The following is a 114,181-nucleotide window of genomic DNA, read 5'->3' as shown; positions in this document are numbered from 1 at the left end:
GCCCGAACAGCCGGATTGGCATGATTAATGCTCAGCTTTTCCTTGGGCGGAGTTTCGTGACGAAGGGGACGCGATAATGAGCATAGGTGGTCAAAATGGCGAATAATCAGGCAAAAACGGATGGATCTCTCGTCTATACACTGACGGATACGCCGCCGCCGGGTCCGGCTTTTCTCGCTGCCGCGCAACATATACTGGCCAGCATTGTCGGTATCGTGACGCCGACGCTGGTGATCGGCGGCGTTCTCGGCCTCGGCGAACATGTTCCATACCTGATCGCGATGTCCCTTTTCGTTTCCGGTGTCGCGACCTTCATACAGTGTCGCCGTGTCGGGCCGGTCGGCTCGGGACTTCTCAGCCTTCAGGGGACGAGCTTTGCATTCCTCGGCGCGATCCTTGCCGCGGGTTTCGCGGTCAAAGGTCGGGGCGGAACGCCGGAAGACATCCTCGCGATGATTTTCGGCCTGTGTCTTGTCGGTTGCCTGGTTGAAGTCATCCTCAGCCAGTTCATCGACAAGATGGACCGCATCATCACGCCGACCGTAACCGGAATCGTGATCACGGTGATCGGTCTCAGTCTCGTCAAGGTCGGTTTCACCGACTTCGCGGGTGGCGTGGGAGCAGGCGAGAGCTTCGGCAGCCCGATCAACCTTATGCTCGGATTGCTGGTGGTGGTCGTTATCCTTGCGATGACGTTCCAGCAGAACCCGATGATCCGGATTTCGGCGATCATGATCGGCCTTGTGGCCGGTTTCATCGTCGCCGCGATTCTCGGTCAGGTGAATTTCTCCAGCTTCGGATCGCAACCGTTCTTCGCGATCCCGATACCGTTCAAGTTCGGTTTCTCGTTCGATTTCGCGCTTTTTATCCCGATCGCTTTCGTCTACCTGATCACGGCAATCGAGACGACGGGCGACCTGACGGCCAACTCGGTGATCTCCGGCGAACCGGTGGAGGGCGAGGTCTATATGAAACGGATCAAGGGCGGTGTCCTCGCTGACGGTGTGAACTCCGGGATCGCCGCGATTTTCAACACGTTTCCGAACACGACCTTCAGCCAGAACAACGGCGTCATCCAGATGACGGGCGTGGCCAGCCGACATGTCGGATATTACATCGCGGGCATTCTGGTGGTGCTCGGGTTCTTCCCGATCATCGGCGGCATCTTCCTGCTCGTCCCGAAATCGGTTCTGGGCGGCGCGACGCTGGTGCTTTTCGGGTCCATCGCGGTGGCGGGTATCCGAATTCTCGCGTCTCAGGAAATCGACCGGCGCAAGATCTACATCATGGCGGTGTCGTTCGGTCTCGGCCTCGGCGTGACCCTTGTGCCGGATGCGGTCAAGCAATTGCCGGATATCGTGCAGCGTGTGTTTGCAACGCCGATCACGCTCAGCGGCCTGACTGCGATCATCTTGTCGCTGATCATTCCCGACAGCGCCCGCGTGTCGGCCGTGGAGCAGCCTGAACCGGCGGAGTAGGCCTCTGCGTGGAATAAATGGTGGTTCGCCCTTTTTTGGCGGACCGCCTCAGATCGAGAAGGACGTGCCGCAGCCGCAATTGGCGACCGCGTTCGGATTGCGGATCTGGAAAGACTGGCCGATCAGGTCATCGACGAAATCGATCTCGGAACCGGCCATGTAGACCATGGACAGCGAGTCGATCAGCACGGTCGCGCCGTTCTTCTCGATGACGATGTCGTCATCCTCGGCGGAGGGGACCAGATCGAACTTGTAGGAGAAGCCCGAGCAGCCGCCGCCTTCGACGGATATGCGAAGCGCGTTGTTATCCGGTTCGCCAGCAAGGATCTTGCTGACGCGCGCGGCGCAGGAATCCGTCACGGTGACGTTCTTTTCTGCCATTTTCGGATGCGCGGTCATCGTGTCATATCCCCGGACGTTTCGGTTCGTATTGTGTTCAACACGCTTCACCATAGGTATGAAGAGGCACGGTCCGCGTCAATACGGGGCAGAAGCGGCGGGCAAGGGGAGCAATCACATTCATGCAACCGGTTTCGGATGAAACGCTGCAAGGCATCGGTTTCGGTCTTGGCGAGCGGGCGGTCTTCGCGACCGATCCGGCCAAGAGCCGCGGGCGCTTTACGGAGGAAGCGCGCAGCCGCACCCGCACCGAGTTCCAGCGCGATCGCGACCGCATCGTCCATTCGACGGCCTTTCGCCGCCTCAAGCACAAGACGCAGGTGTTCTTCAGCCATGAGGGCGACCATTACCGCACGCGGCTGACCCATACGATCGAGGTTGCGCAGATCGCCCGCGCGCTGGCCCGCGCATTCCGGCTCGACGAGGACCTCGCCGAAGCGATCGCGCTCGTACACGATTTCGGGCATACGCCGTTTGGCCATACCGGCGAGGACGTTCTGGATGAGTGCATGGCCGATTTCGGCGGCTTCGATCACAACGCCCAGGCGCTGCGCGTGGTCACGAGGCTGGAACGGCGCTACGCCGAGTTCGACGGGCTCAACCTGACTTGGGAAACACTGGAAGGGCTGGTCAAGCACAACGGGCCATTGCGCGATCCCGTTACCGGTGCGGACACGCAGGGGCCGGTTCCGGCGACGATCCTCAATTACTGCGAGTTGCACGATCTCGAAATCGGCCGGTACGCGGGGCTGGAAGCTCAGATGGCGGCGATTTCCGACGATATCGCCTACAATACACACGATATCGATGACGGTTTGCGGGCCGGATTGCTGACCTTCGACATGCTGCGCGAGGTGGGCTTGCCGCGCGATATTCTCGATGAGGTCGATAGCCGCTATCCGGGTCTGGACGACAGTCGACGCGGGCATGAGACGACGCGACGGCTGATCACCCGCATGGTCGAGGACGTGATCGCGGAAACGAAGAAGGGGCTTCTGCGGCTGAGACCGGGTTCCTCCGCCGATGTCCACGAAGCGGGAGAGACGATCGTTCGGTTCTCTCCGGAAATGGCCGCGCTGGAGAAGGAACTGAAAGCATTCATGTTCGCGAACATGTACCGGCATTCTGATGTCATGCGGGTGCGGGCACAGGCCGAGGACATCGTGCGCGACCTTTTTTCGGCGTTCATGGCGGAGCCGGAAAAGATGGGGGGCGTCTGGTCGGCGCATCTTTCGCAACTGGAAGAACCGGCGCTCGCCCGACGCGTCGCCGACTATCTTGCCGGCATGACGGATACTTTCGCGCAATCGGAACACCGGCGTTTGTTTGACCGCACACCGGATTTGCGTTAGCCACGCGCCGACGAACCGTCAGCCGGTTCGGAGAAATCACCCAGGACAATGACCATGAACATCTTCACCGAGTTTCGGCATCGGGTCGTCAAGGCCGTGGATGCGCTAGGCATCGAGGCGAAGGACGGCGGAACGCTCGATCTCGCCAAGCTCGGGATCGAGCCGCCGCGCGATCCGCTTCATGGCGATATCGCGACCAATGCCGCGCTTGTCCTGGCAAAGCAGGCGGGCGCCAACCCGCGCGAACTCGCAGAGAAGATCGCGGCCAAGCTGGGCGAGGATGGCGATGTCGAAACGGCCGGGATCGCCGGTCCCGGCTTCGTCAATCTGAAGCTGTCCGACAGCTTTTGGCGCAAGCAGCTCACGACGATCCTGTCGGAAGCGGAGGATTACGGCCGGTCCACTCTCGGTGGCGGTGCGAAGATCAACGTGGAGTACGTCTCTGCCAATCCGACCGGGCCAATGCATGTCGGCCACTGCCGCGGTGCCGTGGTCGGCGATACGCTCGCGAACCTGCTGGGTTTCGCCGGTTTCGACGTGACCAAGGAATACTACATCAACGATGCTGGTGTTCAGATCGACGTGCTGGCGCGGTCGGTGCTGCTGCGTTACCGCGAGGCGCTGGGCGAAGACATCGGCGAAATCCCTGAAGGTTTGTACCCGGGTGACTATCTCGTTCCGGTCGGCGAAACGCTGGCGGAGGAATACGGACGCGACCTGTTGCAGATGCCGGAAGACGAGGCGCTGGCCATCGTCAAGGATCGGGCAATCGATGCGATGATGGCGATGATCCGCGAGGATCTCGCGGCACTCAACATTCATCACGATGTCTTCTTCTCCGAGCGGGACCTGCATGCCGACGGAGAAAAACGCATTCGTACCGCCATCAACGATCTGACGATGAAGGGGCATGTCTACAAGGGTACGCTGCCGCCGCCGAAGGGCCAGGTGCCGGACGACTGGGAAGATCGTGAGCAGACGCTGTTCCGGTCCACCGCCGTGGGGGATGACATCGACAGGCCGCTGGTCAAGTCGGACGGGTCCTACACCTATTTCGCCGCCGACGTTGCCTACTTCATGGACAAGTACAAGCGCGGCTTCGAAGAGATGATCTACGTGCTGGGCGCGGACCATGGCGGCTATGTGAAGCGCCTCGAAGCGCTGGCGCGGGCTGTCTCGGGCGGCGAGGTCAAGCTGACGGTGCTGCTCTGCCAGCTCGTCAAGCTGTTCCGCGACGGCGAACCGGTACGCATGTCGAAGCGGGCAGGGCAGTTCGTCACGCTGCGCGACGTGGTCGACGAGGTCGGGCGCGATCCCGTGCGCTTCATGATGATCTATCGGAAGAATCTCGAGCCGCTTGATTTCGATTTCGCCAAGGTGACGGAGCAGTCCAAGGACAATCCGGTCTTCTACGTGCAATATGCCAGCGCGCGCTGCCACTCGGTATTCCGCCAGGCTGCCGAACAGTTCGGCAAGCCCGTGGAGGCCGATCCGTCGTCGCTCGACCTTCTCACGGACGAGGCCGAAATCGCGGTGATCCGCAAACTCGCCGAGTATCCTCGGGTGATCGAGGCCGCAGCGCAGGCGCATGAGCCGCACCGCATCGCGTTCTATCTCCACGACCTCGCCAGCACCTTCCACGGGCACTGGAACCGGGGGACGGATGATGACTCCTTACGCTTTGTTAAGGTTAACGATCCACTATTGACCGGTGCCAGATTGGGTCTGGTGCAGGGCGTTCTCAATGTGCTGCGGTCCGGGCTGGCGCTCGTCGGGGCTGATTCACCCGCTGAAATGCGGTAAAACCCTGTCACCTTTTGCCCATAATGCGCTGGCAAGGAGCGTGATCGGGGCTTTGCGTCCCGGGGTAAGGTGTACGGGGTAATGGCATGACGGACGCAACCAATCGCAAGTTGGACGTCAAAAATTCCGGAGACGGCGACATCGCGCGGGATGACCCGCTTTACGAGCTGTCGCAGATCATCGGGTTTTCGCGCCCGGCGGAAACGTCGGAAGAGCAGGCTGTTTCGGACGAGCAGATCGATCTGGAGCAGGAGATGCTGCGCGAGTTCGAAAACTATCCGAAGTCCTACAGTCGCGAAAGCCAAGAGCCTGAATCGGAAGAGTATTTTTCCGAAGCGCCCGATCCCGTGATTGCGGACAGGCCTGCGGTCACGAACGAACCGGAGAATTTCGAAGCCGAGTTCGAGCGGGATTTCGGCGGCATGTTCGATCCGCCGGCACCGTCGGCGCCCGAACCCGATGCCGTTGCGCAGGACGTTGAGCCAGACGCGATGGAAGCGGAACTGTTTCAGATCGATCCGGAGCCTCGCATGGAGGCTCCGCAGCCGGAATCCGCGCCGGAACCTTATTTTTCGGCCGCGCCCGAACCAGCGCCTCAGCAGGATCCCGATTCGCTGGAAGACGAATTGCTCGACCTTCTTGGCAGCCTCGGCGGCAAGGCGAACGCCGATTGGGAGCCCGAAAAAACGCCAGATCCGCAATTATTTGTGGACGAAACTTCACAGGACGAGCCGCAGGCATTCGAAGAATTCGTGGAACGCGCGGAATTCGACAGCCCGGCAGTCGAGCCGGAGCCTGACTTCGAAGACTGGGCACCGGCGCCGACGGAAGCAACCGCGGATGTTCCGGCGTCGGCACCGAAGCCGTTCTGGTTCGATGACAACGAATTTGAACCTGCAGTCGAGCCTGCGCCTGTGGAGAATGATGCGGACTCCGCGCTTCTCGACGCCTTCGAAAGTGAATTGAGCGAAGGCCTTTCGATCTCGCTCGACGAGATGTCCCAGGAACAGGTGGAGGACGGCGGCGACGCCGAAGCGCGATTGTCGATCGAGGACGAACTCGATCTCGACCGTGCCTATGAAGCCTCCGCCACAGATGAGGAAGCGGCACTCGAAGATATCGAATCCGCTGCCGAGGAAATCGCCGCCGCGGCTCGTCCCGCGATGCCGCCGATGCTCGATACTGCCGAAATGCCCGCCGCGGACATCGAGGCCATGCAGCCGCTCGACCTGCCGGAAATTCCGGCCGAAGAGCCGCGGCGCATGCCGTCCGTCGATATCGAGACCGAACTGAACGCTGCGCTGTCGGGCTATGCCCAATATAGCGAAGCCGAGGCCGAAGCACCTTATGGTGAACCGGAAGCCGAGCCGGAACCCGACTTCGATATCGGCGAGCTCGAGGACGATCTCGCGCGGGACATGGAATATGTGGCCCATGATCTCGACGCGCATGACGATGACGGCCCGTATGAGGACTACGACGACGAACTCGATGTGCCAGCCGCGGCCCCGTTGCCGCCGGAAGGAGCGCGTTCCAGTCGCGGCATGATGATCGCCGCCGTTGTTGGCGGTGTCGCGGTTCTCGGCGCTGTGGGCGCTTTCATGCTGTCCGGTGGCGATGTCACCGACGATGGCGGCCCCGTGCTGGTCCGCGCCGACTCCGAGCCGACCAAGATCGTTCCGGAGGACCCGGGCGGCAAACAGGTCCCGAACCAGGACCGCGCCGTCTACGGAGAAGTCGACGGCAATGGCGAAACCGCGCCGACCCAGGAGACGCTCGTATCGACATCCGAGGAGCCGATCGACCTGTCGGCCGGCAACGCGCCGCTGCCGAGCGGCGTGATCGAAACCGCGAAGGTCGAGGACCGGCTGATGCCGGACGCCGGCGAGCAGGCCGCAGCAGCGCAGGATAGCGGGCAGGCGCTTTTGTCGCCGCGTCGCGTGCGCACGGTGATCGTGAAGCCGGACGGCACATTCGTTCCGACGCCGCAGCCCGAACCGGCAGCCGCTGAAGCGCAGCCCGCGCCGCGGACCGTGGAAACGCAACCCGCGCCACAGGTCGCCGAGACGGCCAGTGATCCGCAGCCGCAGGCGGCAGCCGAGCAACCGGCTCAGGCGGTCAGCGCGGACGAAAGCGAAGCATTGCAGGAGATGGCCGCGGCTGGCGAGACCGCGCCGGCACCGGCACAGGACACGCAAACATCGTCGCGCAGCCTGCCCACTCCGGCCTCCATTCCCGAACGCCCGGCCGAGCAGCCGACGCAGACTGCGTCTGCGCAGCCCGCACCGCAACCGGCTCCCCAGGTGCAGCCGGCGACCACCGCGACGTCGAGCGGCTACACCGTGCAGATCTCGTCACAGCCGTCCGCCGCGCTTGCGCAGCAGTCGGCGACGGAATTGTCGCGGCGTTTCGGCAATCTATTCGGTGGCCGCGCCATCACCATTCAGCAGGCCGATATCGAAGGCCGGGGCACATTCCATCGCGTTCGTGTCGCCGCGTCGGACCGCCAGGACGCGGTCGCGCTCTGCGAGGCGCTCAAGCGTGCCGGGGGCAGTTGCTTCGTGGCGCGCTAATTCCCGCGAAACTGACAGGGCGGCGTGAAGCCGCCCTTTTTCGTTTGCAGGCAATGTGGCTATGATTCGCCATGACCGAATCAAAAGCCATGATCGTCGGCTGTGCCGGAACGGCGCTTTCCGACGACGAGATCGACTTCATCTCCCGCGAGAGGCCCTGGGGTCTGATCCTGTTCGCCCGCAATATCGGGACGGCCGAGGAAATCCGCGCGCTGACGGCGCAATTCCGTTCCGTCGTCGAACGGGAGGACGCGCCGGTTTTCATTGATCAGGAAGGCGGACGCGTGCAGCGCATCCGCGAGCCGATCACGCGCCATCGCTACCCGTCGGGCGCGGAGGTCGGGGCGCTTTATCGCGTGGACAGGGAAACAGGAATGCGCGCGGCGCGGACGATGTCGCGCCTTCATGCCGCGGACCTGCGGCCTCTCGGGATCACTGCCGATTGCCTGCCGGTTCTGGATGTACCTGTCGAAGGCGCGCATGATGTCATTGGCGACCGTGCTTACGGGCATGATCCGGACACTGTTGCGACGCTGGGCCGCGAGGCGGCAGAGGGCCTGCTGGAAGGTGGTGTCCTGCCGGTGATCAAGCATATCCCGGGTCATGGACGCGCCTTTTCCGACAGTCACAAGGCGCTGCCTGTGGTCGAGACGCCGCTTGCCGCGTTGCGCGCGCATGATTTCCCGCCATTCGCCGCGCTGGCCGGCATGCCGATGGCGATGACCGCCCATGTCGTCTATACGGACATCGATCCGGAGCGCCCCGCGACGACATCGCCGACGGTTGTGCGCGACATCATTCGCGGCGAAATCGGTTTCGACGGGCTCCTGATGAGCGACGATGTATCCATGCACGCACTTTCTGGGGATTTCGGGCAACGCACCGAAAGCATCTTTGGCGCGGGCTGCGATGTTGTCCTACATTGCAACGGCGTCATGGACGAGATGAAGGCGGTCGCCGCGCAAACGCCGGTTTTGCAAGGCAAGGCGTTGGAGCGGGCGCAAGCGGCGCTTTCACGCCTCGCGGACCATGACGGACGGCTCGACGATACGGCTCATGTCGCCGGCTTGCGGGACGAACTGGACGGATTATTCACGGCGGTGGCCTGATCGGGGCGCGGCCGGCGGCGCGGAGTAAGCGCCTGAACGGGAGCAATGCCCTTGAACGCGACGGAGCAACAGGCGGAAGGCGGAAAAGGCGCGGCAGCCAAGCCGACGCCGATGGACGCCGTCTGGCAGGACAACGGGCCCGACCGGTCGTCGTCCGAGCCGTCGCTGGTCGTTGATGTCGAAGGGTTTGAAGGACCGCTCGATCTTCTCCTGCATCTCGCGCGGCATCAGAAGGTCGATCTCACGCAGATCTCGGTTCTCGAACTGGCGCGCCAGTATCTCACCTTCATCGAAAAGGCGCGCGCGTTGCGCCTCGAATTGGCGGCCGACTATCTTGTCATGGCTGCGTGGCTCGCCTTCCTCAAGTCGAAGCTGCTGATCCCTGATCCCAAGGTGGAGGGAGAGCAGACCGGCGAGGAAATGGCGGCGATCCTGCAATTCAGGCTCAAACGGCTGGAGGCGATGCGCGATGCGGCGGCGCGGCTGATCAACCGCAACCGTCTCGGGCGCGACGTCTTCGCCCGCGGCATGCCGGAAACAGTGATCGTCGAGAAGACGTCCGAATATCATGCATCGCTTTATGACCTGCTGACCGCTTACGCGCAGCAGCGCCAGCGCGTCGCCATCGATCATGTCGAGATCGCCAAGCGGGCGGTGTGGTCGCTGACGGAGGCGCGCGAAATCCTGCGCAAGCTTGTCGGCGAGATGAGCGACTGGACGGCGCTGGACAGCTATATCGCCGCGTATGCGCCGACGCCGGAATTGCGCCGGACAGCCGTGGCGAGTGCGTTTGCGGCGAGTCTTGAACTTGTGCGCGAGAGGGTGGTGGAAATCCGCCAGGACGCGCCCTTCGCGACACTCTACATGCGGGACATGGCCCGACCGGGGACGGAACAATGACCGACACGATCGACGAAACGGGCGGCGCGGAAGCGCTCGGCGGATATTTCGAAGAGCCGGCGGTAGCCGATGACAATGCGCCCGTCGATATCACGGCGGATAATCCAGCCGCACGGCTGATGGAGGCCGAGGCCATGCGCATGGCCGAAGCGGTCGTCTTCGCCTCGAGCGAGCCGGTTACGGAAAAAGCGCTTTCCCAGCGCCTGCCGGACGGTGTCGACGTTCGCGCGCTGATGGAAGAACTTCGGGAGTTCTACGACAAGCGCGGGGTCAATCTCGTACGTATCGACAATGCCTGGGCGTTTCGCACAGCCGGCGATCTCGGCTTCCTCATGCAGCGCGAGGAAGTGCAGCAGCGCAAGCTGTCGCGTGCGGCGCTCGAAGTGCTGTCGATCATCGCCTACCATCAGCCGATCACGCGGGCCGAGATGGAGGAAATCCGCGGGGTGGAAACCTCGAAGGGCACGCTGGACGTGCTGATGGAGACCAACTGGGTCAAGATGCGCGGCCGGCGCAAGACGCCTGGACGCCCGGTAACCTACGGGACGACGACCGACTTCCTCGATCATTTCGGCCTGGCGGAAATCCGCGACCTGCCCGGAATGGAGGAATTGAAGGGCGCGGGGCTGCTGTCCTCGCGCATGCCCGCCAACTTCTCCATGCCGATGCCGTCGCTCGATCCCGACGAGTTGACCGAGGAAGAAGAGGAACTGACGGACATCGACCTCGAGGAACTCGGTCTGTTGACACCCGGTGGCGGCGATGATTGAGACGGGGCGGGCGCACGACGTCCACCCGTATCAACCCGGTCGCATCGATGGTCCACAGTCCGACTTCCACGTTTCAGCGCACCGGTGTCACCTTTGCGGCCGAACTGGCCTTCAGAGACATCCATCTCCACTATGGTGACGTTCACACGCTGAAGGGCATCTCGCTGGTTGCCAGTCCCGGAGAGATCCTGTGTCTTCTGGGGCCGTCAGGCTCCGGCAAGACGTCGTTGCTGCGCCTTGCGGCAGGGCTGGAGGCGCAAAGCAGCGGCAGCGTCCTGATGAACGGCCGCGAGATCGCCGGGGACACGGTCTTCATGCCGCCGGAAAAGCGCTCCGTGGGGCTGATGTTCCAGGATTTCGCGCTGTTTCCGCATATGACGATCTTTGACAATGTGCGCTTCGGTTTGCGCGACCTGAGTTCCGCGGACACAAACCGCGAGGCGCTTGCGGCGATCCGCCGCGTCGGTCTGGAACATCACATTTCGTCCTATCCGCACGTGCTCTCCGGCGGCGAGCAGCAACGGGTCGCGCTGGCCCGCGCGCTGGCGCCCCGACCGTCCGTGATCCTGATGGACGAGCCGTTTTCCGGCCTCGACACGCGCCTCAAGGATAGCGTCCGCGCCGAGACGTTGGCGATCCTGCGAGAAACCCGCGCCACTGCGATTGTCGTGACCCATGACGCGGAAGAAGCGATGCGGATGGGTGACCGGATCGCGCTGCTCGACCATGGAGAAATCGTGCAGGCGGGGACAGCGCAGGAAATCTACCACAACCCGCGCAATCTCTTCGTGGCCGGGTTCTTTTCGGAGCTGAACGTCTTTTCGACCGTCAATCGCGGCGGGAAGGCGGCAACGCCGCTCGGCACGTTCGACTGCGCGCGCGGTGCGGAAGGCGATGCCGTGATGGTGGCGGTGCGAACTGTCGGGCTCGAAGTCAGCGCCGGTGGCGGCAACGGTGCGCCGGGCGGCGTTCCCGGCCGCATCGTCAGTCGGCGGTTCCTCGGTTCGACGGAATCGCTGGTGTTGGCTGTCCCCGGCTCCGACGAACAGGTGCGCGCGCGCATACGGGCGGACGAACTGCCGGCCGGTATCCGGGATGTGACCATTTATGTACGTCCCGGGGACATAATGCTGTTTGAATCTGAAAACGAAAACGCCTAAGTGTCTCAGGACAACAGAGGTTCGAGGAGTTCATTCTCATGGGTGTGTTTGGATGGTGGCAGTGGCTCATCGTACTGGTAATTGTGTTGCTGCTGTTCGGGCGCGGCAAAATTCCAGATTTGATGGGTGACGTCGCCAAGGGCATTAAGAATTTCCGCAGCGGGCTCGCAGATGATCCCGACGAGAAGGCGGACAAGGCGAAGACTGTCGAGCACAAGTCCGAAGAGTCTGTCGACACGACGACCGCCGAGAAGACCAAAAGCTGATCAGCCTTTAAGCGCCATGAGCCCGGCCGTTTCGAACGGCTGCGCCATGGCGCGGATGGATAGCCGCCATGTTGCCGGATTTCGGCTGGACTGAACTTCTTGTCATCGCCATCGTGCTGATCGTTATCGTCGGCCCGAAGGACCTTCCGAAGATGCTGCGCACTTTCGGGCGGACGACGAGCAGTTTGCGCAAGATGGCCGGTGATTTCCGGCGCCAGTTCGACGACGCGCTCAAGGAAGCCGAACTCGACGACGTGCGCAACATCGCGAACGACCTGAAGAGTCTCGACCCGCGCGGGAAGATCAAGGACACGCTGAAACCTCTCGGCAAGGTCGGCGAGGACATCAGCAGCGAATTGAAGAAGGCGACCTCGGAAGCCGAACAGTCGGTCAAACCAAAGACCGCCGCGTCCTCGGACAGCACCGCCGCGGCGAAGACCACAGAGCCCGCCAAGACGGAACCGGCCAAGACCGAACCTGCCAAGACCGCACCGGCGAAGAAGCCGGCCGCCACGGGCAAGGCCAAGGCGGCAACCTCGAAACCGGCGGCCGCTAAAACGGCTACGAAATCGCGGGCGTCGTCGACGGCGAGTTCGACGAAGAAGGCGGGAGCGGCCAAGACCGCGTCGACCAAGACGGTATCAACCAAGACGGCATCGGCCAAACCCGCGACCGGCAAGGCCACGACGGCCAGCAAGGCGGGAACGTCGAAAGCGAAATCCCCGGCAGCCAAGTCCGCGACCTCAACGAGAACCACGAAACCGAAAACCGCATCGAAAGCGGGCAAGACAGCCGGCAAGGACCAGCCGTGAGCAAGGCCGACGAAGAAGCGCAAATGGAGGCATCGGCGGCGCCGCTGATGTCGCATCTCATCGAATTGCGCGGCCGCCTCATGTGGAGCGTCGGCGCGTTTTTCATCGCGTTCATCCTCTGCTACGCGGTGTCGGCGCAGATCTTCAATTTGCTGGTAATTCCCTTCCAGTGGGCCGTGGACTGGCTCGAGCTCGGCCATGACGAGGTGCGGTTCATTTACACCGCACCCCAGGAGTTCTTCTTCACGCGGATCAAGATCGCCGCTTTCGGCGGCCTGGTCCTGGCGTTTCCGGTGATCTCCGGGCAGCTTTACGCGTTCATCGCGCCTGGCCTCTACAGGAACGAGCGACAGGCGTTTTTTCCGTATCTGATCGCGACGCCGATCCTGTTCCTGCTCGGCGCGGCTCTTGTCTACTTCATGGTCATTCCCATGGCGATGTGGTTCTTCCTGTCGATGGAGCAGACCGGCGGCGAGGGCATCGCGACGATCCAGCATCTGCCCAAGGTGTCGGAATATCTCAGCCTGATCATGACGCTGATTTTCGCGTTCGGGCTGGTGTTCCAGTTGCCCGTGGCGATCACGCTGCTCGCGCGCGCCGGCATCGTCTCGACCGAGGGGCTGGCCGACAAGCGCAAATACGCCATCGTTTTCGCCTTCGTGGCGGCGGCGATCCTGACGCCTCCCGACCCGCTGACCCAGATCGGCCTCGCCCTGCCGACGATCCTTCTCTACGAAGTGTCGATCCTTTCGGCGCGCTATATCGAGAAACAGCGCAAGCAGAGAGAGCAGGCAGCCGACGACGAAGGCGAGACGGAAGACGACGACGACACCAAGTCGTCCTGAGGGCGGCGCGGCGCGCGCTGCCCTTGACCGTCGCCGCCTTTCGGGCGACATCCCACCCGATTTCCAGATTCTTCATTTTGACAGGACTTGAGCCATGCTCGACATCCGTTGGATCCGCGACAATGCAGAGGCGCTGGACGAAGCGCTGAAGAAGCGCGGCGCGGCGCCCGAAGCCGCAACCCTGATCGAACTCGACGAAAAGCGCCGTGCGCATGTCACCAAGCTGCAAGAGGCGCAGTCGCGCCGCAACGCCGCCTCCAAGGAGATCGGCGCGGCCATGGCGGCGAAGGAGCCGGAAAAGGCGGAGGCGCTGAAAGCCGAGGTCGCCGAGATCAAGTCGTTCATCCAGGCGGGCGAGGAGACCGAACGCGCGCTCACAGCGGAGTTGAACGACGCGCTGTCGCGTATTCCGAACCTGCCGCTCGACGACGTGCCGGTCGGGGCGGACGAGAACGACAATGTCGAAATCCGCATGAGCGGCCAGAAGCCGGTCTTCGACTTCGCGCCGAAAGAGCATTTCGAGCTGGGCGAAGGGCTCGGCCAGATGGATTTCGAGACCGCCGCGAAGCTCTCGGGTTCGCGCTTCACGGTCATTCAGGGCGGTCTGGCGCGGCTGGAACGCGCGCTCGGACAATACATGCTCGACATGCACACGCAGGAGCACGGCTACACCGAAGTGAACCCGCCGCTGCTCGTGCGCGATGACGCCATGTACGGCACCGGCCAGTTGCCGAAGTTTTCCGAGGATCTTTTCCAGACGCGGGAAGGTTTCTGGCTGATCCCGACGGCGGAAGTCTCGCTGACCAATCTCGTGCGCGACGTAATCGTTGATGCGGCCACGCTGCCACGTCGCTACACCGCGCTGACGCCCTGTTTCCGCTCGGAGGCGGGGTCTGCCGGGCGCGACACGCGTGGCTATTTGCGCCAGCACCAGTTTTATAAAGTCGAGATGGTCTCGATCACCGACGCGGACAGTTCGATCGACGAGCATGAGCGTATGACTCAGTGCGCGGAGGCGATCCTTGCGGGGCTGGGGCTGCATTTCCGCACTGTCGTGTTGTGCACGGGCGACATGGGTTTCGGCGCGCGCAAGACCTACGACATCGAGGTCTGGCTTCCGGGGCAAGAGGCCTATCGCGAGATCTCGTCTTGCTCGGTCTGCGGCGATTTCCAGGCGCGTCGCATGAATGCGCGCTACCGTGCCGAGGGCGAGAAGGAGACACGGTTCGTTCACACACTCAACGGTTCGGGTGTGGCGATGGGTCGTGCCCTCATCGCCGTCATGGAAAACTATCAGAATGCCGACGGGACGATTCGCGTCCCGGACGCGCTGAAGCCCTATATGGGTGGCGTGGAGATCATCGGCGGCTAAAAGCGGGGCATCATGCGTATCCTGATCACCAATGACGACGGCATTCACGCCGAGGGGCTCGCTTCCCTCGAGCGCATCGCGGCAACGATTTCCGACGATGTGTGGGTGGTTGCGCCGGAGACGGACCAGAGCGGGCTGGCGCATTCGCTGACGATCAACGATCCGCTGCGGCTGCGCGAGATTTCCGAACGGCGCTTCGCGCTGCGCGGAACGCCGACGGATTGTGTCATCATGGCCGTGACCCATGTCATGCCGGGCAAGCCCGATCTCGTGCTGTCCGGCGTGAACTCTGGTGCGAACCTCGCCGACGACGTGACCTATTCCGGCACGGTGGCGGGCGCGATGGAGGGCACTTTGCTGGGCATCCGGTCGATCGCGCTTTCGCAGGCCTATAATTTCGAAAACCGCCACCGCGTTGTGCCGTGGGAGGTCGTCGAGCATCACGCGCCGGATCTACTCCGGAAACTCGTCGAAGTGGACATGGATCCCGGCACGTTCCTGAATGTGAATTTCCCCAATTGCGGTATCGACGAAATCGAGGGTGTCGATGTCACGCGGCAGGGCAAGCTTGTGCACGGTCTCTCCGTCGAGGAACGCGCCGATGGCCGCGGGTTGCCGTATTTCTGGATCCGTTTCGGACGAGATTATTCGAAAGCGCACGACCAGAGCGACGTGATGGCGCTCGCGCGCAATCGCATTTCGGTGACGCCGCTGAAGCTCGATCTGACGGCGCATGAGGTTTCCGCCCGGCTGGCGGAGGCGCTTGCATGAATGCGAAGCGTCCCGTCAGCGAGGCCGAACGGGAGGGTTTCGCCGCCTTCCTCTTGCGCATGCGCGCCACAGGACTGGACGACAAGCCTTTGATGGCGGCCATCGAATCGGTGCCGCGCCGGGATTTCGTCGATGCGGCCTACGCGTCCATCGCGATGGGGACGGGGACGATCCCGATCGCCTGCGGGGAAACGATCGAGGGTATCGACCTCCAGGCGCGCATCATCCACCAGATGGGGCTGGACGGGACCCAGCGAGTGCTGGAGATCGGCACGGGATCCGGTTACACCGCGTCGGTCCTGTCGCGGCTGGCCAAGCGCGTCTACACGGTGGAACGCTACAAGACGCTGCATGCCGACGCGGTCCATCGAATGCGTCACCTCGGGCTTACCAATGTGATCGCGACCCACGCCGACGGTTCGTCGGGGAGCGGTGAGGGGCCTTTCGACAGGATCGTCTGCTGGGCTGCTTTCGATTCGATTCCGCGAAGCTTCGTCGAGCAGCTTGTTTCGGGTGGATCGATGATCTGCGCGATCGGCAGCGGAGAGCAGGCGCAGTCCCTGGTGCGCATGACCAAGGTCGGCAGCCGGTTCGAGCGCGAGGATATCGGCACGGTGCGCTTCCAGCCATTGATGTCCGGATTGCCCGCAATACTGTGACGCAGAGCGGGAATCGCGAGACGGACTCGAAATCGCAAACATGCGCTTAACCGTGCAGTAACATTAACGCGCTTTAATCATGCTGTGATCCGAATGGATGTGAGTGGCGTGATGCGTAAGAAATTCACCAGTTCAGCGATGCCGGGCCTTTTGAAGGCGGCAACGATTCTCTCCATCGGCGGCCTTGTCGCCGGATGCAGTTCGAACGTGGTCCGTTTCAATGACGGCTTCTATACCGGCGCGATTCCGACCCAGTCGGAAGTCGCTTCCTCGCAAGGCAGTTACGGTCAGCCGAGCTACAGCCCTGGTGTGGATCCGTCGTCCACCGGCAGCATTGCGCCGGGACAGGTCGGCCGCGCGGGACTTCCGAGACCGTCCGACGGGCGCACCTCGCCGCCGCAGCCCGTTGGCGCAGTCGGGGGGCAGGCACCGCTCTATTCACAGCAGCAACAGCAGCCGGCCGCGCCGACCTATCAGGCGCCGAGCTACAATGCGCCGACCTACAACGCACCGAACAACGTTTCTCAGATGACGACAGCGTCGGTTGCGACACAGTCCAAGCCGCTTCCGGCACCTTCGTCCGGCGCCGGTGGCTGGTCGTCCAATGGCGCGACCCAGGTGACGTTGCGCGAGGGCGAAACGATCTACAATCTGTCGCGGCGCTATGGCGTGCCTGCCGATGAGATCATGAAGGCCAACGGCATCTCCGACGCCAAATCGGTGCATGTCGGCCAGCAGATTCGCATTCCAACCTATGTCTATTCGCGCGATGCCGGTGTTTCGGCTCCGGACAAGAATCCGAAGGTCGCCAAGGCACGGTCGACTGTCGGGACAGTGGGCGACGCCGCGCCGCGGCCGCAGAACCGCCCGGGAACGCAGGTCGCTTCGCTCGGAAAGATCGACAGTCCGGCTCCGGCACCGGCTCCGGCGCGCAGGGCGGTCATGGGTGATGGCGGGCTCTACACAGTCGTCGCGGGCGACACGCTTTCCGCAATCTCGCGCCGTACCGGGGCGAGTGTCGCGGCAATCAAGCAGGTCAACAGCATGTCCACCGATACGGTGCGTATCGGGCAGAAGCTGATCATTCCGGGCCTGTCCGCCGAGAAGAGCACGGTCGCTTCGGCCAAATCGCTCGATCCGGTCAAGACCAGTACGGTCAAGTCGGCTCCGGCCAAGAAGATCGCCGAATACACGCCTCCGACAAAGTCGGCGAAGCCCGATAAAGGCTCCATCCGCAAGATCGAGACCACCGAAACGGCGAAAGCTCCGGATTCAACGGGCGTCAAGACCATGCGCTGGCCGGTACAGGGGCGCGTCGTAAGCGCCTTTGGCTCCAACAGTGGCGGCCGGGCCAATGACGGTATCGATATCTCCGTACCGAACGGCACGCCCGTCAAGGCGGCAGAGAATGGCGTTGTGATCTACGCGGCTGACGGGCTCAAGGAACTGGGCAAGACCATTCTCGTGCGTCACAGCGACGGCGTGGTGACGGTCTACGGCCATGTCTCGGACATCGACGTCAAGCACGGCCAGCAGGTCAAGCGTGGCCAGCAGATCGCCTCGTCCGGCATGTCCGGTGCGGCCAAGCAGCCGCAGCTTCACTTCGAAGTGCGCAAGAACTCCGCGCCGGTCAATCCGATGACCTATCTGCAGTAGGTCCTAAGAGCCCGCTTCCAGGCGCTGGCCGAGACGGCCGGCCAGATCGTTCACATACTGCCAGGCGACGCGTCCGGACCGGCTTCCGCGCGTCGTCGCCCATTCCAGGCTGTCGCGGCGCAACTCCTCCGGTTCGATTTCCAGCCCGAAATGGCGCACATAGCCTTCGACCATCGCCAGATAGTCGTCCTGGCTGCATTTGTGGAACCCGAGCCACAGGCCGAAACGGTCGGACAGCGAAACCTTCTCTTCCACGGCCTCCGACGGATTGATCGCCGTCGAGCGCTCGTTTTCGATCATGTCGCGCGGCAGCAGGTGACGGCGGTTCGAGGTGGCGTAGAAAATGACGTTGTCAGGCCGCCCTTCGACGCCACCGTCGAGCGCAGCCTTCAGTGATTTGTACGAGGTGTCGTCCTGGTCAAAGGAGAGGTCGTCGCAGAAGACGATGAAGCGCGCGTCGGCCGATTTCAGGATGTGCATCAGGCGCGGCAGTGCGTCGATATCCTCGCGGTGGATTTCGATAAGCTTGAGCGGCGTGCCCGTTTCCGTCGCCACGGTGGCGTGCGAGGCCTTGACCAGCGACGATTTGCCCATACCGCGCGCGCCCCAGAGCAGAACATTGTTTGCGGGCAGTCCTTCCGCGAAGCGGCGGGTGTTGTCGAGAAGGATGTCGCGGACCCGGTCGACACCGCGGATGAGGGCGATTTCCACACGATTGACCACCGGCACCGGGGCCAGAGCGCCAAGGTTTGCATCCCATACAAAGCACTCCGCGGCGGCGAAGTCGGGCGCCTGCGGTTCAGGCGGCGCCATGCGTTCCATCGCGGCGACGAGCCGGTCGAGTTTCGCATTCAGCGCGGCGATGGCGTCGGTCATGGCGGTTTCCTCCTGCGAACAGTGCCTTGCGGGTCACGGACAGTCCGCTTGTGGTTGCATTGGGGCATTTGCTGACTATATTCGCGACAAATTTTCAAGCCGTGCTTCGGCACGGGTCCACGGAGTATTTCATGTTCGTAACACCCGCCTATGCGCAGGCGGCCGGTGGTTCAGCCGGCGGCGCAGACATCATCATGAGCATCCTGCCTTTCCTGCTGATTTTCGTGGTGATGTATTTCCTCATCATCCGGCCGCAGCGCACGCAGATGAAGAAGCGCGAGGAAATGCTCAAGGCGGTCCGCCGCAACGACACTGTCGTGACCGGTGGCGGGATTATCGGCAAGGTGACCAAGGTCGTCGACGACACGGAAGTCGAAGTCGAGATCGCCCAGAACGTGAAGATCCGGGTTATTCGCTCGATGATCGCGGATGTCCGCGTCAAGGGCGAACCGGTCGCGGCGAACGACGCGGCGAAAAAATAACAAGGGCCGCGGCCCCTGCGCCTTAAACATGGCGCATTACGCACGGCAGGTGCGGCAGCGGACGCGACGGCGTCCGCTTCGACCGCGTCATTGAAGGCGAGACTGTAGCGACATGCTCTATTTTTCACCCTGGAAAACCGTGCTGATCTGGTTGGCGGTTGTCGTCGGGATCCTGTTCGCGATCCCGAACCTCTTCGCACCGACCACGCTGCAGTCCTTTCCGGGGTTCCTGCCGCAAAGCCGATTGGCGCTGGGTCTCGATCTTCAGGGCGGCGTCCATCTGCAATTGAAGCTTGATCGCCAGGAACTCGTAGAAAACCGCCTTGAAACGGTGCGCGACGACGTGCGGCGGCTGCTGCGTGCGGACAGCATCGGCTATACCGGCCTGAGCGGTCGGGGACAGACGGTGACCGTTCGCATTCGCGACGAAGCGGACATCGAGAGAGCCAAGACGGCCCTTGCTTCCTTGACCGAGCCCGTCTCCGGCGGCCTTTTGTCCGGCGGCATCCTGCAGGAAGTGACGCGGGACGAGCCCGAACCCGGCCTTTTCCAGTTCAATATCACCGACCAGGGCATCGATTACCGCATGGCGCAGGCGGTGACGCAAACCGTTGAAGTCATTCGAGGCCGTATCGATGAACTCGGCACGACCGAACCGGTCATCCAGCGTCAGGGCACGGATCGGATTATCGTGCAGGTGCCGGGTCTCGACGACCCGCAGCGCCTCAAGGACCTGATCGGAACGACCGCGCGGCTGACCTTCCAGATGGTCGATGTCACGACGCCGGTCGAGGATGCGATCAACACGCGGCCGCCGGCGGGTACGGAGGTGCTCTATTCGACCGACGATCCGCCCATTCCCTATCTCATCGAGACGCGCGAAATCGTCACCGGCGAGAATCTCGAGGATGCGCAGGCCGGTTTCGACCAGCGCACCAACGAACCGATCGTCACGTTCCGCTTCGACGGCACGGGCGCGCAGCGTTTCGGACGCGCGACACAGGAAAATGTCGGGCGGCCCTTCGCCATCGTCCTCGATAACCAGGTTGTGTCCGCGCCGGTGATCAACGAGCCGATCCTTGGCGGTTCGGGGCAGATTTCCGGCAATTTCTCGGTCGAGGGCGCCAACGACCTTGCCATTCTCCTGCGCGCCGGCGCGCTGCCATTGACGCCGACATTCGTCGAGGAACGGACGGTTGGTCCGAGCCTTGGCGCGGACTCCGTCGCGGCGGGCGAGATCGCCGGCATCATCGGCTCGATCCTTGTCGTGGCCTTCATGTTCCTGGCCTACGGGTTCTTCGGACTGGTCGCGAATGTCGCGCTCATCGTGAACGTCATACTGGTCGTTGCCGCGCTTTCCGGTCTCGGGGCGACACTGACGTTGCCCGGCATTGCCGGTATCGTCCTGACCGTCGGCATGGCGGTCGATTCCAACGTTCTGATTTTCGAGCGAATACGCGAGGAACGCGCGGCAGGCCGATCCGTCATCCAGGCGATCGATACCGGCTTCCAGAAAGCGCTCGCGACGATCGTCGACGCCAACTTGACCACGCTGATCGCCGCGGTGATACTGTTCTATCTCGGGTCCGGCCCGATCAGGGGCTTCGCGGTGACGCTGGCCATCGGTATCGTGACGACGGTCTTCACCGCATTCGTTCTGACGCGCTGGATGATCGCGTTCTGGGTACGCCGTCAGAAGCCGAAGGAACTGCCGCGCGGTCCCGTCACTTTCGTGCCGGAAGGTACGCGCATCGCCTTCATGTGGCTTCGCCGTATCACCTTTTCCGGATCGGCGGTCCTCGTGATCGCATCCATGGTGCTGTTCGCGACCGTCAACATGAATCTCGGCATCGACTTCAAGGGCGGCTCGCTGATCGAGGTCCAGTCGAAGTCGGAGCAAGCCGATATCGGCGACATTCGCGCGCGGCTGAATAACCTCAATCTTGGCGACGTGCAGGTTCAGGGCTTCGGGACGGAGCGCGATGTGCTTGTCCGCATCGAAGCGCAGGGCGGCGGCGAGAATGCCGAGCAGACCGTCATCACCAATGTGCGCTCTGAACTGGAAGCGGACTACGATTTCCGCCGCGTCGAGGTCGTCGGTCCGACCGTTTCCGGCGAACTGGCGCGTGCGGGCACGATTGCGGTCGTCTCGGCGCTTCTGGCGATCCTGGTCTATATCTGGCTGCGTTTCGAGTGGCAGTTCGCCGTCGGCGCGATCATCGCGACGACGCACGACGTGCTGTTGACCATCGGCATGTTCGTGGTGACGGGCCTGGAGTTCAACCTGTCGAGTATCGCGGCCATTCTGACGATTGTCGGTTATTCGCTGAACGACACGGTGGTGGTCTATGACCGCGTGCGCGAGAATCTGCGACGATACAAGAAGATGCAGCTTCCCGAACTCCTCGACTTGTCGATGAACCAGACGCTGCCGCGCACGATCCAGACCTCGCTGACGACCTTGCTGGCGTTGATGGCGCTGTTCTTCTTCGGTGGCGAGGTGCTGCAATCCTTCGTCGCGGCGATGATCTTCGGCGTCGTGGTGGGCACTTATTCGTCGATCTTCATCGCTGCGCCGCTGCTGATCCTGTTCAAGTTGCGGCCGGGTGCGCTCGACCGCGACGACAAGGAAAAGGACGCGACGGCGACCACGCAGCCGGTCGACTTCGGGACGTCCTGATCGCCGATGGCGAAAGGTATCGAGATACGGGATGCGCATTACCCCGGCAGGCCGCCCATCGATGCCTATGGCGCGGGCGGTTTCCGGTTCGCGGACATGTCGCATCGCGGCTCGATCCTGTGCCTGCCGTCCGGCGTGCATGGGTGGGACGTGACCGGACCGGACGGTATCTCGGAAGCCAACCTGTCGGCCGTGCTCGACGAGGCGGGCGAAATCGAAGTGCTGCTGGTGGGCATGGGTACCGAGTTCCGGCGCATGCCGAAGGAATTGCAGGCATTGCTGCGCGAGCGCGGCGTCGTCACCGACGCAATGAGCACCGGGTCTGCGGTGCGGACATACAATGTCCTGTTGTCGGAGGATCGCGCGGTCGCGGCCGCGCTGATCGCCGTCGAAAATCCGTGACGGACGCGCCATGGCCGAACATTTCGATCATTGTCTCGGCCTTCTGCGCGAAGGCGACCGCGAGCGTTATCTGACGGTCCTGTTCGCGTCCGCCGAAAAGCGGCCTGCATTGGCGGCCCTGTTTGCCTTCGATCTTGAAATATCGCGTATTCGGGACCTCGTTTCCGAGCCGATGCCCGGCGAAATCCGGTTGCAATGGTGGCGCGACGCCGTCTCGGGCGAGCGGGATGGAGAAGCGCGCCAGCACCGGGTCGGCGCTGCGCTGCTGGATGCCATCGAACACTACAAGCTTCCGCGTGGAGCGTTCGAGAACCTTCTCGAGGCGCGGACCTTCGATCTCTATCACGACCCGATAACGGAACGGACGGCGCTGGAGGGCTATCTCGGCGAGACGGTCTCGGCGGTTTTCCAGATGTCTGCGCAAATTCTCGCGGACGGAAACGATCCGAAGACCGCCGATGCGGCCGGGCACGCCGGGGTCGCCTATGGCATCTCGCGGCTGATACGGCGATTGCCTCATGATCGCCAGCAGGGAAGGGTGCTGATCCCGGCGGACATTCTCGCCGCTGCCGGCACGGATTCCGGCGCCTGGCTTTCGGGAAGCAACCGGGATGCCGCCGGACGCGCGGTTTCGATTCTTGCGGAGCTTGGGCGCGATCATCTTTCAAGGGCGGAAGAGCATGTCGCCGGGCATGCCAAAACGCTGCGCGTGGCCTTTTTGCCGCTGGCAGTGGTCTTACCGGTCCTCGAACGGGCGATAAAAGCCGGCGCGGACGCGGCCGAAACGCCGGTTTCGCTCACACCGCTGCGGACCCAGTGGCGTTTCATGCGCCGGGCGATTTCCTGACGTTGACGTTAAAGTCAAAACGGCTAGGATCGCGCGAGGGGAAGCATGGGAGGAGTGCGCTTGCCGCTACCGGTACTCGTGGCCGTCGTCACCTGTGGAATCGCGCTGATCGTGCTTGTTGTGCATCTGACGGGCGGATCGCGCCCGGCCGAGCTTGGCAGCGAGCAGGATGCGCTTGAGCGTTTTGCGATCGACTATCCCGAGGTGGCGATATCGCGCTGCATCCTGTCGACCGATCGGCGCGACGCCGTACTGGAGACCGATGACGGTCATGTCGGGCTGGTTCACGCGATCGGCAGCAAATATTTGACGCGGTTCGTCAATCGCGGAGAGATCGCCGCGTCTCCGAACGCGAAAAAGGACGGCGCAGTCGATCTCGATACCGGCGACATCACATGGCCGCGCGCCGAGCTACATTTCGACGATGACGAAACGGCGAAGATCGTCGCCGGCCTGTTTTCCTCGACACTCGACCGATCCGCAAACCAGCGAGCGGCATGATGGATCTGAGCCAGCTAATTCCGAACTATCCCGATGTGACCCAGATCGCGATTCCCTTCTTCATCATCGCGATACTGGCCGAACTCGCCTATCTGAAACTCACCCATGCGGAGCGCAAGGCGGGGTTCGAGACACGCGACACGCTGACCTCACTTCTGATGGGAACGGGTAATGTCGTTTCCGGGCTGTTGCTTGGCTTCGTCGCCTTTGGCGTTTTGATGTGGGCTTGGCAGTTCCGGATCCATGATTTCGGCTTTTCCTGGTGGGCGGTGGCGCTTTGCTTCCTGCTCGATGACCTTCGCTACTACTGGTACCACCGTATCGCGCATCGCTCGCGCTGGGTGTGGGCCGAGCATGTCAATCATCATTCCTCGCAGCACTACAACCTGTCGACGGCGCTGCGCCAAAGCTGGACGAGCACCTTTACCGGCATGTTCGTCCTGCGGATTCCGCTGGTGCTGATCGGGTTTCATCCGCTGATGATCGCTTTCGTCGGCGGTCTCAACCTCGTCTACCAGTTCTGGATCCACACCGAAGCAATCGGAAAAATGTGGAAGCCGGTCGAACTGATCTTCAACACACCGTCGCATCACCGGGTCCATCACGCGACCAATCCGCGGTACCTCGATTCGAACTATGCCGGTACGCTGATCATCTGGGACCGCATGTTCGGCTCCTTCGTCGAGGAGCTGGACGAGGACATGCCGCGCTATGGCATCGTCAAGAACATCGGCACGTTCAATCCGTTCAAGGTGGCGTTCCACGAATGGGTCAACATGCTGCGCGATGCGTTTCAGCCCGGTCTGACAATGCGCCAGCGGCTCGGCTATCTGTTCATGCCGCCGGGCTGGAGCCATGACGGCAGCCGGAAGGGCTCGGAAGACCTGAAGGCGGATTATGTGCGGCTGCATCCCGACCAGGCCGGCATGCCGGGTTTGCCGGGTGCGGAGGCGCTGGAACCGCGTAAGGACGCGCTTGTCCCGGGCGAATAGGCCTTATTCGTCGATAATTTCCGAGATCAGGGCAGGCAGGGCGGACAGGGCAATGGCCTTGCGATAGCGGGGATGACCGACCGGTTCCTCGGCATGTTCCAGCGCCCAGGTCAGTTCGTGCGGCACATGCACCGCCCAGCTTCCGGCCTCCAGCGCGGGCAGGACATCGGATTTCAGCGAGTTGCCAACCATCATCGCGCGTTGCGGACCGTGGCCGTGCCGGTCGAAGACGCGCCGATAGGTGTCCGGCGTCTTGTCGGAGACGATCTCGACATGGGCGAAATGGTCGGCGAGGCCGGATTGCACCAGCTTGCGCTCCTGGTCGAACAGGTCGCCCTTGGTGACGACCAGCAGGGTGTAATCGTCTCCCAGACGCCGAAGCGCATCGACCACGCCGGGCAGCAATTCGACCGGGTGTTCCAGCATCGTCTTGCCGAGATCGAGGATCTCGCGGATGACCGACGGGGGCAGGTCGTCTCCGGCTAGCGTCGTCGCCGTTTCCAGCATCGAGAGCGTGAAACCCTTCACGCCGAAGCCGTAGAAGCCGACATTGCGCCGTTCGGCGGAGATCAGTTCGGCTTCGACCATTCCTTCGTCGGCGAAGGCGCTCAGGAGCTCCGCGAAACGCCGCTGGCTATCCTGGAAGAAGCGCTCGTTGTGCCAGAGCGTGTCGTCGGCGTCGAAGGCGATCGTGGTGAGCGTGCGCATGAATGGCGGTATAGCCGCCCTAGAAGGCCGCATCCAGCAAAAGGAAGATCACGGCGGACAACATGGCTGCGGCCGGCACCGTGATGACCCAGGCCGCCACGATGGTCGTGAAATGAGCCCGGCGTACCAGCATGCGCCGGCGTGCTTCCTCGGGCTGCGAGACGGCGGTGGGGTGCGGACGCGGCTCTCCGTTCGGCCGGACATTGCCGAGCTTGCGGGACATGTAGGCGCGCCGGCGCTTCGACTTGGAGGTGTACCATTCGCGGAAGAAGCCGACGCCGAAGACCGCACCGACCGCGATGTGGGTAGAGGAGACCGGAAGACCGAGCCAGGACGCGATGATGACCGTGACGGCCGCAGACAGCGCGACGCAATAGGCGCGCATCGGGTTGAGCTTGGTGATCTGTTCGCCGACCATTCGGATCAACTTCGGTCCGAACAGCACGAGGCCGATCGAAATGCCCATCGCGCCGATCAGCATGACCCACCACGGAATGGAGACTTTGGCCAACACCTCGCCGGCCTCGGCGGTGTGGACAACCGCGGCGAGGGGGCCGACGGCGTTGGCGACGTCATTGGCGCCATGGGCGAAGGATAGCAGTGCTGCCGAGCAGATCAACGGAATGGAGAACAGGTGGCGCACCGACTGGTTGCGATTTTCCATGCCTTCTGACTGGCGGCGGATCACCGGCTTGGTCAGCGCATAGGTCGCGATGCCGAAGCCCACACCGATCGCGATGATGACGAAACCGTCAAGGTGGATGATCTTCTTCAGGCCCTTCATGGCGAGATAGGCCGAGAAGGCGGCGGCCATGACACCGAGCAGAACGGGAACCCAGCGCCGGGATGCAGCGATCTTGTCGTCCTGGTAGATGATCTTGATCTTGATAAAGGCGAGGAAGGCCGCGCCGATGACCCCGCCGAGGACCGGCGAGATTACCCAGCTTGCGGCGATCGCGCCCATTGTCGGCCAGTTGACGGCGGAAAAACCTGCCGCCGCGATCCCCGCGCCCATGACGCCGCCGACGACGGAATGCGTCGTGGAGACGGGGGCGCCGAGAACGGTTGCCAGATTGACCCAGAGCGCCGAGGAGATCAGGGCGGCCATCATGGCCCAGATGAATGTTCCGGTGTCGGAGACCGTGGCCGGATCGACGATGCCCTTGGAAATCGTGCCAACGACATCACCGCCGGCAATCAGGGCGCCCGCGCTCTCGAAGACTGCCGCGATCGCAAGCGCGCCGACCATCGACAGGGCGCGCGATCCCACCGCGGGGCCGACATTGTTGGCGACATCGTTGGCGCCAATGTTGAGCGCCATGTAGCCGCCGAGCATGGCGGCAATGATGATGATGACGCTGTTATGCTCGCCGGAGACATAGACGGCGGCAAACAGCGCCGCTGCCGCGATGAAAAGGAGGCTGAGCCCCGGACCGGCCAATCCGCGCGAGACATGACCGGCGGCTTCCTCGAAGCGGACGATCTTGTCGAGATCCTTGTCGAGGGTTTCTTTCTTGCGCAGACGAGATCGGACAGACATACAAAGGCCTTTCGGGAGCCTCGATGTAACAGTTCGATGACGGTTTCCACAATCGGCGAACGGGCAAAGCTCCGCCAGGATTGCCGATCACAGCCAGAAAATCGTGGATTACATCAGGAATAGGGGAGCGGAGGCAGAAAGGAGAGGATCAGGTCGCGCAATTGCGGCTCCGCGACCGAATGCGCCGCCTCGTCGCGGGCGAACCATTTCAGGTCGCGCTGCTTCTTTTCCGGCCAGTCGTCGAGGTTTTCGCGAACCTCCAGCGCATGCACATAGACGATACAATCGACCGCGCTGCCCTCGTCGCGGATCTTCTCGTAGTGATAGGAGCCGACCGGTTCGGCCGTGATCGGACCCTTGATGCCGGCCTCTTCCCAGGCTTCCTGCGCGGCCGACTGTGCCGATGACAGCGCGTCGTGCGGCCAGCCTTTCGGGATAACCCAGCGGCCGGTGCCGCGGCTTGTCAGAAGCAGGACCTCCAGCGTTCCATCACGCATGCGCCACGGCAGCGCGCCATACTGGACGCGCGGCGGTATCGCCATGAGCGCCGGAATGTTCAGCACTTCGGTGGCGCGCCTGAGAATGGATCGCTTTTTCGATTCTTCCTGCATAACGTCCGTGGATTAGGTTGCGAGCGAACATGAGGTGTAGTCGCTTCGCGCGGTCTGCGGCAAGAGCGTTCGGGATTACGGCGTGAAGTTCAGGATGACGTCGCGTAGTTCAGGTTCGTCTACGAGATCGGCAGCCTCGGGGCGCAGAAACCAGCGCCGCGTGCGCTGGCTCTTTTCGGGCCAGCTGGATAGTTCTTCCTCGACCTCAAGCGCGTGAACGTGGACGATGCAGTCGATCGCGTCGGAGTCGCCCATGAACTTCAGGTAGTGAAACCGTCCGATCGTCTTCTTTGTGATCGCGCCGGTTATGCCGGCTTCCTCGAAGGCTTCCTGTGCGGCGGACCGGGCAGACGACATGCCGTCATGCGGCCAGCCCTTGGGGATGACCCAGCGACCGGTATCCCGGCTCGTGACCAGCATGACTTCGATTGTGCCGTCGACGTATCGCCATGGCAGGGCGCCGTGCTGCACCTTCGGTGCCGAGCTCAGCGCTCTCATGATCTGGAAATGCTGGCGTTGCCGTCGACGGATGCGGGGTCCGTCGTTGTTGCTCATGGGGAAGTATAGGAACGGGGACCGCCAAAACGGAACCCCGAAAACCCCGAAGAAACAGGAAAAGTGAGTTTTTTATTCCGCAGCTTCGCGCGGGCGGACAGCTTCCAGCCATTGCGCGGCATCGCGCTTTGCACGCTCGGTGATGGCGCGTTTCTTCGCCAGTGCCTTGTCCTTGCCGCGCCAACGGCCCTCATGGCCTTCGGGCTTCTTCATCGCGCCCGCGTCCGGCGGCGGAAACAGCCCGAAATTCACGTTCATGGGCTGGAAGGAGCGCTTCTTCTCGTCGTCGGAAACGATGTGACCGCCGGTGATGTGGTTGAGGAGCGCGCCGAAGGCAGTGGTCGCGGGCGGCGGGAGAACGGGTTCACCCAGCCTGTCCGCGGCTGCGAAACGCCCGGCAAGAAGACCAATGGCGGCCGATTCCACATACCCCTCGCAACCGGTGATCTGGCCGGCAAAGCGCAGGCCCTTGCGGCTCTTCAACTGCAGGTCTCCGGCCAACAGTACAGGGGAGTTGAGGTAGGTATTTCGGTGCAGGCCGCCGAGACGGGCGAACTCGGCGTTTTCAAGCGCCGGAATCATCCGGAGTATCTCCGATTGCGCGCCGTAACGGAGCTTGGTCTGGAACCCGACCATGTTGTAAAGCGTGCCGAGTGCGTTGTCCTGGCGAAGCTGCACGACGGCATAAGGCTTCTCGTCGGGCTTGTGCGCGTTGGTCAGGCCCATCGGCTTCATCGGCCCGTGGCGCAGCGTCTCGCGTCCGCGCTCGGCCATGATCTCGATCGGCAGGCACCCGTCGAAATAGGGCGTACCTTCCCATTCGCGGAATTCGGTCTTGTCGCCGGCGATCAGCGCATCGATGAAGGCTTCGTATTGATCGCGATCCATCGGGCAGTTGATGTAGTCTTTTCCGGTGCCGCCAGGACCGACCTTGTCGTAGCGCGACTGGAACCAGGCCGTGTCCATGTCGATGGAATCGAAATAGACGATCGGCGCGATCGCATCGAAAAAGGCGAGGGCATCCGAATCGGTTTCGGCTGCGATGGCATCGGCAAGGCCGGGTGCTGTCAGCGGTCCGGTGGCGATGATGGCGAGGTCCCAGTCGGCTGGCGGGAGGCCGGTGATCTCCTCGCGCACGACCGTAATCAGCGGGTTTGCCGCGATCGCCTCCGTCACCGCATCCGAGAAGCCGTCCCGATCGACCGCCAGCGCGCTGCCGGCCGGCACCTGATTGGCATCGGCGGAACGCATGATGAGGGAATTTGCCATGCGCATCTCGGCATGGATCAGGCCGACGGCATTGTATTCGGAATCGTCGGATCGAAACGAGTTTGAGCAAACCAGTTCGGCGAGGCCGTCTGTCTTGTGCGCCTCGGTGCCGCGCACGCCACGCATCTCGTGAAGGATGACCGGAATGCCGCGCGCGGCAATCTGCCAGGCGGCTTCGGAGCCGGCGAGACCGCCACCGACGATATGAATGGGACGCATTGTCATGGCGAGGAGATAACGCGTCGCGGATGACGCTTCAAGAAATGAAAAACACCCGCCGCGGGAGGAGGTGCGGCGGGTGTCTTACTTTCGGAGCAACAATCCTGGGAGGAGGATAGGATTGCGCTCCTTTAACCGACAAGGTCTGGGAGGAGGATAGACCCTGACGGAAACTGTTTTCGTCTTAGGCGCGGGCTGCGCGGCGGGCGACGCTGGCGATATCGCCGCGGGCGAAACCGATGTCCTCCAGCTCGCGGCCGGAGAGGCGTTTCAATTCAAGGCTGGTCTCGCGGTAGCGGCGCCATTCGTTGAAAGAGCGTACGAGGTTCATTTTCATATCCACTTCGTGGGCTTGGGGTCGTTCGTGTTTTTGTTTTTGTTGTTGTGACCCCAAGATAGTCATTCTAACCGATTTGATAAGCGTCGATGCTGCAACGCAGCTATGCATATTGTGCAATGCACAAAGCGGGACGAATGGACCATTCTGCGCGGCCCGCTTCGCACCGTCAAAAAAACACCCGCCGCCGGTAACCGGCAGCGGGTGGCTTTTATTCGGAGCGGCGACCCCTGGAGGGAGGAGATCGGGTCGCGCGTCCTGCGCCGTCCAGGCCCGGGAGAAAGAAGGCCCGACGGAATTCGGTGGTATGCCTCAGGCGCGGGTGACTTTGCGCGCGACGAACGGGATATCGCCACGGTTGATGCCGAGGTCGTTCAGTTCGCGGGCCGTCAGCTTGTTGAGCTCGGTGCAGGTTGCACGGTAGCGGCGCCATTCGGAGAAAGAGCGTACGAAGTTCATGGTCTTGTCCTTGTCGTGATGATCTGTTCTTGTTCTTGCAATGGCGCGTAGATAGGCACTTCGTGCTGAAAAAATAAGCGATGAAATTGCATAGCACCCATGCGTTTTGTGCATTGCATGAAATAGCTGTGTTTCGGGGTTCTTGGTAAAACTTCACCATGGTGATAAACATCTGAAAAACAGGACTTTTCGCGCTGTGGCGACGCTGATCGAAAGACAGATCGAGGACTGGGAAAAGCGTGGCGTGGTCGATGCCGAGACCGCGACGCGACTTCGCGACGACATTGGCGCCGGAATGGCGCGTGCGCGGGGCTCGCACGCCACCAAATCGGCGCGGCGTTTCTCGTTCTTCCAGGTCGTCGCGTTCTTTGCCGCGATCTCCATTGCGGCCGCGGTGCTGATTTTTGTTGCAGCGAACTGGGAGTACGTTCCGAGGCTCGTTCGGGTGTCCGGTGTGATGGCGATCGTCGCGTTCGGATATCTTGGCGGAGCGTTCGTCCGGCAGCGTTTCGGTCTGCGCCGGACGCTCGTCGAGGAAGCGTTTTATCTGGTTGGCGGCGCGGCATTCATCGGCGGCGTGGCGCTTGTCGGGCAGATGTACCACATTTCTGGAGACACTCGGGACGCCGCCCTGCTTTATGCGGCGGGGCTGGGCTTGTCGGGCTTCGCGGTCCGGTCGCGCGCGCTGGTCGCGGTTGCCGCAGGCTGGATCACCTATTGGCATCTCGAGGGTCCGCAAGCGGGCAACCTGTTGTCCCTGCAATTCCTGGTCTTCGCCATCTCCATCGGGGCGGGCATCGCCTTCGCGATTTTGACAAAGGCCCGGTGGCTCAGGCGCGTCCTCTATCTCGCGGGACTTGTCGGGCTGGTGCCGTTTGCCTGGGAAGTGCTGAAATATGTCGCCGATCTCTACGATTCGATCCCGCCCGAAGTCCGCATCGCGGTCTGGGTGGCTATCTACGTGTTGTCGCTGGTCGCGATCCTCGCCGGGCGGTTCCTGCCCGAGGTGGCGAACCGCATATCGCCTCTCTCCGCGAAGCGCGCGGGCGGGCAATTCGCCGTCGGGCTGCTTTCCATCGCCTTCCTGCACGGAGAACTGGACACGGATGCCGGGCTGATCGTGGTTTCGTGCCTGGCCGTCATTTTCGTTCTCGCCGCGCTTTATGCGTATGGCCGGGACAGGCGGGTCATCCGCTACATTTCCTATGTGGTCTTCGTCGGCGAGGTGTTCATCGTCTATGGGGAGACCGTCTATTCGATGCTCGGGACGTCCGGCTTCTTCCTGGCGCTCGGTCTCGTCCTCGCGGTGATCGCCTTCGTGGTCTACCGGCTGGAGCGGTTGTGGAAGGCGCGAAAGTCGAAGGAGGCAACCAATGCATAGGAAGCCCTTTCTTCTCGCGTCCGCGCTGGCATCCGTTGTCGCGTTGTGCGGCGTTCTCGGCTGGATGATTGCCGATCGCGCGGCGATCCTGCGCGACGGGCACGAAATCGTTCTCAAGACGGAACCGATCGACCCTCGCGATCTGCTGCGCGGTCGCTATGTGCGCCTCAACTACTTGATCTCGAGCATCCCGCCGCTGCTCTACAAGGACCAGGTCGTCGACTATTTCGATTCCGGCACGACCATCTTCGTTCGTGTGGAGGAGGACGATGACGGTTTCTGGACCGCGAAGGAGGCGGTCGTGGGAAGCCTGCCGGACGACCGTGCGGATGGCGACGTCTGGATTCGTGGTGAAACCCGTTTCCGCATGGCGTCGACCAACACGCCGGCATTCGTTCTGTACGGCATCGAACGGTTCTACACGCCGGAACACGTTGCGCCTGAAATCGAGGAGAGAATGCGTGACCGTGCGGTGACCGAAATCGTCGTGGCGGTCGCCGATGACGGCAGGGCACAGATCAAGGCGCTTCGGCAGGACGGAGAAACCATCTTCACGGAACGCCTTTTTTAGGCATTGCGGACGCTGCGGTGGCGCGAATCCGGGCATTTTTTCATTGATCGGCGCGCGAGCGGTGCTATAGACGCCCGATCAAGCGGCATGCTCGTCATGTCCACGAACACTGCGGATATGGCGGAACTGGTAGACGCACTGGATTTAGGTTCCAGCGCCGCAAGGCGTGGGGGTTCGACTCCCTCTATCCGCACCACCATCCCGTCGGGGAAGGCAACCAAGGCCATGCGATCCGCGCACGCGGATGCAGGCGGCAAGAAAATGAAGGTTGAACAATGCAGGTAAGCGAAACCCTCAATGAAGGGCTGAAACGCGAAATCAAGGTCGTCATCCCGAAGGAAGACCTTCAGTCCAAGCTGGGCGAGCGCCTGGAAGACGCCAAGGGCAAGGTGCAGCTCAAGGGATTCCGGCCCGGAAAGGTGCCGGTCGGCCATCTGCGCAAGATGTACGGCAAGTCCTTCATGGCGGAAATCGTCAACGAAATCCTGAACGAGACGCCTCGCTCCCTGCTTTCCGAACGTGGTGAGAAATCCGCCACGCAGCCGGAAATCGACATGACCGAGGACGAGAAGGAAGCCGAAAAGGTCCTGACCGGCGACGCCGATTTCGAATTCTCGATGAAGTACGAAATCATCCCGCCGATCGAGGTCAAGGATTTCTCCTCCATCAAGGTCACTCGTGAAGTGGTCGACATTCCGGACGAGGAAGTCGAGGAGCAGGTCAAGCGCATCGCCCAGTCGGCGGTCGAATACACCTCCAAGAAGGGCAAGGCCGAGAACGGCGACCGCGTGACGATGGACTATGTCGGCAAGGTCGACGGCGAGGCCTTCGAGGGCGGCACCGATACGGACGCCAATCTCGTGCTCGGCTCGGGCCAGTTCATTCCGGGCTTCGAAGAGCAGCTCGTCGGCAAGAAGGCCGGCGACGAGACTCAGGTCAAGGTGACGTTCCCCGAGGATTACGGTGCGGCGCACCTGGCCGGCAAGGAAGCCACCTTCGACGTGACCGTCAAGGATGTGGCGAGCGCCGGCGAGATCGTCATCGACGACGAACTTGCCACAAAGCTTGGCATCGAGAGCGCGGAACGCCTTCGCGAGGTCGTTCGCGAGCAGATCGAGAGTCAGTACGGTTCGATGACCCGCCAGAAGGTCAAGCGCCAGCTTCTCGACGCGCTGGACGAAGAGTACAAGTTCGACTCGCCGTCCAAGCTGGTCGATGCGGAGTTCAACAATATCTGGGCGCAGATCTCCAACGATCTGCAGGAAGCCGGCAAGACCTTCGAGGATGAGGACACGACCGAGGACGAGGCGCGCGAGGAATATATGCGTCTCGCCGAACGCCGCGTGCGTCTCGGTCTCGTCCTGTCCGAGATCGGCGAGCAGGCCGGCGTGACCGTCAGCGAGCAGGAACTGCAGCAGGCTGTCATGAACCAGGTTCGCCAGTATCCGGGCCAGGAACAGCAGGTCTTCGAATTCTTCAAGAAGAACCCGGACGCGGTCGCCAATCTGCGCGCGCCGATCTTCGAGGAGAAAACCGTCGATCACCTGCTCGAGCAGGTTTCCGTCACCGACAAGACCGTCAGCAAGGAAGAGCTGATGGCCGATGACGAGGAAGAGACCGCCGAGGCCAAGCCGGCGAAGAAGAAGGCGGCGCCGAAGAAAGCCGCCGCCAAGAAGGACGACGCCGCGACCGACGCGGAAAAGCCCGCCAAGAAGGCCGCGCCGAAAAAGAAAAAGGCTGAAGAAGCCAGCGAATAAGCTGAGTTTCAGCCGATCGATAAACCGCCGGAAAGCAGACGCTTCCGGCGGTTTTTTCATGCGTTTCGTGAACCGGCGCATGCCCCTTGCCGTAGAGCCCGGTGAAAGGGGTTCTCGATGGGAAAGACGCTTCGGTTCGTTCTTGGCGACCAGTTGTCCCGCGATCTCTCATGCCTGAAGGGGCTTGAGAAAGACGATATCGTCCTGATGTGCGAGGTCGCCGAGGAGGCGACCTATGTGCGCCACCACAAGAAGAAAATCGCGTTCCTCTTTTCGGCCATGCGCCATTTCGCGGAGGGATTGCGCAGCGATGGTTATGAGGTCGAATACCGCCACTTCGGCCAGGATGGCGATGTCCGGTCGCTGACAGACGCGCTGCGGCAGGCGATCCGGAAGCACGACATCTCGACCGTCATCGCCACCGAGGGCGCTGAGTACCGCGTTCTCGAAATGCAGCGCGCATGGGCGGACGAACCGGGCATCGAACTGGATCTCAGGCCGGATGAGCGCTTCATCGCGACGGCGTCGGAGTTCGCTGACTGGGCTTCTGGGCGCAAGGAATTGCGCATGGAGTATTTCTATCGGGAGATGCGTCGAAAGACCGGTTACCTGATGGACGCCAATGGCGGCCCCGAAGGCGGGCAGTGGAACTACGACAAGGACAATCGCGAGCCGCTGCCGGAGGATGCGACGATTCCCGAACGTCCGCACTACGCGGTGGACGATATCACGCGGGATGTCCTGGACCTGGTGGACGGATCGTTCGGCGATCACATCGGCAGGCTCGAGCCGTTCAACTATCCCGTGACCCGCCGGCAGGCGATGCATTACCTGAACTGGTTTGTCACGGAGGCGCTTCCGGAATTCGGGCGCTATCAGGACGCGATGAAGCAGGGCGAGCCGCTGCTCTACCATTCGCATCTTTCGGCCCTGATCAATTGCGGGCTTCTCGACCCGCGCGAATGTTGCGAGAAGGCGATCGCCGCCTGGAATGACGGTGATGCGCCTTTGAATGCGGTCGAGGGCTTCGTCCGGCAAGTTATCGGGTGGCGGGAGTACATAAGAGGCATCTACTGGCTGAAGATGCCGGAGTATGGGCAGGAGAATGCCCTCGACGCGACACGCGACCTGCCGGAGTACTTCTGGTCCGGCGAGACGCAGATGAACTGCATGCGCCAGGCAATCACCGAGACGCTGGACAACGCCTATGCGCATCATATCCAGCGGCTGATGGTGATCGGTAATTTCGCGCTTCTCGCCGGCCTCGACCCCAAACAGGTTCAGGACTGGTATATGGCCGTCTATCACGACGCCTATGAGTGGGTGGAGATGCCGAATGTCGTCGGCATGATCCTGCATGCCGATGGCGGGTTGGTTGCTTCCAAGCCCTATGCCGCGTCCGGAGCCTATATCGACCGGATGTCGGATTATTGCGGCAAATGCCGCTACTCGGTCAAACGCAAGAACGGCGAAAAGGCGTGTCCGTTCAACTACCTTTACTGGAATTTCCTGATCGGGAACCGTCCGCGATTTCGGAACAACCTTCGCATGCGGATGATCTACACATCGCTCGACAAGATGGGCGAAGACAGGATTGATGCTATCGGCGAGGATAGCCGGCGTTTCTTCCGCGCGCTCAGCCAGAGCGAGGCTTGAGACGGTTTTCCGGCAGGAACAGGTCCGGCAGAAAGTTGGGTGTCTTGCTGCAAGCCTGCATCAGGGCGGCCCTGGCCATCAGATGTGCGATGGCGAAGCTGATCTTGAAACCGCCGGTCGCGACAAGGAGGTCGTCACGGCCGGGCAGGGGCCCGACCAGCGGCTCCCGCCCGTCGGCGCGAGGACGGATGCCCGCCCATCGTTCGATGATCTCTGCGTTTTCGAGAGCCGGACAGATCTCCATGGCATGCGCGATGACAGCCTCCAGCTTTTCATCGGTCGAGGCGGTGTCGTCGAACTCGTTTTCCGAGGTCGAACCAATGGCGACAAGGCCGTTTTCGTGCGCGATGACATAGGTGCCGTTGTCGTAGAGGATCGGCGCCGACGGATCCACGGGCCGGGCTGGGCGAAGCAGCGCCGCCTGTCCCTTCACACCCCGACCGGACAGGCTGTCGATCAGGCCAAAACTCTCCCATCCGGCCGTCAAGATCGAGCGGCCTGCCGCGAGAACAGAGCCGTCTGTCAGGGTAATCGCGCCGTTCTCGACCGAACTGACTTCGGTATTCTCCAGGATTTGGATACCGGACAGGGCGACGGCCTTATGGAGCGCTGCGACAAGCGCGCGTGGATCGACCCGGGCCGACAGGCTGTCGATATTGGCGCCGTGTTGCATCTGATCTTGCGGCAGCCAGCCCGGATCGGGTGTCTGGTCCGTCACCTGCCATCGAAATGGCGCGGGCCAGCTTTCCTGCGATGCTTGCACCCATTGCTCGCTCAGCCGGCGTTTTTCCGCGTGGCGGATCGGCATAAGACGGCCGCAGCGCCGATACCCGGCCCGCATGCCGGTCAGGCTTTCGATAGCCTCGATCTCAGCTTCCAGCGACAGAAGACCGTCGAGCTGAAATTGCTTCTTGGCGTTCCAGCCGGTCGGTTGATGCGGCATCAGCGCGCCAAGCAGGCCGCCGCTGGCGCCCGCGCCGATGGTTCGTTTCTCCAGCAGGGTGACCGAAAGCCCTTGCCGCGCGGCGAGGAATGCAGTCCAAAGGCCGACGATTCCGCCGCCTATGATGGCGATGTCGCGGGAACTGGCAATCGAGACGGACGGCATGGCTGATCTGAAACGGGACGATGTGACTTGGTTCGACGGCGATATGCCGTATTCGCAGCAGTTTGGCGACCATTTCTATTCGCGGGCCGACGGTCGCGCGGAGTGCCATCATGTTTTCATGGGCGGCAACGGGTTGCCGGAGCGGTGGAATGGCGCTGCCGATTTCACCATCGGAGAGCTGGGATTCGGCACCGGGCTCAACTTCCTCGAGACGTGGCGAAGCTGGAAGGAATGTCGTGTGCCGGGGCAGGCACTTCACTACGTTTCCTTCGAGGCGTTCCCGATGACGTCCGGACAGATCGAGCGCGCGCTTTCGCCCTGGCCCGTGCTGACCCCGCTTGCCGGGGAAATGCTCGGTCGCTGGTCAGAACTGACGGAAGCGCCGGCGACCTGGTGGCTCGATGCGCAGACGAGCCTGACCGTGGTGGTCGGCGCTGCCCTGGACGGCGTTCGGGCATGGGGCGGGATCGCCGATGCCTGGTATCTCGACGGTTTCGCACCGTCGAAAAACCCGGAGATGTGGTCGGAAGACCTCATGCAGGCGGTCGGCGATCACACGCGGGCGGGCGGAACCTTCGCCAGCTATACCGCGGCCGGATGGGTGCGGCGTAATCTGCAGGCTGCCGGTTTCATCGTCGAAAAACGGCCCGGCCATGCGGGCAAGCGCGAGATGATCCGCGGTTACAAGCCGGACTGATCTTTCCAGGCGACGACGAGCCAGCCCGGTATAGGCGCACCTTGTTCGCTGCGCACGGTGATCGGCTCGAAGCTGGTGATCCGGGAAAATCCGGATTTATCGAGGAGCGATTTCAGATAGTCCGCGCTGTGCGCGAAGCGCTGGTTGGGGGTCACGCGCCAGGGTTTTCCGGCCATCGCCACGTCATCCATGGTTTCGGCGGAGAAGGCAAAGCAGGCACCGGGGGGCGTGTTCGATGCGACACCGGCAAAGAACGGTTCGAGCGCGCCGATATAGGGCAAGACGTCCGTGGCGACGATCAGGTCGAACGGCGCGTAGTCGTCCGTCTCTTCCGTCTTGCGTGCCTTCTCCCACTCTTCAAGGAAATGCACGGCCTCGTTGACGAACAGCGCGTCATAGACCGCGCGCTCGTCGGCCATGTCGATCATCTTTTCCGACAGGTCGACGCCGGTCGCGTGATCGCATATCTCGCCCAGCATCATGCCGGACAGGCCCGTTCCGCAGCCGAGATCGAGCATGCGGGAGAAATTCAGATCAGGATCGCCGCCGAGAATATCGGCCAGTTGCATCGGTACGGCATAGCCGAGATCGCCGGTGAGGATGTCGTCGAAGACCTCGGCGTGCTGGTCGAACAGCGTCGATACATAGGCGTCCGGGGCCTTGTCCGGCGCATCGCCGAGGCCAAGGGACGCAAGGCGGACGGACGCGCCGCATGTATCAGACGGGTCGATTTCCAGACACTTGCGGTAAAGCTCAGCCGCTTCGTCCGCCTTGCCGGATTTTTCCAGTTCGAGCGCCTTGTTGTAGGCGTCTGCAAGCCGGTCGAACGTGCTGCCGGATACCATTTGCCGGGTTTCTTTCTTAACCAAGTGACGGAAGCGCTGCTTAACCATGGCGTTTAGCCAAATGTCAAAGCCGCAACGCTATTGTGTGTCCGATTGGGGTCTCACTCGAACCTGCGGGGACGGACTATGGACAATTTCGAACATGCACGGCCGATCGCCGAACTGATCGAACGCAAGGCCGTGACGGATGCCGACGTTCTGCGCCTGCGCCGTGAAGTCTACCGCAATGGTGTCGTCAATCGCGAGGAAGCGCGCGATATCTTTGCGCTCGATCATCTCGTGACCGACAAGCCGGAGAGCTGGCGCGAATTCTTTGTCGAGGCGATTGTCGATTACGTCGTCGAGCAGGAAGCGCCGCGTGGATACATTTCCAACGCCAACGCGGAATGGCTGGTCGATTCGATCTCGCATGACGGCGTGGTCGATTACCGGACCGAATTCGAACTGCTGATCAAGGTGATCGAACGGGCGCACCATGTTCCGGCCCATCTGGCGGCCTTTGCGCTCGACCAGGTGGCAATCGCGGTCATAGAGGGCAAGGGCTCGATCGCACGCGGACGCACGCTGACGCCCGGTGTGATCGGCGAACACGAGGTCGAAATCCTGCGGCGCATTCTCTATGCGTCTGGCGGGCACGGCAATGTGGCGATCACCCGCGAAGAGGCCGAGGTGCTGTTCCATATCAACGACAGCACCCGCGAAGCCGACAATCATCTCTCGTGGACGGAACTCTTCACCAAGGCCGTGGCCTGCTCGCTCATGGCCGCATCCGGTTACACACCGCCCAACCGCGACGAGGCTTTGCGCCGCGAAGAGTGGCTCGGCGACACGTCGGTCAATCTCGGTCGGTTCTTCTCGAAGATGTTCGCCGGCAGCCTCGATGCCCATATCGAGGCGGTGAAGCTGGAGACCGGTTCGGAAAGCTATTGGGGCGATCGCAACGCCCGTATGGAAACCGCAAGCGGCTCAAGCGAGAAGATCGACGCGCCGGAAGCCGAATGGCTCGTCGAGCGTATCGGGCGCGACGGCGTTCTGCACGAAAACGAGAAGGAACTCCTCGGGTTCCTGAAGCGGGAGTCGCCGCATATCCACCCCGCGCTGCATCCGCTGCTCGAAAAGGTCGCCTGAGCGCCTCGACGACGCTTGGCTAGAGTTCGCGCCGCCTCTGCAGGCGCAGCAGTTCGTCTTCGATACGGCTGAGTGTCGCGCCGGTTTCCTCGTGAAGCCGGCGGACTTTTTCGAACTGTCCGCGCAGGATGTTGATCGCGTCGTTGCGCGGATCGTCCGTCGGCGCTTCACCGACACCGTGCAGCAGCCATGGCATGCTGACATTGAGGAGGCCGGCGATCATCGACAGCCGGTTGGCGCGCGGTTCGGAGCGGTCGCTTTCCCAGGCCTGAACGGTCGCGGTCTTGACGCCGAGGCGGCGCGCGAACTGGGCGGCGGACATGCCGCTCGCATCCCTGGCGCGTGAAAGCCGCCCGCCGAGCGTGTCGGCATCGGGGGTGGAACTGAAGATCGTGGTTTCGGTCATTTTTTTCCCGTCATGTAATTTGCGCGCCGAGCCGCTTGGCATGCCAGCGCAGGTGATCCTCCACGAATGTGGAGATGAAATTATAGGAATGGTCGTAGCCGGGCTGCATGCGAAGCGTCAGCGCAATACCCGATTTGCGGCATGCATCCTCGAAGAGCCATGGTCGCAGGCCGTCGTCGAGGAACTGGTCGGCATCGCCCTGATCGATGAGAAACTCGTCGAAGCGCTTGCCGTCCTCGACCAGCGCACAGGCGTCATAAGCGCGCCATGCGCTCTGGTCGCCGCCGAGATAGGTGGCAAAGGCATTGCTCGCCCAGTCGGCGGTGGAGGGCGAGACAATCGGCGCGAAGGCCGAACAGGATCGGAAGCGGTCCGGATTGTTCAGGGCGATGGTCAACGCGCCGTGTCCGCCCATCGAATGGCCGAAAATCGCCTGTCGGTCCATGTCGACCGGGAACTTGCCGGCCACGAGCTTGGGAAGCTCGTCCGTGATGTAGGAATACATGCGGTAGTTCGCGGCCCACGGCTCCTCGGTCGCGTCAACATAGAACCCCGCGCCGGTGCCGATCTTCCAGTCATCCTTTTCGTCCGCAATGTCCTCGCCACGCGGGCTGGTGTCGGGGCAGACGATGACGAGGCCCAATTCGGCGGCGGCGCGACGGTACTCGCCCTTGTCCATCACGTTCTGATGCGTGCAGGTGAGGCCGGAGAGATACCAGAGGACCGGGCAGGGCGCAGACGCCGCCTGGGGTGGCACGAAGACCGCGAAGGTCATGTCGCAGCGCGTTTCAGACGATTCGTGGCTGTAAACGCCCTGGATGCCGCCATGGACCTTCGATTCGGAGACTGTCTTCATTTCCACTTCCTGACTTCGTTCTGTTATCCGTGCATGGCGCGGCGACACATGCGGTCGAGGGCCTGAAGAAAGGCCGACCGGTCCTCGCGCGAAAACGCCCTGTTGTATCCGCCATCCTCGCCGGTTTCGCGAAGATGCTGCTTGAGATCGCGCATCGCCACCGCCATGCCGATCGTTTCCGGCGTATGCTCGCGGCCGCTGTTTCCCAGGACGAGAGCACCCTTTTCGACGCAACGCGCGGCGAGCGGAATGTCCTGGGTAACGACGATGTCCCCCGGTTTCGCTTCCGCCGCGATCCAGTCGTCTGCGGCGTCGGCGGATTTCGGAACCACGACGTGTCGTATCATGGGATCGCGCGAAGGTCTAAGCCCGCCATTCGAAACGAAGGTGACAACGAGGTCGTGACGTTCGCCGACACGGATGATTTCCTCTTTCACGGGACAGGCGTCGGCATCCACATAGATGACCGGTCTATCGGTATCCGACATGCTATGGTTGCTCCGGTTTCGGCGTTATCTGTGGCGGGCGCGGGCAAGCGCGGCTCCCGCGCCGAGCGCATGGAGTTTCGCCGCCGCGACATCGCGCGACAGCGGCGCCATGCCGCAATTGGTGCAGGGATAGATGCGTTCTGCGTCCGCGTGTTTCAGCGCTTCGTCGATGATGCCGGCCACTGTTTCGGGGGTCTCGATTTCGGTTGACGCCACGTCGATGCAGCCGATGAGGAGATCCTTGTCCGGCAGTAGCCCTATCAGCGAAATCGGCACGCGGGAGTTGGCGCATTCAAGCGAAACCTGACGGATCGCCGAGGCGTTGATCGCCGGGAAAATCGCCTCGTATTGCCTCCATTCGGAGCCCAGCGTTTCCTTCCACGTGATATTCGCGTCGATGCCGTAGCCGTAGCAGATGTGAACGGCCGTCGTGCATTTAAGGCCGCGTGCGGCGCGTTCGAGCGCCTCGATACCCCATTCATTCACGTCGTCCATGAAGACGTTGAAGGCGGGTTCGTCGAACTGGATCGTGTCGACGCCGGCGGCTTCGAGTTCCCGGGCTTCCTCGTTGAGGACGTCGGCGAACGCCATCGCCATGTCGGCGCGTTTGCCGTAGTGGCCGTCGGCAAGCGTATCGCAGATCGTCATCGGGCCGGGAAGGGTCCATTTCAGGCCCTTTTTCGTGTGCTCCCGGCAATAGGCGGCTTCGTCGCGGTGGACCGGCCGGCCTCGCCTCAGCGGGCCGGTCACGGTGGGGACATCCACGACGTAGCGGTTGTTGCGGATACCCATTTTGGTTTTCAGGTCCCAGTCGATGCCTTCGACCGTTTCCAGAAAGCCGTGCACGAAATGGGTTCGGAACTGTTCGCCGTCCGAGACGATCTCGATGCCGGCATCCTCCTGGAGCTTGATCCAGATGAGGGCCGCGTCGCGTTTCGTTTGGTCGAGATCGGGCCCTTCCAGTTTCCATTTCGGCCAGAGTTTCTCCGTCTCCGCCAGCCAGCCAGGTTTCGGCAGGCTGCCGGCGATCGTGGGCCTGAAGAGCATCAGAACTCCACGACCGCGCGGATCGACTTGCCTTCATGCATCAGATCGAAGCCCTTGTTGATCTCGTCCAGCGTGAGCTTGTGCGTGATCATCGGATCGATTTCGATCTTGCCGTCAACATACCAGTCGACGATTTTCGGAACGTCGGTGCGCCCGCGCGCGCCGCCGAACGCCGTGCCTTTCCAGGACCGGCCGGTAACCAGCTGGAACGGGCGGGTAGAGATTTCCTGACCGGCACCCGCGACACCGATGACGATCGATTCGCCCCAGCCGCGGTGCGAGCACTCCAGCGCCTGGCGCATGACCGTCGTGTTGCCGGTGCAGTCGAATGTGTAGTCCGCGCCGCCGATCTGGTCGGCTCCGCGCTTGGTCAGATTGACGATTTCCGCGACAACGTCATCGACTTCCTTCGGATTAACGAAGTGGGTCATTCCGAAGCGCTCGCCCCATTCCTTCTTGGAATTGTTGATATCGACGCCGATGATCATGTCCGCGCCGGCGAGCTTCAGGCCCTGAATCACGTTGAGGCCGATACCGCCGAGGCCGAAGACAGCGGCCGTCGCGCCGATCTCCACCTTCGCCGTGTTGATGACCGCGCCGATGCCGGTCGTCACACCGCAACCGATGTAGCATATCGTGTCGAAGGGCGCGTCGGGATTGACCTTGGCGACAGCGATTTCGGGCAGGACCGTGAAATTGGAGAAGGTCGAGCAGCCCATATAATGGTGGATCGGCTTGCCATCGAGCGAGAAGCGGGACGTGCCGTCGGGCATCAGGCCCTGACCCTGCGTTGCGCGAATGGCCGTGCAGAGATTCGTCTTGCGCGACAGGCAGGAGGGGCATTCGCGGCATTCCGGCGTGTAAAGCGGAATGACGTGATCGCCTTTCTTGACGGTTGAGACACCGGGTCCGACATCGACCACGACGCCGGCGCCTTCGTGCCCCAGAATCGCCGGGAAAAGCCCCTCCGGGTCAGCGCCCGACAGGGTGAATTCATCGGTGTGGCAGATGCCCGTCGCCTTGATCTCCACCAGGACTTCGCCCGCTTTCGGGCCTTCGAGATCGACTTCAACGATTTCAAGTGGTTTTCCCGCCTCGAATGCGACGGCTGCGCGCGTTTTCATGGATGACCCTCACGATTGACGGTTGGACATTTTCAGGATTTGGCAGCGGTTTCAACCCGCCGACCTCGCGTTCCGGGCGCTTTCCCGCGTGCAGGTGAGTATTGTTTTTCAGCGCGGATTTCGTCGCCGCGAAGGTGATTTACACATAGGCAACCCTGTTTGGTAATTTCCCGGACGCGGAAAGGCTTCGCCAAATCGTTGCGGCTAGAGTGATGTCCAATCGCATCGGAACCCTTCATGTCTCCCGTCTTCGCGCTTCTCATCGGCACGTGTTTTCTGCTCTGGCTCGTCTTGTCCGCGCCGGTCGGTAGGCGCACCGTAAGCCGGCAGGTGGTCGCCAGAACGTCCATCACGCGCCTTTGGGCCGCGTTGCATCCTTTCGGCGACGACTTCGGCTGGAACGGCGCGGTGACGCAGGTCATCCGCACGGGTGAGGGGACGGGATGCATGGTCACCTCGCATATGGGCCGCGACGGCAAGCCGATCGAAAGGTGTTTCGAACTTGTCGACGAGGTGCCCGGCGAGCGTTTCACGATGCGCTACACGGACGATACCTCCCTGGCGCAGAGCTTCTGGGAGGATCACGAGATGCGCGTTTCGATCTCGGAGGGCGCGCCGGGACGCGTCGTCGCCGAGATCGCCGAGACAGACCGATATCGCGGAATCGCCTTCCTGGTGTTTCGCCACTTCGCGCTGCGCCGGCTGGCGATAAAGCTGAAGCGCTGGGCGGAGACCGGGGAATTCAAGCCGGGCGGCATCTTCGAACATCCGCTGACGCAGCTGGGGATGGGCGGGCTGTCGGCCATGTTGCTTTGGCCGTTTTTCGGGCTGCATGCGAACGGGCTTTTTCTCGCCGTTACGTTGACGGTGGTCGTCGCGCTGCATGAACTGGGGCACATGGCGGCTTTTCGCATGATGGGCCATACCTCGGCGCGCATGATTTTCCTGCCTTTGCTCGGCGGCATCGCGCTGGGCGGACGGCCTTATGACAGGCATTTCGAAATCGGCTTCTCGGCCCTGATGGGAGCCGGCTTCTCCGCCTTCGGGGTGGCGATTCTCATCTGGTGGCAGATGGCGATGGGACAAAACGCGCCCGACAATTTTGCCGAGATCATCGTCATCGCCGCGCTGTTCAACCTTGGCAACCTGATGCCGGTCTGGAAATTCGATGGCGGTCAGGTGCTGCGGCAGGTGTTTCGCGGCGGCGCAAGCCAGGCGGCTGCGGCCTTCCTGATGCTGGGCATTATGGTGGCGACCGGCGTTGCGGTCGGGTTCTCGGCCCGCATAATGATGGTCTGCGGCGCGATTCTGGCCATTCTCAGCCTGATTACCACGCAGACCGGCGTGAAGCCCAAGACGGCGCTGGTGCCGATGAATTCCCGCGAGAGATTCGCACTCGTGGCGGCGCTAGTCTCGGTCACCGCGATCCATGCGCTAGCGGTTGTCTGGAGCGTGAGGCTGATCTTCTACTGAGTTTCTGGCGCAGCCGCGCCGAATACCTCGCGGAACGCCTCGAGAAGGGCGAGATCGAGGTCATGCATGGTGACCGGCAAACCGAGATCGACAAGGCTGGTGACGCCGTGATCGGTGACGCCGCAGGGCACGATCCCGCCGAAATGGGAGAGATCCGGTTCGTGGTTGATGGCTATGCCGTGAAACGAGACCCACTTGCGCAGCCGGATGCCGATGGCGGCGATCTTGTCCTCGGCGGGCTGGCCGGGCACGGATGACGGTTTTTCGGGGCGCACGACCCAGACGCCGACGCGATCCTCGCGGCGCTCGCCCTTGACGTTGAAGCTGTCGAGCGTGCGGATAATCCATTCCTCTAGCGCGGCAACGAATGCGCGCACGTCTTCACGGCGGCGTTTCAGGTCGAGCATGACATAGGCCACGCGCTGACCCGGGCCGTGATAGGTGTATTCTCCGCCGCGCCCTGTCTGGAAGACGGGAAAACGGTCAGGCGCGATCAGGTCCTTCGGGTCGGCACTGGTGCCGGCCGTGTAAAGGGGAGGATGCTCAACCAGCCAGACGAGCTCATGCGCCGTTCCCTCACGGATCGCCGCCGCACGGGCTTCCATGGTCGCAACAGCATCTTCGTAGTCGATCAGCCCATCGGCGATTCGCCATTCGACGGGAGCAGCGTCATTCGACGGAAAGAAGAGGTTCGACGCGGCAATCGCGTCGCGGTCGCTGACTTGGATACGGAGGTCGGACATGGGCGAGATTTGGGCTTTTCGGCGCGTCGTTGCAAGCTTTTCGAACGACGCGCGGCCAGACCTCGCCAACGAAGCCCGAATACATCTGCTTTTCGAGAAGAAATGGTGCGGTCGAGAAGACTCGAACTTCCACGGGTTGCCCCACAGCGACCTCAACGCTGCGCGTCTACCAATTCCGCCACGACCGCAAGCCAAAGACGAAAACCGGTAAAACCGGCCCGGCGCACTTAGCAAATCGCCTATGGCCGCACAAGCCTGCGCAATCGCTTTTTTAGCGATATCGCGTTCGTTGCACACGGTTCCTCTTTCCGGTATCGCCTGTGCCTGACCATGGAAATATCCGGAACAACCAAACGGAAGGACTTGCCTTCCGCTCCCGAACACCTGAACTGGATCGTCGACGGTCTGAATCTCAGCGCCATGGCGTGGGGACCGACGGACGGGTTTCCCGTGATTGCCTTGCATGGATGGCTGGACAACGCAGCGAGTTTCGCTGTCCTCGCGCCGCTCCTGAGCGGATGTCGTGTCGTTGCGCTCGACCTGACCGGTCATGGACACAGCGATCATCGCTCGGACGACGCGGCCTATCTGATTTGGGACGACATTCCGCAGATCCTGAAAGTCATCGAACGGCAGGGCTGGAAGGATTGCACGATCCTCGGCCATTCGCGCGGCGCGATGATCGGCACGCTTCTCGCTGCCGCGATGCCGGAACACGTGCGGGCGCTTGTCACGCTGGACGGGTTGATGCCCGAGCCGCATGACGACGGGGAGTTCGTTCACCAGTTACGGGACGGTCTCCGGTATGCGGCGCGAATCGCGACACGGGCGCAGCGGCATTTTTCGTCGGTCGAGGATTATGTCGAACGCCGTCAGCGCTATGGCGTCAGCCGCGAGATTGCGGCCTTGCTCGCCACGCGGGCGTTGGAGGAAACCGGAGACGGTTTTCGTCTGCGCAATGATCAACGCCTGCAGAGCCCGTCAGCCGTCAAACTGAATGCGCAACAGATCGAGTCTGTGTTGCGGTCGCTCTCTGTGCCGGTTCTCAATGTGTGGGCAACCGAAGGGCTCGTGAAGCGCGGGTGGGTCGCCGATCTGGTCGATGTGTCGGAAGCGCTGATCGATGATTTGACCCGCGCAACGGTCGAAGGTCATCACCATTTCCACATGGAGCGCGAGCCGGCGGCCGAGATCGCCGGCCATGTGCTCGACTTCATTGCCGGCCTGGAAACAAACCGAAATGGCGCCGGATAGCCCGGCGCCGGAATATCGTGTTCGTGGAGGCGATGGCGATTAGCGCACCATCACGAGGACGAGATCGCCGGCGCTGTTGCGCAAGGTCAGGCGATTGCCGCTCAGGGCGACGCGCACAGCATCTTGCGCGGCCTTCGTGAAGGAGCGCTCGACGGCCGCCGCTGCGCGGTCCCGGCAGAGTATCTTCGTGGACATGAAGCGCCCGCCGTTCCAGGACGCGCCATTCTGCGAGACCGTCGCGTTCATGCGATTGCAGCCGACCATCGCATTCAGGTTGCCGCCCGACTGGATTTCGACGCGCGAGGCCGCGAAGAGATGCGGTGCGAGGTCGGTCAGGTATCCGGTCTGGTGTGCGGCGACCTGTTTCACTTTCCACACGCCGGTGATTGCGTGCGAAACGCCGGGTCGGCGGTTGCCGGATTGGCCGGAAGCGGATGCCGGAATGATTTCGAAGCGTTCCCAGGCTTGCGGCTTCCCGACGGAAACAGCCGCCAGCAGCGAACCACGGCCGACGCCGGCACGCACCAGCTTGCCGTTTAGGGCCGATCGTATCGCGTAGGTGCCGCCAGGCAGGCGCGACAGGTAGAACGTCTCGCTTGTGCGCACGTTCTGGCTTGCGCTCTCGAGGAATGCGCCGTCTCCGGCCCGTACGTAACGGCCACCATTGACCGTGCGGAATGCGATCCGCTGCGAATCCATGTCGAGGATGTCGAAGGCTGCGGCGCGATCGGCGGAGACATTGGCCGCCAGCCGGCCATTGCTCGTGCCGACGAAGAGCCCGGAATGGGCCGATTTGAGATAAACCGTCTCCGCCGAAGACTGAGAGGGGAACGAAACAGCGGCGGCGATCATCGCGGCTGCAAGGACAATCATGCGTTTCATGCGGTATTCCTTTCCAGATGGCGTCTGTCCCCTGGACCGGGATCCGACGATTATGGTGGAGAGGTAGGCCAGATCGATCCGCGCCGGTGTGCATCCGGTCACACGGCGCTACCGGGCGTGAAATCCGCCGCGGTCATCCCCATATCGGGCGCGAAGGCCGGATTTCGTGGAAGGACCGATGCCCGGAAAGGAAACACCCTGGAAGCTCAACAGGCCGTATGACCCGGATGAGCGGGCTGCCGACCTCAGGCGTCGCTTTTCGCGGTATCGGACGCGCACCGGCGCGAGCGGTGCGCCCCGGCGCCTGCGTTTCCTGCCATTGTGGTTGCTGGTCGTGGCCGCTATCGGCGCGTTGATCGTATTCGCGATCTGACGGGTTGCCGGCGGCTTTACTTGCGGTTGGGCTTTGCCTATGACGCGCCCATTGTTCACCACCCGCGTTCGTTGGCGGGACTGGAAAAGGAGACCAGACCATGGCTGCGGCCGTTTCCCTTACATTTCCCGATGGATCCGTGAAAGCGTTCGATGCCGGTACGACCGGCCGTGACGTCGCGGAATCGATCTCAAAATCGCTCGCCAAGAAAGCTGTCGCGATCGCGCTGGACGGCGATTTGCGCGACCTTTCCGATCCGGTCACCGACGGCGCCATCGAGATCGTGACGCGCGACGATCCGCGTGCGCTCGAACTGATCCGTCACGATGCCGCCCATGTGATGGCCGAGGCCGTGCAGGAACTGTGGCCCGGAACGCAGGTCACGATCGGCCCCGTCATCGAGAACGGCTTCTATTACGACTTCAAGCGCGTCCACCCGGATACCCGCGAGGACTGGCCGTTCACGCCGGACGATTTGCCGGTGATCGAGAAGAAGATGCGCGAGATCATTCAGCGCAACGCTCCCTTTACGAAAGAGCTTTGGGATCGCCAGCGCACGAAGGACGTCTTTGCCGACATGGGCGAGGCCTACAAGGTGGATCTCGTCGACGCGATTCCGGAAGACCAGGAAATCCGCATCTACAAGCAGGGCGACTGGTTCGATCTCTGCCGCGGTCCGCACATGGATGCCACCGGCCGTATCGGTACCGCCTTCAAGCTCATGAAGGTTGCGGGCGCCTATTGGCGTGGCGACTCCACGAAGCCGATGCTGACGCGCATCTATGGCACCGCATGGGCCAACCAGAGCGAGCTCGACGCGTACCTGCACATGCTGGAGGAAGCGGAGAAACGCGACCATCGCCGGCTCGGGCGCGAGATGGACCTGTTCCATTTCCAGGAAGAGGGACCGGGCGTCGTGTTCTGGCACGCCAAGGGCTGGCGCATGTTCCAGAATCTGCTCTCCTATATGCGCCGCCAGATCGCGGACGATTATGACGAGGTGAATGCGCCGCAGGTGCTCGACAACGCCTTGTGGCAAACGTCCGGGCACTGGGGCTGGTACCGCGAGAACATGTTCGCGGTGACCTGCGCCGACGAGGAGGCGGAGGACAGCCGCGTCTTTGCGCTCAAGCCGATGAACTGCCCCGGCCACGTGCAACTGTTCAAGCACGGGCTGAAGTCCTACCGCGAACTGCCGATTCGGCTCGCCGAATTCGGCGCCGTGCACCGCTATGAACCGTCGGGTGCGCTGCATGGGTTGATGCGCGTTCGCGGCTTCACGCAGGACGATGCGCATGTGTTCTGCACCGAGGAGCAGCTCGAGGCGGAGATCCTGAAGATCAACGATCTCATGATGTCGGTCTACAAGGATTTCGGTTTCGACGAGGTTCTGGTCAAGCTTGCCACGCGTCCGGAAAAGCGCGTCGGCAGCGATGAGTCCTGGGATCATGCGGAAGGCATCCTCAAGAGCTCGCTGGAACGCATGGCGCGGGAAGACAGCCGGATCAAGACCGGTATCAACGAGGGCGAGGGCACGTTCTACGGGCCGAAGTTCGAGTACACGCTCAAGGATGCGATCGGACGCGAGTGGCAATGCGGCACGACGCAGGTCGATTTCAACCTGCCAGAACGCTTCGGTGCGTTCTACATCGACAAGGATTCCGAGAAGAAGCAGCCGGTGATGATCCACCGCGCCATCGTGGGCTCGCTGGAGCGGTTCCTCGGTATCCTGATCGAAAGCCATGCGGGACATTTCCCGCTGTGGTTCGCGCCGGTTCAGGTTGTCATCGCGACGATCACCCAGGACGCCGATGGCTACGCTCTCGAAGTGGCCAAGCGGCTGAAGGATGCGGGCCTGCATGTCGAAACCGATCTGCGCAACGAGAAGATCAATTACAAGGTGCGCGAACATTCGGTCGCCAAGGTTCCGGTCATCCTCGTTTGCGGCCGCCGCGAGGCGGAGGAGGGGACGGTCAATGTTCGCCGTCTCGGTTCGCGGGACCAGGAATCGAAAACGATCGACGAGATCCTGGTGTCGCTGACGGACGAGGCGACCCCGCCCGATATCCGGCGCAAGCGCGGTATGTGACAGATCGATGAAATCCGGCGGCCATGGCCGCCGGTTTTTCTTGTGCAACTCGACTTCAACCGGGCGAAACGTTAAGATCGGTCGAGGGTGGAGAAGACTCGCGGATGATGATCAGAACCGTCCGTTTTTCGGAATTGTCTTACGCACGTCCGGATGATCCGCCTTTCAAGCGGTGGATGATACGTACGATCGAGAACCTGTCCGGTCGCGACCGTCTCGCAGACCTTTACGACTATTGGCGCCATGAGATTTTCGGGAAGAGCGACAGCGTCTTCACCGAGATGCTGAATTTGATCGAGGTCCGGCTGCAGGCCGACGGGCAATGGCCGCCGGCCGATCTGCCCGACACGCCGCTCGTGATGGTCGCCAATCATCCCTACGGGATCGGCGATGGTATCGCATTCCTTTCCCTGGCTGAAAAACTGGGCAGGCCGTTTCGCGTCATCATCAACAACGACCTGCTGAAAGTGCCGGAAATCCGGCCCTATTCGCTGCCGATTTCCTTTGAAGAGACAAAGGAGGCGGTGGCGCTCAATCTCCAGACGCGCAAGGAAGCGGTACGGCTGCTCAAGGAGGGCGTGACAATCATCATCTTCCCGGCCGGCGGTGTCGCAACGGCGCGCAAGGGGCTTGGCCGAGCCGAGGATCTGCCCTGGAAGATGTTTACCGCGCGGCTGATCCAGTCGGCGCACGCATCGGTGATCCCGGTCTATTTCGACGGTCAGAACGGCCGGCTCTTCCATCTTGTCAGCCAGTTCTCGCTGACGCTGCGCACTTCGCTTCTGATCCGGGAGTTCCAGCGGCTCTATGGCAAGCAGATCAGGGCGTGGATCGGCACGACCATGACGTGGGACCAGCTGTCCCGTATCGAGGATCGGAAACTATTGCTCTATCGCGTCCACGATGCCGTGTTCTCGCTCGATCCGTCGCCTCGGCGACGCCGCGTGCCGACGACCGTGACGAACCGCTACTGATTGATCTGTTCTGCGGTCTCTGTGTCGACCTTGATCACGATATCGCGGCCCGGCTGGATGGTAAGGTCGCGCTGGTAGACGCGGTTCTTGTTCTTCGCGATGACCGTGTAGTCGCCGGCAGCGAGGATCATCGTCGGGAAGGCGCCGACGTTTTCCGCGATGATATCGCCGGAAGCGCCGAGAACGGACCAGGCGGTATCGGCGAGCGGGAAGCCGTTCTTGCCGCGTACGAGGTTGAGCGTGACCTGGGCCGCACGGTGTTCGACCTGCGCCGTCGTGGTCTTGCCGGCCTCGACCTGGATGTCGGCACGGATGGTGGCGTTCACCGCCCCGTAGTTGGAAACGACGTGATAGGTGCCCGCATTCAGCCTGACGGTGCGCCCCGGCCTGACATTGGGCAGGATCAGGCGGCGTTCGCCTTCCTCGGCGTCGCCCGCCTCATAGATGTTGAAGCGCAGTTTCTGGTCGCGCATCGGAATGCCGTCGGGAAGGACCCCTTCGAGTTTCAGGCCTCCGGCGTTGAGCACCATCGTCTCATGCCGTGCCTCGTCGCCGAGCGCGATCCGCGTGGTGGCGCCGGCGCGACCGAAAGCTGCGTGAACCAGATAGCTGCCGGGCGGGAGCTGCAGCCGCGTCGAACCGCCTTTCGCCGATGCCAGAAGCGGTAGCTGGCCGTCGATGTCCGGTTCGGAGCCGAAGATTCGCCATACGAGGCCGGTCTTGATGGCTTCGGACTCTTCGGTCAGCAGGGCATCGAGGAAGAGATCGACGGCGGGGCCTTCGCCTGAAATCCCGGTTTGCAGGGTTGCCGGCGCGTAGTTGATGACGCCCGGCAGATCGAGATCGCCGAGGAACGGCGTATCCTGCGCCTGTGCGCCCGTCGCGAAAACAGCCACGATGGCGAATGTCAGGCTTCTTGTTCGATCAATTACGGAGCGCATCTGTGAACTGTGTGTTTCTTTCCCGGCGATGAACCCCAAGACGCTGGCAATTACAAGTCTTGCACGCCATATCCGATTTCGACAACACTGTAGAATTCGAGCATTTTCATGACCATGAACAATCCCGTAGTCGAATACCTGAAAACACGCAGGTCCGTGCCGCTGACGATGATGTCCGGGCCGGGACCGGACAGGGACGTCTTGCGCTCTCTCCTCGAGATCGCCGCCCGGTCGCCCGATCACGGGCGGCTCGAGCCCTGGCGGTTCATCGTTTACGGCGAGGACGCCGGACGGGAAATCGGAGAGAAGCTTGCGGCGAGGGCCGTCGAACGGAACGGCTCGATGGCGGAAGAGCAGATGCAGCGCGAGCGCAACCGGCTGCTGCGCGCGCCGGTTGCCATCGGTGTCGTCTTCGTCCCGCGCGAACATGAAACCATCCCTGAATGGGAGCAGTTCCTGGCCGCCGGCGCTGTCGCCATGAATCTCGTCCATGCGGTTCATGCGCATGGCTTCCGCGCGAACTGGGTCACCGGATGGTACAGCGACGACGAAAGGGGCCGTGCCATCCTCGGTCTCGCGCCGCATGAGCGCATGGCCGGCGTTGTCCATATCGGTTCCTGCGACCGCGAAGTGCCCGATCGCCCGCGGCCGGATATCGATGCGATGATCTCTGACTATGCGGGCGAGCACGGGGGCTGAGCGGCGTGTTTTACGAACCGGCGAGCGGGCACGGGCTGCCTCACAATCCGTTCAAGGCCATCGTCGCGCCGCGTCCGATCGGCTGGATTTCTACGCGGTCCGCCGAGGGTATCGCCAACCTCGCTCCCTATTCGTTTTTCAACGCCGTTTCCGACACGCCGCCGATCGTCATGTTCTCGTCGAGCGGGCGAAAGGACAGCCTGCACAATGCCGAGGAAACGGGAGAGTTCGTCTGCAATCATGTGAGCGAGGCGCAATTCAAGGCGATGAGCCAGACCTCCTACGCTTACGAATCAGGCGTTTCCGAGTTTGCCGCCTCCGGGCTTGAAGAGGCGGATTGCCGGGTTGTTCGGGCGCCGCGTGTGGCCGGTGCTCCGGCGGCGCTGGAATGTGTCGTCACCGAGATCATTCGGCCGCGTGACCGCGAAGGCCGGCATTGCGACAATTGGGTTGTCTTCGGCGAGGTCGTGGGCGTGCATATCGACGACGCGATGCTGACGGATGAGGGCCGTTTCGACTTCGAGAAGGCAAAGCCGGTCACGCGGCTCGGCTATCTCGACTACGGCATGGCGCCGCCGGTGGTCACGCTCGCGCGCCCGAAATAGGGCCGGGGCTGTTTGTCCTAACAAACATGGTGAACGGAACGTAAACCATTTCCCAATAGCGTGAGTCCCCGAAAGCCGAGTCGGGAGCAACGCGTTATGATCGTTCAGCATTTCCTGAAATGGAGCCAGTCCGCGGATGTCTCCAAGCGTGCAGCGGCCGCGTCCGCGCTCGCCCGGGCCTACCTGCTGTCCGACATGAGCTTCGAGGAACGCTGCGGCGCGGATGCGGCGATGACGCTGCTGCTCGACGATCCTTCGCCGAAAGTCCGCTACGCATTGGCCGAAGCCGTCGCTTGGAGTTGCCATGCTCCGCCGCAGATTGTCGCCGCGCTGGCGGGCGACCAATACGAGATCGCCAGTCTCGTCATCGCGCGGTCGCCGTTGTTGCGCGAGAGCGACCTTGTCACACGGGTGGCCATCGCCGAACCGCGGCTGCAGACCCTGATTGCCGGCCGGCCGGAAGTTCCGAACGCGTTGGCGCATGCTGTCGTCGAACACGGGCACGCCGGCGCCATTTTGGCGCTGCTCGACAATCCGAATGCGGCGGTCGACGATGCCGTACGAGAGCGGATCGTCGAAACGCACCTGGCCGACGCGAATGTGCGCGGCGCATTGCTGAATGACCCGAAACTGTCGCCTGTCCATCGCTACAAGGTGCTTGAAGCGTCGCGTCAGGCGATTGCATCCTCCACTTTCGTGACGCGCATTCTGGGTGAGGCGAGCGCGAAACGCGTCAGCGGCGACGCGGCTGCCAACGCGCTGGTTCTTCTGGCATCGGGCCGGATCGATGATGGCGTGCATGACCTGATCGGAGAACTGCGCGAAACCGGCGCCCTCAATACGCGGCTTCTGATCCGTGCGGTCTGCGCCGGCAAGATCGATTTCGTTGCGCGCGTCCTGTCCGACCTTTCAGGACAGACCTACGCGCGGGTTACGGCCATTCTGGTCGGAGAGCGGGAAACCCAGCTTCGCGCTCTCCTCGATGCGGCGGGTCTGGCGCGCAGCGTGCACGCGCTTTTCTCCACCGCAATCCGGATCTGGCGCGATGTTGCCAACGGACGCCTGTCTATCGGCGCACAGGAGGTCACCCGGATCGTGATGGAGGATTTCGAGGCCGAAAACGACGCCCGGCCGCATCACGACAATGACGACATTCTCGCGCTTTTGCGGACGATCTATCTTGACATGATCCGTCAGAACGCCCGGCGGCACGCGGCGGATCTCGCCGCTGCCTAGGCGAAGACACTAGATATCGAGATCTTTCGCGAAGGCCGCGTTCTCCTGGATGAAACGGAACCGGGTCTCCGCCTTCGTGCCCATCAGGTCCTCGATGGCGGTCTTCGTCGCCTCGACTCGGTCCTCCAGGGTCTCGACGCGCAGCAGCGTGCGTACGGACGGATCCATGGTGGTTTCCTTGAGCTGGTTCGCCGACATTTCGCCGAGGCCCTTGAACCGGCTGATCTCGATCTTGCCGCGCCCGGTGAATTCCGAGGCGATGAGTTCGTCCTTGTGGGCGTCGTCGCGCGCATAAAGCGTCTTGCCGCCTTGGGTCAGCTTGTAAAGCGGTGGAACGGCCAGGAAGAGATGTTCGTTGCGGATCAGTTCCGGCATCTCCTGATAGAAGAAGGTGATCAGCAGCGATGCGATATGAGCGCCGTCGACATCGGCGTCGGTCATGATGATGACGCGCTCGTAACGCAGGTCGTTCTCGCGGTATTTCGACCGCGTGCCGCTGCCCAGCGCCTGGACGAGATCGGAAATCTGCTGGTTGGCGACCAGCTTGTCGCGACCGGCGCTGGCGACGTTGAGGATCTTGCCGCGCAGCGGAAGGATCGCCTGGGTCTTGCGGTCGCGCGCCTGTTTGGCTGATCCGCCGGCGGAATCACCCTCCACGATGAACAGTTCCGCGCCTGCGGCTGAGTTCTGGCTGCAATCGGCGAGCTTGCCGGGCAGGCGCAGCTTGCGCACCGCCGTCTTGCGGTTGACTTCCCGTTCCTGGCGACGCTTCAGCCGTTCGTCCGCGCGATCGACCACCCATTCGAGGAGTGCGTTCGCTTCCTGTGGCGAGGCGGCGAGCCAGTGGTCGAATGCATCGCGCAAAGCCTGCTCTACGATACGCTGCGCTTCGGTGGTCGCGAGCTTGTCCTTGGTCTGGCCGACGAATTCCGGTTCGCGCACGAAGACCGACAGCATGGCCGCGGCCGAGATCATGACATCGTCGGTGGTGATGACGGAGCCGCGCTTGTTGCCGACGAGTTCCGCATAAGCCTTCAGGCCGCGCGTTAATACGATACGCAGGCCGGCCTCGTGCGTGCCGCCCTCCGGTGTCGGGATCGTGTTGCAGTAGGAGTGCACGAATCCGTCGCCGCCATGCCAGGTGATGGCCCACTCGACCGACCCGTGGCCACCGGGCCGCTCGCTCTTGCCGGAAAAGATGTTGGCAGTGACCTTCTGTTCGCTGCCGAGGCTCGCTTCCAGATAGTCCTTCAGTCCGCCGGGGAAGTGGAACACGGCCTTGGGCGGTGTCTGGTCCTTCTCGCCGAGCAATTCAGGCGCGCATTGCCAGCGGATTTCGACACCGCCGAACAGATAGGCTTTGGAACGCGCCATCTTGTAGAGGCGCGCAGGCTCGAACTTCGCGGACTTGCCGAAAATCTCGGGGTCCGGGTGGAAGCGCGTCCTGGTACCGCGCCGGTTCTGCACTTCGCCAAGATCCTCCAGCCCGGTGACAGGTTGGCCGCGAGAAAAGCGCTGGCGGTAGAGCTTGCGATTGCGGGCGACCTCGACCTCGAGATCGTCGGAAAGCGCGTTCACGACCGAGACGCCGACGCCGTGCAGGCCGCCCGACGTTTCGTAGACCTTTGAATCGAATTTACCGCCGGCATGCAGCGTGGTCATGATGACTTCGAGCGCCGACTTGTCCTTGTGCTTGGGATGCGGATCGACGGGAATGCCGCGACCGTTGTCAGTGACGGTAATGTAGCCCTCGGTGTCGAGCGCGACCTCGATGAAGGTGGCGTGGCCGGCTACGGCCTCGTCCATCGAGTTGTCGATCACTTCCGCGAAGAGATGGTGAAGCGCCTTGTCGTCGGTACCGCCGATATACATGCCGGGCCGGCGGCGCACAGGTTCGAGGCCTTCGAGGATCTCGATGGCCGATGCGTCGTAATCGCCCGACGTGTCGGGGGCCTGCTTGGCGCGCTTCGCGGCGCGTTCCGGCGGCGCCGATCGCGAGCGGTTCGGTTCGGGTGCGTCCTGAACAGTGGAGAAGAGATCGCTGTTGTCGTCCATGGCCATCCGTCAATCGTTTCGGTCGGAAAACCGAATCACTTCCAATAATGCATCCGCTTTCACCAAACGCGAACAGGCACGCCATGCCATGCCCTGTATTTACGGCGATTTAACCACATCGGGGAAAGCCGACAGTTTGAAAAGCCATGTTACGTGAATGTTCACGCTTGAGCGTCATCGTCAGCCAACAAAACCGGGGAAAACGGGCATCCGCATGGCGGATCGAGGCTGGGCAAAGGTGAACAAGAAATTCCTGATAATGGGCGGTATCGCCATTGTCTTCGGCGGACTGTCGATCGTCGCTGCGGACTTCTGGCTGAAGAACAACGTCCAGACGGTCGTCGAGACTGTCGAGGTGCCTGCCGGCGGCGCGCCTTTGGCAGAGTTTTCGACCATTGTCGTCGCGGCGGAACCGATGCGTTACGGGGCGCTGATCGATGCCGGCATGCTCAAGGAACTGCCTTGGCCGAAAGATGATCTGCCCACGGGCGCCTTCCGGACAACCGAGGAATTGCTGGAGGGCGGCGAACGGGTTGCACTGGCGGCAATCGACGCGAACGAACCGGTGCTTGTCTCCAAGGTTACCGATCCCGACGAACAGGCGACGCTTTCGCGCCGGATCGAGGACGGCATGCGCGCGGTCACGATCCGCGTCGACGACATCACCGGTGTGGCGGGCTTCGTGGTTCCCGGCGACCGGGTCGATGTCGCGCTGACTCGGACTTTCACGATCGGAAAGAAGGGCGGCGAGGGCAAGGAAGACATCGCGCCCATCGAAACATCGCCCGCCGGCGACCGGACGTTCACCGGCGAACCGGACAGCTTCGTCGCCACCACCGTTGTGCTGGCGAATGTGAAGGTGCTTTCGATCGACCAGATCGCTGACGAACGCCAGTCCGATCCCGTGATCGTGCGCGCGGTGACCCTTGAGGTCAATGCGCCGGGCGCGAAGGCGCTCGCCACCGCGCAGTCGGCAGGCAGCCTGTCGCTGCAATTGCGCCGTGCCGGCGATGTCGCGACAGGCGAATTCAACATGCCGCCGCACGGCATCGACCAAGAAATGACATCGGCCTTCGAACCGAGCGAGGTTATCCCGGCAGCCTCCGCGCTGGCGAAGGTCACCGTACGCCGCAGGACCGAGGTCGAGACCTACGATGTCCGCGACGAAGGAGCGAACTGATGACCAATCGCGGCCGCAATTTCATACTTGCCTGCGCCCTTGCCGTGCCGACCCTCGGCGGGCTCCCGTATCACGCTGCGCAGGCGCAGCCGAACGTGCTCAACATCTCGACGTCGCGCACGCATCTGATCACGGTCGAGAAGGGCAAGCCGAAGACGCTTCGGACGCAGAGCTCTTTCTATGAAATAGTCGTCGGCGATCCGGAGATCGCCAATGTGCAGCCGCTGACCAACCGGTCCTTCTACGTTCTCGGCATAACGGCGGGGACGACCGGCATCGCGCTGTTCGACGAGAACAAGCGGCTGATCGGCTCCGTCGATGTCGAGGTTTCGGTCGACACGACGCGCCTGAAAACGGCGATCCGCGAGAATGTTCCGGATGCCGACATCAAGGTCACGACGACGAATGGACAGGTCGTGCTTTCCGGATCGGCGCCGGATCAGGTTTCGGCCGACCGCGCCAAGAAGATCGCCTCGAAATTCGCGGGCGAGGACGAGGACATCATCAACTCGGTCGATGTGACCTCCTCGCAGCAGGTCCAGCTCAATGTCCGCTTCGTGGAGGTGAACAGGAATGCCGGGCAGGAACTGGGCGTCAAGATCAATGACCTGAGCTACATCAGCAACCGTAACAGTCCGGATTCCGGCTCGGCCGGCTATTCATCTGTCGGCAATTTTGTCGGTCGCCTCGTTTCGGGCGGCCTGAATGTCGATGTAGCAATCAAGGCGATGGAAGACCGTGGCGTGGCCCGGCGGCTTGCCGAGCCGAACCTGATTGCGCGGTCTGGTGAAACCGCGAGTTTTCTTGCCGGTGGAGAATTTCCCATTTCGGTTGTCGGCAAGGATGGCGACGTTTCAGTCCAGTACAAGAAATTCGGCGTTGGTCTCGAATTCACGCCGAAGGTCCTGAAGGACGGTCTGATCTCGCTGGAGATTGAGCCGGAAGTATCCAGCTTGGACCGGACGCTTTCCAATGGCTTTCCGGTCCTGTCCGTCCGTCGTGCAAAGACATCGGTCGACCTCAAAAGCGGCCAGAGCTTCATGATGGCAGGGCTTTATCAGGCCAATAACGACAAATCGAATGCGACTGTTCCAGGGGCGCGAAAATTACCCGTCATTGGCGCTCTCTTCGCCAGCAGGGAATTCCAGCGCCGGGAAACGGACCTCGTGATGATCGTTACGCCGCATCTGGTTCGGCCGATCCAGCCGGGAACACCGACTGCGACCCCTCTGGACGCCTCGCGGCCGGCGACCACAGAGGAAGCCGTCGTCCTCGGCGTCGATGAAATGCGGACATCCGCGATGGGCGCGGGGGCAGGGATGCCCCGGCGGACCTCCGGCCATATCCTGACGCTCGACATAGGGGGCTGAGAATGCGCTTTACCACAACCCTTCTGGCTCTCGGAGCGGGTCTGGCCTCGCTCACGGGATGCATGCTTTCCGACGATCCGTCGCTGGAGGGCATCGCGCTCGACGGCGGAAATGCCGTTGCCCACAACTCCGCGCTGCAGATCATCGATCCATGGCCGCCCGGCGTGCAGGACAATGACCTCGTCGTGCCGGCGGATCGCGATGGCGACGAGGCGGATAATGGCGTCGCCGTCGCCGCACCAACGATCTAGGCCTCACTTCAACAAATCCGTTCAACCGACTGTATCGATGTGAAAATGTCCGACGAAAAGGAACAGAACAACAAGATCGTGCTGGTGTCGACCGACAAGGAATTCCTTGCCACGACACGCACGGCGTTTTCGGTGTCCGACGCGATCAAGCTGATCACCATCGAAAAGGCGGTGACGGAACTGCATGGCGATATCCAGGAGGCCGAGGCGGGCGCGGTGATCATCGATCTCGACGACGCAGACCTCGAACGGCTCGAAGCCTTGCAGCGCGTTACGCGGCGTCTGACCGAGCGTGTGCCCGTGATCGTCGTGACCAAGGGCTGCGACGCGGCGATGGTGCGCATCATCGTACAGCTTCACGTCGCCGATTTCCTGGTCAAGCCGGTGACGACGGCCGATCTGGTGCGCTCGTGTATCCGCGCGCTGAAGGGTGTGGAGAAGAACGATACCGGTGAGGCCTATATCAGCGCCTTCATGCCGGCGGCCGGCGGCGTGGGCAACACGACGCTGGCGCTGCAATCGGCCTTTCTCTTGCATCGCTCCGCGACGCGTGCGGCCTCGACCTGCGTGGTCGATCTGAACTTCCAGAACGGATCCTGCGCCGAATATCTCGATCTTGAACCGCGCTTCGACATTACCGAGGTGGAACATCAGGTCGAACGCCTGGACCGGCAATTGCTCGATGCGCTGCTGTCGAAGCACTCGTCGGGGCTGGCGGTACTGGCTGCGCCGAACATGCCGACGGAAATGCGGTCCTTCGACACGGATGTCGTCGTCCGCGTTCTCGATCTCGTCTCGGCCTATTTCGACAATGTCGTCATCGACCTTCCGCGAACGTGGTTCCCATGGACCGAAACGGTTCTGCGTGGGTCGAACCACGTCTATCTGACGGCGGAACTGACGGTTCCGTGTCTGCGTCATGCGCAGCGACTGATCAACGCGATCGAAACCGATGTCGGCAAGGAGGTGAAACCGCGTGTGATCATCAACCGCTATTCGCCCAAGGGTCAGGATGGCGGGATCAAGTCCAGCGATGTCGAGGACCTGCTTGGCGAGCGCTTCGCCGGTGGCATCTCCAATAATTACAAGCTGGTGCGCGAAGCGGTCGACCGGGGCGTGCCGCTGCACGAGATCGATCCGAACGCCAATGTGATCCGCGATCTGAAGCGCATCATTCTGCCCGAGGAAATGCAGCTGGAAGTCGGGCGGAAACGCGGCCTGTTCGGCCTTGGGAAGGGCCTGATCCAGAAAGCAGGCTGAAACGGGCACGCAGAACGAGAACCGGCGAAGAACCGGACATGACAGGGAAATCGGTGCGACAATGACGAACAGCAGGTTCACGCAACTTTCGGCACGCGACGCGACCGCCAAGGCGTCGCCGATTCCCGCTCATGAAGAAAAGCCGATCGTCATTCCCAACAAGCGCTCGTCCAAGCCAATGCAGGCAAGGGCGGCGCCGAAGTCGCAGGAACGCACGCTCGACGCCCGCGTGAAGCTGCATCGCAAGCTGATCGAGGAAATCAACCTCGTCGCACTGGAGGCCCTTCCGCCGGACCGGATGCGCCAGGAGGTGCAGAGCTTCGTATCGGACTATGTCCGCACCGAACGCCTTGCGCTCAACGTGGCGGAGGTGGAGGCCCTGATCGACGATCTCGTTGACGAGATGGTCGGTCTCGGTCCGCTGGAGCCGCTTCTCAAGGATCCGACCGTCAGCGACATCCTGATCAACGGACACGAGAACTGCTTCGTTGAACGGGCGGGAAAGCTGGTCCAGGAGACAATCCCGTTCAAGGACGAGGCGCATCTGCTTCGCGTGATCAACAAGATCGTCGCCGCAGTCGGCCGGCGCATCGACGAATCCCAGCCGATGTGCGACGCACGCATGCTCGACGGGTCGCGTTTCAACGCGGCGATCCGGCCGATCGGAGTGGACGGCCCGCTCGTCTCGATCCGAAAATTCTCCAAGAACAAGCTCGGTCTGCACAAACTCGTCGAGTTCGGCGCATTGACGCAGCCGATGGCGGAAGTCCTGGCGGCTGCGGTGTTCGCGCGGGTGACGACAATCATTTCGGGCGGCACGGGCACTGGCAAGACCACAATGCTGAATGCGCTGTCGGCGTTCATTTCCGAAGACGAGCGCCTGATTACCATCGAGGACGCGGCGGAGCTGCAATTGCAGCAGCCGCATGTCGCGCGCATGGAGACGCGGCCTGCCAACTCCGAAGGCGTCGGCGAGGTCCGCCAGCGCGACCTCGTCAAGAACGCACTGCGCATGCGTCCCGACCGCGTGATCCTCGGCGAGTGTCGCGGCGAGGAAGCCTTCGACATGCTGCAGGCGATGAACACCGGCCACGAAGGGTCGATGGCGACCATCCACGCCAACACGCCGCGCGACGCGATTTCGCGCCTGGAACAGATGCTCGGCATGACCGGCATGCCGATGACGGTCGCTTCGATCCGCAGTCAGATATCCAGCGCCATCGGGCTGATCGTCCAGCTGACGCGCCTTTCGGACGGCAAGCGCAAGGTGACCAGCGTCGCCGAGGTGACCGGCATGGAGGGGGATGTCATCCAGATGCAGGAGATCTTCACGTTCCGGCGCACCGGAATGACGGCCGAGGGCGATATCATCGGCCATTTCGAGGCGACTGGCATCCGTCCGCGCTTCCTTGAGGAACTGCACGCCATGGGCGTCGAGTTTCCGGGCGACTATTTCGATCCGTCGAACAAGCAGGCCGGCTGATGCAACTCGACGACGTCACGATCTACATCGTCTACGCCTTTGCGGGCGGCGCGGGCATCATGCTCGCGGAGGCGGCCTATATGCTGCTTTCCAGCGGCGCCGAGTCCCGCAAGGCGGTCAACCGGCGCATGCGGTTGCAGCAGCATAACGTCAACCAGAAGGAAGTGCTCGTCCAGCTGCGCAAGGAGCGCGGGCTCGACGGGGAGAATAGCCGATTTTCACCGATGGCGGCCCTACGCGACCTGCGCATCCAGTCCGGCATGGTGATGCCGCTGGCGACGTTTCTGATGGTCACCACGGCGATCGCGGTTTCGATCGGCATCGGGCTGGGATTTTATGTCAATCGGCTGCAATTCGGAATTCTGCTCGCCATTGCGCTGACCCCGGTCTTGCCGTTCATGTCCTTGAAATGGCTGCGCAAGAAGCGCCACAAGCGCTTCGGCATGCAGCTTCCCGAGGCGCTTGACCTGATCACACGCGGTCTGAAGGCCGGTCATCCAGTGCCCGTGGCGGTCTCGATGGTCTCGCGCGAAATGTCCGACCCGATCGGTACGGAATTCGGCATCGTTTCCGACGAGATCACCTACGGGTCGGACATGGTGTCCGCGCTGCGCAATCTCTACGAACGCGTCGGCCACGAGGATTTGCCGCTCTTCGTGACGGCGGTGTCGATCCAGTCCACGACCGGCGGCAATTTGCGGGAAATCCTCGAAGGCTTGTCGGGCGTCATTCGCGAGCGCGGCAAATTGCGGCGCAAGGTCAAGGCGATTTCGGTGGAGGGTCGCATGTCGGCCTATATCCTGACGGCCGTGCCGGTGCTGCTGGTGGCGGCTGTCATGGTCCTGATGCCGACCTATTACGGCGATGTCGTTGCGGAAAGCCTGACCTGGTATCTCGTCGGCGGAGCCTTCTTTTGGCTGGTGCTCGGTAATGCCATCATGTTCAAGATGGCATCGTTCAGGTTTTGAGGGGAAACGTCATGGACCTGTCCTCTCTGTTGCTTCCCGCGGGCGTCTTCATCATCGTGCTCGGCATTGGCGGGGTGATTTACTCGCTTTCGCAGGACAAGCGGCGTCAGACGCATTTGCGAAGCCGTCTCCACCTGAGTTTCGAGGAACCGGGGACCGGGGCTTCCGTCGTCGAGGACGATAAAAAGCGCCGGGACGCGGAATTGGCTGACAAGGCCGCGCGCCGTGCCGCGGAGTTCTATGCATCCGCCGATCCTGAAAACGTCGTGCGCCTTCGCCAGACCCTTATGCGCGCGGGCTATCTCGGGCCTGATGCCGTCGGAAAATTCTTCCTTGTGCGTTTCGTGGCGATGGGCGCGGGGTTTCTTCTCGCGATCGCCGTGATCCTGCTGATGCATATCGCTCCGCTTTCGCAACGCGGGATCATCTGTCTCGCCGGTTTCGCGGTCGCGGGTTATTTCGCACCGGCTTTCGTCCTGAAGCAGAAGGTCAACCAGCGGGTTCTGGAATACCGCAACGGATTTCCCGATTTCATGGATCTGATGATCGTCTGTGCCGATGCGGGCATGAGCCTGGAGGCATCGATCGAACGCGTGTCCAAGGAAATCCGCGTGACCTATCCGATGCTGAGCCAGAACCTCGTTCTGGTTTCGCTGGAACTGCGTGCCGGGCGCAGTATCAACGAAGCCCTGAAGGCGCTGGCCGACCGGCTGGGGGTTGATGAAGTGCGCGCTTTCGCGACGCTGCTCCAGCAGTCGAAGGAACTGGGCACGAGCCTTTCGGGCGCGCTCAGGGTCTTCAGTGACGAAATGCGCCACAAGCGCATGTCGGTGGCCGAGGAAAAGGCGCATGCATTGCCGGCCAAGATGTCCATTCCGGTGACGCTCTGCATTCTTCCCGTCGTGGTGATGATCGCCATTATCCCGATCATCGTACGGTTCAACATGTAGCGGTCGGCTTCGGGCTTTCTTAACCGAGGCCGTTTGCCAAACATTAGCCCCGTTTGCCGACCACATCTTTACAGTTATCGGCTAGCCTGACCTCAACAGACCCGGAAAACCGGGCGTTACTTGGGGACAGCGTCATGAAAGACCGGATCTTTCGTTTCATCGCAATCGGCCTTGTGGCCGGCGGGCTCGCCGGCTGCCAGAGCGCGTCCACGATCGATACGGCCCTGACATCGGCTTTCCAGACGAACGGGCAGGGCAGTCTCGCCGAACGCAAGATCTTGGCCGGGCAGAAACAGTTCGCCGCCGGGAATTACGGTCTGGCGGAAAAGAACTTCCGTCTGGCGGTCGAGGCGACACCGGCGAACGGCACGGCGTGGCTGGGGCTTGCGGCGGCCTACGATCAGCTTGGACGCTTCGATCTTGCGGACCGCGCCTATACACAGCTCCTGAAGCTGGAAGGGCCGAAGGCGTCCGTCCTGAACAATCAGGGTTTTTCCTACATTCTTCGCGGCGACATGAAGAAGGCGCGCAAGGTGCTGGCCGACGCGCGCGCATTGGCGCCCGACAACGCCATCATCGAAGGCAACTGGAAGCTCGCTGCCGGCTGAGCGCGAAGCACCCGCCGCCTTGCATTGGCCCGAATGACATGGTCTATCCGGCGCGACTGAAACGAGCCGGACGAGCCATCCCGTGCGTGACATCCTTTCATTTTCCGACCCCGCCGAGGGCGAAAAGCGCGATCCCATGGAAAGCGCGCAGGCAAACATGCGCCGCCAGTTGCCGAAACGCTTCTACAAGAGCGTGGAAACGGGTGAGCGCGACGGTCTGCATCACATCCTGCTCGACGGCCGGGCCGTCAAAACGCCTGGCCAGACGCCGCTTGCACTATCGACGGCCGCGGCCGCTTCGCTGATTGCCGGCGAATTCGACGCACAGGGCGAAGAGATCAATCCCGCGGCCATGCCGTGCTACCGGCTCGCCAATACCGCGCTGGACGGCGTGGCGGCCGACATGCAGGCCGTTCTCGAAGACATCTTGCGCTATTGCGGCACCGATCTTCTTTTCTATCGCGCCGACGGACCTCCGGGCCTGACCGACCGGCAGCGAGAAGCCTGGGACCCGGTGGTCGACTGGGCCGAGCGGGTGGCCGGCGCGCGCTTCACGCTCGCCGAGGGCGTCATGCACGTCGCGCAACCGCGCGAGGCGATTGCCGGCCTCGGTATTCACCTGAAAACCGTCACCGACCCGGTGATCCTCGCGGGGTTGCATTCGATGACCTCGCTGACCGGTTCGGGATTGCTGGCGCTGGCCGTCTGGAAAGGCGAGATCGACGCGGGGCAGGCATGGGAGGCGGCGCATGTCGACGAGGACTGGAACATCGCGCAATGGGGCGAGGACGCCGAAGCCAAGGCACGACGCACCGCGCGCCGCGCCGAGATGGACGCCGCCGACAGGCTGATAGAGGCGCTGGAAGACTAGTCGAACCCACTGATTACGACGTATCCGCCGAGACGGTGCGCGCCAGCGCGTGCAACTCGCGCAGGATATCGTCGACCTCGAAGGACGGGCGGCTGCGGCGGCCTGGTGGGTGGCCTCGGCGTATCGGCGAGACCCGCCTGTTCCCGACAGCGAGACGCTCTTGACGCGCCTTCCAGCGGGCGAGGCGCTTTGCCTGCGTCTCGATATCGTCGAGCGCGTGTTTCAGTGACAACAGACGCCGGCAGAGATGGCGCGCGGGCACGTCCTGGTCCCCGTCGGCCAGTTCGAACCCGTCGGTCGGGAAGGGGCGCTTGCCGTCCCAGTCCCGAACGTCGAAGCGGCGCGGTGGATCGACAAGTGGGAACGCGGGAATGCGCGGCTCCGGTTTGTCCGGCGCGACGGGCGCCGGCCAATACGCGCGGGCGAGACCGAGATTGACGCCCTTGTGGACGACGAGAAGCCCAAGCGCCTGCAGCCGCTCGGTCGAAGAGGGCGGTCTTGGGGCGCGGGGCTTCGGAGCCTCGACCACGATTCCTTGCGCTGCGACGACGATCAGCCGGCGGACGGCGGATTCGGCCGGACGCAGCAAACGCAGGATCCGCCGCCAGACCCGGCGTGGAACAAAATTCGCGCCGCCATCGTCCATGCCGACCATGAAAAACAGCACCGCGACGAGGCGCAGGAGGCCGGCGCGATGGCGTTCGATCGCAGGCTGCCAGTTGGCGGTATGTGCTTGCGCGTGTGCCATCGGGCAAGGGTAAGGGAGGGGGCAGAACGGTGGATAAGTTTTCTTTGGAATGATGCAGCAACCACCGCCGACCCTGATTGTCTGAAGCTTGGCGAAAGTCACTACAGTAGCGCCTGATCTGGAACGGCGGCGGTGCGGGACAAAGCTGCCGTCTCCCAGCGATGAGCAAATGTCTTGATTGGGGCCGGAAGCGGACTGGCAGGTATCGGTCGCCGACCGGCCCAAGCGGACATTGAACTAGCTATGCGAACTTGGATGAATGACCCAAATCTGCCATTGGTGGCTCCGATGAAATAGGATCGCTTGGAGCCCGCGCGGCCCTTGTCTGCCAGCCGATGGACCTCGTCAAAACGGGAAAGCGGACGGCGCGAGCCGCCCGCAGTCCGCGCGATGGGAAACCGTCAGGCGGCCGCGTTCAGAAGCTTCAGAATCTCCATCATGGAATCGGACAGATCCGTGTGGTGGTGTGCCAGCTTCCAGTCTCCGTCCGTGCGCCGGTAGACATTGGTCACGCGTTGATGAAGGCTCGCCTCATGGCCGGCGATAACCAGCGTTCCGGTTTCGACGCCGGTCTCGACCGCCATGTCGGATCCCGCGTCGATCTTCTGGTCGAGGAGCCTGATCTCGCCGCCGCCGGCAAGTTCGGCAACCTTCGCGAAGCTGGCGACGACGGTGTCGTACCCCTCGTCGCGGCCGCCGATCGGATGCTGTGCGGACACGTCGTCACTTCGCGACCAGATATCGGCCATGGGCGCTGCATCGCCCGTGGCCATACGGTTCAGTGCTTCATAGAATTTCGCCGATGCGGCAAGGACTTCGTTCTTTGCAGACATGATGTGTCTCCTTTCTTCAGGGTGAGAAGAGCCGTTCCCGGTACACGCCGGGGTTCGCCCTCAGGTTGAAGTGATGGGGAAGGCGTTCATCTGGCGGCTTCTTCGATGCCAGACTTCACCGAAGCGAAGAACTCGGCACGCGGATTGGTCACTGGATAGGGTTCGTCCGGCACTTCGAGGCCAAGGAACCTGCAGAGCGGCTCCCAGCCGTCGCGCGCGCGGAACACCAGCGCTCGTCCCTCGGCGACGAGCGCGCCTGCCGCTGCCGCGTTCGCGCGGTAGGCGGCGAGGATGCCGTCGCGATCCCTCCGCCCGCCAAGAGCCTTTCCGATGATCACTCTATCGATCATCTCGAACCAGGCACGGCGGTCTTCCGGCCACGATGTTTTATCGAGGATGAGTGGCAGGATGGTCTGCGAGAAACTCCCGTACCAGTCCTCGGGATCGCGGTCGGACAGAATGACCTTCGCACCGGGGGTCGCCGCCAGGACCTCTTGCCAGAAGGCTGAGACCGGAAAGTCAACCGCCGAGCGGAAGCCGGCGAAGATGCGCGCGTAGTCCGGGCGGCCCTCCGCCGCCTCCTTCCAGAGCCGGATCTGCTCGGGATCGCCGATCACCTCGGACATGTGATGGCAGGGGCCGAAGCCCAGACGCTCGAGCGCCGCCTTCAATGAGTAGGTGCCGGTCCGTCCGAACCCTGCGCCGATGATTTCGAGTGCCATGACCTCTGTTCTCCTGTATGAACACAATCTATCGATATTGTTTATTTTGCCTTTGATGGAGTGATGATGGCTTCAAACAAGCCCAGCAGTCGAACGAAACGTTTTCATGCGTCATGAATGAAATCGATTTACATAGTGTCGATCTCAATCTCCTTGTGGTTTTCGAGGTGCTCATGGAGACGCGGAGCGTCACCGCGACCGCCGAAAAGATCGGGCGCACGCAGTCGGCTGTAAGCCATTCGCTTGCCCGGCTGAGAGATCAGCTCCAGGATCCGTTGCTCGTCCGCGTCGGCGGGACCATGCAGCCGAGCCCGTTCGCCGAAATGATCATCGAGGACGTGCGTCCGATCCTTCGGAGCATACGCCGGGTCATCGCGCCGAGGAGCCTGTTCGATCCGGCAACGAGCGACCGCGTCTTCCGGATCGCCATGCCGACGCTCACGAAGGTCATCGCGGAAGTCTCTGCCCGAGTCGAGACGGAGGCACCCAACGCGAAGATCGAATGGCTGCCCGCGCATCACGATGTCTACGCCGCCCTGAGCGAAGGGCTCATCGACCTTGCACACCTTGGCGGCGAGCCGCGCCTTCCGGACGGTCTAGAGGAGCAGGTGATGGATCCGTTCTCGTGGGTGACTTTCGCGCGGCGGGATCACCCCGCTTGTGAAGCCTGGGGGATTGACGCTTGGCGTAGCTACCCGCACCTGATGGTCAACGTCACGCGGTCGATGCAGAATCCGTTCCCAGCTGCCCCTCGGGGCGATGCCGGTGCACGCCGTGTGAGCGCGATGATCGGGGATTCGGCGGGAGTCGCGTCGCTTCTCGCGAAGTCGGACTTCCTGGCAACCTTCCCGGCCATACTGCTGGCCTGGGACATGGAGGCCTTCGGGCTTCGCGCGATGAGGCCACCGGTCGATCTCGGCTCGGTCCTGGTTCGTTTCTTCTGGAGTTCGCGGCTTGCCAATGATGCCGGCGGGAGTTGGATCCGGTCCATCGTGATCGAGGCCTATCGCCGTCTCCATACCGAGGCAGAAGCGACGCTTTGTTCAGATAACCTACTTCAGCCCTCACCAAGTGTCGAACCGTAAAGTCAAGGCCGCAACAGTACGTGTTCCGGGCAATCCGCCTTGCATCTGAGCCACAGGTCCAAAACACCGGCATAGCGGACCTTGATCCCGAACGCAGAGAACGTCAGTTCTCCGTCCTTCGGGGCCTTCGATCAGATCCAGCCGAATGGCTGCTTCCAGGATGCTCCGCGGCAATCTGAATGGCTGAGATGGGGGCGCGAAACTGCCGTTCGTATTGTTGGGATGAATTACGACCTTGGGCTCGAAGCGGACTTTCGCCCCGATCATACGGAATGGTCGCGATGGGTCGAGCGCGGTCTTATCAACGCAAGCCACATAACCCGGGGTTTTTACTGGGACGTACAAGTGCGGGCCCCTAAAACAGCCCCAATCCCTTCAAACTCACATGGCCGGTCTTGCCGATGATGACGTGGTCGTGGACGGCGATGTTCAGTGTCTTGCCGGTCTCGGCGATCTTGTGGGTCATCTCGATGTCCGCGCGCGAGGGCGTGGGGTCGCCCGACGGGTGGTTGTGTACCAGGATGAGCGCGGTGGCCGACAGTTCGAGCGCGCGGCGCATCACCTCACGCGGATAGACGGGCGTGTGGTCGACGGTGCCGACCTGCTGCACCTCGTCGGCGATCAGGACGTTTTTCTTGTCGAGGAAGAGAATGCGGAATTGTTCGCGGCTCTCATGCGCCATGGCGGCGTTGCAGTAGTCGATGACGGCGTTCCAGGAGGACAGGACTTCGCGCGCTGCGATCTCGCCCTTGAGCATGCGCTGCGCGGCGGCGGCGACGGCCTTCAGGTCAGCCGCGACTGCATCTTTGACGCCGGGAACCTCCGCCAGGCGCTTCGGGTCGGCGCCGAGGACTGCGCCGAACGATCCGAAGCGGGCGATCAGTGCCTTGGCGAGGGGCTTGGTGTCGCGGCGGGGGATGGAGCGGAACAGCAGCAGTTCGAGCAATTCGTAATCCGCAAGCGCATCGGGCCCGGCGTCGGCAAGACGCGCGCGCAACCGGTCGCGGTGGCCGGCGTGGGGCGAGGGCGCTTTTTCGCTAACGGCGCGCTTTTTCGTGGGTTTCGGAGTCAGGTTGGCAGGTTGCGGGAATTCCGCGAGAAATACCTGCCTTTCGTCCGGCTCGTCGGCCATGGTCGCCCCCATTCGGGTGCGAGATTAGCCGGCCAGGCCGGGCCGGTCGAGCCCCTTGGGCGAGAGGGTGAAGATCTCGCAGCCGTCGTCGGTGACGCCGATCGTGTGCTCATATTGAGCCGAAAGGCTGCGATCGCGTGTGACCGCCGTCCAGCCGTCGGACAACACCTTCACATGCGGCCGGCCGAGATTGATCATCGGCTCGATGGTGAAGATCATGCCCTTGCGCATCTCGGCGCCCTCGTCGGCGCGACCGTAATGCAGCACGTTCGGCGCGTCGTGGAAGAGCCGGCCGACGCCGTGGCCGCAGAAATCGCGCACGACCGAGCAGCGCTCGGCCTCGGCGTGTTTCTGGATTGCCTCGCCGATGGCGCCCATCCGCGCGCCGGGCTTCACCGCTTCGATGCCGAGCATCAGGCATTCGTGGGTGACTTCCAGCAGGCGTTCGGCGGCGCGCTTGATCTCACCGACCGGATACATGCGCGACGAGTCGCCATGCCATCCGTCGAGCACATAGGTGATGTCGATATTGACGACTTCGCCTTCGCGCAGCGGCTTGTCGTTCGGAATGCCGTGACAGACGACGTGGTTGATCGACGTACAGGAGGATTTCGTGTAGCCGCGATAGTTGAGCGTCGCCGGTATGGCGCCGTGGTCCATGCCGAATTCGAAGACGAACTTGTCGATCTCGTTGGTGGTGGTTCCCGGCTTGACGATATCGACCATTTCGTCGAGCGCCATGGCGGTCAGGCGTGACGCGCGGCGCATGCCCTCGAAGCCTTCCTCGCCATGCAGGCGGATCTGGCCGGTGTTCTTGAGCGGTGCCGTTTCGGCTTCGAGATAGGTGACCATGGCTTGGCTCCGGTCCGCGATACCGGTCATTCCAAAATACGGATTGTCCGGACGGGTGTGATTTCTTCCGGCGAGATTTGGCATTGAACGGCGAAAGCTTCAACCCCGCAGGCTGTCGCACGGTCGAAGGCGGCGCAATAGGCGGGGTCCATATCGTGGCAGAGCGAGAATGTTTCGCAGTCGCCGCGCTGGACGACATAGACCATGACGGCGCGATGTCCGGCGCGCACCATGTCGGCCATTTCGTCGAGATGGCGGGCCCCGCGGTCGGTCACGGTGTCGGGAAATTCGGCGAGTCCCGGCGTGCGCATGAAGTGCACGTTCTTCACCTCGACATAGGCCAGCCCCTTTTCAGGGTCGCCGAGCAGGATGTCGATGCGTGACTTTTGGCCGTATTTCTGTTCGCGCTTGAGGTCCGCGTAATCGGCGAGGTCGCCGATCATTCCGGCGCGGATCGCTTCCTCGGCGAGCTTGTTCGGAAGGCCTGTATTGACGCCGACGAGTCCGCCGTCGGCCTCGACGATTTCAAGCGTGTGGCGGTATTTGCGTTTCGGGTTGTCGGAGGTGGACAGCCACACGCGCGAGTCCGGATCGGTCAGGCCCATCATGGAGCCGGTGTTGGGCACGGCGCAGGTGATCGCCTCGCCACTGTCGAGGATGACGTCTGCGAGGAACCGTTTGTAGCGCCTGACGAGACGCCCGGAGACAAGGGCAGGCGAGAATTTCACACGCGTTCGCGGACGAAGGTACCGGGGGCGTCGTCAAGCGGCTTGAGCTTTCCACCGCCGAGTTTCTTGCGAGCGGGAACGCGGGAGTCGTCGAGTTTCTCGATCCAGGCCTGCCAGTGCGGCCACCACGATCCTTCGGTGACCTTTGCCTTTTCAACCCATTTGTTGAATTCGCCGGCCACTTTCGGACCGGACCAGAACTGATATTTCTTCTTGGCCGGCGGGTTGATGACGCCGGCGATATGTCCCGAACCGCCCATTACGTAGGTGACCTTGCCGCCGAAACATTTCGAGCCCTCGAAAACCGATATGGCGGGCGCGATATGGTCCTCCTTGGCGGCGAGATTGTAGATCGGGATCTTGACGTCCGCGAGCGACACCGGCGCGCCCTTCAGCTCCATCTTGGCATGGGCGAGCTTGTTTTCGTGGTAGCAATTGCGCAGGTAGAACAGGTGGTTGGCCGCCGGCATGCGGGTCGAATCCGCATTCCAGTACAGCAGGTCGAAGGGCATCGGTTCCTTGCCCTTCATGTAGTTGTTGACGACATAGGGCCAGATCAGGTCGCCGGACCGCAGCAGGTTGAAGGCCGTCGCCATCTTTGAGCCGTCGAGGTAGCCTTGCTGGCGGATCTGCTTCTCCAGCGTCTCCAGCTGATCGTCATCCACGAATACCTTCAGGTCTCCGGCATTGACGAAATCGACCTGGGTCGTGAACAGCGTCGCCGAGGCGATACGATCGTTTTCTTCGCGTGCGAACAGCGCCAGTGCGGCCGACAGCAGCGTGCCGCCAACGCAATATCCAATCGCATTGACCTGCTTCTCGCCGGTCGCCTTCTCGACGGCATCGAGCGCAAACGAGATGCCCCGGTCGATGTAGTCGTTCCAGTCGAGCTTGGCGTGGCGCTCGTCCGGGTTGACCCAGGAAATCACGAAAACCGTGTGACCCTGCTCGACAGCCCAGCGCACGAAGGACTTATCCGGATTGAGATCGAGGATATAGAACTTGTTGATCCATGGCGGGCAGATCAGCAAGGGCCGTTTCAGGACATCTTCCGTCTCCGGCGCATACTGGATGATTTCGACCAGTTCGTTGCGCGCGATGACCTTGCCGGGCGTGACCGCGATGTTTTCGCCGAGCTTGAACTTGGAATAATCGGCCTGGCGGACCTTCAGGTCGCCGTGTCCGGCCTCTATGTCTTCGGCGAGCATCTTCATGCCGGCGACGAGGTTCGCGCCGTTCGAGGCGATCGTCTCCTTGAAGATCTCCGGATTGGAAATCATGAAGTTCGTCGGTGAGACGGCATTGCTGAGCTGCTTGACGTAGAAGCTCGCCTTGTGTCGGGTGTGCTCGTCGAGCGTCTCGGCGTTTTCGACGAGATCGGCAGCCCATTTCGACGTGACGAGATAGGTCTGTTTCAGGAACGAGAAAAATGCGTTCTCCTTCCAGTCGACGTCCGAGAATCGCCGGTCGCCGCGGTCGGGCTCGACGGCTTCCGCCAGATCCGTGTCGCCGAGGCGGCGGATCGAGTTGGACCAGATGTCCATATAGGCGGAAAACAGCCGGGTTTGCGCCTCGATCGCGCGCTGGGGCTCCGAGAGCCAGTATTCGGACACTTTGGAAAACGTCTTGACGACATCCGTCATCGGTTCGGCGACGCTGTCGGTGTGTTCACCGGACTCGCGCGGGCCGATCCATGCCGAAGCTGCGTGGCCCGCCGCCTCGATTACCTGGGCAAGATTGCGCGCGAATGCCTCGGGATCCTTGATGACATAGGCGTCGATCGAGGTCCGGTCCACCGCCTTGCCGGCGTCGGCTTCCTTCTTCTCAGCCATTGCTTTTCCGCTCTGCGGGTGTTCTTTGCGACGTCATTCTCGGCGTTCTTTGTGCTGCCATATTATTGAGCGTTGATGACACAGGACAAGGCGCATGTCATTGACCCATTGGTTGCGATCGGCGCACCGACTTCGTCAATCGATGGCGGCACCACCGCTGCCTCAAGGTAACATGAATAGACTTGGCATTGCGTTACTGATCTTCAATTTCGTGCTCCTTGCCGGATGCGCGGGCGGAAACGCGATCGATCAGGGCGTGCCGCAGGCAGCCTTCGACACCGCCGGTCCGCCGTTGCCGCCGGCGGAAAGGCCCGACGAATCAGCAGGTTCTGAAACGGAATCGCAGACGGCGGAACAGGCGCCCGGACGAGTTTCGACCACTATTCGGATACCGGAACCTGCGCCTCGGCGCGTGAAATCCGCTGCCCAAACCGGGTCTCGCGACCCGCTGGCCGCTGGGTCGGGGCAGGCTTCGGTAACCGGAACCTATCCAAACATAAATGACGAGCCGGCCAGGTCCTTGCAGCAGATGAGCGACGCCCAGCGCGATGTCTTGCTGGCCCAAATGCAGGCCCTGGCGCAAGCTCATTCGCGTGGACAGGTCTCGACAGCGGAATACAATCGGCGGCTTGCGCTCCTGCGCCGTCTCGCGGCAACGCACTCCAATGAAGCGATCAGGAAGATCGAGGAATAGCGTTGGTTCGCAGTTTGTCTCGATTTCCAGTCACGAACGCGCTATAGCGCGCGCATATCCCGAGGAAATGCCATGGAAGAATTCCACAAAGTCCGCCGTCTGCCCCCTTACGTTTTCGAACAGGTCAATCGCCTGAAGGCGAGCGCGCGAGCGGAAGGCCGGGACATCATCGACCTCGGCATGGGCAATCCGGACCTGCCGACGCCGAAGGCGATCGTCGACAAGCTGGTCGAGACCGTTCGTGATCCGCGCACGCACCGATATTCGTCGTCGAAGGGCATTCCCGGGCTGCGCAAGGCGCAAGCGGCTTATTACGCGCGCCGTTTCGGCGTGAAGCTCGATCCGGAACGCCAGGTGATCGCGACGCTTGGCTCGAAGGAAGGCTTCGCCAACATGGCGCAGGCGATCACCGCGCCCGGCGACGTGGTGCTGTGTCCCGATCCGACCTATCCGATCCACGCCTTCGGCTTCATCATGTCGGGCGGCGTCATCCGGTCGATGCCGGTGGCGCCCGATGACGGCTTCATCCCGGCGCTTGAGCGGGCGGTGAAGCATTCCATCCCGAAGCCGCTGGCGCTGATCCTGAACTATCCTTCGAATCCGACGGCCTTCGTGGCGACGCTCGATTTCTACAAGGACGTGATTGCCTATGCCCGCAAGCACGACATCATCGTGCTGTCGGATCTCGCCTATTCCGAGATCTATTTCGGCGACACGCCGCCGCCTTCCGTCCTGGAAGTGCCGGGCGCAATGGATGTCTGCGTCGAGTTCACCTCGATGTCCAAGACCTTCTCCATGCCCGGCTGGCGCATGGGGTTCGCGGTCGGTAACGAGCGCCTGATCGCGGCGCTGGCGCGGGTGAAGTCCTATCTCGATTACGGCGCCTTCACGCCGATCCAGGTGGCGGCGACCGCTGCGCTCAACGGCGACGGTTCCGACATCACCGAGGTTCGCGATGTCTATCGCAAGCGGCGCGATGTGCTGGTCGACAGCTTTCACCAAGCCGGGTTCGACGTGCCGGCGCCTGAGGCGACGATGTTCGCCTGGGCGCCAGTCCCCGAGCCGTTTCGCGAGATGGGGTCGCTGGAATTCTCCAAGCTGCTGATCGAGAAGGCGGACGTCGCCGTCGCGCCGGGCGTCGGTTTCGGCGAACATGGCGACGATCACGTGAGGATCGCGCTCGTGGAAAACGAGCACCGCATTCGTCAGGCCGCGCGGAACATCAAACGCTTCCTTGCATCGACACGTGGAAATCTGCACAACGTCGTCGCACTCAACGCCCGCCGCTGACGGCGGGCAATCAACCGATAACACCTCGTTTCGAAAGGTGGACTCATGAACGAGCCGCTGCGCATCGGCATCGCGGGTCTGGGCACGGTCGGCGCGTCCGTTGCCCGTATTCTCAAATCCAAATCGAATTCGCTCACGCACAGATGCGGGCGGCCCATCGAGGTGACCGGGGTCACGGCGCGTGACCGGACGAAGGATCGCGGCGTCGATCTTGCCGGCATCGAGTGGTTCGATACGCCCGAGGCGCTTGCTGCTTCTTCGGATATCGATGTTTTTGTCGAGCTGGTCGGCGGCGACAGCGGCGCTGCGCTCGACAGCATCCGCACGGCGCTCCGTTCCGGCCATCATGTCGTAACCGCCAACAAGGCGCTGCTGGCCAAGCATGGCGTGGAACTGGCGCTGCTGGCCGAGGAAAAGGGCCTTATCCTCAACTACGAGGCGGCCGTGGCGGGCGGTATCCCCGTCATCAAGACGATGCGCGAGTCGCTCGCTGCCAACGATGTGAGCCGAGTCTACGGCATCCTCAACGGCACCGCGAATTACATCCTGACGCGGATGGAGCGCGACGAGATTTCGTTCGAGGACTGCCTCGCCGACGCCCAGCGCCTCGGTTATGCCGAGGCCGACCCGACCTTCGACGTGGAAGGTTTCGATACCGCGCACAAGCTCGCCATCCTCACCAGCATCGCGTTCGGCACCCGGGTCGCCGCCGATGAAATCTATGTCGAGGGAATCAGCAACATCACGCTGGCGGATATCCATGCCGCGCGTGAGTTGGGCTACCGGATCAAGCTTCTGGGCGTTGCGCTTCGCACGGCCACCGGGATCGAGCAGCGTGTCCATCCGACGATGGTGCCGCTCGGCTCGATGATCGGGCAGGTCGACAGCGTGACGAATGCGGTGGGCATCGAGGCGGACACGGTCGGTTCGCTCCTCTTGTCGGGACCTGGCGCAGGCGGAGACGCGACGGCCTCGGCCGTGATCGGCGATGTCGCCGATATCGCCAAATCGCTGCCCGGTCATCAGGAAGCGCCCGTGTTCGGTCGTCCGGCAAAAGAGCTGGAGCCGTATCAGCAGGCCGAGATTGCCGCTCATGCCGGCGGTTATTTCATTCGTCTGACGGTGCATGACCGTATCGGTGTTTTTGCCTCTCTCGCCGGACACATGGCCCGCAACGATATTTCGCTCGCATCGATCGTTCAGCATGGCGGCGTCAAGGGTGGCGAGGATACCCAGAAGACGGTGGTGCTCGTCACGCACGAGACGACCGAAGCGGATATCCGTACCGCCCTGGAGGCCGTGCTTGCCGATGGTCATCTCGTTTCAAAGCCGCAGGTTATCCGCATAGAACCGGCTGGCTGACGAAGCTTCTGTCATCAAAATCGATTAGATCGCGGTTGGTCCCCCGAAACCTTGCCGTACCGGTGTTGCGCGGGTGGCGAGACTGCGTCTAAACCGATCCGCAAAGCACAAAGCGAGGACAACCGCATGAATTCGATGGCAAAATCCGGCGACGAGCAAGTCGGCCTGACAAGGGAATTGTCGCTGGAACTGGCGCGTGTAACCGAGAGAGCGGCGGTGGCCGCAGCCCGGCTGCGCGGACGCGGCGACGAGAAAGCCGCCGACCAGGCCGCCGTCGATGCGATGCGTTCCGAACTGAACCGTCTCGCCATTCGCGGCACTGTCGTCATCGGCGAGGGCGAGCGCGATGAAGCGCCGATGCTCTATATCGGCGAGAAGGTCGGCAACGGCAAAGGCCCGGAAGTGGATATCGCGCTCGATCCGCTCGAAGGCACGACGCTGTGCGCGAAGAACCTGCCCAACTCGCTGGCCGTCATTTCCATCGCCGAAAAGGGCGCGCTGCTGTTCGCGCCGGACGTCTACATGGAAAAGATCGCCGTCGGACCGGGCTATCCGGTTGGGCTGATCGATATCGATGCGTCGCCCGAAGACAACATCCATGCGGTCGCCAAGGCCAAGGGCGTCCCGGTGACCGAGATCGCCGCCTGTATCCTCGACCGTCCGCGCCATGCCTCGCTGATCGAGGCGGTGCGCAAGACGGGCGCTGCGATCCGCCTGATCGGCGACGGCGACGTTGCCGGCGTGATCGACACGACGGCACCGGAAGAGACGGGCATCGATATCTATATTGGCAGCGGCGGCGCGCCCGAGGGCGTGCTGGCGGCGTCCGCCTTGCGCTGCGTTGGCGGACAGATGCAGGGCCGCCTGATCCTCGATACCGAGGAAAAGATCGCCCGGGCGGCGAAGATGGGCGTTTCCGATCCGAAGAAGATCTATTCCCACATGGAAATGGCGCATGGCGAGGTGATCTTCGCCGCGACGGGCGTGACCGACGGCAACATGCTGGGCGGCGTTCGTTTCATGAAGAACTATCTCCAGACGGAAACGATCGTCATGCGCTCGTCGTCGAAGACCGTTCGCGAGATCAAGGCGCGCCATCAGGACATGGACAAGTTCTGACCCGTTTGGCCGGCCCGCTTGACGGGGCCGGCACGCGGGGCGACAAACCGGCATGGTCCAAACCTCGTCCTTTCTGGGAATCGATCGCTCCGTCAAAGGACGGAAGTGGATCGACAGGATGTCGCCCGCGCAGACGCAGGTGGCGCTTGATATCGCGCAGCGCCACGGCATTCCCGACATTCTCGCACGGGTGCTTGCCGGGCGTGGCGTGAGCGCGGACCAGGCGGCGGGTTTCCTCGATCCAACCCTCAAGGCATTGATGCCCGACCCGCGCTCGATCACCGATCTCGAGGCAGCGGCAAAGCGGATCGCGGATGCCGTTCGAAACCGCGAAAACGTAGCGATTTTCGGCGACTATGACGTGGATGGCGCTTCGTCATCCGCGCTTCTGGCGCGTTACCTGCGCTTTTTCGGAATCGAGGCGCGGATCTATATCCCCGATCGCATTTTCGAAGGATACGGGCCCAATCCCGCGGCGATGCGGGAGCTCTCGGCGCAGGCGTCGCTGATCGTGACTGTCGATTGCGGAACGAACAGCGCCGAAGCGTTCGATGCGGTGCGGGAAAACGGCTCCGATATCGTGGTTCTCGACCATCACCAGGTCGGCGGAGCGCTCCCCGACGTGCGCGCCGTGGTCAATCCGAACCGCGATGACGACTTGTCCGGTCTCGGCTATCTGTGTGCCGTCGGCGTGGTGTTCATGACGCTCGTCGATGTGTCGCGGCAGTTGCGCGCCCATGGGATCAACAGATTGCCGGACCTTCTCTCGATGCTCGATCTGGTGGCGCTCGGCACGGTCTGCGATGTCGTGCCGCTTGTCGGGCTGAACCGGGCCTTTGTCACCAAGGGTCTCGTTGCCGCCCGCCACCTCAGCAATCCGGGTCTCAGCGCACTTGCGCGGGTGTCCTCCATCGGCGAGCCGCTCAATCCGTTTCACCTTGGTTTCCTGATCGGACCGCGGATCAATGCGGGCGGGCGGATCGGCAATGCGGCGCTGGGTTCCATGGCGCTTGTCGAGGAAGACGCTAACCGCGCCGGTGAGATTGCCGCGGAGCTCGACCGGCTGAACAAGGAACGCCAGGCAATAGAGACCGAGATGGTCGCTCAGGCGCGCGCGGAGGCGGATCGGGATATGGCGACAGGCACGCCGCCGGCGGTTGTGCTGACATCGAGCACGGAATGGCATCCGGGCATTGTCGGCCTGATCGCGGCGCGCCTGAAGGAACATACCCGCAGGCCGGCCTTCGCGGTGGCGCTCGACGGGTCGGGGAAGGGCACCGGATCGGGCCGCTCCATACCGGGCTTCGATCTGGGCAAACTCGTCAGGGCGGCGGTGGAAGAGGGGCTCCTGGTCAAGGGCGGCGGTCACGCCATGGCGGCGGGTATCACCGTTGAACGCGCGAAACTCGGCGATCTGCGCGATTTCTTCGAGGAAAAGGCGGCTTCGGCCGTTTCGTCGATTATCGAAAACGAAACGCAAAAGATCGACGGCGCGCTATCGGCGCGCGGCGCGAACCTCATGTTGATTTCGGAAATCGAGAAGGCCGGGCCTTTCGGCACGGGCAATTCCGAACCGGTCTTCGTGTTGCCGAACCACCGTGTCGCATCGAGCGCGGTCGTCGGCAACGGGCATCTGAAGGTTAGGCTGCAGGCGGAAGACCGATCGCAAATCGACGCCATCGCGTTTCGTGCGGCAGACAGTGAACTCGGCCAATTCCTGTCGGGCAGGGCGGGGCGGCCGGTCCATGTGGCCGGGACGCTGTCGGTCAATCACTGGAACGGCCGGCAGACGCCGCAAATGCGAATTATCGATGCGGCCGAGCCCGTCTGAGCGACGTGCCTAGAGATATTTTCCGAGGCGCTTGCCGGCGGAGATGTAGCTCATCGGATTGACGGCTTTGCCGTTCTGGCGGACCTCGTAGTGCAGATGAGGCCCGGTGGAGCGGCCCGTGCTGCCCGATTTGCCGATCACGGCGCCGGGCGTGACCTTCTGGCCCTTGCTGACCAGAACCCGGCTGAGATGGGCGTAGCGGGTCGTCAAGCCGTTTGCGTGGCGCACCTCGACCATGCGGCCGTAGCCGCCGTTGCGACCTGCGTGAATGACCGTGCCGGCGCCGGTGGCGCGGATTGGCGTGCCGGTCGTGACCGCGAAATCAATGCCCGAATGAAAGGCCGAGCGCTTGATGATCGGGTCGCGCCTGTTGCCGAAACGGCTGCTTATCCGGCGGCCCGGAGCCGGATTGGCAATCGGGAAGCTGCGGATCGTGCCGCGCACCTTGTCCAGCGCTTCGAGCTCGCGATTGAGCGCGTCGATTTCGTTCTCGAAAGCATCGTCCGCCACTTCGGGATTTGCCGGAATGAAGGGGCCGCCCGTGCCGGTATCTTCAAGCTGGGGCGCTTTGAGCGGAAGTCCCGCATTGCGGGCGTCGGCGACCATCTGTTCGCGCATATCGCGCGCGGAATCGACAAGAGCGCTGACATGGCTGATCTGGTCGATTTCCAGATGGTTGAGCGAGTTGCCGAGGCGAGAGAGCGTGACGATCGGCATCGCGTCCATATCGCCCTTCAGGTCTTCGGTCTTTGCGAAGGCTTCCTGCAGCCCTGCTCGAAGCGGTTGCTGGACCTCGAACAGAACCCGCGTTGTTTGCTTGCCGCCCGACCGGCTGGCCGGAACCGGCACCTCATCGGCGTCAAGTCGTTTCGCTGCCGGCGTGATGCCATTGAGTTCCGCTCTTTGGAGGAGTGGCGCGAGGCGGCCGCTCCGGCTGGCCAGGACGGTCTGGCGATCGAGCAGTTCGGCGACCTTTGTCTCCATGATCTGCTGGTCGAGGAGGCGATAGGACGTGATCCTGTCGACCTGCGAGCGCAACGCGGCGATGCGGTCCTCATAGGCGTGCTGCATGCGTGCCTGCCGCGCGATCGCCGCGTTCAGAATATCGTCGCGCAGCATCAGGTAGCTGGTGGCGAGAAGATATCCGACGGCGACGGCGGCCAATACGGACGCACCGAGTGCGGCCATCCAGGGCCGGACCGTGAAATGGGAGATGCGATCGCCCTTCGCGATAATGATCGTGTGGGGCTCTTTGCGTTTTCCGAAGACCGCTGTGTTACTCAAGGCAATCCACCGTAACGATAAAACTTGGCGTGGTGGAATTACACTTCATTAGGGTTAATAAAGCCCTTAGCGCATCGTGCAGCTTTGATCAGCGGGACATCGATGCGGAAGACAGGGCGCGATAGAACAGCGGCGTGAGGCCGGCAGCGGACCGTGCGCGGTCATTGAATGGCGGTTTGACCTGGCCGTGGAAATGCTTGCGGACAAGCACTCGGAAACGGTCGGCGGCATGTGCCCCTTCGCGGGCGCAGAAGAAACGGAACCACTTCGCGCCGACCGCCACGTGGGTTTTCTCGTCATTATAGATCACGTCGAGGATGGCGGCGGTCTGCGTGTCGCCGAGATCGCGGAGCGTTGTGGCGAGGCCGGGCGTCACGTCGAGGCCGCGCGCCTCGAGGACGAGCGGCACGATGGCGAGCCGCGCCGTCAAATCCCCGCTGGTATCGGTGGCGGCCTGCCAGAGGCCGTCATGGGCGGGCAGGTCGCCATAATCGGCGCCCATCTCGCGCAAACGGTCGCGCAGAAGCGTGAAATGCCGCGCCTCGTCATCGGCTACTTGCATCCAGTTGTCGAAGAAACTGAGCGGGATGTTTTGCGTGGCGAACCGGGCGACGATGTCGAGCGCGAGATCGATGGCGTTCAGTTCGATATGGGCGAGCGCGTGGATGAGCGCGATCCGGCCGCTTTCGCTGTTCAGGTTGCGCTTCTTGAGCAGGCGCGGCGCAACAAGGTCCGGTTTTTCCGGCCGGCCGGGCCGTGTCGGCGTTGCCGGATCGGCCGGCGCGCGCAGCGACAGGGTTCGGGTTCGCCATGCGCCGGCAGCCGACCGGGTGACCAGAACCTTGCGGTCGAGATCGGCTGCCGAGAGGGCGTCGATGGCGGCGGCGCGCAGCGAATCGGGCATTGCTTCTACCGTCGCTCAGGCAAGTTCGCGGGCTGCTTCCAGCACGTCTTCGGCGTGGCCCTTGACCTTCACCTTGCGCCAGATGCGCGCGATCTTTCCCGTCGAATCGATGAGGAACGTGGAGCGTTCCACGCCCATGTATTTGCGGCCATACATGCTCTTTTCGACCCACACGCCATATGCTTCGAGCGCGTTCCTGTCCTCGTCGGCGACCAGCGTTACCGCCAGATCGTGCTTGGCCTTGAACTTGTCGTGCTTTGCGGCGCTGTCGGGTGACATGCCGATGACGGTGGCGCCGATCGCTTCGAATTCCGGGAGGAAGCGCGTGAAATCGATCGCTTCCGTCGTGCAGCCGCTCGTGTCGTCCTTCGGGTAGAAGTAGAGCACCACAATCTTGCCTTTCAATTGTGAAAGCCTGATCGAAACTCCGCCATCGGCAGGCAATTCGAAATCCGGTGCGATTGATCCTTCGGCGGGTTGGTTCATTGTTGGTTTCCTTCGTTTTTAGGGCGCTTGAAGCGACATCCTGCGGTATATGGTGCATTGTGAATCTGTCCAAGCCGCAGAGGCGCGATTATAAGCGAATCTGCGCGGCGGGAGGCTGACGACAAGTTTGAGAATACAACGCGGAGAAAAGGTGAAGTTCGGCTCTGGCGCGCAGCGACTGCTGCATGACATGCCGTCGAACGCCGAACGGCCGGTTCCTCCGGCATCGGATCCGGCTGCGCCGCGTCCGCGCAGAAAACTGCGCCGACGCATTCTCATCGTTCTGCTCATAGTCCTGTCATTGCCTGTGCTGCTGGCCGCGTTCGTTAAATCGGGCCTGATTTCGCCACTCATCGAGGACGAAGCCGTGGCCGCGCTCAGCGGCGCGTTGCCGGAGAGTCTTTCCGTGGATATCGGTGACGCCGACGTCATCGTGGAAGGACTGCAGGGCGTCGGCGTATCGCTCGGCCAGTTCGTCATGAAGGACAGGGCCACCGGGAAGGACGTGCTGGAGGTCGATCGAACGCGGATCGGCGTGACGACCCTGAGCGCTCTTCGAGGCAAGCCGCAACTGCAGAATATTGAAGTGTCAGGCATACGGCTGAACCTGGCCAATGCCCGAAGCGGATCAGGCGAACTTCCGGCAATCGCGGCCGTGGAGACCGGTCTGGACCGGCTGCTCGATTTCTCCGACATGCTGATCGAAGGCAGTTCGGTGAATGGCTCGGCGATAGACATCAAGATCGGCGACATGACGGTGACCGGCCACGGGTCCGATATTTTCGTCAGGAACGCGGTGGTGATCGCGAGTCCGGGGCAGAGAGCGATCGAGGCCGAAATCGAGATCGACGGACGAACGAGCCAGCTGTCCGGGATGGTGCGCAGGAGTATTGGCGGTGCGCTGATCGCCCGGTTTCGTCTCGACGACATAGCGTTGCCGTTCGCACGCGTGCGCACCCTGTTCTCCGACAATCCCGAAGATCATCTGCCGGGCGCGAAACACGAACCCGTGCGAGCCAATGTCGTTTTCACCGCGCGCAGAACACGCGGCGACGCACCGGACCAGTTAACGGTGAGCGTCGAACCGACCGATTTCACCTTCAAGCTCGATGACGGCGATCTCGTTCCGGTGACAGGGCGTTTCAATCTCGCATGGACCCCGGAGACCAAGGTTTTCTCTCTGCGCGAATCGCGGATCCGGTATGGCCGCTCCTCGGCTGTCCTGACCGGCGGCGTTCGCGATGCCCCAGGTGCGGACGGATCGGTGCGGGAGCGCGCCTATCAGTTCGAACTGATCGCCAATAACGGGGTGAGCAATCCGATCGATTCGCCAGAACGTGCGGTCCAGTTCGCGGCACGTGCGATCGGCACCTGGACGCCGCGCGACGGTGTCGCCGACATCTCGCATATCGAACTCGAATCCGAAGCGGGGTCGATGGAGGGGGCGGGAACGTTTGATTTTTCGTCCGCTACGCCGACGGCGATCTTCGCGATCTCCGTGGAGGATTTCGCATTGGCCGGCGTCAAGCAGTTCTGGCCCGCGCCGGTCGCGCGGGGCGCGCGCCGATGGGTGCTTTCCAATCTCGCGGGCGGCCGGGTTACCGAAGGCGAGTTCCTGATCGCGGAGCCGCTGCGCCGGCGCATTCCTGGCACCGACAAGACGTTGCAGGGCGACACTGAGCTGTCGTTGCAGGTCGAGGGTGTCCGCTTCGACGTTACCGGTGGTATTCCGCCGGTTCGCGATGCGATAGGCCGGATCGACGTCAAGGGCGGCGACACGGTGATCACGCTTGAAAGCGGAACGACCTACATGCCGAGCGGCCGCACGGCGGAGGCGTCATCGGGCGTTTTGATCATCCACCAGGTCGATGAAAACGGCGTCATCTATGCCGATCTCGATGTCGATGTTTCCGGGACCGCCGACGCGCTCGGCGAGCTCATTTCCTTCCGGCCGATCAACGCGCAACGGTTCAGACCCTACAAGCCGGAAGAACTGTCCGGCGAGGCCGACGCGCGGGTGATCATGCGTTTTGCGCTCAATCCGCAGGAGTCGGCTCCGCCTCCGCAATGGGAGGTGGAACTGGAAATTCAGGACGCGGCCATCTCGACCCCCTTCGAGGGGCGGATGCTGGCGGACATGACCGGCCGGATAAACATCAACCAGCTGCGCGCCCAGATCGATGTCACGGGCGAGATCGACGGCGTGCCGGCGAATATCTCGATGATCCAGCCTTTCGGCGGCAAAGCCGCCGGCTCGTCACGGGACATTATCCTTAATCTCAACGATGCCGATCGCACGCGCATCGCGCCCGGTCTCGAAACGCTCGTCGATGGGATCACTTCGGTCAACGTGAAGACGGCCGACGAAGAGGAATCCATGGAGGTGGAGGCCGACCTCTCGCAAGCCAAGCTGTCCTTGCCCTGGATCGGTTGGGCCAAGGGGACCGGAATACCTGCCAAAACCGTCTTCGATCTCGTTCTTGCCGACAAGGAAACCCGGATCAGCAATTTTCAGCTGGATGGCGGTTCCTTCTTCGCGAATGGCGATATTACCGTGTCCGATGACGGGTTGCAGAGTGCGCGTTTCGGGAAGGTGAGACTGAACGAGACCGACGACATTTCCGTCGATGTGACGGCGAAGGGAAAAGGATTTGCCGTTTCCATTACCGGTAAGTCGTTCGATGCGCGCTCGCTCATCCGCCATGTCCGCGAACAATTGAAAGCCAAGACCTCGGAGGAAGGCGTCCCCGTCGACGTGACGGCCTCCATCGCCAAGGTGACCGGGTTCGGCGACGAGTATGTGCGCAATCTCAGGCTGGAGATGCGCTATGACGGGAAGGATGTGGTCTCGGTTGTCGCCAATTGCCTGACCGCCAGCGGATTTCCCATATCCGCAACGCTCAAGGGCGCGGCTGCGAAGCGGACGATCCAGTTCGAGTCGCTCGATGCGGGCGAGGCGCTTCGCTTCCTCGATATCTACGGTCAGGTGCGCGGCGGGATCATGACGGGCGCGCTCAAGGCAACCGGCGAGAAAGTGCTGAGCGGCTCCGCCGAAGTCACGGATTTCCGCATTTTCAACGAACCGCGGCTGAATGCACTGGTTTCGTCGAAATCAGGAGGGTCAGAGAGCCTCAAGGAGGCGATCAAGCAGGATATCGACACGAGAGAGATCAAGTTCGATCGCGCCGAGGCGACCCTCATCATCTCGCCCAACTCACTTCAGATCCGCCAGGGCGTCATCCGCGGGCCGCTGGTCGGATCGACCTTCCGGGGCACGTTGTACGACAAGAACGATCGGATGCGGATTACGGGAACCTTCATGCCGGCCTATGCGGTCAACAGCCTGCTGGCCGGTATTCCCATCGTCGGCCTGGTTCTCGGCAACGGGCGCGACCGCGGATTGATCGGCGTCACCTACATGCTGGAAGGTGACATGAAGAAGCCGAAGATCACCGTCAATCCGCTGTCGGTTATCGCCCCCGGCGTCTTCCGCCAGATTTTCGAGTTTCGCTGAGCCTTCAGACGGGCTTGACGAGAACGTGTTTCTTCTTGCCGAGCGAAAGCTTGATGACGCCGTCCCGCAGCGTCGTTTCGTCCAGTGTCATGCGCTCGTCCGAGACCTGCTCGTCGTTCACGCGCACCGCTCCGCCTTTGACGTGGCGGCGCATTTCGCCGTTGGACGCGGCCAGCCCCGCCTGCACGAATGCCGAGAGCACCCCGATACCGGCACCGAGATCTGACGCAGGGACCTCGATAGTCGGCAGGTTCTCCGAGAGGGCGCCTTCCTCGAACGTCTTGCGCGCTGTTTCGGCCGCCTGCTCGGCCGCCTGCCTGCCATGCAGGATGGCGGTTACCTCGGTGGCTAGGATCTTCTTGACCTCGTTGATCTCGGACCCGCCCAGCGCCGACAGGCGTGCGATCTCGTCCATCGGCAGGATCGTGTAGAGCTTGAGGAAGCGCCCGACGTCGGCGTCCTCAGTGTTGCGCCAGTACTGCCAGAAATCATAGGCCGGCAGCATTTCCGGATTGAGCCAGATCGCACCCGTCGCCGACTTGCCCATCTTGGCGCCGGACGAGGTCGTGAGGAGAGGCGAGGTGAGGGCATAGAGCTGCGGCGTGCCCAGCCTGTGGCCGAGATCGATCCCGTTGACGATGTTGCCCCACTGGTCGGACCCGCCCATCTGAAGCCGGCAGTCATAGCGTTCGTTCAGCACGACGAAATCGTAGGCCTGGAGGATCATGTAATTGAATTCCAGGAAGGACAGCGACTGCTCCCGGTCGAGGCGCATCTTCACGCTGTCGAAGGACAGCATGCGGTTGACCGAGAAGTGGCGGCCGACATCGCGCAGGAATTCGAGATAGTTGATCGAACGCAGCCAGTCGGCATTGTTGATCATCAGAGCGGCATTCTCGCCGGCATCGTAGTCGAGATAATTCGAGAAGACGCGCTTCAGCGACGCGATGTTGTCCTCGATCTTCTCCACCGTCATGAGCTGGCGCGCCTCGTCCTTGAAGGACGGATCGCCGACCATGCCGGTACCGCCGCCCATAAGGGAGATCGCGCGGTGTCCGGTTTGCTGGAACCAGTGCAGCATCATGATCTGGATGAGCGAGCCGGCGTGCAGACTGGCTGCGGTCGGGTCGAAGCCGATATAGGCGGTAACGGTTTCCTTGCAGAGGAGTTCGTCGAGCCCCGATTCATCGGAAAGCTGATGAATGAAGCCGCGCTCGTTCAGAGTGCGAAGGAAATCGGACTTGTAACCGGACATAATGCTTGCCTGCGTGGATGGGAAACGGCACCCGTGGTGTTCGGGGCCGCGCGGCTTTAACACTATTCAGCCGGAATGGACAAGAAGAGGGCGGTGATGGAGGTCATGCGGGCGATCGGATTGATGAGCGGAACGTCGATGGACGGCATCGACATCGCGCTCGTCGAGACCGACGGCATTCGCGTCGTTTCGCGGGGGCCGTCCATGGCGATTGCCTATGATCCTGCCTTCAGACGCGAACTCGAAGCGGGGCTGGAGGATGCGCGGGCAATAGACGAGCGTTCGCAACGGCCCGGTCGCCTGAAAGATCTCGAAACCGAGCTCACCATGCGTCACGCCAGGGCCGTAAAGGATTTTCTCGCCGAAAACGGTATCGCGCGCGAACATGTCGATTTGATCGGCTTTCACGGCCAGACCGTGCTGCATCGTCCGGAGCGCGCCCTGACGGTGCAGATCGGCGACGGCGGCCTTCTTGCACGAGAGACAGGTATCGCGACGGTCTTCGATATGCGCGCTTGTGACATGGAACAAGGCGGGCAGGGCGCGCCGCTTGTGCCTGCTTACCACGCGGCGCTAGCGTCTCAGCTCCCTTCCGCACTGGAGCCGGGTTTCGGTGCGGTCGCTTTCGTCAATATCGGCGGTATTTCCAATGTCACCTTCGTGGCGCCCGGACAGCCGCCAACCGCCTTCGACAGCGGGCCGGGCAATGCGCTGATCGACCAGTGGGTCGAGCGACATGCGGGCATCCCCTATGACGATGGCGGGCGCATCGCCAGTGAAGGCGCGGCGGACATGGCGGTTGTGGAGCGCTATCTGGCCAATCCGTTCTTCGCCCGAGGAGGCGCGAAATCGCTCGACCGGAACGACTTCACGCTGGGCCATGTCGATGGCATGGAGCTTTCCGACGGTGCGGCCACGCTTGCCGCTCTTTCCGCGGCTACCATTCACAAGGCTGCCGAAAGGCTATCCGTGCCTCCGTCGCTTTGGATCGTCTCAGGCGGCGGAGCGCGCAACAACGCCATCATCGGGCGGCTGCAGGAATTGGCGGGCGGAGCGGCGCGGATCGTGACCGCTCGGGAGGCCGAATTCGACGCCGACATGATGGAGGCGGAGGCCTGGGCCTATCTCGCCGTGCGGTCCCGCAAGGGACTGGCGCTGACCCTCCCGACGACTACGGGATGCCGCGAGCCGGCGACCGGCGGCGTTCTCGCCTTGCCGTAAAGGCTACTAGGTCGCCTTGCTACGCGATTTGGTTTCCTTGTCGGTAACCGCTCTGGTTTCGTGTTTCTCGGAGATGATGTAGGGCGGCCGCCGTTTCGCCTCAGAATAGATGCGTCCGACATACTCGCCGATGATGCCGATCCCCAGGAGTTGGATTCCGCCCAGGAAAAGCATCCCGACGAGCAGTGACGCATAGCCCGGTACATCGATGCCGAAGACGAGGGTACGGATGACGATATAGGCGGCGTAGGCGATCGAAGTGGCGGAAATGAATGCTCCGATATAGCTCCACATGACGAGCGGCGCGTTTGAAAACGAGGTGATCCCGTCGATCGCAAAGCTCCAGAGTTTCCATGCCGAGAAGCGACTTTCGCCGACTGCGCGTTTGCGGCGCTTGTATTCGACGGTTTCCGTTGGAAAGCCGACCCAGGCAAACAAGCCCTTCATGAAGCGGCCGTTTTCCTTCAATTCGTTCAAGGCATCGATGACGGCGCGATCGATCAAGCGAAAATCGCCAACATCGGTCGGGATCTTCACGTTGGAAATCGAGTTGTGAAGGCCGTAGAACCAACGCGCCGTCAACCGTTTGGCGAGCGTGTCTTCCCTGCGATCGACGCGCTTTCCAACGACGACCTTGGCGCCGGCTACCCAGCGGTCGACCATTTCGGAGATCACCTCGGGCGGATCCTGCAGATCGACATCGATGATAATGGCGCAATCCGCGTTGGCTTCGGCGAGCCCGGCCGTGATCGCGGCTTCCTTGCCGAAATTTCGCGACAGCGTCAGGACCTGCGCCGGTACGGTACGCTCGGCGGAGTTGAGGATCGCATCGACAGTCCTGTCGCGGCTCCCGTCATTGACGAAAAGGAATTCGAACCGCAGACCGGAATAGCGGTCCGTGACTGCCGCGATCGTCGGCGCAATGCCGCGGAAGAACGTGTCGATCGACCCTTCCTCGTTAAACACCGGGACCAGGATCTGGATCAACCGGTGCACTTCTTTGGTGTCAGCGTCCATCGGTCACGTGCACAATTTGAACCTGGCTTCGTCTGCCGCCGCCGTTGATATCGAAAAACTCCTGCTGAGACACGATTTTTGCGTGATTGCCGAGTTGTTCGGGACGGAGTTTCTTTGATGCGCGCTGGATGACGAGGACGACCGCTTCCTCCCCGCGGGCGGCGAGTTCGACAATCCCGGCCTGCGGGTCGGCGATTTTTTTGGCGGCCTCGAAAGCCGGCGGATCTACGGCGAGGATCACCGAAGGCTCAATCCTGCCGGAAACATAGATCGGTAGCTCTCCGAGCTGATGGGCGGCGATCGCGGCCTCGACGGCCGGCATCGGCTTGACGAATTTCTCGATTTCCGGCGCGACACCCCAATAGAAAATAGCGAGGAATGCCGCCATGCTGGCGGCCGCGACGTGATGCGCGCGCTCGAACTTGCCATTGGCGCGCAAACGCAGGAAGAAATAGAGGCTACCCATGATCAGGACGGCCGCGGTTGCGCTTGCCAGTTTAGCCGCGATGGTCGGCAGGAAAAACGCGAGGGCAACAAGTGCTATTGCGGTGCCGGTCTGCATTGCAACCAAGGCTGCCGCTGTCGCCTTGCTCCAGAAGCCAGCAGAAAATTGGCTATGCGGCGGTGCCTTGGAGCGGCTGACATGCAGCGCAGCGAGCAGGATCGCAATCGGCGGGAACATTGGCAGGATGTAGTGCGGCAGCTTGGTAGCAACCAGCGTGAACAAGATGAATGTCGAGCCCGCCCATCCGAATAGCACAGCGCGGGCGAAGCGGCGGTCGCGTGCTGGCTTGCCTGTGGCTGTGCTTGTAGCCGATGCCAGCACGCCGGGCAAATCGATCGCCCAGGGTATGAAGCCGATGAACAGCACCGGAAGATAGACCGGTAAGGTGGCAAGATAACCGATAACGCCACTGCCGCCGTGGCCTTCCATGGGCGTGAATGCGCGCCCGAGAATATGAATGCCGACGCCCTTGTCCAGCATTTCGCCGCCGCTTGCGGCATTGGCGGGGATGGCCCAGACGAGAAACAGCGCGATGCCGGTTACCGCGGCCGCGACGAGACCCGTGAACTCGGTCAGCGTCGGGCGCGCCGGTGCAGGGCCGAAAATCCAGGTGCAGAGAATGGTTGCGCTGAGTATTGCCGGCCCGACAGGTCCCTTGGCAAGCAGCATCAGACCCACCGCAAGAGCAAGAAGCGTTGTCCAGACAAGAGCAGTTCCGCGGCCGGGGGCCTCCCGCAAGGCGAGCCAGCACCAGATCGACATGGTGATAGTGGCGAGCAGCAGCGAATCGATCTGCGCCGAGGCCGCGAGATAAGCCGGCATCAGTGCGGTCGCCAGAATGATCATCGACCAGTGCCCGACCCGCGCGGAGAAAAGGTGGCGCCCGATCAAAAATGTAAAGAGCAGCGTCAACGTCTGGCCCAGAACAGACGGCAGGCGATAGGCAAACTCGTTTTCGCCAAAAATCGATACGGATTCCGCGATAAACCAGAACATCAGCGGCGGCTTGTGGGCGAAGACCGTGCCGTTGAAGCGCGGCAGAAGCCAATCTCCGGTTCGCAGCATTTCCAGCGCAGTGCGCGCGTAATAAGTTTCGTCGCGGTCCCACAACTGCATAGCGGGCGTCAGCGCGGCAAAAAAGAGAAACGCCGCAGCGGCGATCAGGATAGCCGTGCCCAGGCCCGATTTCGAAACTGGCACGGTGCCGGTCGATGTCATGCTTGGCGTTGCCCCTGCCTGCGCGCGGATCGTCCGCGCGGCGTCACTTGATCCGCTTGACGGTCTCGGGAACCAGTTCGCCGCGCAGGCGCGCATCAAGATAGTCGGAGCATTCCGCCATCAGCGTTTCCATGTGATCTCCGAAGAAATGGTTCGCGCCTTCCAGGGTCTTCTGGGTGATCAGGATTCCCTTCTGCGTGTGCAGCTTGTCGACCAGTCCCTGAACATCTTTCGGCGGGGCGACCTTGTCCTCGGAGCCGTGGATGATCAGCCCGGAAGAAGGGCAGGGCGCCAGGAACGAAAAGTCGTAGGTGTTCGGCTGCGGGGCAACTGAAATGAAACCCTCGATCTCCGGGCGGCGCATCAGCAGTTGCATGCCGATCCACGCGCCAAAGGAGTAGCCGGCAATCCAGCACGACTTGGAGTCCGGATGCAGCGACTGCACCCAGTCGAGCGCGGCGGCGGCATCGGACAACTCACCCGCGCCGTGATCGAATTCGCCCTGGCTGCGGCCAATGCTTCGGAAGTTGAAGCGCAGGGTGGTGAACCCGCGCTTCTGGAACATGTAGAAAAGATTGTAGATGATCTGGTTGTTCATCGTGCCGCCGAATTGCGGATGCGGATGAAGGACCATCGCGATGGGGGCGTTTTTTTCCTGCGAAGGCTGGTAACGGCCTTCGAGCCGGCCGGCAGGGCCTGTGAAAATAACTTCTGGCATCAGTACTCCATGACAGTGCGGACCGCGCGCCGCCGGCTGCGCATTCGCGCTTTTTCCGGTCTGTTGACGGTTGGAGGCGGCATCACTATGACAATATTAGAAACGTTCCAATCTATCGGCGTTGGTTCGCGCGAAGCCGCTGTCATACGGCTTTTGGAACACGAAATTCAAGGAAATTGATCGTTTCTTCGGGCCATGGCTATGGGAAAGCAGGCGATTTATCTCGACTACAATGCGTCGGCGCCGCTTCTGCCTCAGGCGCGCGACGCCATGCTTGCCGCGCTCGAGATCGAGGCCAACCCGTCTTCGGTCCATGCGGCCGGCCGCGCAGCGAAGGCGATTGTCCAGAAAGCGCGACGCAGCGTGGCCGCGCTGGTAAACGCCAAGCCGGACCACGTCGTCTTTACTTCCGGTGCGACCGAGGCGGCGTCGACCGTGCTGACACCACGCTTCTCTTTCGGCCGCTCCCCGCTCAAATTCTCGAAGCTCTATGTGTGCGCGGCGGACCACCCTTGCGTTCTCGCAGGCGGACAGTTTGCACCGGAGGACGTTGTCAAACTTCCTGTCCAGCCCTCCGGTTTGATGGAACTGGATGCCTTGGAGCGCATGCTGGCCGGCCACGACAAGGCAACGGGTCTGCCGCTTGTGGCTGTTCACTGGGCGAATAACGAGACAGGTGTGATCCAGCCGGTGCGCGAAATCGCGGCCATGGTCAAGGCGAATGGCGGGGTTCTGGTCGTCGATGCCGTGCAGGCACTTGGCCGGCTTCCGATCGATATTGCCGATGCTTGCGGTGACTTCCTCATCCTGTCTTCGCACAAGATCGGCGGGCCGAAGGGCGCCGGCGCGCTTGTCGCGCAGTCCGACCTGATGATGCCGATGCCGCTGATTTCCGGTGGCGGGCAGGAGCGCGGTCATCGTGGCGGCACCGAGGCTGTCGCCAATATCGCGGGTTTCGGTGCGGCCGCCGATGTCGCGATGGCCGGCCAGGACCGGTTTGCGTCATGCATGCCCGTCCGCGATGCATTCGAGGCGGCAATCCTCGAAATCGCACCCGACGCCGTCATCCACGGCGGCACGGTGGAGCGGCTGCCCAACACGGTGTTTTTCTCGGTTCCGGGACTAAAGGCCGAAACGATCCAGATTGCGCTCGATCTTGCAAAAATCGCCGTCTCGGCGGGGTCTGCCTGCTCTTCCGGCAAGGTGGGGCGCAGCCATGTGCTGACGGCGATGGGCGTCGAATCCGATGAGGGCGCTATCCGCATTTCCTTTGCGCCGGGAACGGGCGAGGACGCGGTCACGCGCCTTGCCGGGGAACTCGGTAAAATCGTCGAACGCGCAAGGCCGGAAAAGCGACTCGCGAGGGCTTGAGATTCCGAGTCGGCTAAAACATATACGGAAGAGTCATATTTTCCACTTTAGAACTTTTCAAAAGTGGCTTATCACCTAGTTTGAGTGATAGAGGACGCAGCCGGGTTCGGCCCGGAACTGGAATGAATGAACGGAGACGGCAATGCCCGCGGTACAGGAAACGATTGATCAGGTCCGAAAGATTGACGTCGACCAGTACAAGTACGGCTTCGAGACTCTGATCGAAAGCGACAAGGCTCCGAAGGGTCTCAGCGAAGATATCATCCGTTTTATCTCGGCAAAGAAGCAGGAGCCGGACTGGATGCTGGAATGGCGTCTCGACGCCTATAGCCGCTGGCTGACCATGGAAGAGCCGACCTGGGCGCGCGTCGAGTATCCGAAGATTGATTTCAACGATCTCTATTACTATTCCGCGCCGAAGAGCATGTCCGGGCCGAAGACCCTCGACGAGGTCGACCCGGAACTTTTGAAGACCTATGAGAAGCTCGGCATCCCGCTGGCGGAGCAGGAAATACTCGCCGGCGTTCAGGAGCGCAGGGTCGCGGTCGACGCTGTGTTCGATTCCGTTTCCGTCGTGACCACGTTCAAGAAGGAACTGTCGAAGGCCGGCGTGATCTTCATGTCGATCTCGGAGGCGATCCGCGAATATCCGGATCTGGTGAAAAAGTATCTCGCCTCGGTCGTGCCGGTCTCCGACAATTATTACGCCGCGCTCAATTCGGCGGTCTTTACCGACGGCTCCTTCGTCTATGTGCCGAAGGGCGTGCGCTGCCCGATGGAGCTTTCCACCTATTTCCGCATCAACGAGAAGAACACCGGCCAGTTCGAGCGGACATTGATCATCGCCGAGGAAGGCGCATACGTCTCCTATCTGGAAGGCTGCACGGCGCCGCAGCGCGACGAAAACCAGTTGCACGCCGCCGTGGTCGAACTGGTTGCCATGGACGATGCCGAGATCAAATACTCGACCGTGCAGAACTGGTATCCGGGCGATGCCGAGGGCAAGGGCGGCATCTACAATTTCGTCACCAAGCGCGGTGACTGCCGGGGCAAGAACTCCAAGATCTCCTGGACGCAGGTCGAGACCGGTTCGGCGATCACCTGGAAGTACCCGTCCTGCATCCTGCGCGGAGACAATTCGCGCGGCGAGTTCTACTCGATCGCAGTGTCGAACGGCGCGCAGCAGATCGACAGCGGCACCAAGATGATCCATCTCGGCAAGAACACGTCGAGCCGCATCATTTCCAAGGGCATTTCCGCCGGCAAGTCGAACAACACCTATCGCGGCCGCGTCTCGGCGCACCGCAAGGCCGAAAACGCGCGCAACTTCACGCAGTGCGATTCGCTGCTGATCGGCAATGAATGCGGCGCCCATACCGTGCCTTACATCGAGGCGAACAACGCGACGGCGCAGTTCGAGCACGAGGCGACGACCTCGAAGATCTCCGAGGACCAGCTGTTCTATTGCATGCAGCGCGGCATTCCCGAAGAGGAGGCCATCGCGCTGATCGTCAACGGCTTCGTCAAGGAAGTCATTCAGGAACTGCCGATGGAGTTCGCTGTCGAGGCGCAGAAGCTGATCGGGATCAGCCTCGAGGGTTCTGTTGGCTGACACTTTGCTCGCGATCGCCCGGATCGCGTTCGGAGTTTTCTTTGTCGGTTCGGCCATTCTGAAGATGGCGGAGACCGATTACATGGTCGGGATGCTGGCGGAAGCCGGTTTCAGCGTACCGCTGCCATTCGTTTACATCGCGATGGCGGCGCAGATAGCCGGGGGCGGGGCTCTCATCCTCGGCAAGCTGGTTGTTCCGGCTGCATTTGGATTGATCGCCTATGTGGCGGTCGTGAACTGGTATTTGCACCCGTTCTGGGTGCTGAGCGGTGAAGAGGCTGCGATTCAATTCCAGCTCTTCACCAAGAACTTGGGAATCATGGCCGGCTTGTTGTCGGTCGCGGGCGGTGACGCCTCGGGACGAAGGAGGACGGTCTGATGTTGGCCGATCCGGTTGGTCTGGTTTTCTACGGGCTTGTCTGCGGCGCACTCGCCGCATTCGCGCCCCTGTTGGGTACACGCCCCCGCCGCGCGCTGATCGGCGCTGTCGTGGGGATTGTGGCTGCGATATTACTGCCGGTCCTGCGATCGGCGACGGGACTATGAGTGAGAGAAGACATGCTTGAGATCAAGAACCTGCACGCACGCATCGCCGAGGACGGCACCGAGATCATCCGCGGCCTGAACCTGTCCGTGAAGGCTGGCGAAGTTGCCGCGATCATGGGTCCGAACGGCTCCGGAAAGTCGACGCTTTCCTACATCCTTGCAGGGCGCGAGGATTACGAGGTGACCGAAGGCGAGATCCTCTACAACGGCGAGAGCATTCTCGAAATGGATCCGGCCGAACGCGCCGCCGCCGGCATTTTCCTGGCGTTCCAGTATCCGATGGAAATTCCGGGCGTGGCGACCATGCAGTTCCTGAAGGTCGCGATGAACGAGCAGCGCAAGGCGCGCGGCGAGGGCGAACTGACGACGCCGGATTTCATTCGTGTGGTCAAGGAAGCCGCCGGCAGCCTGGACATCTCCATGGAAATGCTGAAGCGCCCGCTCAATGTCGGCTTTTCGGGCGGCGAGAAGAAGCGCGCGGAAATCCTCCAGATGAAGCTGCTGGAGCCGAAGCTCTGCGTGCTCGACGAGACCGATTCCGGCCTCGACATCGATGCGCTGAAGATCGTCTCCGACGGCGTGAACTCGCTTCGCTCGCCGGATCGCGCCACCATCGTGATCACGCACTATCAGCGCCTGCTCGACTATATCGTTCCGGATACGGTGCATGTCCTGTCGAAGGGGCGCATCGTCAAGACCGGCGACAAGTCTCTGGCGCACGAACTCGAGGCCAATGGCTACGCCGACATCATCAACGAAGCGGCCTGAGGCAGGCGGAAGGAGACGACGGAATGAATGTCCAGTCGAAACTGCCGCTCACCGCGGCCGAGACTGCGCTCGTGGAGCAGTTCGGCACACTTGTCGGGTCGCTTCCCGGCAATGCCGAAATGGTGCAGTTGCGTGACCGAGCGATCCAGTCGATCAAGGAAAGCGGATTGCCGACCCGACGGGTGGAAGCGTGGCACTATACCGACCTTCGCCGTCTGCTGACCCGTCTGCCGACCAATAACGCAGCCGGAGACGTCGCCGATCTCGAAAGTCTCGTCATGGGATCGTGGCGTCAGGTCATCAAGAACGGGAGCATCGACACGATCGCGGCTCCGGAAGGCGTGTCGATCAGCGCCATGGCCGACGCGCTGCGCGCTGATGTTTCCGGCGTGACGATTGCCGATCACGGCGTTCATGATGCGATCGGCCTTATCAACTCGGCTTTCGTCACCGACGGGTTCGTGGTCAAGGTCGATGACGGCGCGGAAATTGCCGAGCCGATTGAATTTCAAACGCTGCATGATGGCGGCCAGCTTCACGTACGCAATTCCGTCACCGTGGGCGAGGGCGCGACCGCGACCTTCCATGACCGCCAGGCCGGTTCGGACGCCGAAGCCCTTGGCACCGTGGTAACGGATCTGAAGCTGGGAAAGGGCGCACAAGCGACCTGGGTCACGGTTCAGGAAACCGGCGATGCGTCGGACCACCTTGCACAGCTCAACATCACGCTGGAGGAAGACGCCCGGCTGACACTCTTCATCGTCAATCTTTCCGGCAAACTCGTCCGTCAGGAAATCAATGCCGATGTGCTGGGCGAGGGCGCCGACCTTCAGTTCCGGGCCGTCAACCTGCTGGGCGATTCCCAGCATTGCGACATCACGCTGTCGCTCGGCCATCTGGTGCCGAACACGACATCGACCGAGACGGTGCGCAGCGTTGTCACCGGCAAGGCGCAGGGCGTTTTCCAGGGCCAGATCCGTGTCGACCAGATCGCCCAGAAGACCGATGCGCAGATGGCGTGCAACACGCTGCTGCTATCCGACGATGCCGGGTTCTCCACCAAGCCGGAACTGGAGATCTTCGCGGACGACGTGATTTGCGCGCATGGCGCGACCGTCGCCGAGATCGACCACAAGCACCTGTTCTACTTGATGGCGCGCGGTATCCCGGAGAAGATCGCGCAGGGTCTGCTGATCAAGGCCTTCGTCGCCGAGATCATCGAGGAACTGGGCGACGAGCGGTTGATCGGGGTGCTGGAGACGCGCCTCGACCACTGGTTGGAGATGAACGGTTGACGATGGACGCCACAACGGACACCGGGGCACTGGCCTATGACGTCGAGGCGATCCGCGCGGATTTTCCAATCCTCGCGCGGCAGGTGCACGGCAAGCCTCTTGTCTATCTGGACAATGGCGCTTCCGCTCAAAAGCCGAGGCAGGTGATCGACGCGGTCACGCACGCTTACGAGAACGAGTACTCCAACGTCCATCGCGGGCTGCATTTCCTGTCGAATGCGGCGACGGACGCCTATGAGGGCGCGCGCGCCAAGGTCAAGACCTTCCTGAACGCGTCGTCGGCTGACGAGGTCGTCTTCACCAAGTCGGCCACCGAGGCGATCAATACGGTTGCCTATGGCTGGGGCGTACCGAATATCGGAGAAGGCGACGAGATCGTCATCTCGATCATGGAGCATCACTCCAACATCGTTCCATGGCACTTCCTGCGCGAACGGCAGGGCGCCAAGCTGGTTTTCGCGCCGGTCGACGATGAGGGCGTATTCGATCTTGAACGGTTCGAGGCGTGCCTGACGGACCGCACGAAGCTTGTTGCAATCACGCATATGTCGAATGTTCTCGGCACCGTCGTTCCGGTCAAGGACGTATGCCGGATCGCCCGTGCGCGCGGCATCCCGGTCCTGATCGATGGAAGCCAGGGCGCGGTGCACATGCCCGTCGACGTACAGGATATCGATTGCGACTGGTACGTCTTCACCGGCCACAAGGTCTACGGGCCGTCCGGTATCGGCGTTCTCTACGGCAAAAAGGATCGGCTCTCCGCCATGCAACCCTTCCAGGGCGGCGGCGAGATGATCGGCGAAGTCACCGTCGATACCATCACTTACAACGATCCGCCGCATCGTTTCGAGGCAGGCACGCCGCCGATCGTCCAGGCGATCGGGCTCGGCCACGCGCTCGATTACATGGAAACGATCGGCCGCGAAGCGATCGCGGCGCATGAGGCCGAATTGCGCGCCTATGCGCATGAGAGGCTCGGCCGTATCAATTCGCTGCGGATCATCGGCAACGCGCCCGACAAGGGAGCCATCGTGTCCTTCGAGATGGAAGGCATCCATGCCCATGACGTTTCGATGCTGATCGACCGTTCGGGCGTCGCGGTTCGGGCCGGCACACATTGCGCGCAGCCGTTGCTGCAGCGCTTCGGTGCGACATCGACCTGCCGCGCATCGTTCGGCATGTATAATACAAAGGCTGAAATCGACATCCTGGCCGAGGCGCTTGAAAAGGCGCGCTCATTCTTCGGCTGACGAGGTAGTGATGAGCGAAGAGCACAAAACAGACGAAACATCGATCACCGATGCGGATGCACCGGAGGAGGCCGGAGAGAAGGCCTCCACGCTTCCGCGCGAGGAATTGGCGCGGATGACTGACGACATCGTCTCGGCGCTGAAAACCGTCTACGATCCGGAAATTCCGGCCGACATCTATGAACTCGGCCTGATCTACAAGGTCGATATCGAGGACGACCGCAAGGTGAAGATCGACATGACCCTGACCGCGCCAGGTTGCCCGGTCGCCGGCGAGATGCCGGGCTGGGTCGAAAACGCCGTGCGCACGGTTGAAGGCGTGATGGATGTCGAGGTCGACATGGTGTTCGACCCGCCCTGGACGCCGGATCGCATGTCGGAAGAGGCGCAAATCGCGGTCGGATGGTACTGAACCGGTCCGTGCTTGCGAGGCACGGACTTCATGCCTAGATTCGTATGGAACGCAGACCCGGGAATGAAAACATGCCATTTGCCATCATGACAATGACCGATGCGGCGGCTGACCGCGTGAAGGAAATCGTCTCGGCGCGCGCCGGCGACGACGCGAAGGGCGTACGCGTGGGAATCAAGAAGGGCGGCTGCGCGGGTATGGAATACACCGTCGATCTCGTGACGGAGCCCGATTCCAGAGATGACCATATCGAACATGGCGGCGCGCATCTTTGGGTCGATCCGGCGGCGATGCTCTATTTGCTGGGCACCGAGATGGATTTCGAGGTGACCAAGCTGCGCACCGGTTTCGTCTTCAAGAACCCGAACGAATCATCAGCCTGCGGGTGCGGTGAATCCGTCGAACTGAAACCAGCCGATCTAAAGCAACTGGCCGAAGCGCGCGGCGCTGTCTGACCCGCACGGCATCCTGAATCAAAAACGCCCGGTCGATGCCGGGCGTTTTTCGTTTCATGTCAGAAAAACTATTGGCCGTTCATCATGAAGGCCGGGATTTCCTCGCCGAAGCCGACCGGCACCGGGCCGTCATTGTCACGGCGCTTGCGATCCTTGCGATCGGGACGCGAGTCGGACCTGTTCTCGGGCTTGTTTTCCGATCTGGACTTCCGCGTTTCCGGCTCTTTCGGAGCCTCTGGTTCCGCCTCGACCTGGGTTTCGACGGTTTCCGCTGCCGCTTCGACCGGCGTTTCGCGCTTTTCGCCACGGTCGCGCTTGCCGCGCTTCGAACCGCGTTCCTTGCGGCCGCGACGCCCGTCCTTCTCGTCTTCCTCCGATCCGGCTTCCGGAATCGGCGAGAGCCACTCGATCTCGGTCGAGATCAACTTCTCGATCGCGTCGAGATGCTTCATTTCGGGCTTGGATACCAGCGTGTAGGCGGCGCCGGAACGGCCGGCACGACCGGTCCGTCCGATACGGTGGACATAGTCTTCGGCGTGGATTGGCACGTCGAAGTTGAAAACATGGCTGACGTCGGGGATGTCGAGACCGCGCGCGGCGACATCCGAAGCCACCAGCAGCTGGATCTTGTTGTCCTTGAAGCCCTTCAGCATGGCCATGCGTGAACGCTGGTCCATATCGCCATGAAGCGCGCCGACGGAGAAGCCGTGCCGGTCGAGCGAACGGAACAGTTCCGAGACGTCGCGCTTGCGATTGCAGAAGATGATGCCGTTCTTCAGATCCGCCTGGTTGCGAATCAGGTCGCGCAGAGAGGCGCGCTTCTCGTAGTCCTTCTTCGATACGCCCAGCAGTTTCTGCTCCACCGTGGTGGCGGTGGACGCCGCGCGGGATACCTCCACGCGAACCGGCGAATGCAGGAACTGGTCCGCGAGCCGGGTGATCTCCGGCGGCATGGTCGCCGAGAAGAACAGCGTCTGGCGGGTGAAGGGAATCAGCTTCACGATGCGCTCGATATCCGGGATGAAGCCCATGTCGAGCATGCGGTCGGCCTCGTCGATCACGAGGATCTCGACGCCGGTCAGAAGCAGCTTGCCGCGTTCGAAGTGGTCGAGCATGCGACCGGGGGTCGCGATCAGAACGTCGGCGCCGCGCTGCAGCTTGCGGTCCTGCTCATCGAAGGACACGCCGCCAATGAGAAGCGACACGTTCAGCTTGTGGTTGATGCCGTATTTGTTGAAGTTCTCCTCGACCTGGGCCGCGAGTTCGCGGGTCGGTTCGAGGATCAGCGTGCGCGGCATGCGGGCGCGGGCGCGTCCGCGCTCGAGGCGCGTGATCATCGGAAGAACAAAAGAGGCGGTCTTGCCGGTGCCCGTCTGCGCGATGCCCAGCACGTCCTTGCCTTCCATCGCATGCGGAATGGCTTGCGCCTGAATCGGCGTCGGTTCCGTGTAGCCAGCGGCTTCCACGGCATTGAGGACCTTTTGCGAAAGTCCAAGTTCAGAGAATGATGTCAAAGGATATCCACGCTTCGTCGTCGAAAACGGATTAGAGGGCGGCACATGCCGCGTTCCGGCTCGGAACTAGGCGTTTGTGGCCTCAGAGTCAACCGAAAGCCCGGAATTCCCGCGTTTTGCGAGCCCAAAAGGGCCTGATCGTGCTCTTCTCGCGCCGACCCTTGCGTCAGTAGCGGAACTGTTCGGCAAGGATTCGTTCGTCCCAGGAGTGGCTCTCGTCGAACAGAAGCGTCGCGGTCGCGTCGCGCGCTTCCTCGATGCGAACGCTGCGCACCGACTTGACCTCCGAATGGTCCGCCACGGCGTTGACCGGTCGCTTCTCCGCCTCCAGCACGGTGAAGGTGACCGAAACCTGGTTGGGCAGGAGCGCCCCGCGCCAGCGTCGCGGACGGAACGGGCTGACCGGCGTCAGCGCGAGAAGCGGTGCGTCGATGGGGATAATCGGGCCTTGCGCCGACAGGTTGTAGGCGGTCGACCCGGCCGGTGTCGCGAGCATCACGCCGTCGCAGATCAGTTCTGCGAGCCGTTCCTTGCCATCGACGTGGATGGCGATCTTGGCGGCCTGGTAGGATTGGCGAAACAGCGAAACCTCGTTGATGGCGAAGGCCTCGGTTTTTTCTCCATCCATGTTTTCGGTGCGCATCCGCAGCGGCCGGATCGTTTCCGGAATGGCGGCGGCGATGCGTTCGCGCAGGCCGTCCTCGCGGAAATCGTTCATCAGGAAGCCGACAGACCCGCGGTTCATGCCGTAGATCCGCTTGCCGGTGTTGATGAACTGGTGAAGCGTCTGCAGCATGAAACCGTCGCCGCCGAGCGCGACGATCGTCTCGGCTTCCTCGATCGATTCCTGACCGTAGAGCGCGGATAGCAACTTGGCCGATTCGCGCGACTCCGGCGTATCCGACGACAGGAAGGCGATGGACTCATTGTTCATGAGGGCAGGGCTCGCAATCACATTAACCCGGTGCGCTTAGCACACAGCTTGGAAATAGTCTCTTTACAGCTTTGGTGTATATGCTATCGGCAACGCGTGCCCTTGTAGCTCAGTTGGTAGAGCATCTGATTTGTAATCAGAGGGTCGGGAGTTCGAGTCTCTCCGGGGGCACCAGCAATTTTTAATGCCACATATTCGCGTTCCCGTGGCTCCGGCCCTCAGGAGCGGACCAATTCCAGACATTTTCCGGGAGCCGGGGCCTTTACTGAAGCGCCTTGCGGAAAGCGGCGGTTCTTTTGCTGGGCTCTAGGCGCTATCGCACCACAGAAACATAATGCGCGTTGCGTGTATTGCATCGCGAGACGCGGATTTCGCTGGGTGTGTTTTCCAGGTCGTAGCCGATGCGCTCGATCTGGATGAGCGGGTCTCCCAACGCGCAACCGAGAAGCTCAGCGTCGTTCTTTTCCGCTGCGACCGCCTTGAGCTTTTCGGAGGCTGCCGAGATAGTGACGCCCCATCGTTCCGCGTAAAGGCCATAGATATTGTTCGGCAGGTCGTTGACCTCGTCGAAACCGGGAAACCGCGCCGCCGGCAAGATGATGGTTTCGACCAGAAGCGGTTCCTCACCGAGAAACCGGACGCGCTCGACGGTCCAGAGCTGGCTGTCTGGTGGCACTTTCAGCATCTTGGCTTCCATTGCGGACGCTTTCGCCGAGCGACGGCGCACGACCTCCGATTCCGGAAGCACGCGGCTTCCGTCGTCGGGCAGAAGCCGGAAAAACTTGAACTGCTGCGGACCTTCCTCGGGTACCGCGACATAGGTGCCGCGCCCCTGCCTGCGCACGAGCAGGTTTTCCGAGGCCATAACGTCCAGCGCCTTTCTGACGGTTCCCTGGCTCACGCCGAGTTGGCGGGCGAGTTCCATCTCGCTGGGAATCAGCATGCCCGGCGTCCATTGGCCATCGACGAGGCGGCCGACAAGGCGGTCACGGATGCGGGCGTAAAGCGGTTTGTAGTCCAGTGCTTCGTGTTCTGCGGACAACGGGCCGGCGCTCCTTCGCAATTTCGGTGCCTGATAATAGTGCATCGCGCTTGACAGTTCCACTATTATGTATCGTATATCTTATATAAGAGTTAGCGGAGTAGGGAAGGAGCACTGAATGACCGCACCACAATTGCTAGTCCATGAACATGCCGACAATGTCGGCGTGGTCGTGGTGGAGAATCTCGAGGCTGGAACCGACATGCTTTGCGTCGTCACGGCCGACAATTCCAGTTTCAATCTGGGGGTCGGAGACGACGTGCCGATCGGGCACAAGGTGGCTTTGCGCGACCTGAAGGCGGGCGAGACCGCAATCAAATATGGCGAGGACATCGGGAAATTCACCGCCGATGTGAAAAAAGGCGGCCACGTCCACGTCCACAATCTGAAAACCAAGCGCTGGTAGCCGGGGAGGGCTGTCGAATGGCATCGCAATATTCAAATCTTACCATCATGGCGTATCGCCGCGACAACGGTCGCGTCGGCGTGCGCAACCATGTGGTAATCCTTCCCGTCGACGACATTTCCAATGCGGCATGCGAGGCGGTGGCCAACAATATCAAGGGCACACTCGCGCTTCCGCACGCTTATGGGCGTCTTCAGTTCGGCGAGGATCTCGATCTGCATTTCCGCACCATGATCGGCACGGGCGCGAACCCGAATGTCGCCGCCGTGGTCGTGATCGGTATCGAGCCGGGCTGGACACAGAAGATCGCGGACGGGATTGCCGAAACCGGCAAGCCGGTGGCGGCCTTCTCCATCGAGCAGAACGGTGATCTCAAGACCATCATGGATGCGTCGCGCGCGGCCAAGGGCTTCGTGCATTACGCGTCCGAACTGCAGCGCGTCGAATGCCCGATCTCCGATCTCTGGGTCTCCACCAAATGCGGCGAGAGCGACACGACGACCGGACTGGGATCCTGCCCGACCGTCGGCAATATGTATGACAAGCTGCTGCCGGAAGGTATCTATGGCTGTTTCGGAGAAACCTCCGAGATCACCGGTGCCGAGCACATCTGCAAGGCGCGCGCGATCAACGAGGAAGTCGGCGAGCGCTGGTACAAGATGTGGAAGGCCTACCAGGATGACGTGATCTTCGCGCACCAGACGGACGACCTGTCGGAAAGCCAGCCCACGAAGGGCAACATCGAGGGTGGCCTGACCACGATCGAGGAAAAGGCGCTTGGCAATCTCGAGAAGATCGGCCGCGAATCGCGCTATATCGATATCCTCGAGCCGGCGGAGGCGCCGGTAGCCGGAAAAGGTCTCTATTTCATGGACACGTCGTCGGCCGCGGCCGAATGCGTGACGCTCATGGCGGCCGCCGGATATGTGGTACACACATTCCCGACGGGACAGGGCAATGTTATCGGCAACCCGATCGTGCCCGTGATCAAAATATCGGCCAATCCCCGGACGATCCGGACAATGGGCGAGCATGTCGATGTCGATGTTTCGGGCATCCTGCGGCGCGAGATGACGATCGACGAGGCGGGCGATGCCCTGATCGATATGATCGTCCGCACGTCGAATGGGCGAAGCACGGCGGCCGAGGCGCTCGGTCACCGCGAGTTCGTCATGACGAAACTCTACCGGAGCGCCTGATTAGGCCCTGCCAATTCCGGACCCGGCATCATCGCCGGGTCCGTTTCATTTCAAGCCATCGGACAGGCAAACGCCATGCATGACATTGTCATAAGCGAGTTCATGGAGGAGGCTGCCGTCGATACGCTGCGCCAGGATTTCTCGGTACTCTTCGATCCCACGCTGGTCGATCGCCCGGAGGAACTGTTGGCGTCGCTTGGGGTTGCCAAGGCGATTCTCGTCCGCAATCGCACGCAGGTGCGAGACGATCTCCTGGCAGCCGCACCGGCGCTGCAATGCGTCGGGCGTCTCGGTGTCGGGCTCGACAACATTGATGTCGATGCTTGCAAGGCGAGGGGCGTCGCGGTTTTTCCGGCGACCGGCGCAAACGATCTTTCGGTGGCGGAATATGTCATCACAACGGCGCTGATGCTGCTGCGCGGCGCCTACCTTTCGACCGTCTCAGTTGCCGCAGGCGAATGGCCGCGACAGGCGCTTATCGGCCGCGAAATATCGGGCAAGACGATGGGGCTCGTCGGCTTCGGCTCGATCGCGCGCGAGGTCGCGCGCCGGGCCGCCGCGCTCGGCATGTCGGTGGTCGCGAGCGATCCTTTCGTTGCGGCGGACGATCCGGCCTGGAAACATGTGGGGCGCGTCTCACTCGACGAACTGCTATCTATTTCGGATGTCGTGAGCCTTCATATCCCGCTTACGACGCAAACGCGGCACATCATCGAAACGGAAGCCTTCGCGAGAATGAAGAAGGGTGCGGTCCTGATCAACGCCGCGCGCGGCGGGACGGTTGACGAATTCGCGCTTCAGGCGGCGCTGAAGGCCGGCAAGATCTCCGGCGCGGCGCTTGACGTGTTCGAAGAGGAGCCGCTGACCGAAGAGCGTGGCGCGATGTTCGCCGGCTTGTCGAATGTCATTCTGACGCCGCATATCGCGGGCGTCACGGACGAATCGAACGTGCGGGTGAGCCGTCTGACCGCGGACACCGTTGCAAAACATCTGAAGGAAAGCGCGTCGTGAAACTGCTTGGGGTCGCCGAAGCGACAACACTCATCGTCGAGACGCTCGCTCGGTGCGGTGCGTCCGAAGCGAATGCCGGGTCGGTCGCACGCGCCCTGATCGCCGCCGAACTGGCCGGTCAGTCCGGTCACGGGCTGCGCCGGATGCCGTCCTACTGCGCGCAGGCGCTTTCCGGCAAGGTCGATGCGAAAGCCATTCCCACGATTGAAAGGAAGCGGCCGGGCGCGTTCGCGGTGGATGCGGCAAACGGCTTCGCCTATCCGGCGATCGACCTTGCGCTGGAGAACCTGCCCGAGGCGGCCACGCTGCAGGGAATCGCCATGGCGGGCATTCGCCGGTCGCATCATTGCGGTGTCGCCGGCACGATCGTCGAGCGGTTGGCGGAGAAGAACCTCGTCGGGATTCTGTTCGCCAATGCGCCGAGCGCGATGGCGCCCTGGGGCGGCAAGACACCGCTTTACGGTACGGACCCGATCGCATTCGCGGCTCCCGCCGGCGAGCACGGACCCGTGGTGGTCGATATCTCGCTGTCCAAGGTGGCGCGCGGGAAAATCATGGCGGCCAAACAGCAAGACATCGCCATACCGGAGGGGTGGGCGCTTGATCGCGAGGGCAATCCGACGACCGACGCGCAGGCTGCCCTCGACGGCACGATGGTGCCCATGGGCGATGCGAAGGGCACAGCGCTCGCGCTCATGGTCGAGATGCTGTGTGCGGGCCTGACTGGCGCCAATTACGGCTATGAAGCGACTTCCTTCTTCGACGGAGAGGGAGCGGCGCCGGGTACCGGACAATTGATCATCGCGATCGATCCCGAGGTTTTCGGAGGCAGTGCGGTGAGCCGATTCGCGGTGTTGGCCGGGCTCATCGACGCGATGCCCGGCGCGCGCGTTCCGGGCCGCAGGCGTCAGTCACTGAAGGCCGAGATCATGCAGAAAGGCATTTCGATCGACGACGATCTGCTGGCGCAGATTTCCGCGCTCGGCCAGTGATTTCGTTCTTCATTCCACGTTTCGCAAAGCCGGTTACAGGGGCGGTAGGCAGTTGACACACATTCAGGGGCAAATTAGTATGTCTTATATAAGATGCATTATCTGGTGCATCGAATGCCGAACGGACTGCCGAAGAACTCATGTGGGCGTCGGAGAAGGCTTCGCTCATGTTACCGGTCTTCGGTTCGCTCTTTCGGTCTTTACCGGACAGGCGATGAGCGTCTGGCTCGGTGAGTTTTCAAAGGGAGGAAAACGCATGCTGAACTACTTACGGAAACTGAACCGTCCGATGCTGATGGCGGCGGTTGGCGCGATTGCCGGACTGTCGGTCGCCGCGACGCCCTCGCAGGCCGACGATTTCCCGACCAAGCCGATCCAGATCAACGTGCCGTTCGGTGCGAACAGCTCCACCAATGTGGCGACGCAGGCGCTCATTCCATTCTATCAGGAAGAACTCGGCGTTTCGCTCGTGCCGAACTATACGAGCGGCGGCGGCGGTACGATCGGTACGGCCTGGATGGTGTCGCAGCGTCCTGATGGCTATGTGCTCGGCATGGTGCCGGCGGGTCCCGTTCTCCCCAAGCCGATTCTTCAGGATTTGCCGTATGATGTGGGCGATCTCGCGCCGGTCGGCCATGTGGGCACGTTCTTCACGGCACTCGTCGTGCCGAAGGATTCTCCGTGGCAGACCTTCGATGATTTCCTGGAGGCGGCTAAGGCTTCCGATGGGTCGATCACCTATGCGACCAGCGGCGAGAACAGCGTCGCCCACCTGACGATGAAGGGAATTTCCGATCAGGCCGGGTTTAAAATCCGCCACGTGCCGATGGGCGGTTCGGGTAATGTGATCGCGGCCCTTCACGGCAAACAGGTTCAGCTTGCGGGTACGGAAGTACGCGGCGATCTCGGTGCCGACGGCAAGACCCGTCTTCTGGTCGTTGATAATGCCGAACGCCTCGAGAAGTTTCCGGACGTGCCGACCTTCAGCGAAGTCGGATTTTCGGGACTGAGCCCCTGGTATGCGGTTTACGCTCCCGTCGGCGTGCCGGAAGAACGCATGGAAACGCTCGAAAACGCGCTTGAGAAGGTTGTGAAAAACCCGGAATTCCAGGAACGCATGGGCGCAATTGGCGTCTCTGTGCAGTGGATGTCCCGTGAAGACACCCAGGCGCGCGTCGATCGCGAATTCGAGATGTATTCCAAGCTGCTCGGCGCTTCGGAATAAGCAAGACATCGCGTCCGCTCTTCGGGGCGGACGCGATCCAAGGACCCCGTGATGGCGGCATGGCCGCTCGGCGGGCGCGTTGAAGCCAATCAAAGTCTGCGAGGGAAGCGTACCCTTTTTGGGTATCGTCAGCTTGTCTCGTGTTTCGCGAAAAACAGGTTTTTCATGTTTTCCAAGAACCCCCTCAAAGGCTATCTCGATCTGATCATTGCGATCGTCGCGATCCCGTTGGCGCTCTGGCTCTTCATCATCGCTCCGCAGGAAGCGCCCGGCCTTTACGATGACGGGATTCAGCCTTGGCTTTTCCCGCGTGTCGTCCTCCTGTTCTCGATGATCCTTTGCGTGCTCCTTGCGGCCTTCTGGCTCAAGCGGCGCATCAGCGGGGACGAGATCCACGAGCTTCCGGTCGCGTCTGACGATGAAGCACCGACGCCGAGGGATGCGCTGCTGAATGCAATCGTCCCGATCGCGCTGATCCTGCTTTACGTGATCGGAACGATCTGGATCGGCTACATCTACGCCACGGCGATCGTGGCCGTCCTGTACATGCTTTATCTCGGCGCGTCCGTGTGGATGACCTTTCTGGTCACGGCTGGGCTGATGGCGGTTCTCTATTTCGTGTTTGGCGACTTGCTGAACATCCCTTTGCCGCTCGGTCGGCTGTTCCAGTAGGGCTCTCGAGATGTACGCGCAATTCCTTGAAGGTCTGGCTCTTTTCGCGCAGTGGCAGAACCTGCTCTACATTCTGGCGGGTGTGTTCGTCGGAACGCTTGTCGGCGCGATACCCGGATTGAGCGGCGCACTGACTGTCGCCATCCTCATTCCCTTTACATTCTATCTCTCACCGGTTGCGGCCATCGTCTTTCTGGTCGGCATCTACAAGGGCGCCGTGTTCGGCGCGTCGATCTCGGCGATCCTGATCAACGTGCCGGGGACAGCGTCCTCCACTGCGACGCTGCTTGACGGTTATCCGATGACGAAGCGCGGCGAGGCGAACCGCGCGCTGTCGTTGGCGCATACGGCCTCGGTGTTCGGCGATACGTTCAGCGATATCGTGATGATCGTCGTCATGGCCCCGCTCGCCGCTGTCGCGGTGAAGTTCGGCCCACCCGAAATGTTCGCCGTTACGCTCTTCGCGCTGACCGTGATCGCGACGGTTTCCACCGGCAACATGGTCAAGGGCCTGATGTCGGGTGCGCTGGGCATGCTGCTCGCAGTGATCGGTCCGGACGTCATTCTTGGAACGCCGCGCTTCTGGTTCGACACATTCCAGCTTCAGGGCGGTATATCCTTTATCCCGATGCTGATCGGCCTGTTCGGTATCTCGGAAGTGCTGGATCAGGGCGTGCGAACGATCGGGCCGAAGATCGCGAAGACGGCTGCCGGGTCCAATTATCACATCAGCTACCCGACGATGGCGATGTTCAAGAAGCATTTCCGGACATTGCTGCGCTCCAGCATCATCGGAACGATCGTCGGGATCGTGCCCGGCGTCGGTCAGTCGCTGGCGGCGTTCCTCGCCTATTCGGAGGCGAAGCACAAATCCGACACGCCCGAGATATTCGGTACGGGCTGCGAGGAAGGTATCGTTGCGCCCGAAGCCGCGAACAACGCCGTCAACGGCGCCAGCTTCGTGCCGCTCCTGACGCTCGGCATTCCCGGCGACGTGATCTCCAGCATCATCGCGGGCGCCTTCCTGTTGCACGGCATGGTGCCGGGCCCGACCCTGTTCCAGCACAGCGGACCGACGGTCTACGCGATCCTGATCGGCATGCTCGTGGCAAACGGGATCATGTTCCTGCTCGGGCACTACCTGATCCGCCTGTTCGCCATGGTGGTTCTGGTGCCGACGCGGTTCCTGTTCCCGATCATCCTGACACTGTGCGTGGTCGGCGCTTTCAGCATCAACAACAACATCTTCGATATCTACGTCATGGTCGGAGCAGGGCTGCTGGGCCTCTTCATGAAGCGTACCGGCTTCCCGCTCGCTCCGCTCATCATCGCCTTTCTCGTCGGACCTATGGTCGAGAACGCGATGCGCCAGTCGCTTCTGCTCTCGGGCGGAGACTGGACGATCTTCTTCACGCGCCCGATCGCGCTCGGTTTCTTCGCGCTGACACTCCTCGTCACGGTCCGGCTGCATCGCCGGATCCTGAAGACGCGCAAAATCGACAGCGAGGGTGCGGCGGGGAAAACCGCGCAGGCAAGCGTGGACGAATGAATGCAACAACAGACCAGGGAATATTGACGTGGCAAGCCAGCATAGCAGTCAAGGGATAGCGATCGCCGGTGTGGCGGAGTCCGATCTGGGCTCGGTCCCGGGCAAGACGATCTTCCAGCTCCAGATGGAGGCCGCCAAGGCAGCCATCGAGGACGCGGGGCTGGAGAAGAGCGACATCGACGGCGTTCTGACCGCGGCGCCGTTCAACTCGATGCACATGCCGTCCATGGCGCTGAGCGAGTATCTGGGCATCCAGCCAAGCTATTCGGACTCGACCATCACGGGCGGATCATCCTTCGAGACCCATGTCGGTCACGCGATGGCCGCCATTCAAGCCGGTCTCTGCACGACGTGCCTGATCACCTATGGCAGCACGCAGAAATCCGACCGCAGCCGCAATCCGCAGGGAACCTATGGCAACCCGGAGCCACCATGGCAGTTCGAGGCGCCCTATGGCCCGCCGCTGCCGCTTGCGGCTTATGCGATGGCCGCGCGCCGGCACATGTACGAGTTCGGAACGACATCGGAGCAGCTTGCCGAGATCGCGGTAGCGACGCGCAAGTGGGCCGCGCTCAATCCGAAGGCGTATACGCGTGATCCACTGAGCATCGACGACGTCATGAACTCGCCGATCGTTACCGATCCGCTGCATCGTTACGATTGCTGTCTTGTGACCGACGGCGGTGGCGCGGTGATCGTGACCAGCCTCGAACGGGCGCGCGACCTGAAAAAGCGTCCGGTCGTCGTGCTCGGTTTCGCGGATACCCATTCGCATATGGGCATTTCGCAGATGCCGGATCTCGTGCGGACAGCGGCTGGCATAACCGGGCCGAAAGCGTTCGGAATGGCCGGCGTGAAGCCGTCCGACATCGACGTGACGCAGATCTACGACTCGTTCACGATCACGGTCATGCTTTGCCTCGAAGACCTCGGCTTCTGCGCCAAGGGCGAGGCGGGAGCGTTCGTTTCCGGACAGCGAACGGCGCCGGGTGGAGAATTCGCGCTGAATACGAGCGGCGGCGGTCTCTCTTACTGTCATCCGGGCATGTTCGGCATTTTCCTGATCATCGAGGCGGTGCGGCAATTGCGCGGCGAATGCGGCGATCGGCAGATCCCGTCCGCCAATCTCGCCTTGGCCCATGGCGTCGGCGGCGTGTTGTCGTCGCACGCGACACTGATCCTGGGAGGAGAATAATCATGAGTGAATCGCCCAATGTCCTGCCGACCTATTCCGGCGAGGCCGAGCCTTATTGGCAGGGACTTCGCGAAGGCGAGGTTCGCCTGCAGTACTGCAAATCCTGCGAGACCTATCAGTTCTATCCCCGTCCGATCTGTGCGGGGTGCTGGTCCGACGACATCGAGTGGCGCGCCGTCGAGGCGTCCGGAACCGTCTACTCGTTTTCGGTTCCCGGTTTCGCGCCGCATCCGAGCTTCAAGGCGCGGATGCCCTATGTCGTGGCGCTCGTCGATCTCGATGTCGGGGTCCGCATCATGGGCAATATCGTCGATTGCGATCCGGACACGGTGACGATCGGCATGCGGGTCGATCCGGTCATCTCGGAAATCGAGGAAGGCCATTCGCTACTGAACTTCAAGCCTCAGCAGGGAGCGCAAGCGTGAAGATGGAAAACAGAGTGGCGATCGTCACGGGCGCCGGTCAGGGTATCGGCGCGTCGATCGCAAGCGGACTGGCGAAAGACGGCGCTTTCGTCGTCATCGCCGACGTCAACGAGGATAATGCACGCGGCATGGAGGAGCAGATCCGTTCCGAAGGTGGCCGGGCTGCCGCATTGAAGGCGGACGCGACCAGCAAGGAACAGGTGGACGCGATGGTCGAGTCGATCCTCGCCGAGCACGGCAAGATCGACATCCTCGTCAACAATGTCGGTATCATTCGCGACAACTTCCTGGTCAAGATGCCGGAAGAGGACTGGGACCTTGTGCTCGACATCAACCTGAAGTCCTACTTCCTGTGTTCGCAGGCGGTGGTGCGCGACGCGATGATCCCGGCCAAGTACGGGCGGATCGTCAACATCTCCTCGCGTGCCTACCAGGGCAATGTGGGGCAGGCGAACTACTCGGCCGCCAAGGGCGGCGTGGTCAGCCTGACGCGGACGATGGCGCGAGAACTCGGGCGCTACAACATCACCAGCAACTGCATCGCCCCGGGTGTCATCAACACGCCGATGTATCAGGGTCTTCGCGAGGACGTGCAGGAAAACCTGCGCAAGACGCAGCCGATCCGGGACATCGGATCGCCGGATGACGTTGCCTACGCAACGCGGTTCTTCGCGTCGGACGACGCCTGGTACATTACAGGCCAGGTTCTCTACGTCTGTGGCGGAAAGAGCGTCGGCGGTTACTAGGCGCCGATCTCGACCGCAAGCATGAATGTCCGGCCGCTGCGAGGCCGGCCGGACACACAGGCCGCCGGCAGCGTCCGGCGGCGCGCCTCGCGCTTGTTCAAACAGGAGGACCGGACGTTGGCGGGACTGTATTTCGAGGATTTCGAGGAGGGAACCTTCTACGACACGGTTCCCCGGACGATTACCGAGGCGGACGTGATGGCATTCGCGGGAACCTCGGGCGATTTCAACCGGCTGCATACCGACAGGACCTTCGCGGCCGAGACCGCCTTCAAGGAGCCGATCGCCCACGGCCTGCTCGTTCTGTCGGTCGTGACCGGGCTGAAGCAGCGTCTTGGCATTTTCGAGGGGACCGTGATCGCCTTTCTGGGGCTGACCTGGAACTTCAAGGCTCCCGTCTTCTTCGGCGACACGATCTGGGCGCGCATTCATATCGAGAAGATGAAGGAAACCAGCAAGTCGGACCGCGGCATCACCTACCAGAAGGTCGAGGTCTTCAACCAGGATGGAACGCTCGTCCAGGACGGTGAGCATGTCCTGATGATGAAGCGCAGGAACGCGGATCAGGCAGAGGGCTGAACGGCATCATTGCCGCAGGAGAGGAGAACGGGAAGGTGAACAAGATGCATGACAACTACCGGCCGGATACGGAGGTTCTGAACGCGATCGACGCCGTTTTCGCGCCGAAATCGATCGTCGTCATCGGCGCTTCCGAAAACGAGTCGAAGTTCGGCGGCCGCGTCATGCGCAATCTCACGCGTTACGGTTATGACGGAACGATCTATCCGGTGAACCGGCGCGGCGATGCCATTCTCGGCATCCCGGGATATGCCTCTCTCGACGACGTGCCTGGACCGGTTGACCTTGCCATCATCGTCGTGCCGAAGTCCTCTGCGCTGGAGGCCCTCGAAGGGTGCGGGCGATTGGGCGTCAAGGCGGCTATCGTCATTACCTCGGGCTATGCGGAACAGGGCGGCGAAGGTGTCGGCGAACAGGAGGACCTTGTTGCCTGCGCCCGGCGTCTCGGCATTCGCATCCTCGGCCCGAATTCGCTCGGCGCATATCACGCGGGCAACAAGCTGGCCGCCACCGGCAACCAGGCCTTCGATCGGCAGTTCGAGCCGGGGAATGTCGCGCTGATCTCGCAGAGCGGTGCGCTGGGAGGTTCGTTTCTCGATGCCGGCATGAACCAGGGCCTGCGGTTTTCCAGCTTCCTGTCGATCGGCAATTCGGCGGATCTCGAAATCCCCGACGTCCTCCTTCACCAGATTCACGACCCGAGCACCCGGGTGGTGCTTCTCTACATCGAGGGGCTGCGGGATCTCGACAAGCTGGACCATGCGCTTTCAGAGGCGCGCCGGCTCGGCAAGACGGTGATCGTCCTTCGCGCCGGCTGGTCGGAGCAAGGCGCCAGCGCGATCCAGTCGCATACGGGTTCGCTCGCCGGATCGTCGGCCGCCTACAAGGCCATTTTCAGGCG

109 protein-coding genes and 3 tRNA genes (1 of these 112 only partly in view) are annotated in these 114,181 nt (G+C 62.1%); 74 read left to right on the top strand and 38 right to left on the bottom strand.

The features are described 5' to 3' along the window. The first annotated feature begins 95 nt into the window (after positions 1-95). Entirely contained in the window at positions 96-1,478 is a 1,383-nt protein-coding gene (locus tag LC343_RS15330) for a nucleobase:cation symporter-2 family protein (protein ID WP_223478024.1), read from the top strand. A gap of 48 nt (positions 1,479-1,526) precedes the next feature. On the opposite strand, the gene erpA is transcribed toward LC343_RS15330, so the two are convergent. Further along, positions 1,527-1,859, bottom strand: a complete 333-nt coding sequence (erpA, locus tag LC343_RS15325) for an iron-sulfur cluster insertion protein ErpA (protein ID WP_223478110.1) — start codon at positions 1,857-1,859, stop codon at positions 1,527-1,529. A 140-nt stretch (positions 1,860-1,999) separates the two neighbouring features. On the opposite strand from erpA, the gene LC343_RS15320 reads away from it, so the two are divergent. From LC343_RS15320 to LC343_RS15255, 14 genes are all read left to right on the top strand, one after another. After that, on the top strand, positions 2,000-3,229 hold the full coding sequence (locus LC343_RS15320) for a deoxyguanosinetriphosphate triphosphohydrolase (protein WP_223478023.1): 1,230 nt from the start codon (positions 2,000-2,002) through the stop codon (positions 3,227-3,229). A gap of 54 nt (positions 3,230-3,283) precedes the next feature. Continuing rightward, a complete protein-coding gene (gene argS, locus LC343_RS15315; RefSeq protein WP_223478109.1) occupies positions 3,284-5,032 on the top strand; it encodes an arginine--tRNA ligase in 1,749 nt (582 codons plus the stop codon). Positions 5,033-5,118: 86 nt separating this feature from the next. Beyond that, positions 5,119-7,605 (top strand): SPOR domain-containing protein, encoded by a 2,487-nt coding sequence (locus tag LC343_RS15310; protein WP_223478022.1) that lies wholly within the window; start codon positions 5,119-5,121, stop codon positions 7,603-7,605. A 71-nt stretch (positions 7,606-7,676) separates the two neighbouring features. Next, positions 7,677-8,714: a beta-N-acetylhexosaminidase gene (gene nagZ, locus LC343_RS15305; protein WP_223478021.1), complete on the top strand. Its 1,038-nt coding sequence runs from the start codon at positions 7,677-7,679 to the stop codon at positions 8,712-8,714. Between the two features lie 111 nt (positions 8,715-8,825). Next, positions 8,826-9,614, top strand: coding sequence for a segregation and condensation protein A (locus tag LC343_RS15300; protein ID WP_223478108.1), 789 nt, complete (start codon positions 8,826-8,828; stop codon positions 9,612-9,614). Next, complete coding sequence (scpB, locus tag LC343_RS15295) at positions 9,611-10,384, top strand: SMC-Scp complex subunit ScpB (RefSeq protein WP_223478020.1); 774 nt, start codon at positions 9,611-9,613, stop codon at positions 10,382-10,384. The genes LC343_RS15300 and scpB overlap by 4 nt, the downstream gene beginning before the upstream one ends. A gap of 47 nt (positions 10,385-10,431) precedes the next feature. After that, positions 10,432-11,544 carry an ABC transporter ATP-binding protein gene (locus LC343_RS15290; protein ID WP_223478019.1) on the top strand — a complete coding sequence of 371 codons (1,113 nt, stop codon included), beginning with the start codon at positions 10,432-10,434 and terminating at the stop codon, positions 11,542-11,544. A gap of 38 nt (positions 11,545-11,582) precedes the next feature. Further along, on the top strand, positions 11,583-11,810 hold the full coding sequence (locus LC343_RS15285; RefSeq protein WP_223478018.1) for a twin-arginine translocase TatA/TatE family subunit: 228 nt from the start codon (positions 11,583-11,585) through the stop codon (positions 11,808-11,810). A gap of 68 nt (positions 11,811-11,878) precedes the next feature. After that, entirely contained in the window at positions 11,879-12,622 is a 744-nt protein-coding gene (gene tatB / locus LC343_RS15280; RefSeq protein ID WP_223478017.1) for a Sec-independent protein translocase protein TatB, read from the top strand. Positions 12,623-12,645: 23 nt separating this feature from the next. Beyond that, a complete protein-coding gene (gene tatC, locus LC343_RS15275; RefSeq protein WP_223478107.1) occupies positions 12,646-13,467 on the top strand; it encodes a twin-arginine translocase subunit TatC in 822 nt (273 codons plus the stop codon). Between the two features lie 94 nt (positions 13,468-13,561). After that, positions 13,562-14,839, top strand: a complete 1,278-nt coding sequence (serS, locus tag LC343_RS15270) for a serine--tRNA ligase (RefSeq protein WP_223478016.1) — start codon at positions 13,562-13,564, stop codon at positions 14,837-14,839. Between the two features lie 12 nt (positions 14,840-14,851). Beyond that, positions 14,852-15,610 (top strand): 5'/3'-nucleotidase SurE, encoded by a 759-nt coding sequence (gene surE / locus LC343_RS15265; protein ID WP_223478015.1) that lies wholly within the window; start codon positions 14,852-14,854, stop codon positions 15,608-15,610. Further along, positions 15,607-16,269 carry a protein-L-isoaspartate(D-aspartate) O-methyltransferase gene (locus LC343_RS15260; RefSeq protein ID WP_223478014.1) on the top strand — a complete coding sequence of 221 codons (663 nt, stop codon included), beginning with the start codon at positions 15,607-15,609 and terminating at the stop codon, positions 16,267-16,269. The genes surE and LC343_RS15260 overlap by 4 nt, the downstream gene beginning before the upstream one ends. 111 nt (positions 16,270-16,380) lie before the next feature. Continuing rightward, positions 16,381-17,925: a LysM peptidoglycan-binding domain-containing M23 family metallopeptidase gene (locus LC343_RS15255; protein ID WP_223478013.1), complete on the top strand. Its 1,545-nt coding sequence runs from the start codon at positions 16,381-16,383 to the stop codon at positions 17,923-17,925. A 3-nt stretch (positions 17,926-17,928) separates the two neighbouring features. Here LC343_RS15255 and LC343_RS15250 read toward each other — a convergent pair whose 3' ends face one another. Continuing rightward, positions 17,929-18,801, bottom strand: a complete 873-nt coding sequence (locus LC343_RS15250) for an ATP-binding protein (protein WP_223478012.1) — start codon at positions 18,799-18,801, stop codon at positions 17,929-17,931. A gap of 131 nt (positions 18,802-18,932) precedes the next feature. On the opposite strand from LC343_RS15250, the gene yajC reads away from it, so the two are divergent. The 6 genes from yajC to LC343_RS15220 all read left to right on the top strand — a co-directional run bounded on the left by yajC (position 18,933) and on the right by LC343_RS15220 (position 24,705). After that, the gene (gene yajC, locus LC343_RS15245; RefSeq protein WP_223478011.1) at positions 18,933-19,283 is read left to right on the top strand and encodes a preprotein translocase subunit YajC; all 351 of its coding nucleotides are present in this window, start codon (positions 18,933-18,935) and stop codon (positions 19,281-19,283) included. A 112-nt stretch (positions 19,284-19,395) separates the two neighbouring features. Beyond that, a complete protein-coding gene (gene secDF / locus LC343_RS15240) occupies positions 19,396-21,963 on the top strand; it encodes a protein translocase subunit SecDF (protein ID WP_223478010.1) in 2,568 nt (855 codons plus the stop codon). 6 nt (positions 21,964-21,969) lie between these two features. Then, positions 21,970-22,365 carry an Mth938-like domain-containing protein gene (locus LC343_RS15235; protein ID WP_223478009.1) on the top strand — a complete coding sequence of 132 codons (396 nt, stop codon included), beginning with the start codon at positions 21,970-21,972 and terminating at the stop codon, positions 22,363-22,365. A 10-nt stretch (positions 22,366-22,375) separates the two neighbouring features. Beyond that, positions 22,376-23,212, top strand: a complete 837-nt coding sequence (locus tag LC343_RS15230) for a phytoene/squalene synthase family protein (RefSeq protein ID WP_223478008.1) — start codon at positions 22,376-22,378, stop codon at positions 23,210-23,212. 60 nt (positions 23,213-23,272) lie between these two features. Beyond that, the gene (locus tag LC343_RS15225) at positions 23,273-23,713 is read left to right on the top strand and encodes a hypothetical protein (protein ID WP_223478007.1); all 441 of its coding nucleotides are present in this window, start codon (positions 23,273-23,275) and stop codon (positions 23,711-23,713) included. Beyond that, positions 23,710-24,705, top strand: a complete 996-nt coding sequence (locus LC343_RS15220; RefSeq protein WP_428982563.1) for a sterol desaturase family protein — start codon at positions 23,710-23,712, stop codon at positions 24,703-24,705. Before LC343_RS15225 ends, LC343_RS15220 begins: the two co-directional genes overlap by 4 nt. A 3-nt stretch (positions 24,706-24,708) precedes the next feature. Here LC343_RS15220 and LC343_RS15215 read toward each other — a convergent pair whose 3' ends face one another. The 7 genes from LC343_RS15215 to LC343_RS15185 all read right to left on the bottom strand — a co-directional run bounded on the left by LC343_RS15215 (position 24,709) and on the right by LC343_RS15185 (position 30,403). Next, positions 24,709-25,413: an HAD family hydrolase gene (locus tag LC343_RS15215; protein WP_223478006.1), complete on the bottom strand. Its 705-nt coding sequence runs from the start codon at positions 25,411-25,413 to the stop codon at positions 24,709-24,711. A 19-nt stretch (positions 25,414-25,432) separates the two neighbouring features. After that, complete coding sequence (locus LC343_RS15210; protein WP_223478005.1) at positions 25,433-26,953, bottom strand: inorganic phosphate transporter; 1,521 nt, start codon at positions 26,951-26,953, stop codon at positions 25,433-25,435. 113 nt (positions 26,954-27,066) lie between these two features. Further along, positions 27,067-27,564, bottom strand: a complete 498-nt coding sequence (locus tag LC343_RS15205; RefSeq protein ID WP_223478004.1) for an NUDIX hydrolase — start codon at positions 27,562-27,564, stop codon at positions 27,067-27,069. A gap of 75 nt (positions 27,565-27,639) precedes the next feature. Next, the gene (locus LC343_RS15200) at positions 27,640-28,062 is read right to left on the bottom strand and encodes an NUDIX hydrolase (protein WP_223478003.1); all 423 of its coding nucleotides are present in this window, start codon (positions 28,060-28,062) and stop codon (positions 27,640-27,642) included. A 129-nt stretch (positions 28,063-28,191) separates the two neighbouring features. Next, positions 28,192-29,613 (bottom strand): methylenetetrahydrofolate--tRNA-(uracil(54)-C(5))-methyltransferase (FADH(2)-oxidizing) TrmFO, encoded by a 1,422-nt coding sequence (gene trmFO / locus LC343_RS15195; RefSeq protein WP_428982562.1) that lies wholly within the window; start codon positions 29,611-29,613, stop codon positions 28,192-28,194. A 178-nt stretch (positions 29,614-29,791) separates the two neighbouring features. After that, on the bottom strand, positions 29,792-29,938 hold the full coding sequence (locus LC343_RS15190) for a DUF1127 domain-containing protein (protein ID WP_223478001.1): 147 nt from the start codon (positions 29,936-29,938) through the stop codon (positions 29,792-29,794). 318 nt (positions 29,939-30,256) lie between these two features. Continuing rightward, positions 30,257-30,403 (bottom strand): DUF1127 domain-containing protein, encoded by a 147-nt coding sequence (locus LC343_RS15185; protein WP_223478000.1) that lies wholly within the window; start codon positions 30,401-30,403, stop codon positions 30,257-30,259. A gap of 196 nt (positions 30,404-30,599) precedes the next feature. On the opposite strand from LC343_RS15185, the gene LC343_RS15180 reads away from it, so the two are divergent. From LC343_RS15180 to LC343_RS15160, 5 genes are all read left to right on the top strand, one after another. Further along, positions 30,600-31,784 carry a DUF2157 domain-containing protein gene (locus LC343_RS15180; RefSeq protein ID WP_223477999.1) on the top strand — a complete coding sequence of 395 codons (1,185 nt, stop codon included), beginning with the start codon at positions 30,600-30,602 and terminating at the stop codon, positions 31,782-31,784. Continuing rightward, entirely contained in the window at positions 31,777-32,355 is a 579-nt protein-coding gene (locus LC343_RS15175) for a GDYXXLXY domain-containing protein (RefSeq protein WP_223477998.1), read from the top strand. Before LC343_RS15180 ends, LC343_RS15175 begins: the two co-directional genes overlap by 8 nt. Positions 32,356-32,466: 111 nt before the next feature. Beyond that, positions 32,467-32,551, top strand: a tRNA-Leu gene (locus tag LC343_RS15170). Positions 32,552-32,630: 79 nt separating this feature from the next. Further along, positions 32,631-34,112, top strand: coding sequence for a trigger factor (gene tig / locus LC343_RS15165; RefSeq protein WP_223477997.1), 1,482 nt, complete (start codon positions 32,631-32,633; stop codon positions 34,110-34,112). Positions 34,113-34,229: 117 nt separating this feature from the next. Next, positions 34,230-35,768 carry a cryptochrome/photolyase family protein gene (locus LC343_RS15160; RefSeq protein WP_223477996.1) on the top strand — a complete coding sequence of 513 codons (1,539 nt, stop codon included), beginning with the start codon at positions 34,230-34,232 and terminating at the stop codon, positions 35,766-35,768. On the opposite strand, the gene LC343_RS15155 is transcribed toward LC343_RS15160, so the two are convergent. Continuing rightward, positions 35,749-36,876 (bottom strand): NAD(P)/FAD-dependent oxidoreductase, encoded by a 1,128-nt coding sequence (locus LC343_RS15155; protein ID WP_223477995.1) that lies wholly within the window; start codon positions 36,874-36,876, stop codon positions 35,749-35,751. The two genes, LC343_RS15160 and LC343_RS15155, sit on opposite strands and share 20 nt — an antisense overlap. Here LC343_RS15155 and mnmC2 point away from each other — a divergent pair. Then, positions 36,875-37,573, top strand: coding sequence for a tRNA (5-methylaminomethyl-2-thiouridine)(34)-methyltransferase MnmC2 (mnmC2, locus tag LC343_RS15150; protein WP_223477994.1), 699 nt, complete (start codon positions 36,875-36,877; stop codon positions 37,571-37,573). The two genes, LC343_RS15155 and mnmC2, sit on opposite strands and share 2 nt — an antisense overlap. Here the strand turns inward: mnmC2 and LC343_RS15145 are convergent. Beyond that, positions 37,558-38,418, bottom strand: coding sequence for a class I SAM-dependent methyltransferase (locus LC343_RS15145; RefSeq protein WP_223477993.1), 861 nt, complete (start codon positions 38,416-38,418; stop codon positions 37,558-37,560). The two genes, mnmC2 and LC343_RS15145, sit on opposite strands and share 16 nt — an antisense overlap. Before the next feature lie 126 nt (positions 38,419-38,544). On the opposite strand from LC343_RS15145, the gene LC343_RS15140 reads away from it, so the two are divergent. Continuing rightward, entirely contained in the window at positions 38,545-39,546 is a 1,002-nt protein-coding gene (locus LC343_RS15140; RefSeq protein WP_223477992.1) for a hypothetical protein, read from the top strand. Between the two features lie 19 nt (positions 39,547-39,565). On the opposite strand, the gene LC343_RS15135 is transcribed toward LC343_RS15140, so the two are convergent. From LC343_RS15135 to LC343_RS15115, 5 genes are read right to left on the bottom strand one after another with little or no spacing between them, the layout of a single operon-like run. Then, positions 39,566-39,952 (bottom strand): helix-turn-helix domain-containing protein, encoded by a 387-nt coding sequence (locus LC343_RS15135; protein ID WP_223477991.1) that lies wholly within the window; start codon positions 39,950-39,952, stop codon positions 39,566-39,568. 10 nt (positions 39,953-39,962) lie between these two features. After that, entirely contained in the window at positions 39,963-40,808 is an 846-nt protein-coding gene (gene fghA / locus LC343_RS15130) for an S-formylglutathione hydrolase (protein WP_223477990.1), read from the bottom strand. A gap of 23 nt (positions 40,809-40,831) precedes the next feature. Further along, a complete protein-coding gene (locus tag LC343_RS15125; protein WP_223477989.1) occupies positions 40,832-41,296 on the bottom strand; it encodes a YaiI/YqxD family protein in 465 nt (154 codons plus the stop codon). A 24-nt stretch (positions 41,297-41,320) separates the two neighbouring features. Then, positions 41,321-42,343: a methionine synthase gene (locus tag LC343_RS15120; protein WP_223477988.1), complete on the bottom strand. Its 1,023-nt coding sequence runs from the start codon at positions 42,341-42,343 to the stop codon at positions 41,321-41,323. Continuing rightward, on the bottom strand, positions 42,343-43,467 hold the full coding sequence (locus LC343_RS15115) for an S-(hydroxymethyl)glutathione dehydrogenase/class III alcohol dehydrogenase (RefSeq protein WP_223477987.1): 1,125 nt from the start codon (positions 43,465-43,467) through the stop codon (positions 42,343-42,345). The genes LC343_RS15120 and LC343_RS15115 overlap by 1 nt, the downstream gene beginning before the upstream one ends. Positions 43,468-43,704: 237 nt before the next feature. On the opposite strand from LC343_RS15115, the gene LC343_RS15110 reads away from it, so the two are divergent. Then, the gene (locus tag LC343_RS15110) at positions 43,705-44,940 is read left to right on the top strand and encodes a zinc metalloprotease (protein WP_223477986.1); all 1,236 of its coding nucleotides are present in this window, start codon (positions 43,705-43,707) and stop codon (positions 44,938-44,940) included. On the opposite strand, the gene lipB is transcribed toward LC343_RS15110, so the two are convergent. Both lipB and LC343_RS15100 read right to left on the bottom strand, forming a co-directional pair. Next, positions 44,934-45,683: a lipoyl(octanoyl) transferase LipB gene (lipB, locus tag LC343_RS15105; RefSeq protein WP_223477985.1), complete on the bottom strand. Its 750-nt coding sequence runs from the start codon at positions 45,681-45,683 to the stop codon at positions 44,934-44,936. The two genes, LC343_RS15110 and lipB, sit on opposite strands and share 7 nt — an antisense overlap. A 103-nt stretch (positions 45,684-45,786) precedes the next feature. Next, a tRNA-Leu gene (locus LC343_RS15100) sits at positions 45,787-45,871 on the bottom strand. Positions 45,872-46,046: 175 nt separating this feature from the next. Between LC343_RS15100 and LC343_RS15095 the strand changes: the two genes are divergently transcribed. After that, entirely contained in the window at positions 46,047-46,937 is an 891-nt protein-coding gene (locus LC343_RS15095; RefSeq protein ID WP_223477984.1) for an alpha/beta fold hydrolase, read from the top strand. Positions 46,938-46,976: 39 nt separating this feature from the next. On the opposite strand, the gene LC343_RS15090 is transcribed toward LC343_RS15095, so the two are convergent. After that, complete coding sequence (locus tag LC343_RS15090) at positions 46,977-47,819, bottom strand: META domain-containing protein (protein WP_223477983.1); 843 nt, start codon at positions 47,817-47,819, stop codon at positions 46,977-46,979. A gap of 178 nt (positions 47,820-47,997) precedes the next feature. Here LC343_RS15090 and LC343_RS15085 point away from each other — a divergent pair, with 178 nt between their 5' ends. From LC343_RS15085 to LC343_RS15075, 3 genes are all read left to right on the top strand, one after another. Continuing rightward, the gene (locus LC343_RS15085) at positions 47,998-48,192 is read left to right on the top strand and encodes a hypothetical protein (protein WP_223477982.1); all 195 of its coding nucleotides are present in this window, start codon (positions 47,998-48,000) and stop codon (positions 48,190-48,192) included. Between the two features lie 100 nt (positions 48,193-48,292). Next, positions 48,293-50,281, top strand: coding sequence for a threonine--tRNA ligase (gene thrS, locus LC343_RS15080; RefSeq protein WP_223477981.1), 1,989 nt, complete (start codon positions 48,293-48,295; stop codon positions 50,279-50,281). A gap of 104 nt (positions 50,282-50,385) precedes the next feature. Beyond that, positions 50,386-51,255, top strand: a complete 870-nt coding sequence (locus tag LC343_RS15075; protein ID WP_223477980.1) for a lysophospholipid acyltransferase family protein — start codon at positions 50,386-50,388, stop codon at positions 51,253-51,255. Here the strand turns inward: LC343_RS15075 and LC343_RS15070 are convergent. After that, a complete protein-coding gene (locus tag LC343_RS15070; RefSeq protein WP_223477979.1) occupies positions 51,249-52,196 on the bottom strand; it encodes a hypothetical protein in 948 nt (315 codons plus the stop codon). The two genes, LC343_RS15075 and LC343_RS15070, sit on opposite strands and share 7 nt — an antisense overlap. Before the next feature lie 114 nt (positions 52,197-52,310). Between LC343_RS15070 and LC343_RS15065 the strand changes: the two genes are divergently transcribed. The 3 genes from LC343_RS15065 (at position 52,311) to LC343_RS15055 (ending at position 54,736) form a co-directional block, all read left to right on the top strand. Continuing rightward, complete coding sequence (locus LC343_RS15065) at positions 52,311-52,895, top strand: nitroreductase family protein (protein WP_223478105.1); 585 nt, start codon at positions 52,311-52,313, stop codon at positions 52,893-52,895. A gap of 5 nt (positions 52,896-52,900) precedes the next feature. Continuing rightward, complete coding sequence (locus LC343_RS15060; protein WP_223477978.1) at positions 52,901-53,500, top strand: flavin reductase family protein; 600 nt, start codon at positions 52,901-52,903, stop codon at positions 53,498-53,500. A gap of 96 nt (positions 53,501-53,596) precedes the next feature. Continuing rightward, on the top strand, positions 53,597-54,736 hold the full coding sequence (locus tag LC343_RS15055) for a DUF2336 domain-containing protein (protein ID WP_223477977.1): 1,140 nt from the start codon (positions 53,597-53,599) through the stop codon (positions 54,734-54,736). Positions 54,737-54,745: 9 nt separating this feature from the next. Here LC343_RS15055 and parE read toward each other — a convergent pair whose 3' ends face one another. Then, the gene (parE, locus tag LC343_RS15050) at positions 54,746-56,791 is read right to left on the bottom strand and encodes a DNA topoisomerase IV subunit B (RefSeq protein WP_223477976.1); all 2,046 of its coding nucleotides are present in this window, start codon (positions 56,789-56,791) and stop codon (positions 54,746-54,748) included. A gap of 238 nt (positions 56,792-57,029) precedes the next feature. Between parE and cpaB the strand changes: the two genes are divergently transcribed. The 9 genes from cpaB to LC343_RS15005 all read left to right on the top strand — a co-directional run bounded on the left by cpaB (position 57,030) and on the right by LC343_RS15005 (position 65,732). Next, positions 57,030-57,971 (top strand): Flp pilus assembly protein CpaB, encoded by a 942-nt coding sequence (gene cpaB / locus LC343_RS15045; protein WP_223477975.1) that lies wholly within the window; start codon positions 57,030-57,032, stop codon positions 57,969-57,971. Next, entirely contained in the window at positions 57,971-59,341 is a 1,371-nt protein-coding gene (locus LC343_RS15040) for a type II and III secretion system protein family protein (RefSeq protein WP_223477974.1), read from the top strand. The genes cpaB and LC343_RS15040 overlap by 1 nt, the downstream gene beginning before the upstream one ends. Positions 59,342-59,343: 2 nt before the next feature. Next, entirely contained in the window at positions 59,344-59,592 is a 249-nt protein-coding gene (locus LC343_RS15035; protein ID WP_223477973.1) for a hypothetical protein, read from the top strand. Between the two features lie 45 nt (positions 59,593-59,637). After that, positions 59,638-60,852: a CpaE/TadZ family protein gene (locus tag LC343_RS15030; RefSeq protein WP_223477972.1), complete on the top strand. Its 1,215-nt coding sequence runs from the start codon at positions 59,638-59,640 to the stop codon at positions 60,850-60,852. 61 nt (positions 60,853-60,913) lie between these two features. Then, on the top strand, positions 60,914-62,335 hold the full coding sequence (locus LC343_RS15025; RefSeq protein WP_223477971.1) for a TadA family conjugal transfer-associated ATPase: 1,422 nt from the start codon (positions 60,914-60,916) through the stop codon (positions 62,333-62,335). After that, complete coding sequence (locus tag LC343_RS15020) at positions 62,335-63,303, top strand: type II secretion system F family protein (RefSeq protein WP_223477970.1); 969 nt, start codon at positions 62,335-62,337, stop codon at positions 63,301-63,303. The genes LC343_RS15025 and LC343_RS15020 overlap by 1 nt, the downstream gene beginning before the upstream one ends. An 11-nt stretch (positions 63,304-63,314) precedes the next feature. Then, positions 63,315-64,253 carry a type II secretion system F family protein gene (locus LC343_RS15015; RefSeq protein ID WP_223477969.1) on the top strand — a complete coding sequence of 313 codons (939 nt, stop codon included), beginning with the start codon at positions 63,315-63,317 and terminating at the stop codon, positions 64,251-64,253. A 134-nt stretch (positions 64,254-64,387) separates the two neighbouring features. After that, the gene (locus tag LC343_RS15010) at positions 64,388-64,861 is read left to right on the top strand and encodes a tetratricopeptide repeat protein (protein ID WP_223477968.1); all 474 of its coding nucleotides are present in this window, start codon (positions 64,388-64,390) and stop codon (positions 64,859-64,861) included. 82 nt (positions 64,862-64,943) lie between these two features. Further along, positions 64,944-65,732, top strand: coding sequence for an ATP12 family chaperone protein (locus LC343_RS15005; RefSeq protein ID WP_428982561.1), 789 nt, complete (start codon positions 64,944-64,946; stop codon positions 65,730-65,732). A 13-nt stretch (positions 65,733-65,745) separates the two neighbouring features. Here LC343_RS15005 and LC343_RS15000 read toward each other — a convergent pair whose 3' ends face one another. The 3 genes from LC343_RS15000 to LC343_RS14990 form a co-directional block, all read right to left on the bottom strand. Then, positions 65,746-66,480, bottom strand: coding sequence for a hypothetical protein (locus tag LC343_RS15000; RefSeq protein WP_223477967.1), 735 nt, complete (start codon positions 66,478-66,480; stop codon positions 65,746-65,748). A 401-nt stretch (positions 66,481-66,881) separates the two neighbouring features. Continuing rightward, a complete protein-coding gene (locus LC343_RS14995; RefSeq protein WP_223477966.1) occupies positions 66,882-67,313 on the bottom strand; it encodes a nuclear transport factor 2 family protein in 432 nt (143 codons plus the stop codon). A gap of 86 nt (positions 67,314-67,399) precedes the next feature. Then, positions 67,400-68,035, bottom strand: coding sequence for a sulfotransferase family protein (locus LC343_RS14990; RefSeq protein ID WP_223477965.1), 636 nt, complete (start codon positions 68,033-68,035; stop codon positions 67,400-67,402). Positions 68,036-68,148: 113 nt separating this feature from the next. On the opposite strand from LC343_RS14990, the gene LC343_RS14985 reads away from it, so the two are divergent. Then, complete coding sequence (locus LC343_RS14985; RefSeq protein WP_223477964.1) at positions 68,149-69,120, top strand: LysR family transcriptional regulator; 972 nt, start codon at positions 68,149-68,151, stop codon at positions 69,118-69,120. Positions 69,121-69,475: 355 nt separating this feature from the next. Here the strand turns inward: LC343_RS14985 and radC are convergent, their stop codons facing one another. From radC to phaC, 4 genes are read right to left on the bottom strand one after another with little or no spacing between them, the layout of a single operon-like run. Then, complete coding sequence (radC, locus tag LC343_RS14980) at positions 69,476-70,252, bottom strand: RadC family protein (protein ID WP_223477963.1); 777 nt, start codon at positions 70,250-70,252, stop codon at positions 69,476-69,478. A gap of 24 nt (positions 70,253-70,276) precedes the next feature. After that, positions 70,277-71,104 (bottom strand): type I methionyl aminopeptidase, encoded by an 828-nt coding sequence (map, locus tag LC343_RS14975; RefSeq protein ID WP_223478103.1) that lies wholly within the window; start codon positions 71,102-71,104, stop codon positions 70,277-70,279. A 26-nt stretch (positions 71,105-71,130) separates the two neighbouring features. Continuing rightward, positions 71,131-71,832, bottom strand: a complete 702-nt coding sequence (sfsA, locus tag LC343_RS14970; protein ID WP_223477962.1) for a DNA/RNA nuclease SfsA — start codon at positions 71,830-71,832, stop codon at positions 71,131-71,133. Then, positions 71,829-73,664, bottom strand: a complete 1,836-nt coding sequence (gene phaC, locus LC343_RS14965) for a class I poly(R)-hydroxyalkanoic acid synthase (protein WP_223477961.1) — start codon at positions 73,662-73,664, stop codon at positions 71,829-71,831. The genes sfsA and phaC overlap by 4 nt, the downstream gene beginning before the upstream one ends. Positions 73,665-73,758: 94 nt before the next feature. On the opposite strand from phaC, the gene LC343_RS14960 reads away from it, so the two are divergent. The 5 genes from LC343_RS14960 (at position 73,759) to recJ (ending at position 79,960) form a co-directional block, all read left to right on the top strand. Beyond that, complete coding sequence (locus LC343_RS14960) at positions 73,759-74,358, top strand: hypothetical protein (RefSeq protein WP_223477960.1); 600 nt, start codon at positions 73,759-73,761, stop codon at positions 74,356-74,358. Between the two features lie 72 nt (positions 74,359-74,430). Continuing rightward, positions 74,431-75,648 (top strand): LL-diaminopimelate aminotransferase, encoded by a 1,218-nt coding sequence (locus tag LC343_RS14955; RefSeq protein ID WP_223477959.1) that lies wholly within the window; start codon positions 74,431-74,433, stop codon positions 75,646-75,648. Positions 75,649-75,693: 45 nt separating this feature from the next. Beyond that, complete coding sequence (locus tag LC343_RS14950) at positions 75,694-77,010, top strand: homoserine dehydrogenase (RefSeq protein WP_223477958.1); 1,317 nt, start codon at positions 75,694-75,696, stop codon at positions 77,008-77,010. A gap of 135 nt (positions 77,011-77,145) precedes the next feature. Beyond that, complete coding sequence (gene glpX, locus LC343_RS14945; RefSeq protein WP_223478102.1) at positions 77,146-78,129, top strand: class II fructose-bisphosphatase; 984 nt, start codon at positions 77,146-77,148, stop codon at positions 78,127-78,129. A 118-nt stretch (positions 78,130-78,247) separates the two neighbouring features. After that, positions 78,248-79,960, top strand: coding sequence for a single-stranded-DNA-specific exonuclease RecJ (recJ, locus tag LC343_RS14940; RefSeq protein WP_223477957.1), 1,713 nt, complete (start codon positions 78,248-78,250; stop codon positions 79,958-79,960). 9 nt (positions 79,961-79,969) lie between these two features. Here recJ and LC343_RS14935 read toward each other — a convergent pair whose 3' ends face one another. The 3 genes from LC343_RS14935 to LC343_RS14925 form a co-directional block, all read right to left on the bottom strand. Beyond that, a complete protein-coding gene (locus LC343_RS14935; protein WP_428982574.1) occupies positions 79,970-81,250 on the bottom strand; it encodes a M23 family metallopeptidase in 1,281 nt (426 codons plus the stop codon). A gap of 82 nt (positions 81,251-81,332) precedes the next feature. After that, complete coding sequence (locus tag LC343_RS14930; protein ID WP_223477955.1) at positions 81,333-82,148, bottom strand: ferritin-like domain-containing protein; 816 nt, start codon at positions 82,146-82,148, stop codon at positions 81,333-81,335. A gap of 15 nt (positions 82,149-82,163) precedes the next feature. Then, positions 82,164-82,634, bottom strand: a complete 471-nt coding sequence (locus LC343_RS14925) for a peroxiredoxin (RefSeq protein ID WP_223477954.1) — start codon at positions 82,632-82,634, stop codon at positions 82,164-82,166. A gap of 151 nt (positions 82,635-82,785) precedes the next feature. Between LC343_RS14925 and LC343_RS25265 the strand changes: the two genes are divergently transcribed. Beyond that, complete coding sequence (locus tag LC343_RS25265) at positions 82,786-86,148, top strand: DUF3971 domain-containing protein (RefSeq protein ID WP_223477953.1); 3,363 nt, start codon at positions 82,786-82,788, stop codon at positions 86,146-86,148. A 4-nt stretch (positions 86,149-86,152) separates the two neighbouring features. On the opposite strand, the gene tyrS is transcribed toward LC343_RS25265, so the two are convergent. Beyond that, positions 86,153-87,403: a tyrosine--tRNA ligase gene (tyrS, locus tag LC343_RS14915; protein ID WP_223477952.1), complete on the bottom strand. Its 1,251-nt coding sequence runs from the start codon at positions 87,401-87,403 to the stop codon at positions 86,153-86,155. Between the two features lie 93 nt (positions 87,404-87,496). On the opposite strand from tyrS, the gene LC343_RS14910 reads away from it, so the two are divergent. After that, on the top strand, positions 87,497-88,624 hold the full coding sequence (locus LC343_RS14910; protein WP_223478101.1) for an anhydro-N-acetylmuramic acid kinase: 1,128 nt from the start codon (positions 87,497-87,499) through the stop codon (positions 88,622-88,624). A gap of 6 nt (positions 88,625-88,630) precedes the next feature. Here LC343_RS14910 and LC343_RS14905 read toward each other — a convergent pair whose 3' ends face one another. From LC343_RS14905 to LC343_RS14895, 3 genes are read right to left on the bottom strand one after another with little or no spacing between them, the layout of a single operon-like run. Further along, positions 88,631-89,641 carry a glycosyltransferase family 2 protein gene (locus tag LC343_RS14905; RefSeq protein WP_223477951.1) on the bottom strand — a complete coding sequence of 337 codons (1,011 nt, stop codon included), beginning with the start codon at positions 89,639-89,641 and terminating at the stop codon, positions 88,631-88,633. Next, positions 89,631-91,364, bottom strand: a complete 1,734-nt coding sequence (locus LC343_RS14900) for an ArnT family glycosyltransferase (RefSeq protein WP_223477950.1) — start codon at positions 91,362-91,364, stop codon at positions 89,631-89,633. The genes LC343_RS14905 and LC343_RS14900 overlap by 11 nt, the downstream gene beginning before the upstream one ends. Positions 91,365-91,407: 43 nt before the next feature. Further along, the gene (locus tag LC343_RS14895) at positions 91,408-92,082 is read right to left on the bottom strand and encodes an alpha/beta hydrolase (RefSeq protein ID WP_223477949.1); all 675 of its coding nucleotides are present in this window, start codon (positions 92,080-92,082) and stop codon (positions 91,408-91,410) included. A 195-nt stretch (positions 92,083-92,277) separates the two neighbouring features. Between LC343_RS14895 and LC343_RS14890 the strand changes: the two genes are divergently transcribed. The 8 genes from LC343_RS14890 (at position 92,278) to sufA (ending at position 99,791) form a co-directional block, all read left to right on the top strand. After that, positions 92,278-93,453 (top strand): cysteine desulfurase family protein, encoded by a 1,176-nt coding sequence (locus LC343_RS14890; RefSeq protein WP_428982560.1) that lies wholly within the window; start codon positions 92,278-92,280, stop codon positions 93,451-93,453. Positions 93,454-93,595: 142 nt separating this feature from the next. After that, positions 93,596-95,065: a Fe-S cluster assembly protein SufB gene (sufB, locus tag LC343_RS14885; RefSeq protein ID WP_223477947.1), complete on the top strand. Its 1,470-nt coding sequence runs from the start codon at positions 93,596-93,598 to the stop codon at positions 95,063-95,065. 4 nt (positions 95,066-95,069) lie between these two features. Beyond that, positions 95,070-95,444 (top strand): DoxX family protein, encoded by a 375-nt coding sequence (locus LC343_RS14880; RefSeq protein ID WP_223477946.1) that lies wholly within the window; start codon positions 95,070-95,072, stop codon positions 95,442-95,444. A gap of 179 nt (positions 95,445-95,623) precedes the next feature. Then, positions 95,624-96,379 carry a Fe-S cluster assembly ATPase SufC gene (gene sufC, locus LC343_RS14875; protein WP_223477945.1) on the top strand — a complete coding sequence of 252 codons (756 nt, stop codon included), beginning with the start codon at positions 95,624-95,626 and terminating at the stop codon, positions 96,377-96,379. 23 nt (positions 96,380-96,402) lie between these two features. Next, positions 96,403-97,674, top strand: coding sequence for a Fe-S cluster assembly protein SufD (gene sufD, locus LC343_RS14870; protein WP_223477944.1), 1,272 nt, complete (start codon positions 96,403-96,405; stop codon positions 97,672-97,674). 2 nt (positions 97,675-97,676) lie between these two features. Further along, positions 97,677-98,924 (top strand): cysteine desulfurase, encoded by a 1,248-nt coding sequence (locus LC343_RS14865; protein ID WP_223477943.1) that lies wholly within the window; start codon positions 97,677-97,679, stop codon positions 98,922-98,924. Between the two features lie 10 nt (positions 98,925-98,934). Further along, complete coding sequence (locus LC343_RS14860; RefSeq protein WP_223477942.1) at positions 98,935-99,336, top strand: SUF system Fe-S cluster assembly protein; 402 nt, start codon at positions 98,935-98,937, stop codon at positions 99,334-99,336. Positions 99,337-99,407: 71 nt separating this feature from the next. Then, on the top strand, positions 99,408-99,791 hold the full coding sequence (sufA, locus tag LC343_RS14855) for a Fe-S cluster assembly scaffold SufA (RefSeq protein WP_223477941.1): 384 nt from the start codon (positions 99,408-99,410) through the stop codon (positions 99,789-99,791). Between the two features lie 68 nt (positions 99,792-99,859). On the opposite strand, the gene LC343_RS14850 is transcribed toward sufA, so the two are convergent. Beyond that, entirely contained in the window at positions 99,860-101,305 is a 1,446-nt protein-coding gene (locus LC343_RS14850; protein WP_223477940.1) for a DEAD/DEAH box helicase, read from the bottom strand. 166 nt (positions 101,306-101,471) lie between these two features. Next, positions 101,472-102,239 (bottom strand): NAD kinase, encoded by a 768-nt coding sequence (locus tag LC343_RS14845; RefSeq protein ID WP_223477939.1) that lies wholly within the window; start codon positions 102,237-102,239, stop codon positions 101,472-101,474. Positions 102,240-102,337: 98 nt separating this feature from the next. On the opposite strand from LC343_RS14845, the gene LC343_RS14840 reads away from it, so the two are divergent. After that, a tRNA-Thr gene (locus tag LC343_RS14840) sits at positions 102,338-102,413 on the top strand. A gap of 139 nt (positions 102,414-102,552) precedes the next feature. On the opposite strand, the gene LC343_RS14835 is transcribed toward LC343_RS14840, so the two are convergent. Further along, complete coding sequence (locus LC343_RS14835; RefSeq protein WP_223477938.1) at positions 102,553-103,281, bottom strand: GntR family transcriptional regulator; 729 nt, start codon at positions 103,279-103,281, stop codon at positions 102,553-102,555. Positions 103,282-103,399: 118 nt separating this feature from the next. Here LC343_RS14835 and LC343_RS14830 point away from each other — a divergent pair, with 118 nt between their 5' ends. From LC343_RS14830 to LC343_RS14775, 12 genes are all read left to right on the top strand, one after another. Continuing rightward, the gene (locus tag LC343_RS14830; protein WP_223477937.1) at positions 103,400-103,687 is read left to right on the top strand and encodes a UxaA family hydrolase; all 288 of its coding nucleotides are present in this window, start codon (positions 103,400-103,402) and stop codon (positions 103,685-103,687) included. A 17-nt stretch (positions 103,688-103,704) separates the two neighbouring features. Next, positions 103,705-104,886: a UxaA family hydrolase gene (locus LC343_RS14825; RefSeq protein ID WP_223477936.1), complete on the top strand. Its 1,182-nt coding sequence runs from the start codon at positions 103,705-103,707 to the stop codon at positions 104,884-104,886. 75 nt (positions 104,887-104,961) lie between these two features. Beyond that, positions 104,962-105,897 carry a hydroxyacid dehydrogenase gene (locus LC343_RS14820; protein WP_223477935.1) on the top strand — a complete coding sequence of 312 codons (936 nt, stop codon included), beginning with the start codon at positions 104,962-104,964 and terminating at the stop codon, positions 105,895-105,897. After that, positions 105,894-106,889, top strand: coding sequence for an Ldh family oxidoreductase (locus tag LC343_RS14815; protein WP_223477934.1), 996 nt, complete (start codon positions 105,894-105,896; stop codon positions 106,887-106,889). The genes LC343_RS14820 and LC343_RS14815 overlap by 4 nt, the downstream gene beginning before the upstream one ends. A 256-nt stretch (positions 106,890-107,145) precedes the next feature. Beyond that, a complete protein-coding gene (locus LC343_RS14810) occupies positions 107,146-108,114 on the top strand; it encodes a Bug family tripartite tricarboxylate transporter substrate binding protein (RefSeq protein ID WP_223477933.1) in 969 nt (322 codons plus the stop codon). A gap of 165 nt (positions 108,115-108,279) precedes the next feature. Continuing rightward, the gene (locus LC343_RS14805) at positions 108,280-108,786 is read left to right on the top strand and encodes a tripartite tricarboxylate transporter TctB family protein (RefSeq protein WP_223477932.1); all 507 of its coding nucleotides are present in this window, start codon (positions 108,280-108,282) and stop codon (positions 108,784-108,786) included. Between the two features lie 10 nt (positions 108,787-108,796). Next, complete coding sequence (locus LC343_RS14800) at positions 108,797-110,335, top strand: tripartite tricarboxylate transporter permease (RefSeq protein ID WP_223477931.1); 1,539 nt, start codon at positions 108,797-108,799, stop codon at positions 110,333-110,335. 28 nt (positions 110,336-110,363) lie between these two features. Next, on the top strand, positions 110,364-111,530 hold the full coding sequence (locus LC343_RS14795; RefSeq protein ID WP_223477930.1) for an acetyl-CoA acetyltransferase: 1,167 nt from the start codon (positions 110,364-110,366) through the stop codon (positions 111,528-111,530). 2 nt (positions 111,531-111,532) lie between these two features. Further along, the gene (locus tag LC343_RS14790) at positions 111,533-111,955 is read left to right on the top strand and encodes a Zn-ribbon domain-containing OB-fold protein (protein WP_223477929.1); all 423 of its coding nucleotides are present in this window, start codon (positions 111,533-111,535) and stop codon (positions 111,953-111,955) included. 2 nt (positions 111,956-111,957) lie between these two features. Beyond that, positions 111,958-112,701, top strand: coding sequence for a 3-oxoacyl-ACP reductase FabG (fabG, locus tag LC343_RS14785; protein WP_223478100.1), 744 nt, complete (start codon positions 111,958-111,960; stop codon positions 112,699-112,701). A 117-nt stretch (positions 112,702-112,818) separates the two neighbouring features. Beyond that, positions 112,819-113,280 carry a MaoC/PaaZ C-terminal domain-containing protein gene (locus tag LC343_RS14780; RefSeq protein WP_223477928.1) on the top strand — a complete coding sequence of 154 codons (462 nt, stop codon included), beginning with the start codon at positions 112,819-112,821 and terminating at the stop codon, positions 113,278-113,280. A gap of 44 nt (positions 113,281-113,324) precedes the next feature. Then, on the top strand, positions 113,325-114,181 hold the 5' end (the start) of the coding sequence (locus LC343_RS14775) for an acetate--CoA ligase family protein (protein WP_223478099.1). The gene runs 1,267 nt beyond the window's last position; 857 of the gene's 2,124 nt are visible here — the first part of the coding sequence; the start codon lies at positions 113,325-113,327; its stop codon lies beyond the right edge, outside the window.

This window comes from Oricola indica, assembly GCF_019966595.1.
Classification (GTDB): Bacteria; Pseudomonadota; Alphaproteobacteria; order Rhizobiales; family Rhizobiaceae; genus Oricola; species Oricola indica.
The sequence above is the reverse complement of the archived record's forward strand: the minus strand, read 5'-3'. Positions and strand labels throughout refer to the sequence as shown.

Coding starts and splice junctions, on each gene's coding strand:
- LC343_RS15330 (WP_223478024.1), top strand. CDS start 96: ATGGCGAATAATCAGGCAAAAACGGATGGATCTCTCGTCTATACACTG.
- erpA (WP_223478110.1), bottom strand. CDS start 1,859: ATGGCAGAAAAGAACGTCACCGTGACGGATTCCTGCGCCGCGCGCGTC.
- LC343_RS15320 (WP_223478023.1), top strand. CDS start 2,000: ATGCAACCGGTTTCGGATGAAACGCTGCAAGGCATCGGTTTCGGTCTT.
- argS (WP_223478109.1), top strand. CDS start 3,284: ATGAACATCTTCACCGAGTTTCGGCATCGGGTCGTCAAGGCCGTGGAT.
- LC343_RS15310 (WP_223478022.1), top strand. CDS start 5,119: ATGACGGACGCAACCAATCGCAAGTTGGACGTCAAAAATTCCGGAGAC.
- nagZ (WP_223478021.1), top strand. CDS start 7,677: ATGACCGAATCAAAAGCCATGATCGTCGGCTGTGCCGGAACGGCGCTT.
- LC343_RS15300 (WP_223478108.1), top strand. CDS start 8,826: ATGGACGCCGTCTGGCAGGACAACGGGCCCGACCGGTCGTCGTCCGAG.
- scpB (WP_223478020.1), top strand. CDS start 9,611: ATGACCGACACGATCGACGAAACGGGCGGCGCGGAAGCGCTCGGCGGA.
- LC343_RS15290 (WP_223478019.1), top strand. CDS start 10,432: ATGGTCCACAGTCCGACTTCCACGTTTCAGCGCACCGGTGTCACCTTT.
- LC343_RS15285 (WP_223478018.1), top strand. CDS start 11,583: ATGGGTGTGTTTGGATGGTGGCAGTGGCTCATCGTACTGGTAATTGTG.
- tatB (WP_223478017.1), top strand. CDS start 11,879: ATGTTGCCGGATTTCGGCTGGACTGAACTTCTTGTCATCGCCATCGTG.
- tatC (WP_223478107.1), top strand. CDS start 12,646: ATGGAGGCATCGGCGGCGCCGCTGATGTCGCATCTCATCGAATTGCGC.
- serS (WP_223478016.1), top strand. CDS start 13,562: ATGCTCGACATCCGTTGGATCCGCGACAATGCAGAGGCGCTGGACGAA.
- surE (WP_223478015.1), top strand. CDS start 14,852: ATGCGTATCCTGATCACCAATGACGACGGCATTCACGCCGAGGGGCTC.
- LC343_RS15260 (WP_223478014.1), top strand. CDS start 15,607: ATGAATGCGAAGCGTCCCGTCAGCGAGGCCGAACGGGAGGGTTTCGCC.
- LC343_RS15255 (WP_223478013.1), top strand. CDS start 16,381: ATGCGTAAGAAATTCACCAGTTCAGCGATGCCGGGCCTTTTGAAGGCG.
- LC343_RS15250 (WP_223478012.1), bottom strand. CDS start 18,801: ATGACCGACGCCATCGCCGCGCTGAATGCGAAACTCGACCGGCTCGTC.
- yajC (WP_223478011.1), top strand. CDS start 18,933: ATGTTCGTAACACCCGCCTATGCGCAGGCGGCCGGTGGTTCAGCCGGC.
- secDF (WP_223478010.1), top strand. CDS start 19,396: ATGCTCTATTTTTCACCCTGGAAAACCGTGCTGATCTGGTTGGCGGTT.
- LC343_RS15235 (WP_223478009.1), top strand. CDS start 21,970: ATGGCGAAAGGTATCGAGATACGGGATGCGCATTACCCCGGCAGGCCG.
- LC343_RS15230 (WP_223478008.1), top strand. CDS start 22,376: ATGGCCGAACATTTCGATCATTGTCTCGGCCTTCTGCGCGAAGGCGAC.
- LC343_RS15220 (WP_428982563.1), top strand. CDS start 23,710: ATGATGGATCTGAGCCAGCTAATTCCGAACTATCCCGATGTGACCCAG.
- LC343_RS15215 (WP_223478006.1), bottom strand. CDS start 25,413: ATGCGCACGCTCACCACGATCGCCTTCGACGCCGACGACACGCTCTGG.
- LC343_RS15210 (WP_223478005.1), bottom strand. CDS start 26,953: ATGTCTGTCCGATCTCGTCTGCGCAAGAAAGAAACCCTCGACAAGGAT.
- LC343_RS15205 (WP_223478004.1), bottom strand. CDS start 27,564: ATGCAGGAAGAATCGAAAAAGCGATCCATTCTCAGGCGCGCCACCGAA.
- LC343_RS15200 (WP_223478003.1), bottom strand. CDS start 28,062: ATGAGAGCGCTGAGCTCGGCACCGAAGGTGCAGCACGGCGCCCTGCCA.
- trmFO (WP_428982562.1), bottom strand. CDS start 29,613: ATGACAATGCGTCCCATTCATATCGTCGGTGGCGGTCTCGCCGGCTCC.
- LC343_RS15190 (WP_223478001.1), bottom strand. CDS start 29,938: ATGAACCTCGTACGCTCTTTCAACGAATGGCGCCGCTACCGCGAGACC.
- LC343_RS15185 (WP_223478000.1), bottom strand. CDS start 30,403: ATGAACTTCGTACGCTCTTTCTCCGAATGGCGCCGCTACCGTGCAACC.
- LC343_RS15175 (WP_223477998.1), top strand. CDS start 31,777: ATGCATAGGAAGCCCTTTCTTCTCGCGTCCGCGCTGGCATCCGTTGTC.
- tig (WP_223477997.1), top strand. CDS start 32,631: ATGCAGGTAAGCGAAACCCTCAATGAAGGGCTGAAACGCGAAATCAAG.
- LC343_RS15160 (WP_223477996.1), top strand. CDS start 34,230: ATGGGAAAGACGCTTCGGTTCGTTCTTGGCGACCAGTTGTCCCGCGAT.
- mnmC2 (WP_223477994.1), top strand. CDS start 36,875: ATGGCTGATCTGAAACGGGACGATGTGACTTGGTTCGACGGCGATATG.
- LC343_RS15155 (WP_223477995.1), bottom strand. CDS start 36,876: ATGCCGTCCGTCTCGATTGCCAGTTCCCGCGACATCGCCATCATAGGC.
- LC343_RS15145 (WP_223477993.1), bottom strand. CDS start 38,418: ATGGTATCCGGCAGCACGTTCGACCGGCTTGCAGACGCCTACAACAAG.
- LC343_RS15140 (WP_223477992.1), top strand. CDS start 38,545: ATGGACAATTTCGAACATGCACGGCCGATCGCCGAACTGATCGAACGC.
- LC343_RS15135 (WP_223477991.1), bottom strand. CDS start 39,952: ATGACCGAAACCACGATCTTCAGTTCCACCCCCGATGCCGACACGCTC.
- fghA (WP_223477990.1), bottom strand. CDS start 40,808: ATGAAGACAGTCTCCGAATCGAAGGTCCATGGCGGCATCCAGGGCGTT.
- LC343_RS15125 (WP_223477989.1), bottom strand. CDS start 41,296: ATGTCGGATACCGATAGACCGGTCATCTATGTGGATGCCGACGCCTGT.
- LC343_RS15120 (WP_223477988.1), bottom strand. CDS start 42,343: ATGCTCTTCAGGCCCACGATCGCCGGCAGCCTGCCGAAACCTGGCTGG.
- LC343_RS15115 (WP_223477987.1), bottom strand. CDS start 43,467: ATGAAAACGCGCGCAGCCGTCGCATTCGAGGCGGGAAAACCACTTGAA.
- LC343_RS15110 (WP_223477986.1), top strand. CDS start 43,705: ATGTCTCCCGTCTTCGCGCTTCTCATCGGCACGTGTTTTCTGCTCTGG.
- lipB (WP_223477985.1), bottom strand. CDS start 45,683: ATGTCCGACCTCCGTATCCAAGTCAGCGACCGCGACGCGATTGCCGCG.
- LC343_RS15090 (WP_223477983.1), bottom strand. CDS start 47,819: ATGAAACGCATGATTGTCCTTGCAGCCGCGATGATCGCCGCCGCTGTT.
- LC343_RS15085 (WP_223477982.1), top strand. CDS start 47,998: ATGCCCGGAAAGGAAACACCCTGGAAGCTCAACAGGCCGTATGACCCG.
- thrS (WP_223477981.1), top strand. CDS start 48,293: ATGGCTGCGGCCGTTTCCCTTACATTTCCCGATGGATCCGTGAAAGCG.
- LC343_RS15075 (WP_223477980.1), top strand. CDS start 50,386: ATGATGATCAGAACCGTCCGTTTTTCGGAATTGTCTTACGCACGTCCG.
- LC343_RS15070 (WP_223477979.1), bottom strand. CDS start 52,196: ATGCGCTCCGTAATTGATCGAACAAGAAGCCTGACATTCGCCATCGTG.
- LC343_RS15065 (WP_223478105.1), top strand. CDS start 52,311: ATGAACAATCCCGTAGTCGAATACCTGAAAACACGCAGGTCCGTGCCG.
- LC343_RS15055 (WP_223477977.1), top strand. CDS start 53,597: ATGATCGTTCAGCATTTCCTGAAATGGAGCCAGTCCGCGGATGTCTCC.
- parE (WP_223477976.1), bottom strand. CDS start 56,791: ATGGACGACAACAGCGATCTCTTCTCCACTGTTCAGGACGCACCCGAA.
- LC343_RS15040 (WP_223477974.1), top strand. CDS start 57,971: ATGACCAATCGCGGCCGCAATTTCATACTTGCCTGCGCCCTTGCCGTG.
- LC343_RS15035 (WP_223477973.1), top strand. CDS start 59,344: ATGCGCTTTACCACAACCCTTCTGGCTCTCGGAGCGGGTCTGGCCTCG.
- LC343_RS15030 (WP_223477972.1), top strand. CDS start 59,638: ATGTCCGACGAAAAGGAACAGAACAACAAGATCGTGCTGGTGTCGACC.
- LC343_RS15025 (WP_223477971.1), top strand. CDS start 60,914: ATGACGAACAGCAGGTTCACGCAACTTTCGGCACGCGACGCGACCGCC.
- LC343_RS15020 (WP_223477970.1), top strand. CDS start 62,335: ATGCAACTCGACGACGTCACGATCTACATCGTCTACGCCTTTGCGGGC.
- LC343_RS15015 (WP_223477969.1), top strand. CDS start 63,315: ATGGACCTGTCCTCTCTGTTGCTTCCCGCGGGCGTCTTCATCATCGTG.
- LC343_RS15010 (WP_223477968.1), top strand. CDS start 64,388: ATGAAAGACCGGATCTTTCGTTTCATCGCAATCGGCCTTGTGGCCGGC.
- LC343_RS15000 (WP_223477967.1), bottom strand. CDS start 66,480: ATGGCACACGCGCAAGCACATACCGCCAACTGGCAGCCTGCGATCGAA.
- LC343_RS14995 (WP_223477966.1), bottom strand. CDS start 67,313: ATGTCTGCAAAGAACGAAGTCCTTGCCGCATCGGCGAAATTCTATGAA.
- LC343_RS14990 (WP_223477965.1), bottom strand. CDS start 68,035: ATGGCACTCGAAATCATCGGCGCAGGGTTCGGACGGACCGGCACCTAC.
- LC343_RS14985 (WP_223477964.1), top strand. CDS start 68,149: ATGAATGAAATCGATTTACATAGTGTCGATCTCAATCTCCTTGTGGTT.
- radC (WP_223477963.1), bottom strand. CDS start 70,252: ATGGCCGACGAGCCGGACGAAAGGCAGGTATTTCTCGCGGAATTCCCG.
- map (WP_223478103.1), bottom strand. CDS start 71,104: ATGGTCACCTATCTCGAAGCCGAAACGGCACCGCTCAAGAACACCGGC.
- phaC (WP_223477961.1), bottom strand. CDS start 73,664: ATGGCTGAGAAGAAGGAAGCCGACGCCGGCAAGGCGGTGGACCGGACC.
- LC343_RS14960 (WP_223477960.1), top strand. CDS start 73,759: ATGTCATTGACCCATTGGTTGCGATCGGCGCACCGACTTCGTCAATCG.
- LC343_RS14955 (WP_223477959.1), top strand. CDS start 74,431: ATGGAAGAATTCCACAAAGTCCGCCGTCTGCCCCCTTACGTTTTCGAA.
- LC343_RS14950 (WP_223477958.1), top strand. CDS start 75,694: ATGAACGAGCCGCTGCGCATCGGCATCGCGGGTCTGGGCACGGTCGGC.
- glpX (WP_223478102.1), top strand. CDS start 77,146: ATGGCAAAATCCGGCGACGAGCAAGTCGGCCTGACAAGGGAATTGTCG.
- recJ (WP_223477957.1), top strand. CDS start 78,248: ATGTCGCCCGCGCAGACGCAGGTGGCGCTTGATATCGCGCAGCGCCAC.
- LC343_RS14930 (WP_223477955.1), bottom strand. CDS start 82,148: ATGCCCGATTCGCTGCGCGCCGCCGCCATCGACGCCCTCTCGGCAGCC.
- LC343_RS14925 (WP_223477954.1), bottom strand. CDS start 82,634: ATGAACCAACCCGCCGAAGGATCAATCGCACCGGATTTCGAATTGCCT.
- tyrS (WP_223477952.1), bottom strand. CDS start 87,403: ATGTCCGGTTACAAGTCCGATTTCCTTCGCACTCTGAACGAGCGCGGC.
- LC343_RS14905 (WP_223477951.1), bottom strand. CDS start 89,641: ATGGACGCTGACACCAAAGAAGTGCACCGGTTGATCCAGATCCTGGTC.
- LC343_RS14900 (WP_223477950.1), bottom strand. CDS start 91,364: ATGACATCGACCGGCACCGTGCCAGTTTCGAAATCGGGCCTGGGCACG.
- LC343_RS14895 (WP_223477949.1), bottom strand. CDS start 92,082: ATGCCAGAAGTTATTTTCACAGGCCCTGCCGGCCGGCTCGAAGGCCGT.
- LC343_RS14890 (WP_428982560.1), top strand. CDS start 92,278: ATGGCTATGGGAAAGCAGGCGATTTATCTCGACTACAATGCGTCGGCG.
- sufB (WP_223477947.1), top strand. CDS start 93,596: ATGCCCGCGGTACAGGAAACGATTGATCAGGTCCGAAAGATTGACGTC.
- sufC (WP_223477945.1), top strand. CDS start 95,624: ATGCTTGAGATCAAGAACCTGCACGCACGCATCGCCGAGGACGGCACC.
- sufD (WP_223477944.1), top strand. CDS start 96,403: ATGAATGTCCAGTCGAAACTGCCGCTCACCGCGGCCGAGACTGCGCTC.
- LC343_RS14865 (WP_223477943.1), top strand. CDS start 97,677: ATGGACGCCACAACGGACACCGGGGCACTGGCCTATGACGTCGAGGCG.
- LC343_RS14860 (WP_223477942.1), top strand. CDS start 98,935: ATGAGCGAAGAGCACAAAACAGACGAAACATCGATCACCGATGCGGAT.
- sufA (WP_223477941.1), top strand. CDS start 99,408: ATGCCATTTGCCATCATGACAATGACCGATGCGGCGGCTGACCGCGTG.
- LC343_RS14845 (WP_223477939.1), bottom strand. CDS start 102,239: ATGAACAATGAGTCCATCGCCTTCCTGTCGTCGGATACGCCGGAGTCG.
- LC343_RS14830 (WP_223477937.1), top strand. CDS start 103,400: ATGACCGCACCACAATTGCTAGTCCATGAACATGCCGACAATGTCGGC.
- LC343_RS14825 (WP_223477936.1), top strand. CDS start 103,705: ATGGCATCGCAATATTCAAATCTTACCATCATGGCGTATCGCCGCGAC.
- LC343_RS14820 (WP_223477935.1), top strand. CDS start 104,962: ATGCATGACATTGTCATAAGCGAGTTCATGGAGGAGGCTGCCGTCGAT.
- LC343_RS14810 (WP_223477933.1), top strand. CDS start 107,146: ATGCTGAACTACTTACGGAAACTGAACCGTCCGATGCTGATGGCGGCG.
- LC343_RS14805 (WP_223477932.1), top strand. CDS start 108,280: ATGTTTTCCAAGAACCCCCTCAAAGGCTATCTCGATCTGATCATTGCG.
- LC343_RS14800 (WP_223477931.1), top strand. CDS start 108,797: ATGTACGCGCAATTCCTTGAAGGTCTGGCTCTTTTCGCGCAGTGGCAG.
- LC343_RS14790 (WP_223477929.1), top strand. CDS start 111,533: ATGAGTGAATCGCCCAATGTCCTGCCGACCTATTCCGGCGAGGCCGAG.
- fabG (WP_223478100.1), top strand. CDS start 111,958: ATGGAAAACAGAGTGGCGATCGTCACGGGCGCCGGTCAGGGTATCGGC.